Below are 114908 nucleotides of genomic sequence, written 5' to 3'. Positions count from 1 at the left end.
CCCCGAGGCGGGATTGTCCGTGGGAGGGCCGTCAGGCGTGTCGTCCTCGCCGGCCCGGAGGAGTTCTGTGGCAGGTCAGTGGCCGGCGATCCGACGCCCCTTCCGTGGCCGGGTGCGTTCGGGACCCGATTCGACGGTGATGAGGTGGGGCCGGCGGAGACTTGCGTCGACCAGTGCAGGGATGCCCTTCAGCGGCTGGTGCATCGGGAGCAGGGTGTAGGGGTCGTCCCAAGGGAAATGGCCGTACTCATCAGGCCAGACCACCTGCAGCGTCGGATAATCCGGGAACAGGAGGTTGGCCAGGATCAGTTCGTCCTTGTCGACCTGCTCGATCAGGCGCAGCGTCACCGACACCGTCTGCAGCGTGATGTCGGTCTGGCCGGCGACGAGGTCGCGCCAGTCCTCGCGGTGGAGCAGGTCGCCGAGTTCGTTGAGGACGTAGTGGGCGGTGAGCGGGTCCAGTCCGTAGACCGACAGCTCCGGGATCGAGTGCAACGACAATCCCGCGGTGTAGGAGAAGCCGCAGTCGGTCGTGTTGCCCGAGGTGTCGTCGACATCGGCCGACTCGCCGACGGAGGTCACCTGCCAGCCGCAGCGGCGGATGGTCTCGATTGTCGAGCGGATGACGGGATTGGGATGCCACCTGGGCAGACCTCGGATCGCGGCAGCGTGGTCTGGCATGGATCGCTCCTTTGTTCGACGGTGCGATCATGAGACCACGGGGTCCCGACAGTTTCGGTCGCGCGGCGTCTGCCGGCTCGGGTCGGTGTCTGCGACCAGGGTCGGTCGGCCCCGGCCGGTCTCAGCCCGTGGTCTTCTGCCGGATGCCGAAGACCGTGAAGATCGCCGCGCCGCCGGCGAACGCGACGAGCAACGCCAGGCCGACCGTGTAGCTGTGGGTGGCTGCGTCGTAGGTGGCGCCCATGACCATCGGGGGGAAGAACCCGCCGAGCCCGCCCGCGGCTCCGACGATGCCGGTCACCGATCCGACCCGCTCGGCGGGGGCCGCCTGCGCGACCCAGCTGAAGACCGAACCCGAGCCGAGGCCCATGCAGACGGCCATCAGCACGAAGTCGATACCCGCGGGAATCTCCACCGGCGGTTTGGTGATCATCCACACCGCGAGGACGGCCGCACCGCCGCACGAGATCACCGTGATGATCCGGGGACCGAAGCGGTCGGACAGGATGCCGCCGAGGGGTCTGGCGATCACGGCGGCGATCGCGAATCCCGCCGTGCGCGCCCCCGCGGCCTGCAGATCGAACCCGTAGACGTCGTTGAGGTAGGTCGGTAGATAGGTGCTGAACGCGACGAAGCCGCCGAACGCCGCGGCGTAGAGGAATCCCAGCTGCCAGGTGATGGGGAGTTTCGCGGCGGCGACGAGTTTGGGGACCACCGAGTCGTGCGACGGCACCCAGCGGGGTGAGTCACGCATGAACAGCCAGCAGATCACGGCCATCACGGCCAGGGCGGCCGCGATGATCAGATGGGTCGGGAGGTAGCCGAACCAGGACACGAAGCGCGGTGTGAAGAACGCCGACAGTGCGGTCCCGCCCATCCCGGCACCGAACACCCCCGTCGCGAACCCGCGCCGGGATGTGTCGTACCAGGCGTTCACGAAGGGGATACCCACCGCGAACGTCGTCCCGGCGATGCCGAGGAAGAAGCCCGCGACCAGTAACAGCGGATAGCTGTCGAAGTGGCCGGCCGCGGCGACCAGCAACACGAACGGGATGGTGACGACCAGCAGCACCGTGAACATGAGCCGTCCGCCGAGCCGGTCGGTCAGCGCGCCGGTGAGGATTCGGCCCAGGGACCCGACCAGGATGGGGATGGCGACGACCACCGACTTCTGGGTGGCGCTGAGGTCGAGCTGGTCGGTGTAGACCACCCCCAGCGGGCCGATGAGGTTCCAGGCCCAGAAACTGATCGCGAACGCCGCCGTCGCCAGTGCGAGATTCAGCGACTGCGAACCGGTCGTCGTACGCGGTGCGGTGGTGTCGGTGGTCATCGATCGCGGTCCTTCACTCCGACGGGCGCCCATCCGGGCCGATACGGCTGGCTGCCCGGTGCGGATCGTCTGTCGCGGCTTCGGTAGACGATGTAGGGCCGGAACAGGTAATGCACGGGTGCGGTGAAGATGTGGACGAGCCGGGTGAACGGCACCATGGCGAACAGCAGCATCCCGATGAGGATGTGTACGTGGAAACGCATCGGCGCCTGCGCCATCGCCGAGACGTCGGGCTGCAACACGAACAGCGACCGGAACCACGGGGACACGGTGTCGCGGTAGTTCACCCCGTTCGCGTGCGGGTCGAGCGTGCCGATCAGGGTGATGTAGGTGCCCGCCACCAGAGCCGTGACGAGCACCAGGTACATCGCCTTGTCGTTTCGCGTGGTCGCCATGAACACCGGGCCGACGGTGCGGCGGCGGTAGACGAGCAAGCCCACCCCCACGAGGGTCGCGACCGCGGCGAGCAGTCCGAAGACCCCGGCGCCCCAGTGATATGCGGTCTCCGACACCCCGATCGCAGCGGTCCAGGACTCCGGGATCAGCAGCCCGACCGCGTGTCCGACGATCACCACCAGCACGCCGTAGTGGAACAGCGGCGAGGCCACCCTCAGCAGTCGGGACTCGTAGAGCTCCGATGATCTCGTCGTCCAGCCGAACTTGTCGTAGCGGTAGCGCCAGATGGTCCCGCCGATCAGCAGGCCGAGGGTCGCGTAGGGAACCACGCCCCACAGGAAGATGTCCACGCGTCACCTCTTGTTCGGTTGGCCGACCGGGGTCGGGTCAGGTCGGGTTGATGGGGAGCAGTCGTGGGTCGAAGGGTTCCAGGCCCACCGTCTCGGTCGGGACGGATCGGCATCGTGCCATCGCCGACTCGCGGTCCGCCGGCGACGGGCTCGGCAACGTCGCACACACGGCGCCGACCGCACCGGCGTACGGCGACGATGCCTCGAGTAATGCGAACTTGATCAATTCGAGTGCGGCACGGTGCGTTTCGAGCAGCTCGATGCCCCGGCGCAGGTCGGCGCGCGCGGAGAACTCCAGCACGATCGGCAGATGGTCGGGCAACTCGCCGCGGAGGTCGACGAGGAATCCGCTGTCGCGGTAGAGCTGTTTGAACTCCCCGAGCGAGGTTCCTCGCCGCCTGGTGTCGCCGTCGGTCCAGTACGACAGGTAGAGCGTGTGGCGCTTGGAGAGGTCGAAGAGTTCGATGTAGTCGCGCCGCAGGGTGGTCGCATCGACGTCGGCGAGATGATCGACGGTGAGCCGCAGTTGTTGCGCTGCCGGGCCATCCGGCTGCTCGTCGAGTGCGGCCCGCATCAACCCCACGCGTGAGAGCACCTCGTCGTCGGGGTAGCTCAGGCACCACGAACCTATCTGGTGGATCACCCGTGGGTCGGTGGTGTGGCGCGCCCGGCGGTCGAGGGCACGCAGGGTTCTCATCTGCTGTCCCTGTCCGGCGTACCGCCGTGCTCCCGGCCCGCACGTTCGGGGAAAAGGCCGGTGGGAGCGCCGTTTCCGTCCCAGTTCAGCAGGTTCGTGCGTCCCGCCATGGTGTGTTCGCCTGCCGCGGTGTCGGTCGTCTGGCGTTGTTTGAGCGCATGGAACGTCTCCACCGAGACCGGCGCGGGCGTGCCGCTCGCCTCGCCGAAGGGTGACGAGTCGAACATTCCGGGACCCTCGTCGTAGTCGAGTGCACACGCCATCTCGTCGAGCCTCGCGGCCTGTTCGACGTGAGCGGTCGGGATCACGTAGCGCTCATCGTATTTGGCGATGGCCATCAGCCGGTACATCTCGTAGACCTGTTCCTCGGTCATGCCCACCGCCGCCGGGATGGAGCTGTCGGGATCGCGGCCCAGAGTGACGTCGCGCATGTAGGCACGCATGGCGGCCAGCCGGCGCAGCACGGTCTCGATCACGTCGGTGTCGCCTGCGGTGAACAGTTCGGCCAGGTACTCGACGGGGATGCGCAATGCCTCGATGGCCCCGAAGAGGGTGCCGGGGCTCTCGGCGTCGTGTCCCTGTTCGGCGAGCAGATCGACGATGGGCGACAGCGGCGGGACGTACCAGACCATCGGCATGGTGCGGTATTCGGGATGCAAGGGCAACGCGACACGAAACTTCTTCGCCAGCGCGTACACCGGTGAGCGCCGCGCCGCCGCCAGCCAGTCGTCGGGGATGCCGTCGGCGCGGGCCGCGGCGATGACATCGGGATCCTCGGGGTCCAGCATCAGGTCGAGTTGGGCCTCGTACAGGTCGTGCTCGTCCGGGACGGAGGCGGCCGCGGTGACGGCGTCGGCGTCGTAGAGGAAGATCCCGAGGTACCGCAGGCGGCCGACGCAGGTCTCCGAACACACGGTGGGCTGCCCGACCTCGATGCGCGGATAACACAGCGTGCACTTCTCGGCCTTGCCGGATTTGTGGTTGAAATAGATCTTCTTGTAAGGACATCCGGTGATGCACTGCCGCCAGCCCCGGCACCTGTCCTGATCGACCAGCACGATCCCGTCCTCGCTGCGCTTGTAGATCGCACCCGACGGGCACGACGCCATGCACGACGGGTTGAGGCAGTGTTCGCAGATGCGCGGCAGATAGAACATGAAGGTCTGCTCGAAGCTGAACCTGATCGCGTCCTCGGACTCGCGGCGGAGCTTCTCGACGATCGGGTCACGCGAGGCGAGTTCCGGTCCGCCGCCGAGGTTGTCGTCCCAGTTCGCCGACCAGGTGACCTTGGTGTCCTCACCGGTGAGCAGCGACTTGGGTCGTGCGACGGGGAAGTCGTCCCCCAGCGGGGCGTCGATGAGGGTCTGGTAGTCGTAGGTCCACGGCTCGTAGTAGTCGTCGATCGTGGGCTGGACCGGACTCGCGAAAAGGGTCAGCAGTTTCTGCAGTCGCCCACCGGCGCGCAGCCGCAGCTTGCCGTTGCGGTTGAGCCGCCAGCCCCCGCGCCATGTCTCCTGGTCGTCGTAGCGGCGCGGATATCCTTGTCCGGGACGGGTTTCGACGTTGTTGAACCAGACGTACTCGGTGCCCGCCCGATTGGTCCAGGCCTGTTTGCACGTGACCGAGCAGGTGTGGCAGCCGATGCATTTGTCGAGATTCATCACCATCCCGACCTGAGCCATGACTCGCATCAGTAGGTCACCTCCTGGTTCCGCTTGCGAATGGTCGAGACCATGTCGCGCTGATTGCCGGTCGGGCCGAGATAGTTGAAGGCGTAGGACAACTGGGCGTAACCGCCGATGAGGTGCGTCGGCTTCACCAACAGCCGGGTCGCCGAGTTGTGGATGCCGCCACGGCGGCCGGTCGCCTCCGACTTCGGCACGTCGATGGTGCGCTCCTGGGCGTGATGGACGTAGCAGACCCCCGTGGGCATCCGGTGGCTGACGATCGCCCGGCAGACGAAGACGCCGTTGGAGTTGACGCATTCGATCCAGTCGTTGTCGGCGACGTCGATCGACGCGGCGTCCTGCGGGCTCAGCCACGCGGTCGGACCACCGCGCGAGAGGGACAGCATGAGCAGGTTGTCCTGATACTCGGAATGGATGGACCACTTGTTGTGCGGCGTCAGGTAGCGGACGGTGATCTCCCGGGTGCCGTCGGGACCGAGTTTGGGCTCACCGAACAGCCGGTGCATGTCCAGCGGCGGCCGGTAGATCGGGAACGACTCACCCATGTCGATCATCCAGTCGTGGTCGAGATAGAAGTGCATCCGACCGGTGAGGGTGTGAAAAGGCTTGAGCCGCTCGATGTTCACCGTGAACGGGGCGTAGCGCCGGCCGCCGGTCTCCGAACCCGACCACTCCGGGGAGGTGATCACGGCCACCGGCGCCTTCTGCGTGTCGGCGAACCGGATGTGTTTCTCCTCCGAGCCGCGCGCGAGGTCGTCGAGCTGCACGCCCACCCGCCGCTGGAGTTGTTCGAAGCCGGCGAGGGCCAGTTCGCCGTTGGTGGTGCCCGACAGTGTCAGGATCGCCTCGGCGAGTTTCACGTCGGTGTCGATGGCGGGTCGCCCGTCGCCGGCTCCGCCCAGCATCACCCCGTTGGACTCGGCCAGTCGGCGAGTCTGTTCTTCGAGGGGGTAGGTGACGTTCTTGACGGTGAACCCGAGTGAGTCCGCGAGGGGGCCGATGGCGGCCAGCTTGTCCGCGATCGACGTGTAATCACGTTCCACCACACTGAAATTGGGCATGTTCTTACCGGGTCGGCCACGCTCTCCGGTGTGCCGCCAGTCGACGACCCGGCCGTGCGGTTGTGCGGTCTCGCCCGGAGTGTCGTGCTGCAGAGGCACACTCACGAGGTCATGTCGTGTCCCGAGATGGGTCCGCGCCATGTCCGACAGCTTGCGGGCCAGGCGATGGAACAGGTCGAAATCGGACTTCGCCTCCCACGGCGGATCGATGGCCGGGGTGAAGGCGTGGACGAACGGGTGCATGTCCGTGGAGGAGAGGTCGTACTTCTCGTACCACGTCGCGGCCGGCAGCACGATGTCGGACAACAGCGTCGTGGAGGTCATCCGGAAGTCCGCGGACAGCAGCAGGTCGAGTTTGCCCTCGGGTGCCTCGTCGTGCCAACGGACCTCGCTCGGGCGGGGAGTGTCGGGTTGTTCGGTGCCCAGCACGTTGTGATGGGTGCCGAGCAGCGTCCGCAGGAAGTACTCGTTGCCCTTCGCCGACGAGCCGAGAAGGTTGGAGCGCCACAGGACCAGTGTCCGCGGCCAGTTCTCCGGGGCGTCGACATCGGAGATCGCCGGCGTCAGATCGCCGCTCCGGAGTTGCTCGGCGACATAACCGGCGACGTCGGTGGCCTCGCCGCGCTCGACGGCCGCCGACGCCTCGTCGGCGACGTCGAGTGGGTTGGTGGAGAACTGGGGATAGAAGGGCATCCAGCCCAGTCGCGCGGACTGGGCGATGGCGTCGGCGGTGTGCTCGTGGTCCATCGTGCCGCGGGCGAGGGGGGAGGCGAGTGAAGCCGTCGAGTATCCGTCGTTGCGCCACTGCCCGGTGTGCATGTACCAGTACGACGTGCCGGTCATGGTGCGCGGCGGGCGGCTCCAGTCCAGCGCGTTCGCCAGGGAGATCCAGCCGGTGATCGGACGGCACTTCTCCTGGCCCACGTAATGCGCCCAGCCGCCGCCGTTGCGGCCCATGCACCCGGTGAGGATGAGCAGCGACAGGATCGCGCGATACGTCGCGTCCCCGTGGAACCACTGGCAGACCCCGGCGCCCATGATGATCATCGACCGGCCACCGGATTCCTCTGCATTGGCGGCGAATTCGCGGGCGATGCGGATCGCGGCGGCGGCCGGCACCCCGGTGATCTCGGCCTGCCACGCAGGGGTGTACGGGGTGGCGGGGTCGTCGTAGCCGGACGGCCACTCGCCCGGAAGACCGTCCCGGGCGACGCCGTACTGGGCGAGCATCAGGTCGAAGACGGTGGTGACCAGCCGCCCGCCGATCCGCCGCGCGGGTACGCCCCGCCGGATGACCGCACCGCTGCCGTCCGGTGCGTCGAAGACGGGCAAGGCGACCGGGACCATCTCGGCGCCCTCGCCCATCAGGGTCAGTGCCGGTCGCGCGTCCTCGAGGTCGAGGTTCCAGCGGCCCTCACCGGAGTCGGCGTACCGGAATCCCATCGAACCGTTGGGGACCGCCGGCCGGCCGCTCTCCTCGTCCCAGAACACCGTCTTCCAGACGTCCTCGGTGGGAGTGGGGGCAGGGGTCTCGCCCGTCTGGGGGTCCAGTTCGTCCGCCGTCACGAACTTCCCCCCGACGTAGTGCCCGGGGTGCTCGGGGTGCTCGTCGAGATGGACGAGGAAAGGCAGATCGGTAAAGCGGCGCACGTAGTCGTCGAAGAACCCGGTGGTGCGTTCGACGAAGAACTCGGTGAGGATGACATGCCCCATCGCCATCGCGAGCGCACCGTCGGTGCCGGCCTGGGCGGGCAGCCATTCGTCGGCGAACTTGGTGTTGTCGGCGTAGTCGGGGCTGACCGTCACCACCTTGGTGCCCCGGTAGCGCACCTCGGCCATCCAGTGCGCGTCCGGGGTGCGCGTGACCGGGACGTTCGAACCCCACATCATCAGGTAGGTCGCGTCCCACCAGTCGCCCGACTCGGGAACGTCGGTCTGGTCGCCGAACACCTGCGGGCTGGCCACGGGAAGGTCGGCGTACCAGTCGTAGAACGACGTCATCACCCCGCCGATGAGCTGGATGAAGCGGGTGCCGACGCAGTGGCTGACCATCGACATCGCCGGGATCGGCGAGAAACCGGCGCACCGGTCGGGGCCGTAGGTCTTGATGGTGTGGACATGGGCGGCGGCCGCCATCTCGATGGCCTCGTCCCAGGTCACGCGGACGAGACCGCCCTTGCCGCGGGCCTGCTGGTAGGAACGCCGGCGCAGTGGGTCGGACACGACGTCGGCCCAGGCCAGCACCGGATCCTGCAGCCGTGCCTTGGCCTGCCGGTACATCTCGACCAGCACGCCACGGGCATACGGGTGCCGTACGCGGGTGGGGGAGTAGGTGTACCACGAGAACGCGGCTCCGCGTGGGCACCCGCGTGGCTCGTATTCAGGGCGGTCCGGGCCCACCGACGGGTAGTCGGTCTCCTGGGTCTCCCAGGTGATGATCCCGTCCTTGACGTAGACCTTCCACGAGCAGGAGCCCGTGCAGTTCACCCCATGGGTGGAACGCACGACCTTGTCGTGACTCCAACGGTCCCGGTAGAAGACATCGCCCGCACGGCCGCCGTCGCGGAAGACCGCACGACGATCATCGGTTTCGTCCCAGCGGGTGAAGAACCTGCCGATGTCGAGCAGGGCGGTGGCTGCGGCGCCCTGTACCTCGTCTGACCGGGCCATGGGCGTCACGATACGGAGAGCAGATCTGCGTCAACGGCGAATTCGGAACAGCGACGGAAATGTCCGAAAATGGGTTGGGAGAATGCATTCCGATGAGACAGAGAATGCGTATCAGTTCACCATTGCGTGCATTTACGCGCCGTACTCACGCCGATCATGACGGACGCCGGACGCCGGTTCTCCAGACGCATCCGGGCAGCAGGCTCAGGCGCGGCGTCGGTACCGGGAGCCCCGGCACCGGCAGCTCGGCACGGTCAGCGGGTGGCGACGGTCAGCAGCACCGCCGCGTCGTCCTGGGCTCTGAGACCGTGGCGCGCGGCGGGGACCGTCACCAGGTCGCCGGCCGACCCTTCCCAGCTGTCATCGGGCGTGGTCAGGGTGACCTTCCCATGCAGGACCAGGAGAGTGGCCTCAGTCGGACTGTCGTGATCGGACAGTGACGCACCCGCGGTCAGCGCGATCACCGTCTGTCTCAGGTGACGGGAGGAGTCGCCGTACAGCGTGTGGGCGGCGCGTCGGCTGCTGGCCTCGTGCGCGGCCGCCAGTAGCTGCTCGACGAGGTCTGGCAAGCGGGTCGAGTCCATGTCAACGACCTTGGCATCGCCGCCGCACGATGTGTCGGAATTGCAACGATCGATTCCGTTTCGTTGCACAACGGGCCAGACGGAAATGAACGGCGGCGAGAGGTGGACAGACGAATCGGGTCGCGCCGCACCTCGTTTTCGCCATTGATCCCGGAGCTTTCCGGCACCCCCGCGGAGGAGTGGGACCGGCGTGCTCGTTCTCACCGGACGACGGTCCGTAGAGTCGGTGATGCCCGGCGTGAGCGGGGAGGCCCGCAGCACCGATTTGGGTCTACGCTGCGGATTCTCTACACTAGACCGGTTGCCTGTGCACCTCAGGTGTCCGGGACACAACTGAATAGTCTCCGGTGCCGGCGAAAAGCCAAGGGCACCGGCGGCGAGAACCTTCAGAAACACTATCCACTTCGTAGAAGGCCCACCGCAGGTCACGGAGATCCTCTCCACAGATCGGCGTTGTATGGGAACCGCTACGAGAAAGGTTGACGGTCACCCATGACCATGACTGACCCCATCGCAGACTTCTTGACACGTCTGCGCAACGCCAACTCGGCGTACCACGACGAGGTGAAACTCCCGTCGTCGAAGATCAAGGTGAACATCGCCGAGATCCTCAAGCGCGAGGGCTACATCACCGACTACCGCACCGAAGACGCGGAAGTCGGCAAGAGCCTCGTCGTCTCCCTGAAGTACGGCCCCAGCCGTGAGCGCTCCATCGCCGGACTGCGCCGCGTCTCCAAGCCGGGCCTTCGGGTTTATGCAAAGTCCACAAACCTGCCCAAGGTTCTGGGCGGCCTCGGCGTGGCCATCATCTCCACGTCGTCGGGCCTGCTCACCGATCGCCAGGCAGCCAACCAGGGCGTGGGCGGCGAAGTCCTCGCCTACGTCTGGTAGGGGGAGGTAACACTATGTCGCGTATCGGAAAGAACCCCATCGAGATCCCCGCGGGCGTGGACGTCACCATCGACGGCCAGAAAGTCACCGTGAAGGGCCCCAAGGGTGAGCTCTCGCTCACCGTGTCGGAGCCCATCGTGGTCGCCAAGGAGGACAACTCCATCGTCGTGACCCGTCCGAACGACGAGCGTCGCAGCCGTGCGCTGCACGGTCTGAGCCGGACACTGGTCAACAACCTCGTCATCGGGGTCACGCAGGGCTACACCAAGAAGATGGAGATCTTCGGTGTCGGTTACCGCGTGCAGGCCAAGGGCAGTGACCTCGAGTTCGCGCTCGGTTACAGCCATCCCGTGCCGATCGAGGCTCCCTCTGGCATCACTTTCGCCGTGGAGTCCCCGACCAAGTTCTCGGTCACGGGTATCGACAAGCAGCAAGTCGGCGAGATCTCGGCGGTCATCCGCCGCCTGCGTCGCCCGGACCCCTACAAGGGCAAGGGCATTCGCTACGAGGGTGAGCAGATCCGTCGCAAGGTCGGAAAGACGGGTAAGTAAGCCATGAGTGATTCAGCTACCAAGACAGTGCGCAAGCCAGTGGGCAAGGACGTGTCGACGCGTCGTCGCAAGGCGACGACCAACCGTCACTTCCGTCTCCGCAAGAAGGTCAGCGGCACCCCCGCTCGTCCCCGTCTCGCGGTCAAGCGCAGCTCGCGCCACATCCACGTGCAGCTCATCGACGACCTGGCAGGCAAGACGCTCGCCGCGGCATCGACGATCGAGGCCGACGTGCGTGCGTCCGGCGGAGACAAGTCGGCGCAGGCCCGCAAGGTCGGCGAACTGATCGCCGCCCGTGCCAAGGCCGCCGGTGTCGAGGCCATCGTGTTCGACCATGGCGGCAAGGGCTACCACGGCCGTATCGCTGCGCTCGCCGACGCCGCCCGCGAGGGAGGCCTGAGCTTCTGATGACCATCTACACCAGCTTTACCCACATGACCGGAGGGAACCTCTGATGCCCGGACGTCAGCGTGACGGCGGAAACGGACCCGCCGGTAACGACAACAACCAGAACAATGCAGCCGGCGGCGGCAACGACCGTCGTGGCGGTGGCGGCGGTCGTGACCGTCGCGACCGTGGCGGTCGCGACCAGGACCGCAACCAGCTCGAGCGCGTGGTGACCATCAACCGCGTGTCGAAGGTGGTCAAGGGTGGACGTCGTTTCTCGTTCACCGCTCTCGTGGTCGTCGGCGACGGCCAGGGAATGGTCGGCGTCGGCTACGGCAAGGCCAAGGAAGTTCCGGCCGCGATCCAGAAGGGTGTCGAAGAGGCTCGCAAGAACTTCTTCCGCGTCCCGATGATCGGCGCGACCGTCACCCACCCTGTTCAGGGTGAGGCCGCGGCCGGTGTCGTCATGCTCCGCCCGGCCAGCCCCGGTACCGGTGTGATCGCCGGTGGCGCGGTGCGTGCCGTGCTCGAGTGCGCGGGCGTCCACGACGTCCTCGCCAAGAGCCTCGGCTCGGACAACGCCATCAACGTCGTCCACGCCACCGTGGCGGCTCTCAAGATGCTGCAGCGTCCCGAAGAGGTCGCGGCCCGTCGTGGCCTGCCGATCGAGGACGTCGCTCCCGCCGGTATGCTCCGCGCTCGCGCAGGACAGGGGGTCTGATCACCATGGCTCAGCTGAAGATCACCCAGGTCAAGGGCACCATCGGTACCAAGAGCAACCAGCGTGACAGCCTGCGGACCCTCGGCCTGAAGGGCATCCGCAAGACCGTCACCCGCGAGGACACGCCGATCAACCGCGGCCTCATCAAAGCGGTTCGTCACCTCGTGACAGTCGAAGAGGTTCAAGCATGACCATCAAACTCCATCACCTTCGCCCTGCTCCGGGGTCGAAGACCGACAAGACCCGCGTGGGTCGCGGTGAGGGGTCCAAGGGTAAGACCGCCGGTCGCGGCACCAAGGGCACCAAGGCGCGCAAGAACGTGCCGGCCGGCTTCGAGGGTGGCCAGATGCCGATCCACATGCGGCTGCCGAAGCTCAAGGGCTTCACCAACCGCAACCGGATCGAGTACCAGGTCGTCAACGTCGGCGACATCGCGCGCCTGTTCCCGCAGGGCGGCACCATCGGCGTCGACGAGCTCGTCGCCGCCGGGGCCGTGCGCAAGAACAAGCTGGTGAAGGTTCTCGGCGACGGTGACCTGTCGGTCAAGGTCGACATCACCGCCGACAAGTTCACCGCTTCCGCCAAGGAGAAAATCGCCGCTGCCGGTGGCAGCGTCACCGAGCTCTGACGGATCTGACAGCCGGTCGGACGGCAGCCACCCGCTGCCGTCCGACCGGCTTCTTCCGCGTGACTGTTAGAGTCTCAGACGTTGTTCTGCCGCATCCGCACAGATCGCCGCATCCCGAAAGATCATCGTCGATTGCCGAGCACACGGGGCCGGGTCCGCAACGACCCGGAACGTACGCCTCGCGTGGTCGTTCCTAGGAGGAGTTAGTGCTTTCCCCCCTCTTCGCGGCCATTCGGACGCCGGACCTGAGGAAGAAGATCCTCTTCGTTCTCGGCATCATCATCCTGTATCGGCTCGGCGCCACGGTCCCATCGCCGGGCGTCGACTATCAGGCTGTGCAGGCGTGCCTCGACGAGGTGTCCGCCGGCGAATCGAGCTCGGTCTACTCCCTGATCAACCTGTTCTCCGGCGGCGCGCTGCTGCAGCTGTCGGTGTTCGCGATCGGCATCATGCCGTACATCACGGCATCCATCATCGTCCAGCTGCTCACCGTGGTCATCCCGCGGTTCGAGCAGCTGCGTAAGGAAGGCCAGGCCGGCCAGGCCAAGATGACGCAGTACACGCGTTATCTCGCCGTCGCGCTCGCCCTGTTGCAGTCCACCGGCATCGTGGCCCTCGCCGACCGCGGCCAGCTCCTCCCACAGAGTTGTGCGCAGAGCGGTGAGGTCCTCAACGACCAGAGCATCTTCGGTCTCTCGATCATCGTGCTCGTCATGACCGCCGGTGCCTGTGTGGTCATGTGGTTCGGCGAGCTCATCACCGAACGCGGTATCGGCAACGGCATGTCGCTGCTGATCTTCGCCGGTATCGCCGCGCGCATCCCGGCCGAGGGTCGCACCATCCTCAACACCCGCGGCGGACTCGTCTTCGCGCTCGTCTGTCTCGCAGCGCTGATCATCGTCGCCGGCGTCGTGTTCATCGAGCAGGGCCAGCGCCGAATCCCGGTGCAGTACGCCAAACGCATGGTCGGCCGCAAGATGTACGGCGGCTCGTCGACGTACCTGCCCCTGAAGGTGAACCAGGCGGGCGTCATCCCCGTCATCTTCGCCTCGTCGCTGCTGTACCTGCCGCAGCTGATCGTGGAACTCACACGCAGCGCGGACGGCACGCAGTCGACATGGCAGGACTACGTCACCAAGTACCTGACCGATCCCAGCAACGGGGTCTACATCGCGGTCTACTTCCTGATGATCATCTTCTTCACGTACTTCTACGTGGCGGTGACGTTCAATCCGGAAGAACGTGCCGACGAGATGAAGAAGTATGGTGGATTCATCCCGGGCATCAGGCCGGGCGCCCCGACCGCGGAGTACCTCGGCTACGTGTTGAGTCGCATCACTCTGCCGGGATCGATCTACCTCGGCATCATCGCGGTCCTGCCGAACCTGTTCCTCGAGATCGGCAACAGCGGGAACGTCCAGAACCTGCCGTTCGGCGGTACGGCCGTGCTGATCATGGTGGGCGTCGGCCTGGACACGATGAAGCAGATCAACAGCCAATTGATGCAACGCAAGTACGAAGGGTTCCTCAAATGAGACTTGTCATCCTCGGCCCCCCCGGCGCAGGTAAGGGCACCCAGGCGGAACTCCTCAGCGAAGCTCTCGGAATCCCGCACATCTCCACCGGTGACCTGTTCCGCGCCAACATCTCACAGGGAACCGCCGTCGGTGTCGAGGCCAAGAAGTACCTCGACGCGGGCAACCTCGTGCCGTCGGAGATCACCGTGGACATGGTTCGCGCCCGTGTCAGCGAGCCCGACGCCACGAAGGGCTTCATCCTCGACGGATTCCCGCGTTCGACCGAGCAGGCCGACGCTCTCAAGGAGATCCTCGCGGCCCTCGACGCCTCGCTCGACGCTGTGCTGTCCTTCGTCGTCGACACCGACGTCGTCGTCGAGCGCATGCTCGCCCGTGGCCGCGCCGACGACACCGAAGAGGTCATCCGCAACCGGATGGACGTCTACAACAAGGAGACCTCGCCGCTGCTCGCCTATTACGGCGACCAGGTCAAGACGATCGACGCGGTGGGCGACATCCAGGGTGTCCACCAGCGTGTGCTGAGCGCCCTCGGCGCCGGCGTCTCCTGACGCGCACCCCACGAACCGCCGTCTCCCATGGGCTTTCGTAAACGCAAGCGCGTCCCGTTCCGTTCTGCGGGCGAGCTGGACGCGATGGCCGCCGCGGGGGCGGTGGTCGGTGCGGCGCTGGTGGCAGTACGCGCGGCGTCGACACCGGGTGTGACCACGCTGGATCTCGACGAGGTGGCCGAGACCGTCATCCGCGAGGCCGGCGCGGTCCCGTCGTTCAAGGGCTACCACGGGTTCCCCGGTTCGATCTGCAGCTCGGTGAACGAGGTCGTCGTCCACGGGATCCCGTCGGCCGACGTCGTTCTCGCCGCCGGCGACCTGGTGTCGATCGACTGCGGTGCGGTTCTCGACGGTTGGCACGGCGACTCGGCATGGACGTTCGGCGTCGGCGAGCTGTCCGCCGCCGACGAAGAGCTCTCCGAGGCGACCCGGCTGTCGATGGAGGCGGGGATCGCCGCGATGATCGACGGCGCCCGCCTGACCGACATCTCCCATGCGATCGAGCTCGGCACACGCGCGGCGGAAAAGAAATTCGGACGGCCCTTCGGCATCGTCGACGGTTACGGCGGCCACGGCATCGGTCGCGAGATGCACATGGACCCGTTCCTCGCGAACGAGGGCGAGCCAGGCAAGGGCCCGCTGCTGGTGATCGGTTCGACGCTGGCGATCGAGCCTATGCTGACCCTCGGCACCACCGACACCACGGTCCTCGACGACGACTGGACCGTCGTGACCGACGACGGATCGCGCTCGGCGCATTGGGAACACACCGTCGCGGTCACCGCCGACGGACCCCGGATCCTGACGCCACGGCCGAGCTGAACGGTCGGCGCACTTCCCCGCCGGAACTACACGAACTCCCAGACCTCAATTCGACGGCGCGACTTCGATCGAAGTCGCCTCGTCGAAACGACGTCTGGCAGTCATGCCGGTGCTTCTGCCAACGGTTCCGACCTGTTGTTGCCCCGGCCCAGTGTGTGGAAACCCCGCTCGTTTCCGTGACGGGTCATACCGATGAGCATGTAGGCGGCACCTCGGCGTCGTACGGTTGACCATGCATGTCGATGTGTCATGGTCAGTTGCCCTTCGTCGTCTCCCGTTCACGGCGGCCCTGACCGTCGCTCTTCTCGTCGTCGGAATCGTCACCGGGTCACTGTGGGGGCGGGCGAACGACAAGTCGTGGTACCGCGAGGTCGCCTTCGGGTTGCCCGCACTCCGAGAAGGCAAGTTCTGGACGCCCTTCAGCTCGGCCTTCGTCGAACCCGGGCCGTGGCTCTACGTGATCGCCGTGCTGGCCATCGTCGTCGGAATGGGCTGGGCCGAATGGCAACTCGGCACCGTCCGGGCGATCCTCGTCGGCGTCGGCGGTCACCTCATCTCCTGCCTGCTCACGGTTGCGATGCTGTGGTTGTTGTCCTCGGAGCTGACCTCGTGGCGCTGGGCCGAGGAGCTGGCCGATTCTCGTGCCACGGGTGTCGGCGCGCTGGTGGTGTCGGCCGTCGCGGTCGCCTCGGCGACGGTGCGTTCGCCGTGGCGACTGCGGGTGCGTGTGATCCTCGGTGCGGTCGTCGCGATCGCGTTCTTGTTCCAGGGGACCTTGGCCTCCGTCGAATACGTTCTGGCCGCGGTGATCATGCTGGTCGTCGGCGAGAAGTTCTTCGCCACCAACGAACGTGGCTACGTGCCGCGCACACGGCGTGAGGTTCGCATGCTGGGTTGCGCTGCACTGCTGGTGATCGCGGCCGCCAATCTGATGGTCTTCCTGTTCCCGGGCAGCGGGCCGCTGGGCCCGACCGACGCCGGTGACGACTCCGTCTTCACGATGCTCATCGGCCTCGTCATCAACGTCGCGATCGCCGACCAGCTCCGGCGCGGGAAGCGCTGGGCGTGGTGGGTGGCGGTCGTTCTCGGTGCGCTCAACGTGATCCTCACCGTCCTGGCGCTGGTGCTCATCATCTTCACCGACGTGGAGACCGAAGGTGCGGTGACACTGGGTACCACACTGCTGTGGGTGCTGGTCCTGGCGATCCTCATCCCCGGACGGTTCGCGTTCGCGGTGCCATGGCGTGTGCGGCACGTCGGCGGTGATTCCGACGCCGACCCGGTCGAGCGTGTAAAGGCGTTGCTGCGTGAACACGGCGGCGGGACGATGTCGTGGATGACCACCTGGCCGGGAAACCACTACCAGTTCTCCGGGGCCGAGGGCGACGCCGACGGCCAGGCCGTGGTGACCTACCAGAAGCACGTGGGAACGCTTCTGGCGCTGGCCGATCCGGTATGTGCTCCGGGTCGCCTCGCCGAAGCGGTGGACGCCTTCGTCGACCTCGCCGAGAGCACCGGCGCGACGCCGTGCTGGTTCTCCATCGGGTCGGCGACCTCGGAGGTCGTCACCGGCCGCGGGTGGTTGAGTGTGCAGATCGCCGAGGACACGATCGTCGACCTGCCCGGGCTGGAGTTCAAGGGCAAGCCGTGGCAGCACGTGCGTTCGGCAATGAACAAGGCCACCAAGCAGGACATCTCCATGCGGATGGTGACGCTGCCCGACGAGTCGTTCGCGGTGAAGAGCCAGGTGCGCGCCATCTCCGAAGAATGGGTGGGAGACAAGGACTTACCCGAGATGGGCTTCACCCTCGGCAGTGTCGAGGAGGCGATGGACCCGGCGGTGCGGGTCGCGTTGGCGGTGGACCAGGAGGGCAACGTGCACGGGGTGCTGTCGTGGTTGCCGGTCTACGCGCCGGGCGGGGAGGTGGCGGGCTGGACCCTCGACATCATGCGCCGGCGGACCGACGGCTTCGGGCCGGTGGTCGAGTATCTGATCGCCTCGTCGGCGGTGGCGTTCAAAGACGAGGGTGCGCAGTTCATCTCGCTCTCCGGCGCACCGCTGGCCCGGACCGAGGATTTCGAGCCCGAGTCGCTCGACAAGCTGCTCGACGCACTCGGCGCCGCGCTCGAGCCCTACTACGGGTTCCGGTCACTGCACACGTTCAAGAAGAAGTTCAACCCGCGCTATGAGCCGGTGTACCTGGCGTTCCGCGACGAATCAGACCTTCCCCGTATCGGATTGGCGGTGTCGCGCGCCTATCTTCCCGATGCGACGGCCGGGCAGCTGCTACGGTTGGCGGCCTCCGGCTCCGAGTAGGCGTCGGTGGCGGTTGTATGGCGCCGCCCGGTTTCGACGACGAGCGCTCTCGCCGGCCCGGTCAGAGTCGTTCGGGGCCCGATTCATCGAGGGTCGCCTCGATCTCTCCGCGTCTGGAGAGTCCGAGTTTGGCGAGGATGTGCGATACGTGCGTCTCGACCGTCCGCACGCTGATGTACAGGCGGTGGGCGATCTGTCTGTTACTGAGTCCGATTCGGACCAGCTCGGCGATCTCGCGTTCCCGCCGGGTCAGCTGAGCAATACGTGCCGCGGGCCGGGTCGACGCCGCGCGCAGGTCCCCGCCGGTGTCCATGAGTCCGGCCAGGCCTTCCAATCCGATTCGCGCACCATCTGATTCGGCCCGGACACGACTGTCGGGATCCAGCCCGCGGTCGAGCAGGTCGAGGCAGCGTGCATGGAGCTTCTGGAGCTGCGCGAATCCCAGGAGTGGTGTGTCGGTGCCCTGCCAGTACGCCGATGTGGCTCCCAGAATGACCGCTGCGGTGTGCAGGTCCGCGCGAAGCGCGCTAGCCCAGGCGAGCGTTTCTGCGACCAGCGCGGTGCCGAGCAGATCGTGGATCGACGACTTCAGCTCGAGGGACGACGAGGCGTGGGTGATCGCGTCGTCATAGCGGTCCTGCATGAGTGCGCCGAGCGCCTCCACCCAGAGGGTGTGCGAATAGATCCACCGTTCGTTGTGTCGTTCACAGATCGCCTCGACGTCGGCGCACGATGCGAGTCCGCCGGTCACGTCGCCACTGATCGTCGCGAGTTCGGCATGGTTCTGGGTGAGCAAGGTGACTGCGAAGGTGTCGTCGGCGGCGGTTGCCTGTGCGATTGCGGCACGATAGCGGTCGGCGGCGAAGTCGAAGTCCCCCCGAATTGCGCGACAGGCCGCGAGGAGACTGTCCGACAGGTAGTTGGCACGGGTGGTCGGCGCACTGTTGCGCCGGCAGACGTCGAGGTGGATCTCTGCCGTGTCGAGATCGCCGAGGAGCAGCTCCACCCAGCCGGCGACCCACAGGGCGCGTTCGTGTTCAGGGGGCGCGGCCGCGACGAGCTGGCCGGCCCAGACACGTGCTTCACGGAGTTGTCCGCTTGCGACCCAATAGGTCCACAGGTCGGCGAACATGGAGACCGCGGTGTCGGCGAGTTCCGCGTGTGGCAGGCAATAGTTGTAGGCGGCACGGAAATTGGGGATGTGGGTACGGAGCAGTTCGCTCTTGCGCTGCTGTTCCGGGCCGAACCAGCTGTCGGAGATCCCGGCGGCGATCGATGCGTAGTGGCGTGCGTGTCGCGCCCTCAGCTCAACGGCGCGATCCGGGGTAGCGGCCAGCATCTGGGCTCCGAATGCCGCGATGGTGTCGAGCATACGGAAGGTGACCCCACGCGGAGTGTCCTGCCGTACGAGGAGGGAGCGCTGCACGAGACCGTCGATGATGTCGGCGGTCGCCAGGGTGTCGCTGAAACCGCACACATCGGTGATCGAACCGAGCGGGATCGCGCCGACGAAGATCGAGAACTCCGCCCACAGTTGCTGTTCGTCGGGTGTGCACTGCTCCCAGCTCCATCGGAGCACTGCGTCTATCGATCGCGGTTCGGTGCCCTGACTACTGGCACGCAGCAGGGCGAATCGGTTGTTGATCCCCGCCAGCAATTCCTCGACGCTCATGGTGCGGGTGCGGATGGCGGCCAGTTCGATGGCCAGCGGGAGCCCGTCGAGGCGGCGGCAGAGCTCTTCGACGATGGGCAGAGATCCGAGCGAGGTCTGTCCGGTCACTGCGCGAGCGCGGGAGCGAAACAGCTCTGCGGACTCGCTGGGGCGCTCCGCGCCGACGTCGGCGACCCGGAGTCCGGGGACATGGAACAGATGTTCGCCTGGGATTGACAGTGGGAGGCGCGACGTCGCGAGAACTCTCAGTCCGGGAGTGCATTCGAGGATCTCGGCGGTGAACTCCGCGACATCGGGGATCAGATGCTCGCAACCGTCCAGCACCATCAGCATCTCGCGCCGCGAGAGCAGATCCTCGAGCGACACCTGCTGGTTGCTCGTGGGTGCGATGGCCTCGCGTACGAGTTGCGGCAGGTGACGCGGATCGGTCACGGCACCGAGCTCGATCACCGCGACCCCGTCGGCCAGGTGCGGCTCGGACTCGGCCGCGACGGCTGCCGCGAGCCGACTCTTGCCGATCCCGCCGACACCGACCAGTGAGACCAGGCGCGCGTCGTTGAAGGCGCTGATGACCTCATCGATCTGTTCGGATCGGCCGACCAACGACGTCAGTGGGGTGCGGCTTCGACTGCTCCTGCCGGCCGGACGTTGTCCCATCACCTGTGGCTCCTGGCGGCGCGGCCCGGACACGGATGCGTACGGCGGTCAGACGCCCATGTGTGCGCGCATCGCGGTGTCGTGACTGACGGACACAGCTCTGGTGGCCGCATCATAGGCGGCCCGTCCACCGGTTGCGCCCAGTCCGCTGTTGCGGGCGGGTTCGAACATCCGGACCATCCCGCCGCCCTGCCAGTGGTTGATCCAGACCATCCCCGCTGAGATGTCGAGCGCCGCGCGGGCATGTTCGGCGCGGTCGGTGTATACGGTTGCGGCAAGACCGAACTCGGAATCGCAAGCGAGTCGGATCCCTTCTGCGAAGGTGTCCACCACCTGCACGGGCGCCACCGGCCCGAATGTTTCCTCACGCATGACGACCATATCGGACGTCACGTCTGTGAGCACGGTAGCCGGATAAAAATACCCCGCGGAGTCGGGGAGGGACCCGCCGGTCAGCACGGTGGCGCCCTTGGTGATGGCGTCGTCGACGTGACGTTGGACGATCTGGCGCTGACGCTCGTCGACGAGCGGTCCCATCTTCGTCCGCGGGTCGGCGCCGTCACCGCACCGGTAGGTCGCGGCCTCGGCGACGAGCGCCGCGATGAACTCGTCGGCGATCTCGCGGTGGACATAGATCCGCTCCATGGACGTGCAGATCTGCCCGGTGTTGACAAAACTGCCGTATGCCACCGCGGCGGCTGTCTTCACGGGATCGACGCCGGCGTCGATCACCACCGGATCCTTGCCACCGAGCTCGAGAATCGCACGTGTCATCCGTCTGCCGGTCGCCGCCTGCACGGACCGGCCCGCTGCCACCGAACCGGTCAGGTGGACGAGGCCGACGTCGGAGTGATCGGCGAGGGGCTCTCCTGCGCGGCGGTCCCCGAGCACGACGTTCATGACCCCGGGGGGCAGTGCCAGCGTCTCGACCATCCGGAGCGCCGAAAGAGGCGCCTTCTCAGAAGGTTTGAGGACCACGCAGTTGCCCGCCGCGAGGAGCGGAGCCAGACCGAGCAGGGTCGCGGTCACGGTGAAATTCCACGGAATGATCTGCGCCACCACGCCGACGGGCCGGTGGACGGTCACGGTTCGGATGCCGCCGTGTTCGGATATCTCCTCGACGAATCGATAGTGACGGGCGTCGTCGATCCCTGAACGGAACACCTCGATTCCGGCAGCCAGGAACTCTTCGGCCAGGCCGATGGGTTTGCCCATCTCGCGGTATTCGAGCCGGGCGAGTTCGGGTATGTCGGCCGCGAGCCGGTCGGCGGCGGTCTCGAGCATTGTGACCCGTTCGGTCACGGTGAGCGCGGCCCACTGGCCGCTCGCCGAGCGCGCCGCTGCCACCGCGTGGTCCACGTCCTCGACGCAACCCGCGGGTTGGGTGGCCTGGATCAGCCCGGTCGTGGGATCGATCAGGTCGATCCGTTCGCGCCCGCGGCTCGGCACGGGCGCTCCGTCGATGTGATTCTGCAGTTCGCGCATGGTGTTTCCTCGGTAGTGGTGAGTGGTCGGAGGTGGTCAGCGGCCGCGTGCGGACCCGAAAGTGGTGAAGATGTCGGCGAACGTGCGTGCCGCACGCACCAGATCGTCGACGGCGACCCATTCATCACTGGTGTGCGCCCGGATCGGGGACCCCGGGCCGAACACCACCGTCGGTATCTCGAGATCGTTTCGCATGATCCGGGCATCACTGCCCAGCATCGAACCGGCCGGCGTGATGTCGCCGACGTGCGCGGCGGCCGCTGCGCTCACCAGCTCGACGAACGGGTGATCGGGTGCGATCTCCGAGGCGGGGACGAACACGATCGGTGACAGGGTGTAGTCGACCGGGGGCTCGAGTTCGTCGATCGCGGAACGCACAGCAGCCAGGGCGTCGGCCGCGGTCTGGTTCGGCAGTGTCCGCCGGTCGATGGTCATTGTGCATTCCCCGGCAACGACATTGGTGGCAGAACCGCCGCTGATGGTGCCCACATTGCAGGTGGGCGACGCCAGTAGAGGATGCGGGGGACCGCCGAAGTCGCGCAGATGCAGCGCATTCACGATGCGCGCGGCATCGGCGATCGCCGAATGGCCGACGGCCGGGTCGCTCCCGTGCGCGGGAGTCCCGACGGTCGTGATGCGGGCCATCACCGTGCCTCGTTCGGCGACCCCCACCCGTAGATCGTTGGGCTCGGGAATGATGCAGGCGTCCCCTGCGATACGGCCCGCGGCGGCAAGGGCCGATGTGCCGAATCGACTGCCGGTCTCCTCGTCGGCGACAAGGTGTAATTCGACAACACACGAGGGAGGCAGCGCGCTGTCGCGCAGTGCGCGTAGCGCCTCGATCGCAGCGGCGACACCTCCTTTCATGTCGCAGCTGCCCCGACCACGAACCCGATCGCCCTCGATCACGCCACCGAACGGGTCGATCTCCCACTGGTCGTGAACGACGGGTACCACGTCGAGGTGGCCGTTGATGATCAGGACCGGTGCGCCGTCGGGGGCGCCCGGGTATCGGGCCACCAGCGATGGTCGGCTCGGCTCATCGTCGAAAACGGTTATTTCGCAGCCGAGTTCGCTGAGGACGTCGAGTAGCGGCGCGATGATCGGGCGTTCGTCGCCGGGTGGGTTGGTGGTGTTGCACGCCACGAGTCGCGCGGTGAGCTCGGCGACCCGTCGTGCACTGACATGCCCGGCAGGTGACCGCGGCTCTGGCGCCCGTGGGCTTGTCTCCCGGCTCATGACGGGGACTCCTCGACACTGTGCGCTACGGATAGTGGTGTCCCGCAATTGGACTGGGTGATCACCGGCTCCCACCCCGGTAGGCGATCACGCACCTGATAGTCGCCACGTTCGCTCAACTCCTCGATCACGTGCTCACGTAGCCGGCTCACGTCGACATGCTCGTCGACGACGATGAGCGCTCCACGTGCGATCCCCAGCAGCCTGGCATCGTGGACGAGACTCGCCAGATACCCCGGACGAGCCGGAAGGTGGAAGGCCGTGCGGCTCGGTTGCAGCCATGCGGCCGGCCTGGTGTCGATTCGGAGCAACGGCCACCGCGGCAGGCCGGAAACCGAGCCGTCGCGGGCGCGGGAGTGGGCGCTCGCGGCCTGGAGATCGCCGGCGTCGATGACGTCGATCTCCAGGTGCCGCTCTTCGGCCGGCTGCTGCCGAAGATGCTCGGTCGGGCCGAAAAGCACTGCCACCGAATGGGAAGCCGGGCGATGTGGATGAATGTCCATTGCGATTCCGATCAGCTCGGTGCGGCCAGTTCGCAGAAGCTGCTGCGATGGAACAGTAGTGGTGCCCGGTCGCTGTGGGCCGAGCGCCGGATACGCAGCACGGCGATGAGGTGATCCCCGGCGGTGACCGAGTCCGCGAGCTCGGTCTCCAGCCACAAGACGGCCCCGCCGAGGAGGACGGCGCCCGACGGGGTCACCGTGTACGGCGTGCCATGGAACCGGCCGGCGGTGTCCGATGCGGAAAGTCGTCGGGCAACGGAATGCTGATCCGCCGCCAGCACACTGACGCCGATCGTCGATGCCGAGGCAAGTTCGGGCCACGTCGACGACTCCGCCCGGATGTGCGCACTGAGCAGAGGTGGGTCGATGGAGACCGTGGCGAACGAGCTCACGGCCATTCCGGCCGGTCGATCGCCCGACCACGCGGCCATGGCGAGTACACCGGTGGGTACCAGCGCGAACATGTCCCGGATGTCGCGGTGGTCAACCGACAGATCGGCCAGATCGGCCATCTCCTCGTCGACAGCAGCGCCCACGGGTCCTCCGCCCGCGGAATCGACCGGAGCCGGATCCTGGTCGATGTGCGCCCGGACATGCCCGTGGTCGTCGACCCACCCGTGTCGGGTTGCGAAGTCGATCATCGCGTCGAACCGTCCGTGCCAATCCTGGTCCTTCTCGCCGCACTGACTTCGTAACGCCCGGATGGAGACCCAGAGGTGATCGCCGTCGCGGCGCCAGTTCGACGGTCCGTCGAGAGCGTCTGCGCCGCAGTCGATCCGAGCAGACAAGCGGCGGAGGTCGTCGACCTCCCCGACCGTCAGCCGCGAACCACGCGGCTGACGGTCGGGGATGGTGATGATCATCGGCCTGCGGCGGTTGCCGCGGCCGCCCGGGTCGTCACGTGTGCCGGTGGTCGCCGGTGGTGCCACGGCAGGGCGTCCTCCAGTTCGGCGGCCAGGGCGATCAGCTCCGACTCGCCGTTGACGGCCGCGCCGAAGTGCATGCCTATCGGGAGTCCGTCCGGTGACCAACCGGTGGGGAGACTGATCGCCGGAGCGCCCGTGATGTTATACAGCGCGGACAGCGGGTACTCCGCCAGGACCCGGCGCACCCATTCCTCCGACGTGGCCGGAACTCCGCCGTCGGCCAAATGGGTGACCGGCACGTGCACCCGGGAGGCGGTGGGGGTCAACAGGATGTCCCAGTCACCCATGAAGTCCGCCATCGTCCGGGAGATCGCGTTCATCTCGGCGAAGGCCGTGGCGAGCTCCAACGGACCGAGGGTCAGCCCGTGCCGGTATGACAGCAGGGTGGTCTCCTCGAAGGAGTTCTCGTCGATGACGGCTCCGCTCTGTTCGGCCAGCGCGACAACCGTCGGCGCGGTTCCGAAACACCAGATGGTGTTGAACGCGGCGACCATCGCGTCCCAGTCGATCCGAGGTGCGACGATGTCCACCGTGTGGCCCAGTTCGGACAGGGTGCGGGCCACACGATTCACCTCGTCGGCCACCTCGTCGTCGACCGGTACCGAGGACCAGTCGGCGGTGCACACACCGATCCGCAGGCGGCGTCCCGGTGCGACGATCTCGTCGACGTAACGTCGTGCCGGAGGGGGTGCGCCGTACCGGTCGCCGGGGATGGAGCCGTGAACCGCGTCGAGCAGCGCCGCGCAGTCCCGGACCGTTCGGGTCACGGCGAACTCGACGGCGTTGCCGCTCATCACCTCCTGTTGATCCGGTCCCAGGGAGATGCGCCCTCGGCTCGGCTTCAGTCCCACCAGTCCATTGCGCGCGGCCGGGATACGGATCGACCCGCCTCCGTCGTTCGCGTGTGCGAGCGGCACCGCTCCGGTGGCCACCAGGACCGAGGAGCCGCCGCTCGACCCCCCGGCGGTGACAGTGGCGTCCCAGGGGTTGAGGGTGACTCCGGAGAGTGCGGAAACCGTGGCCGAACTCAGCGCCAGCTCCGGTGTGGTGGTGTTCGCGACGCCCACCAGTCCCGCGCGTTTGAAACGAGCCATCAGTTCGGTGTCGTGGTCAAACGTCACCCCGTCGGACAGTGCTCGCGTACCCATCCTCGTGGGCCTACCGGCGGCATGGCAGAGGATGTCCTTGAAGACGAACGGAACTCCGGAGAACGGACCGTCGATTCCGTCCGGTGCAATCGTCGCCGAGGTCCACGGTCCGTCGACGACGGCGTTGAGCTCGCCGTCCACGGCCGTCACCGCAGCTGTCGCGGTGTCGCGTACCTCGTCCGCACTGACCTGACCGGTTCTGATGAGTTCGGCGAGTCCGGTGGCGTCCTGGCCTGCGTACTCGTTGATGTCCATGTCAGTACGACCCCGTCGGGGTGTCTTCGGAGACGGTGTTCCAGATGTCCCGGAGCATCAGCCAGCGTCCGTCGTCGGAACGGACGTGTACGACGATGTAGTTGTTGCGGGCCACTGTCTCCGCGCCGTCGACCCGGAACGTGCCGACCGAGCGGCCCTCCTCGACCACGATCCGGTCGTCGATGGTGAGCTCGACGAGTTCGGCGTGCTGGTCGACCCAGCCGGCTTCGGTCCAGCGTTCGAATGCATCACGCAGGGCGTCGGTTCCGGCGATGATCGCCCCGTCGGGCGTCATCAGTGAGCCGTTCGGCGTGTACAGGTCGGCGAAGGCTGCACCGTCGCGGTTGTGGACAGCTGTGTTGATGGCGTCGTAGACGCGTGTCAGGTGTTCGGTGAACTCTTCGACGCTCACCAGGTCTCGGGTGTCGGTCACCTCAGTTCACCACCTTCGCGGTGTCCTCGTAGCTCAGCTCCTGGCGCGGGTCGCCGGGAAGGAGGCCGACCGGACCGCTGCGGAGGACGGCGTTGGGGTTGGAGAAGTACGGGATCACGTAGCGGCCGATGTTCTCCAGGGTCTCCATGATGACCTCGTGCGGCGCGTTGTCGATACGAAGCACGACCTCGTCGGCACCCATCTCCTTCATGCGCTGCACCTGATGGACGAGGTGTTCGGGGTCGCCGATCATCACGGTCGGTCCGGCCGTGCGCAGCCACTCGACGTCGTCGACACGGTCGCGCAGCTCGACCAGCCGGTCGAACTGTCCGTATCCCTCCGGGGAGCGTTCGGCGAGCTGGACATACAGATCCCGGATGATCAAGGTGGCGAACATCTTCAGATCGCGTTCGGCCTGTTCGAGAGCAATGTCGTTGGTCTTCGCGCAGCGCGTGGTGATCGACATGGCTGCCGCCGACTTGGTGACGAACCTGCCGACCGGGTCGATCTCGGACAGCGCAACGGAGTTGTAGGCGTCCAAGTACTCCCCGAGAGTGTCCCAGCCCATCCACATGTCGCAGGTGATGAGACCCAGGCCGCGACGCCGAGCATCCTTGATCGAATCGATGGTCTGCCCGATCTTGTAGAGCGGCGGATGCGGCTCCTGCAGGCCATTCGGTGTCAGTTCCCGCTCGGGAATCTTGCCCCAGTGCTTGCCGTCGTGCGAGAAGGACTGGTCGCTCAGGGCCCGGACAATCAGGTCCAGAGCTTCCTCGGCGCGTTCCTGGGTGTCGTCGAGCGAGATACCGAAGGCGTCGAGCTGGAGAAGCGTGTTACCCCGCGCGACAGCGAGTTCCACACGTCCGTTGGACATGATGTCGGTGGACGCGGTCTGTTCGGCGACGAGGATCGGATGAATGGCCGAGATCAGACGGCTCATGTACCGCAGTTTGATTCGGCTGGTCCGCATCGCCACCGCGGTGAACAGCACCTCGGGTGACGGGGTTGCGGCGAGCTCTCGGTAGAAGTGGTGCTCGGATGTCCCCCATCCGTAGAAGCCCATCTCCTCGGCGAACACCGCCTCCTCGACGAGGTCCCAATAGCGGCGGTGATGGGTTTGTCCCCGAAGTGTGCCGGCCTCGGTGAAAACAATGAAGCGCATGTGGATTCGACCTTTCGTCAGAGTGAACCGGCTCGGTTCGCCACCCACATTCACAGCGTGGACGAGGCATCGTCCATCCGTGGAGCACTGAGCTTTGCGTGGAATCTCTCGGCGACCACGTAGGTGATCCGGCGGCAACCGGGTCGCCGCACGTACCCCAGACCACGTAGACGTGCTACGTGGTCGGGGGACAGTCACTGAAATTGTCCGATCGGCGGGCGCGCCGGCAGCGCACGCGATACCGTCCCGTCTCGACCTCCGTAACGTGGAGGAGGCTCACAACCACACCAAAAGCATTGTGTTGGTTGACAATTGATTCTCTCTTGAACAGCATGTGTGTCCGAGAGCGGCACCATCCGAGCCGCGCTCACCGGTAACGCGCTGCGATCCAGTGCACGTCGAACAGAGGTGTCATGACAAGCCCCACCGATGTCCTCGATAGCGTCGAGGCCGATCCAGCCGCGACGCGACGGCGCTTCTTCCTACGTGTCCGGTTGCTCGACAACCGTGCCGCCGCACCGCGGATTCTGACGCTCCTGCACCGAAGCGACGCCGACATCGTCGAGATCAGGCTCGCGCGTCATCCGCGTCTGGGCATCCGGATCCTCGAACTGGTCGTGGAACTGCCGGGCCAGAGCTCTATCGAGCTCGTTCGTCGCCGCGTCCTCGCCGCAGTCGATGTGCTGTCGGCAGACGGCGGTGTCGATCTTCGAGTCGGTGCTCGTCCGAACCTCCCGACAGCGAACGAAAGTGTAGGGCCGAGATCATGACCATGACGATTACCGAGATCGAGGAGATCGCAGGCGCCGACGTCTGGGCGACCGAGCAGCTCGTCCTCTGCAGTGACGAGAGGCTGGGGTTGCGGGCAGTCATCGCCATCGACGACAGCGCCCTGGGACCCGCGCTCGGCGGCGTGCGCTACGCCTCCTATCCGACGGCCGGGGCCGGTGTGCTCGAGGCCCGGAGGCTCGCACGGGCGATGACACTGAAGAACGCCTGCGCCGAATTACCCTATGGCGGAGCGAAATCTGTGATATTCCGCGACAGCGACGACGAGTCGCAGCGGGCCGATCTGATGATGCGGTTCGGTGAGTTCGTGGCTCGGGCGGGGTGTTATCTGCCAGGAGTCGACATGGGTACCGGCACTGAGGATCTGCGGTGGATGCAGGCGGGGGGCGCCGATGTCCCCTCAGTCGAGGTGAATCCGTCCCCGTCAACGGCCATCGGTGTGCTGCACGCGATCCGGGCCGCCGTACGCGTCCATCCGGATCTTCCTGGACTCCAGGGCACCTGCATGGTGATCCACGGAGTGGGGCAGGTTGGCTCCGCGTTGGCGCGCGCACTCGCCGATGCAGGCGCGGAGCTGATCCTGAGTGACGTCGACGGTGATCGGGCGCGGGTGCTGGCGAGTGAACTGGGCGCATCGACGGTCGCTCCGGAACTGGCGGTGACCGCACCGGCAGATGTGTTCATCCCGTGTGCGACCGCGCGTCTCATCGGCCATGACGTGGTGAATGCGTTGAACTGTCGCCTGATCGTGGGCGCGGCGAATGATCTCTTGGTCGACGATTCGGTCGCGGGAAGTCTTGCCGACGCGGGGATCGTCTATGTGCCGGATTTCATCGCCAACGCGGGTGGGGTCGTCGACATCGACGTCCGCCGCAGGCGGGGCACCGAAGCCCAGCTGGCGGAGGCTCTGTCCGCGATCGGAGACCGCACCGCTGTGCTGCTGGAGGAGTCGCTGCGGCGGGGTGAGACCCCGCTGCGGTGTGCGCAGCGACTGGCGCAGACACGGATCTCCGCCGCACGCCGGGAAGGGATTGCGCGATGACCGTGACGGTCGGGGTCAGCGCGACGGCAAGTGGCGCCGGAGGACGACTGGTCGATGGTTCCTCGTCCATGATCCAGTTCCTCACGCCCTCAGGAGAACTCACCACGGCAGGGGCCGAGCACAGCGTCGCCCCGGCGGTGGCCCGTGGCTTCTATCGTGACATGGCCTTGGGGCGACGCCTGGACACCGAAGCGTTGGCGCTGCAGCGGCAGGGCGAGCTGAAACTCTGGTTGATGAGTTGGGGGCAAGAAGCAGCTCAGGTCGGATCGATCAGGGCCCTCAGCGAGACGGACATGGTGTTTCCCAGCTATCGCGAGCATGTCGCCGGATTGTGCCGCGGCCTGACGCCGTCACAACTCCTCGCGCAGTGGCGCGGCAACGCGCACGCGGGATGGGACCCGGCCGCCACGCGGTTTCACATCTACTCACTGGTGCTCGGTGCGCAGGTTCTCCACGCCACGGGGTTCGCGGCAGCCGAGGTGCATCGTGCTTCGTCGACGGGTCGCGGTGCCGAGGCCGGCGTCGTCATGGCCTACTTCGGGGACGGCGCCTCCAGTCAGGGTGATGTGAACGAGGCGTTCAACTGGGCGGCCGCGGGAAGGCTCCCGGTGTTGTTCTTCTGCCAGAACAACCAGTGGGCGATATCGACGCCCACCAGCGTTCAGATGGCCGCGCCGCTGCACCGGCGCGCCGAGGGGTTCGGGATGCGGGCGATGCACGTCGACGGGAATGATGTGCTCGCCGTCCATGCGACGACAACCCTGGCAGCCCAGCATATTCGAAGCGGAGGCGGCCCGGTCCTGGTGGAGGCGACCACATACCGCCGGGGCGGTCACAGCAGTTCCGACGATCCCGGCCGGTATCGGACCGACGCCGAACAACAACTGTGGGAGGCCCGTGATCCGCTCGTGCGGCTACGTCGCCATCTCGAACTGCAGGGGACCGAGTCGCAGTTCTTCGATGACGTCGACGCCGAATGTGCCGCCTTCGGTGCGTCGGTCCGGGCGGAATGTCTGGCCTTGGACGAACCCGACCTCGATCAGGTCTTCCGCACCGCCTACGCCGAGCCGCACACGGGTGTGGAGCGCGAGCGGGCATGGTTCGCCGAATCGCAACGGCCGATGGGAGATCGACGATGAGTACGCCGACCACAGCAGGACCGGGCATGTCATCCCTCGGAGCCGCCGTCAACGCAGGGTTGCGCGCGGCGATGGCAGCCGACGACTCCGTCGTGATGCTGGGTGAGGACATCGGCACGCTGGGCGGGGTGTTCCGGGTGACAGACGGATTGCAGGCCGAGTTCGGCCGGGACCGGGTCATCGACACTCCGCTGGCCGAATCGGGGATCGTCGGCACGGCGATCGGCTGGGCGTTGAACGGCTACCGTCCGGTGTGCGAGATCCAGTTCGACGGCTTCGTGTACCCGGCCTTCGACCAGATCGTCAGTCAGCTCGCCAAGATGCGTGCCCGCTCGCAGGGCAGGCTGGCGATGCCGCTCGTCATCCGTATTCCGATGGGTGGCGGCATCGGCGCCGTCGAACACCACAGTGAATCCAACGAGGCGTACTTCGCACACACCGCAGGTTTGCGGGTACTGACGTGTGCCGATGCGCACGACGCCTATCACCTCATCCAACAGGCGATCCGAAGTGACGATCCGGTCATCTTCTTCGAACCGAAACGGCGCTACTGGCACCGGTCGGAGGTCGGTGCCGGGCCCGATCTCCCGATGGATCGGGCCCGCGTACGGCGGGAGGGTGTCGATGCCACCTTGATCGCCTACGGGCCGACCGTCGACACCGCGATTGCGGCCTCCGACGCTGCGGCCGAGGACGGGTATTCGGTGGGGGTGGTGGATCTGCGCAGTCTGTCGCCGCTGGACGTGGATACCGTTGTCGCGCAGGCACAACAGACCGGGCACGTGGTTGTGGTACACGAGGCGTCGACCTTCCTGGGGGTGGGCGCCGAGATCGCGGCGGCAGTCCAGGAGCACTGCTTCGACTCGATGCGGGCACCGGTCCTGCGAGTGGGCGGATTTCATCTGCCCTATCCGGCGGCCCGCCTCGAGAGCCAGTTCCTCCCCGACGTCGACCGCGTGCTGGACGCTCTCGACCGTTCCCTGCACTTTCAGGAGAAGTGACGCCATGACGACGATCACCCGATTCAAACTTCCCGACGTGGGCGAGGGGCTCACCGAGGCCGAAGTGCTCGAGTGGCGGGTTGCCGTCGGCGAGGAGGTCGAGGTCAACCAGATAGTGTGCGAGATCGAGACGGCCAAGTCGGCTGTCGAACTGCCCTCGCCGGTTCGGGGGACAGTTGAGGAGATACACGTCGCCGAGGGGGAGACGGTGGATGTCGGCACGGTCATCCTCAGCGTACGTTCGAGCCGGCGTTCGGGCGTCGCGACGAGACCGGATTCGGAAGCGGTTCGCGAGCAGGCGAATCCGGTTGTGGAGGCTGATCCTGGCGCGGCTGGGCATGCGCCGATGCTGGTAGGGTCCGGTCCCATCGAGCCCATCGCTCGGACACGATTCCTGCGGCCGCGTACGGGCGGTACCGCGCGGACTGCTGTGCGTTCGGCCGGCGTTCCCGGCGAAGCCGGTCTCGAACCCGCCGAAGCCGTTGTCGAACCCGAGATTCGTATCCCGATCCGCGGTGTGCGCAAGGCGATGGTGTCCGCGATGACGTACTCGGCGTTCACCGCACCGCATGCGTCCGAGTGGATAGACGTGGACATGACCGAGACGATGGCGCTGACCCGGTCCCTGCGAGATGCTCCGGGTTGGGAGGATGTCCGGATCAGTCCGATGGCGGTGGTGGCCAGGGCGCTGGTGACGGCGATCGGTCGCAACCCGGAGATCAACTCGCGCTGGGACGGCGATGCCCAGGAGATCGTCCGGTACCGGCATGTCAATCTGGGGGTCGCCGCCGCGACACCTCGCGGGCTCGTGGTCCCGAATGTCAAAGGAGCCGAGTCGTTGTCGTTTCGCGAACTGATCACGGCGCTCGGCGAGCTGATCGCCACGGCGCGGGCCGGCCGGGTGCGGCCTGCGCAGATGGAGGGCGGCACGGTCACCCTGACGAATATCGGGGCGCTCGGGATGGACGGTGGTACGCCGATCCTCAATCCGGGTGAGGCCGCGATTCTGGCGTTTGGTGCGGTCCGGCCGACGCCCTGGGTGGTCGGGGACCGGGTGGAGATCCGGGAGGTGGCGCGGCTGACCCTGGCATTCGATCACCGGCTCGTCGACGGCGAACTCGGTGCCCGTGTGCTCACCGATGTCGCGGCCGTTCTCCGAAGTCCGGTCTCGCATCTGTTGCACCACTGACGCCGCGCCCCCGGGCGGGCACTCGCTCAACTGTAGAGCGGGTGACGCTCGGCGGCGACGGCGGTGGTGATCCGGTCGGGTCGGGTGTAGATCACCATTGAGTCGCCGCGGGAGAACCCGACGAGGGTGATCCCCAGTTCGTCGGCGAGATCGGCGGCCAGCGACGATGGTGCCGAGACCGCGCACAGTATCGGGATACCCGCCATCGCGGCCTTCTGCACGAGTTCGAAACTGGCACGCCCGGAGACCTGGAGGACGGTGCCCGACAGGGGGAGCCGGTCGGCGAGAACCGCCCAGCCGATGACCTTGTCGACCGCGTTGTGGCGGCCGACGTCCTCGCGCGACACGAGCAGCTCACCCTCGGCGTCGAAGAGTGCGGCGGCGTGTAACCCGCCGGTCTTGTCGAACAGCTCCTGCTCGGCGCGCAGCCGGTCGGGGAGGCCGAGAACCGTGTCGACGTCGACGACGAGCGGGTCGGACGCGGGCGGGTGGGTCGAGGCCGTGTGTACCGAGTCGATGCTGTCCTTGCCGCAGATGCCGCACGCGCTCGTCACCGCGTTGTGCCGGACGAGTCCCGGGTCGAGCGGAGGCACGTGCGGTGCGAGGGTGACGTCGACGACGTTGTAGGTGTTGGCGCCGTCGGCGTCGGTGCCCGCGCAGTAGCGGGCCGTCGAATAGTCGGCGCCGGCGGTGATGGCCCCCTCGGAGACCAGATAGCCGGCCACGAGTTCGAAGTCGTGGCCGGGGGTGCGCATGGTGACGGTCAACCGCTCACCGCCGACGCGGATCTCGAGGGGTTCCTCGACGGCCAGGGTGTCGGCGCGCTGCGTCGGCTCGGCATCCCGGCGGATGCGGGTGACGCGGCGGCGTGCGGTGATTCGTCCCACGTCACGACCCTAGTCGCCGACCGGTCGTGGCCCGCTCTCAGACGTCGAGGACGAGCGTGACCGGTCCGTCGTTGACCAGGCTGACCTGCATGTTCGCGCCGAAGCGGCCGGTGGCCACGGTGGCGCCCGCGATGCGGAGAGCGTCGATGACGGCGTCGACGAGCGGTTCGGCGACCGGCCCGGGTGCGGCCGCGTTCCACGACGGGCGACGCCCCTTGGCGGTGTTGGCGTACAGCGTGAACTGGCTGATCACCAGGACCGGCGCGTCGATGTCGGCGGCCGCCCTCTCGGGTCCGTCGCCGCCGTCGAAGATGCGCAGTCGCCAGATCTTGTCGGCGAGTTTCGCAGCGTGTTCGGGGGTGTCGGAATGGGTGACGCCGACCAGGGCGACGAGACCCGCACCGCCGTCGGGGATGTCGAGTTCGCCGACGACGTCGCCGTCGACGCTCACGCGGGCTTGACTGACTCGCTGGAGAACGGCTCGCATCGATCCAGGATGTCAGGCTCACCATCCGGAGCCGTTCGAGAGGTGGGCCGCTCGTGAGGTGCGGGTGTGCCCGGCGATCCCTGCGGAGGGGCTTCCCCGCGGATGATGCGGCGAGAGGGTCAGTCCAGCGCGAAAGTGACGGTCACCGTGAACGTCAGTTCCTGTTCACCCGGCTCGATCGGCACCTCCGACGCCGCGACGGAGCGATCGTAGGCGCCCGGCGCCGCGGGCTGCTCCTGGCCTGCGGTGGTCTCCTTGATGGTGAGGACCGGGCCGAGGCCGTCGCCGGCGAGGGAGGCGTACTGCTCGGCGCGGCCCCGCGCGTCGGTGAAGGCGGCTTCCCTGGCCTGCTCGAGCAGTTCCGAGTCGTCGTCGATGGCGAAGGAGACGTTGCTGATGCGGGTGCTGTCGCCGCCGGCGGTGGCCGCGGCACTCAGGACGTTCGACGCCGCGGAGATGTCGCGGATGGTGAGCCGGATCGAGTTGGTCGCGACGTAGCCGCTGATCTCGCTCGTCCCGCCGGGAACCGGACTCGAGTACTGCGGATTCACCGAAACCTGCTGGGTCTGAATGTCTTTACGCTCCACGCCGGCCGCGACGACGGCGTCGGTGACGGCCTTGACCTTCGCGCTGGTCTCGTTGAGGGCGGTGGTGACGTCGGCGGCCGTGGCCTCGACGCCGATGTCGGCCCGCAGGGTGTCGGGGACTCCGGTGACCTCACCGGACCCGACGACGGTCACCGACCGGGGCTGGTCACCGGTGCCGTCGCTGCCGCAGCCCGCCAGGCCGAGTGCGGCGACGGCCGCCAGCACGCCTGTACGACGCCACATAGAACTGCCCGTGCCGTTGCGCCCGGTCATCACCGGTCCGCCGCGTCACGGGTCAGCAGCCCGAGCAGCCAGCCGACCACCGACACGACGAGCGCGCCGAAGATCGCCGACCAGAAGAAGTCGTCGACCTCCAGCCCCCAGTGGGTCGTGTTGCGCGTGATCCAGGCGGTGAGCTCGAGCATGAGCGCGTTGATCACGATGTGGATCAGCCCCAGCGTCAGGATGTAGAACGGGATGGCGATCAGTTGCACGAGCGGCTTGATGAACGCGTTCAAGACGCCGAAGATCACCGCCACGACGAGGGCGATGCCGACCTTCTCGGCGGTCGTCGAGCCCCCGACGAACTCGATACCCGGGACGATCAACGTCGCGACCCACAGCGCCACCGCGGTGAGCACTGTGCGAATGAGGAATGCCAGCATGCGGCACAGTCTGCCAGCTCGGGTCCCTTTTCGGGGTCACGGGGTCTTGGGTCTCAACCATGTTCCAACAGTTGGTGCCCGAGGTAGGCGCCCTCCTCGATGCCCGGAGGGATGGCGAACACCGCCGATCCGATCGGGGTGATCCACTGGTTCAGTGCATCGGCCTCGGCGAGTCGCTGCTGTACCGGTAGGAACTGCGTGTCGATATCGCGCTGGTAGGCGGCGAAGAGCAATCCGGCGTTGCTGGTTTCACCTGGTGCGGGCGGGTCGTCGTAGTTGTAGGCGCGACGCAGGAACCGCTCGCTCGAGGTCCGCGGGTGGGCACGCGCGATGTGGGCGTTCTCGGGTATGACGGTCATGCCGGCAGACGTGGCACCGAAGTCGGGTGCGTCATGCTCGTCGGTTCCGGTCAGTGGCGCCCCATCGCTCTGTCGTCGACCCAGAGACAGATCTCGCGAGTGCGGGTCGAGCTCGTCCCAGGTGTCGAGTTCGATGCGGATGCGGCGCAGCACCATCGAGGTGCCACCGGCGAACCAGGGCTGGTCGTCGCGGGTGGCCCACACCACCGCGTCGAGGTCGGTTCCGGGCGTGGGGTTGACGGTGCCGTCGACCTGCCCCATGAGATTGCGCATCGTCTGGCCGTCCGGATGTGCGCCGCGAGCCGTGCGGAATCCGCGCTGAGTCCAGCGAATGGTGGTGAGTGACCGCACGTTCTTCAGCAACACGCGACTGGCGTGAGCCAGTGTGGTCGGATCGTCACAGCCCAGATGGAGCAGAAGATCTGTACCACCCCAATGGGATTCGAGTCTGTCGATGCCGAACGGAGGAAGGGGGCGGATGGCGGAGGGGCGCCGGTCGTCGAGTGCGAGACGGTCGAAGAAGGTGGGTCCGAAACCGATGGTGGCGGTCAACCGGGCAGGCGTCGCGGAGAGTTCGGGCTCGGTGTCGGCCAAGGCGGGTCGTCCGGCGGTGAGGCGGGCGGCATCGGCGGTCCACAGTCGCATGACCGAGACGGCATCTGCGTGAGTTGCCGCGGGACGGAGGTCGAGCCCGATGAACAGCGCGTGGGCCTGGGGCGGGGTGGCCACACCCGCCTGGTGTGCGCCGTAGAAAGGTATTGTCTCGCTGCCGAACACGGCGGCACCGCGGGCCGGTGCCCGGTTGCCGGTCACTGCCGCCGCGCCGATTCCGGTGGCCCCCAGCGCGGCGGCGCCTCCGGCGAGGAGGCGCCGCCGGCTCAGGCCGGCGCGAGGTGGCTGCCGGTCAGGCACCGTGCTGCGGGGTGGTCGAGGCTGCCGGTGCGTCGCCGCCGTGGCCGGGTGCGTAGTCCTCGTCCGCGCCTGGGAAGTCACGTGCCTGGGCGGTGAAGGTGGTGGTCGACCCGTCCGAGAGCGTCAGCTCGAATGTGACGTCCTGACCCGGAGTGATGGCCGCGGGCAGGTCGAACAGCATCAGATGATCGCCACCAGGTCGGAGTGTCGACGTGCCGTTGGCGGGTATGGCCATGCCGCCGTCTTTGGGCCGCATGGTCATGGCGCCGGTGTCGGAGGCCACCACCTCGTGCAGTTCGACACGGCCGGCGGCCGGCGAGGAGGCCGATACCACCCGGATCTCCTGATCCGTGTCGTTGGTGAGTTCGCCGAAGGCGGCGGTCATTCCGGACGGTGCTGCCTTGACCCACTGTTCGGTGATGCGCACACCGTCTGCGGAGGTGGCGGGTTCATCGGTGTCGCTGCTACAGCCGACAAGTGCGCCGAGCGCGAGGACAGTTGCGATCGCGGCGGCGATGCCGGTACGGATTCGGTTGATGGTCATCGGATTTCCTCCGGGGACTGAGCGGCCGGTGGTGCGGCCGCGGGGCGGGCTGCGGGATGGCGTCATGGCGTCGTGACCCGGTCACCTGTGAGTCGGCAAGGAATGGGTCATTCGCGTGCGCCGGCGTCTCGCGTCATGCGACAGGCATCGCGCGCGAGTGTGAGGCACCGAAGATCTCCCTCTCGCGCTGCTGCGCAGGGGGATGGCGCAGGGGGATGGCGCAGAGGGGATGGCGCAGAGGAGTGGGGTGCGACTGTGTCAGACAGCCGACGCGCGGGCCGGCGGGCCGCGTGTGCCGACACCGGAAGCGAGCAGCAGAGGCCGCGGAACGGTGAGCGTCGTGTTGCGCGGCCGAGGAACGGCAGGCGCTTGCACGACCGGGGGGACAAGCACGGCGAGCCACCGCGTCACCGATGCGACCACGATCCGCACCAGGTGCTCGGCCACCCACAGGCCCAAGCCGCCGACCACGGCGACGGCGAGATGGCCGGACAGCATCGTCGGGGTAAACACCGCGCTGTCATGGTGTTCAGAAGTCGCGGCCATCAGCAGCAGGTGTGCGACGCCCTGCCCCATCACGAGTTGGCCGATCAGCATCGACAGGCCAGAGCCGGCGCGGTGCGAGCACAGCACACCCAGCAGGATGCATCCGCTGACGAGCATCACCATCGCGCTGGAGGAGGGGAGCATCCCGCCGCCGAGCCCGTGCGCAGGCAACGCCGCCGCCCCTGAGACCGCACCCACCATCGCGCCCCGTAACCGGGCCGCGAAGATGGATACCGTCGACATGGGCCGAAGGATACCGTCACGATGGCGCGACCATCATGCGCCCGTGACTCTTGTCTCTCGCGGCATCGGAGGATCAACTCCGGTGGTGCCGAGCCGAACCGACCAGGGCCCGGTAGATCCGGCCGATCACCGCACGATCAGCCGGGTCGAGTCCTGCCAGGTAGTCGTCGACAGTCGTCGCAGGTCCGCCGTCCGCGGATTCAGCATCCATCGGGTGTCTCCTGCCGGGTCCGATCGCCGCTCGCATTTGGACTGATCGTGCAGTTCGCGTAACATGGATCGTCGGTGCGTGTCGCGCGCCGGGCATCAGCGTGTCACCACGCCGGAACCGGTCGCGGTGCACCGGACACAGGTCCTCGCGGACCGGTGTCAACACACTAACGGACAAACACTGATTCAACCGGGCCGACGACGCCGCATCTACCAGATGTTGCGGGGACGGCCAGGAATCGCGGAGGACATGGCGAAGAAAGACGGGGCCATCGAGGTCGAGGGTCGAGTGATCGAACCCCTGCCCAATGCGATGTTTCGTATTGAGCTGGAAAACGGACACAAGGTTCTCGCCCACATCAGCGGCAAGATGCGGCAGCACTACATCCGCATCCTGCCCGAGGACCGGGTCGTCGTGGAACTGTCGCCCTACGACCTCGCTCGTGGGCGGATTGTGTACCGCTACAAGTAAGACTTTCCCGGCCTGGCCGGGGACAGACTTCCCGGACATCCGTCCGGGAGGAGACCGACACCCTCGTGTACGGCGGATTTGACGTGCGCGCGGGCGAGCCGAGCAGGAGAGATTGACGTGAAGGTTCAGCCGAGCGTCAAGCCGATCTGCGAGAAGTGCAAGGTGATCCGTCGTAACGGTCGGGTCATGGTGATCTGCGAGAACCTGCGTCACAAGCAGCGTCAGGGCTGATCACGCGCACCCTCCGGGTCGCTTGAATCACCAACAGCAAGACCGACAACTGAACACCAGGACCTCTCAGCACCAGCGGTGACAGACGCGTCACCGCCTACCTCCGGATCAGAGGCCGGAGCCCACGAGGCCGAACACACGGTTCGGCGAGCTCGCGGGGCGGACTGGGAGAAGACCTCTGGAAATCGAAAAGGAAATCCGCCACATGGCACGTGTTGCTGGTGTCGATCTTCCCCGCGAGAAGCGGCTCGAGATCGCACTGACCTACATCTACGGAGTTGGTCGTACCACCTCCAAGGAGATCCTCGACGGAACGGGCCTGAGCCCCGACCTTCGGGCAAAGGATCTCACCGACGCAGACGTCGCGAAGCTGCGTGAGTACATCGAGTCCTCGGTGAAGGTCGAGGGTGACCTGCGTCGCGAGGTGCAGGCCGATATCCGTCGCAAGATCGAGATCGGTAGCTACCAGGGTCTGCGCCACCGTCGTGGCCTGCCCGTTCGCGGACAGCGCACCAAGACCAATGCCCGTACTCGCAAGGGCCCGAAGAAGACCATCGCCGGGAAGAAGAAGTAATGCCTCCGAAGTCACGTAGCGCAGGCCCCAAGAAGGGCACCCGCCGTCGCGATAAGAAGAACGTCCCGCACGGCCACGCGCACATCAAGTCGACGTTCAACAACACCATCGTGTCGATCAGCGACCCCAGCGGAAACATCATCAGCTGGGCGTCGTCGGGCCACGTCGGTTTCAAGGGCTCGCGCAAGAGCACCCCGTTCGCGGCTCAGCTCGCGGCCGAGAACGCTGCGCGCAAGGCCCAGGAGCACGGCGTCAAGAAGGTCGACGTATTCGTCAAGGGACCGGGTTCGGGTCGCGAGACCGCGATCCGCTCCCTGCAGGCAGCCGGCCTCGAGGTCGGCACCATTTCCGATGTCACCCCGCAGCCGCACAACGGTTGCCGTCCGCCCAAGCGGCGTCGGGTCTAGCGGGAAAGGGAGGAACAGAGAAACATGGCTCGTTATACCGGCCCCGCAACAAAGAAGTCTCGTCGTCTTCGCGTCGACCTGATCGGTGGAGACGCTGCATTCGAGCGTCGCCCCTACCCGCCCGGCCAGCATGGCCGCTCGCGGATCAAGGAGAGCGAGTACCTGCTCCAGCTGCAGGAGAAGCAGAAGGCACGCTTCACCTACGGCGTCATGGAGAAGCAGTTCCGCCGCTACTTCGAAGAGGCGAATCGTCGCAACGGCAAGACCGGTGACGAACTGCTGAAGCTGCTCGAGACCCGTCTCGACAACGTCGTGTACCGCTCGGGCATCGCCCGGACGCGTCGCCAGGCCCGTCAGCTGGTCAGCCACGGCCACTTCACCGTCAACGGTGTTCGTGTCGATGTGCCCAGCTACCGCGTCAGCCAGTACGACATCATCGACGTCCGTCCGAAGTCGCTGCAGACCGTCCCGTTCCAGATCGCCAAGGAGCTCGTCGGCGATCGTCCGGTTCCGGGCTGGCTGCAGGTCGTGCCGTCGACCCTGCGCATCCTCGTGCACAGCGTGCCCGAGCGTGCTCAGATCGATGTCCCGCTGACCGAGCAGCTCATCGTCGAGTTCTACTCGAAGTAAGACACACCGCCCGACAGCAACAGCTGTTCGGTTAACCCTCGAGGCCGTCATATAGCGGTCGGCCAAAGGAGAGATCCACAGAAATGCTCATCTCACAGCGACCCACCCTCACCGAGGAAGTCATCGCCGAGGACCGGTCGAAGTTCGTCATCGAACCCCTCGAGCCGGGCTTCGGTTACACCCTCGGCAACTCGCTGCGTCGTACCCTGCTCAGCTCGATCCCGGGTGCCGCCATCACCAGCATCCGCATCGACGGTGTCCTGCACGAGTTCACCACCGTGGCCGGGGTCAAGGAAGACGTCACCGACATCATCCTGAACCTCAAGGGCCTCGTGGTCAGCTCCGACGAGGACGAGCCGGTCACCATGTACGTGCGCAAGCAGGGTCCGGGCACCGTCACCGGCGCCGACATCGTGCCGCCGGCCGGTGTCACCGTGCACAACCCCGATCTGCACATCGCCACCCTGAACGACAAGGGCAAGCTCGAGATCGAGCTCGTCGTCGAGCGGGGCCGCGGCTACGTCCCGGCCGTGCAGAACAAGGCGTCGGGTGCCGAGATCGGCCGTATCCCGGTCGACTCGATCTACTCGCCGGTGCTCAAGGTGACCTACAAGGTCGAGGCGACCCGTGTCGAGCAGCGCACCGACTTCGATCGGCTCGTGCTCGACGTCGAGACCAAGAACTCGATCAGTGCGCGTGACGCGCTGGCATCGGCGGGCAAGACCCTGGTGGAGCTGTTCGGGCTCGCCCGGGAGCTCAACGTCGAGGCCGAGGGCATCGAGATCGGGCCGTCGCCGGCCGAGGCCGACCACATCGCCTCGTTCAGCCTGCCGATCGAGGATCTGGAGCTGACGGTTCGTTCCTACAACTGCCTCAAGCGCGAGGGTGTTCACACCGTCGGCGAGCTGGTTGCCCGGACCGAGTCGGATCTGCTCGACATCCGCAACTTCGGTCAGAAGTCGATCGATGAGGTCAAGGTCAAGCTGCATGCGCTCGGTCTGTCCCTCAAGGACAGCCCGGCCAGCTTCGATCCGTCGCAGGTCGCGGGTTACGACCCGGCCACCGGCACGTGGTCGGAAGACGCGTCCTTCGACGCCGATTCCGGTGAGGATTTCGCGGAGACCGAGCAGCTCTAGTCGCGTCGACGCGGCGGTAGCTGTCACTGCCCAACCCTGACTTCCGCATCGAGTGATGCGGGGTCCTCCTAGGAGAAGACAATGCCCAAGCCCACCAAGGGACGCCGCCTCGGCGGGTCGGCCAGCCACCAGAAGGCGATGCTGGCGAATCTCGCCACCTCGCTCTTCGAGCACGGCCGCATCACCACCACGGAAGCCAAGGCCAAGCGCCTGCGTCCGTACGCGGAGAAGATCATCACCCACGCCAAGGCCGGCAAGCTGGCCAACCGTCGTGAGGTGCTGAAGGACATCCGTGACAAGGACATCGTGCACACGCTGTTCGACGAGATCGGGCCGTTCTTCGCCGATCGTCCCGGCGGTTACACCCGCATCATCAAGACGCTGCCGCGCAAGGGCGACAACGCCCCCATGGCCGTGATCGAGCTGGTGCGCGAGACCACCGCGTCGAGCGAGGCCAGCCGCGCCACCCGCGTCGCCGCCTCCAAGAAGGCTGCCGAGGAGAACCTCGACGCCACCGAAGAGGTCGTCGCGCAGGACGACGCCGCGGAGAACGTGGTGGAGGCCGTTGAAGCCGACGCCACCGACGCCGAGGTCGCCAACGCCGACGCGGTCGCCGAGGCCGTCGACGACGAGTCGACCGCTGCGACCGCCGTCGAGGCCGAGTCGGACGACAAGAAGTAGTCGGCTGACTCGAGAACTGCTGACCGAACCCGTCGGCCCGGATTCCGGTGCCGGCGGGTTCTGTCGTCTCCGCTTCGACATCTCCTATGACGGCACCGATTTCGCCGGTTGGGCGCGGCAGATCGGTCAGCGCAGCGTGTGCGAGGAACTCGAGACACGGTTGTCGACGGTGCTGCGGGTGCCCGTGCGGCTCACCGTGGCGGGGCGCACGGATGCCGGCGTGCACGCCACCGGACAGGTGGCGCATGCCGATGTGCCGCGCGCATGCCTGGAGACCAGGTCGATCGGCGGCGATCCGTCGACGCTGGTCGGGCGCCTGGCGAAGATGTGTCCCGACGACTTCCGGGTCAAGGCGGTGCGCATCGTGCCTGCGGACTTCGACGCGCGGTTCTCCGCACTACGACGCCACTATCGGTACCGGTTGTCCGATTCCCGGTGGGGCGCAGAGCCTCTGGTGGCGCGGGCGACGGCCACCTGGCGTCGCCCGCTCGACGTCGAGGTGCTGAACGAGGCCTCGGCAGTGTTGTTGGGGCTCAATGACTTCGCGGCTTTCTGTCGCCGGCGCGAAGGTGCGACGACGATCCGCGACCTCCAGCGTTTCTCCTGGGTCCGCGACGACGAGGGTGTGCTGATCGGCGAGGTCGGTGCCGACGCGTTCTGCTGGTCGATGGTGCGGTCGCTGGTGGGTGCGGTCGCCACAGTCGCAGACGGCAGGCGCGACATCGACTGGTGCCGTGCACTTCTGCGTGAGAAGGAACGGAGCAGCCAGGTGCCGGTGGCGCAGGCACGCGGACTGTGTCTGGTCGGCGTCGACTATCCCGCCGACGACGAACTTGCCGCCCGCAACACGGTGACCCGTGACGTGCGCGGATCGACCGGTTGCTGCGGCGGCTGATCGACCAGAAACCGCCCTCCAGCGGGTCGCCGGCGACGTGATGCGACCGGCGGCGCTGTGGAGGGCGGTCTTTCGGGTTGGTCCTGTTCAGTTGCCGAGCTTGAGGCCGTTCTTGTCTCGCACGCTGCCGGTCAGCATCATGATCCCGTCGATGAGGGCCCACACGGCGACACCGAAGATGATGACGACGCCGATGAGAATGATCGCGGTGATGTACCCGATGATCGTCAGCCCCAACTGGATGGCGCCGGTCTTGGTGTCGCCGATGTAGAAGCGTCCGACGCCGAGGGTGCCGAGGAAGATCTGCAGCAGACCCGCGACGAGCTTGGACTTGTCGGAGAGCGGTTCACCGGTGGCGGGATCGCGCCCGTAGGGTGCGGTGGGGTCGGGGGCGCCGCCGTAGCCGTATCCGGTGGGTGCCCCGTATCCCTGAGGTGCCCCGTAACCCTGGGGTGCCGCGTAACCCTGGGGTGCCCCGTACGGCGGGGGTGGCGGCGCCGAGTACGGCTGTGCGTCGCCGAACTGCTGGGATGCCCCGAACTGGGGCGGCGGGGTCCCGAAGTCGCCGGCACCCGGCTGCTGCGCGGCATAGCCCGCGTCGGGTCCGGCCGAGGGTGTCTGGTCGGCAGGCGGAGGCCGTTTCACGAACGGGTCGTACGGCTTGTCGTCGGAATTCTCCGGGGTGGTCATCGGACGTTTCTCCTCGGTGTGATGGGTGAAGATCTCGGGTGATGGGTCTCAGGCCATCGCGGCCAGATTGCGCGCGTAGTACACGCGCCCGGACACCTCGCTCATGGTCCATGGCGAGGTGGCGGGGATGTTGGTGACATGCATGCCGCCGCCCGCACCGCGGACCCTGACCTGGATGTGGCCGGTGATCCGTCGTTCCTTCATCAGCAGGAACAGCAAGCTCAGAAAGCACACCAGAAAGAACCCGACCAGCGCCAGTACCAGGCCGGTCTGTGACATCTGTTCGCTCGACACCGACATGTCGGTGACCTCCCACTGCGAACCGGCGATCGGGAACGTGCCCGACGGGGTGATGACGTAGTGCTGCGTGCAGGTGATGTCGCCGATGACCACCAGCGGTTGTTCGGGCAGGGCAGCGGCGGCGGGGTCGTAGAACGGGCCGCCGGGAGCGGGAACCATGCCGGGACCGGGGATCTGGCCGAAACCGGGCGCGAATCCGGGGCTGGAGTCGTACTCGTTCGGCTGGTGCGTGAACGGGCGCGTGACGTCGTCACCGCCACCGGGGTGGGTCATGGCGCAATGGTGGCACAGCGGACTGCGTTTCGGGTCACGTCGCGTTGCGCTCGTCTTCGAAGGCTTCGAGCACCTCGTCGACGGTGTCGTCGTCGCCGGTGAACTGATCGGGATGGGCCCCCTCGGACATCAGGTGGCGCCAGTTGAGGGGGTCGAACTCGACCGGTGCTTGGCGGGAGATGAAGTCGATGACGACGCGACAGAAGCGTTCCGGGTCGTCGTGGAAGGGGAAATGCCCTGAGCCGGAGAAGGTCTCGAATTCCGAATGGGGAATGGCCGAGTGGGCCAGCTCGCCGTGGTGGTAGGGGATCACGATGTCCTCGTCGCCCCAGACGAGCAGGACCGGCAATCGTTCGGTGAGGTAACAACGGTCGAGCATGGTGACCGACTGTCCGCGCCAGTCGACGACGGCGCGCAACGTGCGGAGGAACGCGGCGTAGGCGGTGGGATCGGCCAGGTCGCCGAGCACGCGCATCAGGTCCTCGTGGTCGGCGAGCAGACGCTTCGGGGTGGCGGCCGAGGGGAACAACCCCGGCAACGGGGCCGACACGACGGCCTTGGCGACGGTCTTGAGGCCGGGCACCACTCCGGGCACACGGAGCGCCGAGAGGATCTGCGGGATCACCGGCAGGGAGATCAGCCGCAGGGCCGGATTGACCTCACGCGTGACCCCACCGGCCGCGACGAGAACGAGCCGTTCGACGAAGCGGGGGAACTGATAGCAGAACTGCATCGCGACGCCGCCGCCGAGCGAGTGTCCGACGACGGTCACCTTGCTGATCCCCAGCACGACGAGCAGGTCGCGCATGCCGTTGGCGAAGGCGGGAACCGAGTAGTCGGCGCGCGGTTTGTCCGACAGTCCGTGCCCGAGCAGATCCGGTGCGATCACCGTATAGCGCTGCGCCAGGATCGGGATGACCTCGTCCCACGTCGATGAGTTGTCGCCGATGCCGTGGATGAGCAGCAGGGCAGGCCCGTTGCCGGCGATCCGGTAGGCGCGGCGGTAACCGTGGATGGTGTGGTACTCGATGCGGACGTCGGTGTCCGACACCGGGCGCAATGTGGGGCCGGGGGGCTTTCCGGGGGGCGGGGCCGTGGGTGTGGTGGGCACTGCTCTCCCCTCGAAAGTGTGTCGTTCGGCGCCGAAGGTGGGTTCTGCGCCGACGCTGGGTTCGGCGCAGATCAGGCCGACCGCGGCGCTGCTCGATATTCGAGTAAACCCCACATCCACCCGGCGTGCGCGACGTGGCCGGAGATCATGGGCGCTCCACGCTCGTCTCCGGGCTTCGTCGGCCGTCTCCGGGCCCGCCCGGCAACTACTGTGGGCGTCGATGAATCCCTTCGACATCGAGTCCTTCGTGGCCACCGGTGGCCTCATCGGCTTGTGCGTGCTGGTCTTCGTCGAAACCGGCATCCTCGTCGGGGTCGTCTTCCCGGGCGATTCGGTGCTCTTCACCGCGGGCGTCTTCGCCGCCCAGCCCGACCCCTTCGCACCGTTGTGGTTGCTGTGTCTGGCGGTGCCCGCCGCGGCGATCCTCGGCGACCAGTGCGGCTACCTCATCGGACGCAAGGTGGGACGCAGCGTCGTCGAGGGCAGGCTGATGCGCACCATCGGACCCGACTATCTGGCGAAGACGAACCACTACTTCGATCGTTTCGGGCCGCTCACGGTATTTTTCGGCAGGTTCATCGGGATCGTGCGGACCCTCACCCCGCTGGTTGCCGGTTTCAGCGGCATGTCCCACCGGACGTTCACATTGTTCAGCGTCCTCGGCAGCTTCGCGTGGGCGGCCGGGATCATCACCGTCGGATACTTCCTCGGCAATGTCCCGGTCATCCGCGACAACATCGAGATCTTCATCATCGCCTCGGTGCTCACGATCGTCGTGCCGACGTTCATCCATCTCGCCCGTCGGTGGCGGATCGCCCGAAAGGATCGACGCACCGAGGCGTCGTGACATGGGTTGCGAACCGGTTCAGCCCTGGAACGGTTCCTCGCGGTGCAGTGTCGTGCCGGAGAAGTCGTCGGCAATGGTGGCGGCCAGTTGCACGAAGGAGTACTTGGTCGCCTTCGACATCAATTCGAGGTCGACGTCGGCGCCCTCGGCGAGGTGGTCGTCGAACGGGATCTTGTGCACCGCTCGGCATCGCGTCAGGAAGTGCTGACCGAGCTGATCGGTGTCGATGGTCGACGACCCGGGCCGCGACGAACTGAGCACGACGACCGCCCGCGAGACGAGATGGCCGAAGCCGTGGGCCTCCAGCCAGTCGAGGGTGGCGCCGGCGCTGCGCGCACCGTCCAGTGCCGGCGAGCTGACCAGGATGATCATGTTCGCGAGATCGAGAACGCCGTTCATCGCCGAATGGCTCAGGCCGGTGCCGCAGTCGGTGATGATGATGTTGTAAAACCGCTGGAGGATGGTGATGACCCCGCGGTACTCCTCCTCGTTGAACGCCTCCGCCATCGCCGGATCACGTTCGGAGGCAAGCACTTCCAGTCGGCTCGGCGCCTGGGAGGTATGTGCCCGCACATCGGAGTAGCGGTAGACGTTCTCGTCGGCGAGCAGATCGCGGACCGTCGAACGGGTCTGCTGCGGAACACGTTGCGCGAGAGTGCCGAGATCGGGATTGGCGTCGACGGCGATGACCCGGTCGCCGCGCAACGACGCGAACGTCGATCCGAGCCCGACGGTGGTCGTCGTCTTACCGACGCCGCCCTTGAGTGACAGCACCGCGATCCGGTAGTCCCCACGGACCGGACGGTTCACCCTCTCGAGCAACTGCTGGAATTCGATGTCGCCCTGCGACTCGCCCGGATTGATGGCACCCGCCGACAATGTGTGCACCGCGCGACGCCAGCCGCGACTCGGTGCACGGCGCGCCTTGCGGATCAGTGCGACCTCGTCGAGCGACGGACCACCGTGCGGCGGACCGTACCCCGGCGGCATCGGCTGCCCGGGGTAGACGGGTGCCGGCCCCGGACCCGCCGGACCCATGGCGCCGGGCGCCCCGGGGTGCGGGAAATGCGGGGACGGATGGGCGTTGGGCGGAACCGGCGGGGGGCCCGAGGGACCCGGACGGCCGGGGAACTGTCCCGGGGGCGGACCCGGTACGGGGATTCCGGTGTCGTGCGGGGCCTGTGGTCCGTCATCGAACGCGGGTCCGCCGGGGAACGCGGGCCCATCGGGGAACAAGGGTCCGTCGTGGGACGCCGGTTCGCCGGGAGCGTGCGCGCCGCCCGGGAACGGTGGCGAGCCGGGGAACGGAGGGCCGGGTTGCCGCCACGGCCCGTCGACGCTGGGCGGCGGACCCTGCGGCCCCTGCGGACCCTGCGGAGAGGCCTCGGGGAAGGGGGGTCGACCGCTGCCGTCGGTTCGGGGAGCCGACGGTGGTCGAGTGTTCGGCTCGGTGGCCGGGTCCGCCGGTGGCGGTGCGAACTGAAGCCACGGCGGAGGCGCCGGTGCATCGGCGTCCGGGGTGGAGGGCGTCGTCGAGTTCTCGTACGTCATCGGGGTTCCTCTGGTCAAGCGGCCGGGCGTCGATCTCGAGGTGGCGTGATCCGTGCGGCAGAATGCGACATCCACCCTGCTCATCGATCGACTCCGGCTGCGTCGTGCGGGAGTCTACCGAAGGTGCGGGGCCGATTCCGGACGAGATCCACAGTTCGATCGTGATGTGCGTGTGACCACCGAATCGTCGGTGTGGTGGCGTCCACCACAGTGTGGCAGTATCGGGCCTTGGCACATGTGCGCGGCGGGGCGCGGTCTTTCTGGATCCGCATGTGGGAGATTCGGTTTCATCGAACAGGAATTCGATGGAACCGAAAGGGGCCCCGGCTGCGTCGTATTCGGCGTGAAGGGGGTGCAGCTTCGATGACCTACTCCGACGGTCCGGCCACACGATCCGCCGACGACGGCGACGATCCGTGGGCGGCCATCCACGAGTTCTCGCATGCACGGTCGCGTTCCGCCGGTCTCGCCGTACGTACGACGGCCCAGGGCCTGCCGGTGGCGATCCGGATCGAGCCTTCCGAGCTCGACAAGAATCCGGAACTGCTGGCCGGGGACATCCTGCGGCTCTGTCAGCAGGCTGCGATGTCCGCCGGAATCCGCCTGCGGGAGAGCCTTCTCGCCTCCGGGGTGGACCGCGATCTCGTCGGGGAGATGAACCTGCCCCGCCCAGACGATCTCGCTCGAGCGGAATGGCGCGACGACGAGGAAGCCGATGCCCCCACATCGTGGTTGCGGCGATGAGTTGGGGCATGGACGAACTCGAAGCGCGCGCCAACAGGCAGCTCGACGGGTTACGCGGATTCCAGGAGAAGCTGCAGGCCATCTCGGTACGCGAGACCTCGGCCGATGGTCTGGTGACCGTGGAGGTCGACGGCAAGGGTGCTCTGGTCGATCTCCGGCTCGCGCACGGCGCCAACGAACTCGGCGCCGCGCGGCTCGCAGAACAGATCGTGGCGACATCGGCTCTTGCCGCGCAGAAGGCCTACGCACACATCGCCGCTGCGACCGAAGAGTTCAGCGAGTCCTTCGGCGACATGCTCGCCGCTCGCCCCGGTGAATGACCCGCTCGTCCGGTCGGACGACATAACCGACCGGTACGAGATTCATCGACAAGACTGACACCCATGAGGGGGTTGTGATGACGAACGTCAAGGTGACACCTGAGGTTCTCGAAGGCTTTGCCGCCACCAACGCGGCGATGGCGACGGCGGTCGGGACCGCCGGATCGATCGACGCCGCGGCGAACACCGCGGCGATGGTTCCCGTCTTCGGGCTCATCGGGCAGGAGTTCCTCGCGGCTTTCATCGCCGCGCAGGCAAGCCATCTCATGTCGGTCGGGCAACTCGCTGCCGTCCACGCCTCGACCGCGGCGTCGGCCCTCGCCGGACTCGCCGATTACGAGGCCACCGACGCCTCGAGCGGCGCTGCGATCCGTTCGGTGCTGTGACGCCGACGCCTCCGGCATCGGGCCTGCCCGGTGTCCCCGACGTGCCTGCCCTCAGCCATATGACGGTGCAGGAGATGATCGAGGCCACCCCGGTCGGCCCGATCCTCGACCGGACGGTCGCCGACGTGCTCGGGGGGCTGGGCCTGCCGCCGCTTCCGGTCCTACCGGCGCTGCCGCCCATGCCCGGACTCCCGCCGCTGCAACTGCCCGACCTGGACATGTTCATCAAGCCGATGACCGATCTGCTGGGCGGTTTCGGGACCGGCGACCTCTCCGGTGGCGGGTTCGACCCCACCATCATCTTCGAGAGCCTCACCAAGGTGCTCCAGACGTCGATGACGATGGGGCAGAGCGCACTCGAACTCGCCGACCAGTTGTGGGCCGGCCAGGGTGCGGTCGGTGCCGGCGCCAAGACCGCGGAGGCGGGGGCGAACAGTACAGCTCTCGCGGCGCAGGGGTCCGGGATCTCGTTCGACACCAAGGCTGCCGCCGCCATCGTGGGCAAGGGACTGGCGATCGTGCAGGGAATCATTGCGGCCACGGTCGCCAAGATCACCGGCGTGGTGCCGCTGATCATGTCGCCGGCGGTCGGCGCGGGCCTCGGCCTCGCAGCAACTTTCGCCTCCGCCGGTCTGACTCAGGCGACCGCCGCAGTGGCCGTGACACGCGCTGAGCTTCTCGCTCCGACCACGGCCATGGCCGTCAACGGGGCTCCGGTCGCGGTCACCGGCGCACCGACTGCCGGCGCCGCTCAGTCGCCGTTCACGCTGGCCAGTTCCATCCTCGACGTCGTCTCGCCTGCGGTGTCGACGGCCACCGAACTGCCCGCGACGCTACTGCAACCCATCAGCACGATGCTCAACGTCGCCGACCCGGACTCGCCACGCGTCGTACCGGCCGCGCTGCAGCCCAAGCCCCAGGGGCCCGGTGGCGGTGGTGGCGGCGGCGGCGGAGGTGGTGGCGGCGGGGGAGTCGGCGGCATCGGCGCGATGACGTCGCCGCTGAGCGCCTCACGCCCCACCGTGCCGACCAACTCCTCCGTCGGCGAGCCCGCCGGGCTGAGTGCCCCCGCCGGTGTCCGCCCGGCCTCTGTCGCACCCGCGGGGGTCCCGATGGGCGGAGCTCCGATGGGCGCGGCCGGCGCGCGTGGCGCAGGCTCCGCCGAAGATCAGCACACGGTGCCCGACTATCTCGTGACCGAGGACAACGGGCGACGCGTGGTCGGTGATTCGCCCGAGGTCGCACCGGCGGTCATCGGACACGACGAGCAGACCGAGGCCCAACCGAGCCCCGACATCGAACTACGACTGGGAGTGCCCGGTCCCACACGGAACGAGGAAGCACTGTGAATGAGTCCCAACTGCGCGTCGAACCTGCTGAATTGATCTCCGCGGCAACAGATCTCGATCGGATCGCAGACCGACTCGAACAGGCTGTGTTCGGCGCGGGACGGGCTCTGCCGGTCCCCGCGCAGGGTCGCGACGAGGTCTCGGTGGCCGCTGCCGCGAGCTTCTCGGCAGTGGCCGAGAAATTCGAGAAGGATTCCGTCTCGGGTGTTCTCGAGATGCGCAAGATCGCTGCTGTCCTCCGTGCGCAGGCCATGGGATTCCTCGACGGCGACGCCGAGGCATCGGCCGCCTTCCGGGTTGCGCCGTAGTCGCTCCCGACGCCGGACCCCACACCAACTCATCTCGACCACACGACGCCGCCGAAGGGAGGGACGATGATCGGCTTCACCGGGATCAACTGGGATGCGCGCACCAGTGAGCAACTGGCCGCCGACCTGGGTACGGGGCCCGGGCCCGCACCGCTCGTGGAGGCCGGTATGGCCTGGGCGTCCCTCGCCGTCGAACTCGGTGAGGCCGGAGTCGATTTCGCGGCGGTGATCACCCGTCTCGGAGTTCATTGGCAGTCTGCCCACACCAGCGCGGCGTTCGAGAAGCTCACCAGGCTCGCGCCGTGGTTCGCCGAAGCATCCACCGAGGCCGCCCACAACGCCGCTCGCGCCCAAGCGCAGGCCGCCGCGGTCACCGTCGCCCATATGAACATGCCCGACCTCGCGGAGGTGGACATCGTCGAGAAATTGCACGAGATCGCCACCACCGCAACCGCTGTCGCGCCGATCATCGCTGGTGCCGCGGCGCAGGCCGAGCGTGCCGTGCAGCAGCAACGGATGCGTGCGGCCCGGGTCATGCAGACCTACGAACAGGCCACCGAACCCGTCGCGAAGCCGTGGCTCTCCGGCCGTGCGGCCCCGGACCTGGTGTCCGGCGAGCCACTGGCCGTCGAAAAGGCCGCCGCCGCACGTGCTGCGGCTCCGTCTGTGCCGTCGCCGGTGATGCCTGCCGTCGCGCCGATGCCCGGCATGGTTCCGGGTGTTCACCTTCCGCCCGCCGAAAAGTCAAGGTATGCAACGACGATGCTCGCGAGCGGGCAGTCCCAGGCCGCCGCCCCGGCCGCGACGCCGATCGCCCCCGCCGGGGCAACCGGGCCCGGTGTCCCTCCGCCGATGGCGCCGGGGCTGATCAGTGCCGACCGCGGCGCCACCATCCGGACGACAGCCATGGACGCCGATGCGTCCGGGGAGTCGGCCGCCGAGGCCGCAGAATCCGTCGACGGCCCGGTCACCTGGGCGGATCTGGCGACGTCCGATCAGCCTGCCGCACATTATGTCTCGGCTCCCGACAGCGTCGATCGCGCGGACGTCGATCGCGCGGACGTCGATCGAGGCGACGTCGATCCGCGATATCTGTCGGAGACGCTGATGCTGGGTGACCCGGGGGAGCGTCGATGATGCCGACAATCCACGAGGTGCGCCTGGCTCTCGACGCCGAGGTCCTCCGGCGTCTCGGCGAGCGCTTCGGCGTCCAGACCTGGCCGGTTGTCCTCGACATCGCCGACACCGCGCAGGACGAGGCCGCCCGGCGAGCCGCGGATCGCGAGAGTGACGCCACCATCGACGCGCTCGGTCTCATCGAACAGGAAGAGCCGACACCGGTGGCCGCAACGGTCTTGCGCGTGCTGGCCCGGCCGCAGCGTGAGATCGAGATCCGTTCGTACTCCGAGTCCGGTGTCCGGCGGATCTGCCTGGCACGCAATGGATATCAGCATGTTCTCGCGGTACGCAACGACGATCGGGTCGAGGTGGAAGTGGTCGAGGTGCCGGACGTGGGCGCGCTGGCCTCGCTCGTCCGTGCGCAGTTCGCCGACGTGACCCCGTGTGAGTTCACCGCGATCTCGAAGCCCGCCGAAGAGGTCGTCGAACGCCTCGGTCGCGCTCGGACGGGAACCGAGACCACAGACGCGCTCCACGCCCTCGGGGCGACTCCGGCCGATGCCGGAACGGTCTCCTCCGCCCTCGCGTCATGCCGGGTGCGCACCGAGATCGTCGCCTCGTCCGGCGAGGACGGTCGATTCTCCCAATCTTCTGGGGCCGTGGCGATTTTCGACACCGACAGGGGTCGGATCGTGGCGAGTCCCAGCAAATCCCCGGACGGTCGGGTGTGGACCACCCTGTCGCCGGGATCGGGGCATCGAATCGCACAGGCCGTGAGCCTGTTGATCGAAACCCTTCCCGACGAAAAATGGATGCCATGATTCGCATCGGGGGCTTCCGCGGAACAGACCGCCGCGGGAGGCAACTGTCAGGGGTATCTGTGTCACGGATACCAAAGGGGGCATCGCCAATCGGTGCCGTTACACAGGAGGAGAACTCATGCTGAACATGCCTGGAGCGGGAGCATCCGGCGGTGCCGGAGTCGCGGTGAACGTTGCCGACGGGCAGGCGACCGCGGCCAAGGTCGGCACACTCGTCGAGGAGATGAAGGACGTGATCAAGCAGATCGCGCAGCATGCGGGCAATGCATCGCCCACATGGAAGGGCTCTGCCGGCGTCGCCTTCGACGGCACACACACCGACTGGAACAAGACCGCACTCACGATGAACCAGTTGCTCGAGCAGATCAAGACCCAGCTCAGCAGCGGCTTCGCCGGCTACGAGGATCAGGACGCAGCGGCGGCCGGCGGCCTCAACATCTCCGTCTGATCCCTCCTCCATCTCTGAAAGGACACACCATGACAGGTTCGATCAATTACGACTTCGCCGCCCTCGGCGACCTGAGCGGCGGCCTGCGGGCAGCGTTCACCCACCTCGAGGACCTGAACGGCCAACTGAAGGCCCAGGTCGCCGCGCTGGACGGAAACTGGAACTCCCAGCAGGCAAAGGGCGCCTACCTCGAGGCCCAGGCCGCGTTCGACCGCATCTTCATGCAGTCGCGCGATTCGCTGAATCAGCTGGAACACGGGGTCAGCAATGCCAGCCGCATCATGCAGGACACCGACTCCGCGATCGGCTCGGGGTTCAGGTCCATCGTCTGACCCGCCGCCGAACTCGGCTGCACCACGTTGGGACGTACCGGAGCACAAGTTCCGGTGCGTCCCAATCGCATTTGCCGCCCGTTGCGCGCCGGCGTCGGCCGGCGTCGGCCGGCGCGACCGGTGCCACCGGGGTCGTGTGCCGGGTCATCGACGCCCGGGCCCGACCGATACTGTCGGTACCAGTCGGCGCCGACACGGGGTCGCGACATTTCACCTCCCCCGGGAGGCGGTTCGACTAGCGTAAGTGTTCGTTTCGCACCAGCTCGTCGCCCCGGCCCCGGCCGGGCAGCGACCCGGTTCCAGCCGGACTGAGGGAGGACCCGATGAGTAGTCCGTTCAAACGCGTCAAGTCGGTCGAACAATCGATCAGCGACACCGACGATCCGGACACCAAACTCCGCAAGGACCTCACCTCGTGGGATCTCACCGTGTTCGGTGTGGCGGTCGTGGTCGGTGCCGGAATCTTCACCCTCACCGCGCGCACCGCAGGCAACCTCGCGGGCCCGTCGGTGTCGCTGGCATTCGTGCTCGCCGCGATCGCGTGCGCACTCGCCGCCCTGTGTTACGCCGAGTTCGCCTCGACAGTGCCCGTCGCCGGCAGCGCCTACACGTTCACCTTCGCGACCTTCGGCGAGTTCATCGCGTGGATCATCGGGTGGGATCTCATCCTGGAGTTCGCGCTCGCGGCCTCGGTGGTCGCCAAGGGATGGTCGCTCTACCTCGGCAACGTCATCGGTTCCGCGGCGTCGATACAGATCACCGACTCCGTCAGCTTCGACTGGGGCGCGGTGCTGCTGATAGCCGTGCTGACGGTTCTGCTCGCGCTCGGCACCAAGTTGTCCTCACGGGTGTCGCTCGTCATCACCGCCATCAAGGTGATGGTCGTGCTGCTGGTGATCGTGGTCGGTGCCTTCTACATCTCGGCCAAGAACTTCGATCCCTATGTGCCGCCCGCTGCCGGTCCCGACGAGGACGCCAACGGTCTGCACCAGACGCTCTTCTCGGCGATCACCGGCGCCGAGGGCAGCACCTTCGGCTGGTACGGCCTGCTGGCCGCGGCATCGCTGGTGTTCTTCGCCTTCATCGGATTCGACGTCGTGGCCACCACAGCGGAGGAGACCAAGAACCCGCAGAAGGCGATGCCGCGAGGCATCCTGGGTTCACTGGCCATCGTGACCGTCCTCTACGTCGCGGTGAGCCTGGTGGTGTCCGGGATGGTGCCCTACCCGGAGCTCGCGGACAAGACCGACCCGGTCACCGGAGAGGTGTCCAGCGCCACCCTCACCACCGCATTCGAGGTGCACGGGGTCACGTGGGCGGGATGGGTCATCGACCTGGGCGCCCTCGCCGGCCTGACAACCGTCGTGATGGTTCTGCTGCTCGGTCAGACGCGCGTCGGGTTCGCCATGGCACGCGACGGACTGCTGCCCCGCGGACTCGCGCACACCGGCAAGCGCGGCACGCCGGTGCGGTTCACCATCCTGGTGGGCATCATCTCGGGTGTGCTGGCCGGATTCTTCCCGATGGGCACTCTGGAGGAGATGGTCAACATCGGGACCCTCTTCGCATTCGTGCTGGTGAGCGTCGGGGTGCTCATCCTGCGCCGCACCCGACCGGACCTCGAACGCGGCTTCCGGGTTCCCCTCGTTCCGCTCGTCCCGATCCTGTCGATACTCGCCTGCCTCTGGCTGATGCTCAATCTCTCGGTGGAGACCTGGATCCGGTTCGTGGTGTGGATGGTGCTCGGCATCGTCGTGTATTTCTGCTACGGCTACCGCAACTCGGTCTTCGCCCGGCGCGAGCGCGGTGAGCAGGTCGGGACGGACGGGGTGGCGGTCGACACCGCCGGTGGTGACGGCGGTCCGTTGCGCGACACCTGAGCACTGGTCTCCCCGGCGTCGTCGGATAGCCTGGATCGAAGGTATACGCGCTGCATCAAGAGGCGCCCGACGGCGAACGACAAGGGGATCAGATGACGACTGCTCAGGACGAGCTGAAGGCCGACAGCCGCAACGGTATCGACTACAAGGTGGCGGACCTGTCCCTTGCGGACTTCGGTCGCAAGGAGATCGAGCTCGCCGAGCACGAGATGCCCGGACTCATGGAACTGCGCCGCGAGAATGCGGACGTGTTGCCGCTCAAGGGTGCCCGCATCTCCGGGTCTCTGCACATGACGGTCCAGACGGCGGTGCTGATCGAGACCCTCGTCGCGCTGGGGGCGGAGGTCCGCTGGGCGTCGTGCAACATCTTCTCCACACAGGATCACGCCGCCGCCGCGATCGTGGTGGGGCCGCACGGCACCCCCGAGGAGCCCAAGGGTGTCCCGGTCTTCGCCTGGAAGGGCGAGACCCTCGAGGAGTACTGGTGGGCCGCCGAGCAGATGCTGACCTGGCCCGGGGAACCGGCCAACATGATCCTCGACGACGGCGGTGACGCGACCATGCTGGTCCTGCGAGGCGCCGAGTTCGAGAAGGCCGGCGTCGTGCCGCCCACCGAAGACGATCACCCCGCCGAGTACAAGGTCTTCCTCGAGCTGCTGCGCTCGCGCTTCGAATCGGACAAGGGCAAGTGGACCGCGATCGCCGAGTCGGTCCAGGGCGTCACCGAGGAAACCACCACCGGTGTGCTGCGGCTCTACCAGTTCGCCGCGGCGGGCGAACTCGCCTTCCCCGCGATCAACGTCAACGACTCGGTCACCAAGTCGAAGTTCGACAACAAGTACGGCACCCGCCACTCGCTGATCGACGGCATCAACCGCGGCACCGACGTCCTCATCGGCGGCAAGAAGGTGCTGATCTGCGGTTACGGCGACGTCGGCAAGGGCTGTGCGGAATCGCTCGCCGGCCAGGGCGCACGCGTCCAGGTCACCGAGATCGACCCGATCAACGCGCTGCAGGCACTGATGGACGGCTTCGACGTCGTCACCGTCGAAGACGCGATCGGCAACGCCGACATCGTCATCACCTCGACCGGCAACCTCGGCATCATCACCCTCGAGCACATGCGCGCGATGAAGCACCAGGCGATCCTGGGCAACATCGGCCACTTCGACAACGAGATCGACATGGCCGGGCTCGAGCGCTCGGGGGCCAAGCGCATCGTCGTCAAGCCGCAGGTCGACCAGTGGATCTTCGAGAACGGCAAGTCGATCATCGTGCTCAGCGAGGGTCGCCTGCTCAACCTCGGTAACGCCACCGGTCACCCGTCGTTCGTGATGAGCAACAGCTTCTCCAACCAGGTGATCGCGCAGATCGAGCTGTGGACCAAGAACGACGAGTACGACAACGAGGTCTACCGACTGCCCAAGCACCTCGACGAGAAGGTGGCGCGCATCCACGTCGAAGCGCTCGGCGGCAAGCTCACCAAGCTCACCAAGGAGCAGGCCGAGTACATCAACGTCGACGTCGAGGGCCCGTACAAGCCGGACCACTACCGGTACTGACCCGACAGAAGACGCCTGACAGAAGACGCCTGACAGAAGACGCCTGACAGAAGAAGAGCCCCGCTGCGAAGCGGGGCTCTTCTCGTCCTACGGGCTCACGTGCCGATGTCGGGTTCGGCGTCGGGACAGTAGATCCAGGCGCCCTGCTCCTTGAGGAAGCGCTCGTTGGATTTCTCCGAATCTGTTCTCCGGCTTCCCTTTTCGAGGTGGCTGACCACCTCGGACTGCGCGACGTTGCCGTCGAACACGGTCTCGAGGAAGCCGTCGAGCACGATGTCGCCGCCATCGGCGGGTGGGGCGCCGTCGATCCGCTCGCGGGACTGGGTGCAGACCGCCGCCCGCATGAGCCCGACGTCGCGGGCGTTTCGGGCGTTGATGTAGGCCAGCAACGCGGCGCGAATCTCCGACAGCGCCGCGTTGTCGGTCGTCTCCGGACCGGCACCGGTGCCCGGCGACGGGGTATTCGCCCCGGCGCCACCCGGTTCCGTGGCAGTCGACGTCGACTCGGTTGCCACCGCGGACTCGCCCGAGCCCGACCGGCCCACGACGAGAATCAGCACGAGGGCGAGGACCGCCACGACGGCCACGCCCCCCGTCACCCATGCCACGATCACCCCGGTGTTACGTCTGGGCGGCGGACCGAACGGGGGACCGGGCGGCCCGCCGAACTGCGGCTGTCCCGGGCCGTAGGGCGAACCGCCGTACCGGCCGGGTCCATGGGGACCGGCCGGGGCCCCGAACTGCCCGGGTTGCTGCGGTGGACGGCCATACGGCGGGACACCCCCGCCGGGCGGGTAGCGACCGGGTTGCTGCGGTCCGAACCGTGGGGCGGGACCCTGCGGGCGGGGGCCGCCGGGGCCCTGGGGGCCGTGGCCGGGGCGGCCGGACCGATCGGGCTGCCCCGGTCCGTACGGCGGCGGTGTGCCACCGGGGGGTGGCGGCTGATAGGTCATGAGACCCCCTCCGCAATCGTTGTTCCAAGGCTATCCAAGTGAGGTGGGTGCGGCACCGGCGTCGTCATTCGAACGACACCCGTACCTCGTGGGTGACACACGCGGCCGGTCTGCCACCAGGGTGAATTCCCATCAGCCGGCGGCGAGGAGGTCGGACAGAGATTGGACGTCCTCGCCGTCGAATCGGTTCCACACCGACATCCACGAGGTCTCGGCGAGTTCCCGGTACACCGCGTCGACGCGGAGCTGCAGGGCGCTGTCGCGTTCGTAGGCGTCGCGTGCACGCGTCGGATCGCCGTCCGCGCGGGCGGCGGCCCTGCGCATGGCGACCTCGGCCGGCACCCCCAGCAGCACGTGACGATCGGGGACCGGCATGCCGAATCGGCCGAACTCGAGCTCGCCGACCCAGCGCACCACCTCACCGGTCGAGCCCTGGTCGAGCCGAGCGGCGTTGTAGGCCGCGTTGGATGCGACGTAGCGGTCGAGGATCACGATGTCGTTGGCCGCGGTGGCGGCGGTGATGTCATCGGCGGCGCCGGCGCGATCGAGTGCGAAGAGCAGTGCCATCGCGTAGACGCTGTCCCGGAGATCGCCGTGCGACCCGTGGAGGGCCTCCGCGGCGATGTCGGCGGTGACCGACTGCCCGTAACGCGGGAAGGTGAACTTGGCGACCCGTAGCCCGGCTGTCGTCCACCTGTCGACCAGACCGGTGACCAACGTGTTCTTACCCGCGCCGTCGAGCCCTTCCACGGCAATCAATTGACCCACGCCGGGAGTCTATGTGGTGGGACAGATCGGGTCGGAATGTCCGTCTCGGCGCGTCGATCACCACGGTTGAATCACGATGATGTCACCATTGGGAGCATGAAGCCCCGCATCCTTGTCGTCGACGACGACGCCGCTCTCGCCGAGATGCTGACGATCGTGTTGCGTGGCGAGGGCTTCGAACCCTTCGTGGTCGGCGACGGTACACAGGCGTTGACCGCCGTCCGGGAGATCCGCCCCGACCTCGTCCTCCTCGATCTCATGCTCCCCGGCATGAACGGCATCGACGTGTGCCGTGTCCTGCGTGCCGATTCCGGTGTGCCGATCGTGATGCTGACCGCGAAGTCCGACACCGTGGATGTCGTGCTCGGACTCGAATCCGGCGCCGACGACTACATGGTGAAGCCGTTCAAGCCCAAGGAACTGGTGGCCCGGGTGCGTGCGCGGCTGCGCCGGACCGACGAAGAGCCGGCCGAGCTGCTCTCCATCGGCCCGGTGGAGATCGACGTGCCTGCGCACAAGGTCACCCGTGACGGCGTGCCGATCTCGCTCACCCCGCTGGAGTTCGATCTGCTGGTGGCACTCGCCCGCAAGCCGCGTCAGGTGTTCACCCGCGATGTCCTGCTCGAGCAGGTGTGGGGTTACCGCCATCCGGCGGACACTAGACTCGTCAACGTGCATGTCCAGCGGTTACGCGCGAAGGTCGAAACCGACCCGGAGAATCCAGAGGTCGTTCTGACGGTGAGGGGGGTCGGCTACAAGGCCGGCCCGCCGTGATCGGTCGATCTCGACGACGGGTCAACAGCACCTTCGGACGCTTCACCCGCACTGCCGGCGCTGTCGGACGTGCCTTCGGGCACATCTGGCGGCGCTCGCTGCAGTTACGGGTGGTGGTGTCCACGTTGGTGCTGTCGGTCGTCGTGCTCCTCATTCTCGGTTTCGTCCTCGTCTCCCAGATCACCGATCGGCTGCTCGACGTGAAGCTTGCCGCGGCGACCGAGGAGATCGACCGCGCACGCATCTCTGTCGAACGGGACCTGTCGAGCGGCGGCGGCAACATGTCGGTGCAGAACCGGCTCCGCCAGACCCGATCGCTGCTGACCGACCGCGATGCCGACACCGGTCAGTCCTCGGGCACGGTCGGTGCCTTCGACACCGTTCTTCTCGTTCCCGGCGCCTCGGGAGACAGCGTGGCCAGTGGCGTCGGACCCACCGCCGAGATACCGACGAACCTTCGGGACATGGTTCGCGGCGGTCAGGTCGCCTACCAGTACACGCAGGTCCCCGACGGCTCGGGCGGGCGGGCGCCCGCCCTCATCGTGGGTTCGCCGACGAACGCGTCGGTCCCCGGACTCGAGCTGTACCTCGTCTTCCCGCTGACCGCGGAGCAGAACACCCTCGACCTCGTCCGCGGAACCCTGCTCACCGGCAGCGTCGTGCTGCTCGGCCTCCTCGCGGCCATCGCCTGGCTGGTGTCGCGTCAGGTCGTCATCCCGGTGCGGTCGGCCTCGCGGATCGCCGTCCGGTTCGCCGACGGCAGGCTGAAGGAACGAATGCCCGTCCGCGGCGAGGACGACATGGCCCGGCTCGCCATGTCGTTCAACGACATGGCCGAGAGCCTGTCCAAACAGATCACCCATCTCGAGGAGTTCGGCGGCTTGCAGCGCCAGTTCACCTCCGACGTCAGCCATGAGCTGCGCACGCCGCTCACCACGGTGCGGATGGCCTCCGACGTCCTCTATGACGGACGTGAGGACCTCGACCCCGTCCGCAAGCGCTCGGTGGAGTTGCTGGACAAGGAACTCGACCGGTTCGAGACGCTGCTCAACGAGCTTCTCGAGATCTCGCGGCACGACGCCGGTATGGCCGAGCTCGCCGCCGAACGGATGGACATGGCGATCCCGATCGACGGTGCGCTCGCCACCGTGGGACACCTGGCCGAGGAGACCGGAACCGAATTGATCCTCGATCTCCCGGCCGAGCCGGTACTCGCCGAGATCGACCCGCGCCGCGTCGAACGCATCCTGCGCAACCTGCTGGCGAACGCGATCGATCACGGGGAACGCAAACCGGTGACCCTCACCATGCGCTCGGATGGCGACGCGGTGGCGATCACCGTGCGAGATCAGGGCATCGGGCTGCGCCCGGGGGAGGAGAAGTTGGTGTTCAACCGGTTCTGGCGTTCGGACCCGTCGCGTTTTCGACGATCCGGCGGCACCGGGCTCGGACTCGCCATCAGCATCGAGGACGCCCGGCTGCATCAGGGCCGGCTCGAGGCCTGGGGCGAGCCGGGCAAGGGTGCCTGCTTCCGGTTGACCCTCCCGCTGGTGCGCGGACACAAGGTCCTCGGCTCGCCGCTCCCGCTGAAGTCCGTGGGCTCGATGCCGCGCACGTCCGGCGCCAAGGCTGCCGGCCGGGTTGCCGGCGGCACCGGGGTGGGCGCCGAATGAGCGTCGGGACCGGGTCGGGACGTCCCCGCCCGGACATCCGTGATCATGCCGACCGCCGGCGCGGGAGGCGCAGCGGCGTCCTGGCGGTCGTGCTGTCGCTCGCGGCGCTGCTCGTGGTCACCGCGTGCGGGTCGATCCCCGACAACTCCTCTCCGCAGCCGATCAAGTCCTTCGAACGGGAGGGGGCCACCAACGCGGTCCCGGTACCGCAGTCCGACATGGATCCGGAGGCGCTCGTGCGGGCGTTCCTCAAGTCCACCGTCGACCCCGATTCGGGACATCGCGCGGCCCGCGCCTTCCTGACCCCGGTGGCCTCCGAGCAGTGGGACGACCGCGGCGATGCGCTGATCCTGGACGAGATCAACACCTTCGTCGACCAGCGCAACGAGGACTCGGTGCGCATGCGTCTCATCGGCGACAACGTCGGCACACTCAAGTCCGACGGTCAGCTGCTCCCGGCGTCGGGACGCGTCGAGACCAGCATCAGCCTCACCCGGTCGGGCGATCAATGGCACATCGACGGCCCGCTGCCCAACGGGACGATGATCGACCGCGACCAGTTCGACAACACCTACCGGCCGGTGTCGCTGTACTTCACCGACCGCACCGGTCGGCGTCTCGTACCGGACCCGCGCTGGCTGTACGCCGGACAGGCGACCGACCCGACGGTGCTGGTGAACCGGCTCATCGCGGGACCCGCCGCGGATCTCGCCGCAGCCGTCGACAGCGGCTTCCCGAACGGCGCCACTCTGCGCGGACCCGTCGTCGGGCTGGCCGGTGGCGGCGTCCGCGTCGACCTCGACGGCATCGGCAACGCGCCCATCCGCGACCGCACCGTGCTCGCGGCGCAGATCATCTGGACGCTCGACGGGGCCGACATCGCCGGACCGTACGTGATCGACGCGGACGGCGCGCCGCTGGCCGCCGAACGTGCGTCGGGATGGCAGGCCGCCGACGTCCGTGCCTTCGATCCGACCGCGGTGCGGCCCACCGACGTCGGACTCAACATCGTGGCCGAGGGTGCCCTGCGCGCGGTCACCGACACCGCGACGGTTCCGGTCCGGGGTCCGCTCGGGTCGTCGCGCACCCTGCGTTCGGCGACGATCTCCGACAACGGGTCGCGGGTCGCCGCCGTTCGCACGGTGGCCGCCCCCGGCCGCGGGGTGGAGGCCGTCATCGGCGACTACGGCGGCGACGTCGGCCCCATCGTCAGCGGTGTCTCCATCACCCGCCCGTCGTTCGGCGCCGACGAGAACACCGTGTGGGTGGTCGTCGACGGCAAGCCGACGCAATGGCAGCGCGACGACGACGGCACTCAGACCGTGCCCGTCGAGGCGTCGTCGATCCCGACGGTGGCGCGGGGGGCCATCACGGAGATGCAGGTCGCGCCCGACGGGGTCCGGGCTGCGCTCGTCGTCGGCGGGCAGATCGTGTTCGCGGTGCTGTCCACGAACGCCGAAGGTCAGGTGTCGTTGACGAGTCCGCGGATCGCGGCCTACAACATCGGCAACCGTGCGGTGTCGCTGGACTGGGCGTCGCCGACGACGCTGATGATCGCGCGCGAAGCACCCGAATCGCCGGTCGTCCAGCTGACGATCAACGGGATGCCCGCCGTCGGTCTGCTCAGCGGCAACGTCTCACCGCCCGTGCGGGCGGTGGTCGCCAACGCCTCGACCATCTACATCGGCGATCAGCGCGGCGTACTCCGCCTCGGCAGCAGCAACGGACAGCCCGACCAGTACTGGACCGAGGTCGAGCCCGCGATGATCCCGGGCGCCATCCCCGTCCTGCCGTAGGGATCTCAGGCAGCGGCGAGCACCACCGCGGCCGCGACGCCGATTCCGGCGTCACCGAGGATCCGGACCGACTCCGCGACCGTGGCGCCAGTGGTCATCACGTCGTCGATGAGCAGCGCGGCCGCACCGGTCGGGGGCGGAACGCCGGCGCGGAGTCGTACGGCGCCACGCAGGTTGCGCGCCCGCGACCGGGCGTCGAGTCCGGCGGAGTCGCGTGCGGTCGACGACGTCACGAGCAGAGAGGCCACCTGCACCCGGCTCCCGAGGGCCGGCGCCGCGGAACGGGCGAGTGCGGTCACGGGGTCACCGCCGCGGCGTCGGGCGGTCATCGGACGAGTCGGTGCGGGCACCAGGAGCAGGCGCTCGGCGTCGGGTAGTTCACCCCAACCGGCCAGTACGCGGATGCCGCGCGCGAGTGCGCGACCCAGAGGCGGGATCAGATCACGCCGATCGTGTTCCTTGATCGCGATGATCGCCTGCCGATGGGGACCTCGGTAGTGTCCGAGCGCCCAGACCGCGACCCCCGGCGACATCCTGGGGTGGGCCGCGATGGGGGTGTCGGACAGCGCGGCCTCGCACCGCGGGCACCACCGGGTGCCCGGTCGTCCGCATCCGCCGCAGAGCAGCGGGAACACCAGGTCGGCTCCCGCGTCGAACACCTGCCGTCGCCAGGTCATGCGATGAGGTTAGGGCGCGGACGGACAGATGCGGCGCGGCTGCGTCCGAGGATGTGGACAACCTGACGCCGACGCCCCGCGGATGTCATCCGGCCGGACCACACGGCCCACCCCGGTCGGGACCTTGTGCTCGGTTTGTCCCGACATGCAGACACCGGCCCGGTAAACGTGGCCGATACCCGAACTTGCGGCTACGGTCGGGGGTACAGCAGGTTGCCGGGCGGAGTCGTGACACGTTCTCCACGCCGGCCGTGACCGCTTTTGTCGGGAGGTGATGCCCCTGTCGTTGAGTGTCAGCTGTCAGCTGGCATGGACACATCCTCGGTGTCGATCAAATCATCAGTGCGACAACAGATCACGATGATCCATCCGTAGCCGGGACAATTCAGGAGGTAGTTGAATGTCCACAGTCATCCATCGCAAAGGCCAGCGCGAACCCAAGGTCGCCGACCCCAGGCCGACAGTGGAGGAGGGCCTCGAGCCCGATAGCCGATCCGAAGAGACCGATACCTACGATCCGGAGTTCGCCTTCGTCCGCCCACCGGGAACGGTGGACTCCGACGAACCCGCCGAACCCACCGCGAAGGTCGTGTTCGCCGGCCGCAACGTCGAAATACCCGACCACTACCGCACTTACGTCGGCGACAAGCTCGCTCGCCTCGAGCGCTTCGACCCGACGATCTACCGATTCGACGTCGAGCTGAACCACGAACGCAACCGAAGGCAGTCCAAGGTCTGTCAGCAGGTCGAGATCACCGCGACGGGCAAGGGCCCGATAGTGCGCGCGCAGGCCTCCGGCGAGAACTTCTACGCCGCTCTCGAACACGCACTGGACAAGGCCGAGTCCCGGTTGCGCCGGGTCAAGGACCGTCGGCGCGTGCACCACGGCAACCGCCGGCCGTTGTCGGTCGCCCAGGCCACCGAGGTCGGTGCGCCCCTGCTGCGCGACAACCAGTTGACGGTGGACGGGCACGTCGGCGACCCGGGCATGCTCGAGGCCACGGCCCGCGGGGAATGGGACGACGGGGTCGACGAGTACGCGCCCGGTCAGATCGTCCGCGTCAAGGAACACACCGCGGTACCGATGACCGTGGACGACGCGCTCTACGAGATGGAGCTCGTGGGACACGACTTCTTCCTGTTCCACGACAAGGAGACCGACAAGGCCTCCGTGGTGTACCGACGGCATGCGTTCGACTACGGGCTCATCCGTCTGACGTGACCTCGCGGGCTGATCGGGAGAGGCGGTGAACTGCCTCACGACCACCAAGTCGTGACACGGTACCGATCCGATCAGGGTCTGCTCAGCTCACCTCGGTACCATGGAATCCGGTCTGTGCTTTCGCACGGGCCGGATTCCGTGTGTTTTCTACAGGTGAGGAACTCGATCCACGGTGCTGAACAAGCTGTTGCGTGTCGGCGAAGGCCGCATGGTCAAGCGACTCGATGCGATCGCATCGCACGTCGAGACGCTCTCCGACGAGGTCGAGGCGTTGTCCGACGCCGAATTGCGCGCCAAGACAGACGAGTTCAAGGCGCGCCTCGCCGACGGCGCGTCGCTCGACGAGCTCCTGCCCGAGGCGTTCGCGGTGGCCCGCGAGGCGGCGTGGCGCGTCCTCGACCAGAAGCACTTCCACGTGCAGATCATGGGTGGCGCGGCGCTGCACTTCGGCAACATCGCCGAGATGAAGACCGGTGAGGGCAAAACCCTGACCTGTGTGCTGCCGGCCTACCTCAACGCACTCGCCGGCGACGGTGTCCATGTTGTCACCGTGAACGACTACCTGGCCAAGCGCGACTCGGAGTGGATGGGTCGCGTGCACCGCTTCCTGGGCCTCGAGACCGCGGTCATCCTGACCGGCATGAGCTCGGCGGCGCGACGCGAGGCCTACGCCGCCGACATCACCTACGGCACCAACAACGAGTTCGGCTTCGACTACCTGCGCGACAACATGGCGCACTCGCTGGAGGACCTGGTCCAGCGCGGGCATGCCTACGCGATCGTCGACGAGGTCGACTCGATCCTCGTCGACGAGGCCCGCACCCCGCTGATCATCTCGGGTCCCGCCGAGGGGTCGAGCAAGTGGTACACCGAGTTCGCGCGGATCGCCCCGCTGCTCGAACGCGACGTGCACTACGAGGTCGACATCAAGAAGAAGACCGTCGGCATCCACGAGGCGGGCGTCGAGTTCGTCGAGGACCGCCTCGGCATCGACAACCTCTACGAGGCCGCCAACTCGCCGCTGGTCAGCTACCTGAACAACGCCATCAAGGTCAAGGAACTCTTCCACCGCGACAAGGACTACATCGTCCGCAACGGCAACGTGATGATCGTCGACGAGTTCACCGGCCGTGTGCTCGACGGCCGTCGCTTCAACGAGGGCCTGCACCAGGCGATCGAGGCCAAAGAAGGCGTCGAGATCAAGGCGGAGAACCAGACCCTCGCCACGATCACGCTGCAGAACTACTTCCGCCTCTACGAGAAGCTGTCCGGCATGACCGGCACCGCCGAGACCGAGGCCGCCGAGTTCGACCAGATCTACAAGCTCGGGGTGCTGCCGATCCCGACCAACAAGCCGATGATCCGCAAGGACCAGGGCGACCTGATCTACAAGACCGAAGAGGCGAAGTTCGCCGCGGTCGTCGACGACGTGACCGAGCGTCACGAGGCCGGACAGCCCGTCCTGATCGGCACCACCAGCGTCGAGCGCTCGGAGTACCTGTCGCGCCAGCTGAAGAAGCGCGAGATCCCGCACACCGTCCTGAACGCCAAGTTCCACGAACAGGAAGCGCAGATCATCGCCGAGGCCGGCCGTCTCGGGGCGGTCACCGTCGCCACCAACATGGCCGGTCGAGGTACCGACGTCGTCCTGGGCGGCAACCCCGACATCATCGCCGACACCCGTCTGCGCAAGGCCGGTCTCGACCCGGTCGGCACCCCGGACGAGTACGAGGCGGCCTGGGACGAGGCCATCGCCGTCGCCCGCCGGGAAGCCGCCGAGGAGGCCGAGGCGGTCCGCGAGGCCGGCGGGCTCTACGTGCTCGGTACCGAGCGCCACGAGTCGCGTCGTATCGACAACCAGTTGCGCGGCCGCTCGGGCCGCCAGGGCGACCCGGGCGAGTCACGGTTCTACCTGTCCGTCGCCGACGAACTCATGCGTCGTTTCAACGGGGGCGCACTCGAGGCGATCATGAGCCGCCTCCCCGACGACGTGCCGATCGAGGCCAAGATGGTCACCAAGGCCATCCGGAGCGCGCAGACACAGGTCGAGCAGCAGAACTTCGAGATGCGCAAGAACGTCCTCAAGTACGACGAGGTGATGAACGAGCAGCGCAAGGTCATCTACGCCGAGCGCCGCACCATCCTCGAAGGTGAGGATCACCACGAGCAGGTCAAGCAGATGCTCGACGACGTGGTCAGCGCATACGTCGAAGGTGCGACCGCCGAGGGCTACGCCGAGGACTGGGATCTCGACGAGTTGTGGACCGCCCTGCGGGCGCTGTACCCGATCGAGCTCGACCCCAAGAAGGTGGTCGGTGAGACCGAATACGGTGAGCGCGAAGACATCTCGGCCGAGGACCTGCGTGAGATCCTCGTCGCCGACGCGAAGGCCGCGTACGACAAGCGGGAAAAGGACATCGAGGAACTTGCCGGCAAGGGTGCGATGCGCCAGCTCGAGCGCAGCGTCCTGCTGAGCGTCCTGGACCGCAAGTGGCGCGACCACCTCTACGAGATGGACTACCTGCGCGAGGGCATCCACCTGCGCTCCATGGCCCAGCGGGATCCGGTCGTGGAATACCAGCGCGAGGGATTCGACATGTTCCACGGCATGCTCGAGGGCCTCAAGGAGGAGACGCTCAGCATCCTGTTCAACGCTGCCGTGCAGACCGAGCAGCCCGCGCAGCAGCAGCCGTTGCCGAGCGCCGCGGACCTGCGTGCCGCGGTCGGTGCCGATGCACCGGCTCCGGTCGCGGACTCCGGCACCCAGGCGCCGGCCGCGCTGCGCGCCTCCGGCGCGCAGGACGACGAGGCGCCGATCCTGTACTCCGGCCCGGACGAGGGCGGCGGCACAGTCGTGCACTCCGAGGAAGAAGAACTGTCCGGGGCCGCCGAGTCGGCGAGCCGGCGCGAGCGTCGTGCCGCGGCTCGGGCGACCACCAAGGGGTCCCGACCGAAGCCGCCGAAGGCCAAGAAGCAGCGTCGCTGACCTCTCCCAGAAAAAAGTCTCGCGGCAGTGGAACCCGAACGGGGTTGCGCTGCGTCATAGCTCCATGCACACGACGCTGCCCGCGCAGGCACACCGGGACGATCAGGCACACAGGGGCGATCAGGCACACAGGGGCGATCAGCCACACCGGGACGACCGGCCACACCGGGACGACCAGCCACACCGGGTGCGGGTCCGCCCCGCCCCTCCCTATGAGCCGACGGGCGCGGCGGTGGTCGCCGTGGCCGACGGACGCGGCACGGGCTCTGCCGCCCGGCCGCGGGCTCTGCGTCCCGGTCAGGTCGCGGCTCCCGCACGCAAGACCGCCGCGGCCGCCGTGGAGGCCAGGCGTTTCACGATCGCGGTGTCACGCCTGCTCTTCGAGGTGATCGACCGTCGCCGGTCGGCCGCCCATCTCGGCGACGTCGCGGCCCCCGCCGTCGTCGACCAGATCGCGGCGTTGGTCCGCCACGACGCCTTCCGGACGGCCGACGCGCGTGACGCCGAGTCCGCCACGGCGCCGGTCCCCGGCGTGGGAGGCGGCACCGTCCTGCAGCGCGTCCACGTGCAGCTGTGCCACATCAGTGCCGCGGAGGTCTTCGGTACCTACTCCAGCGGTGGCCGTGTTCGTGCCTTCGCCGGCCGGATCGAACGCAAGCCCTGCCGTGTTCGCGGTGGTGCGCAGCCGGGCCGGCGCTCGCTCGGCCAGGTCGAGTACCGCTGGCAGCTGGTCGCGCTCGAGTTCAACTGATCCGGGGGACCGCGCCGGCAGCCAGAATCCGGACCGCGCTGAACGCACGGCGCTGACCGGACCTTGCGAGGAACCGGGCCCCGAGCGAGTCATCCGGCTAGGATCGGCGACGTGGTCACCCGTCTGTCGCCCCGCGACGCGATGTACTACTTTCTCGACGACTCACGCTCGACGACCCATCTCGGTGCGCTGCTGATCGTCGAACCCGCTGCTGTCGATGCGACCGCCGCCGACGCGGAGACCGATGCCTCCGCCCCTGCGCCGGGCAGGTCCACCCTGGACTATTCGGCACTGGTCTCGTTGGTGGAGAACCGGCTGCAACTGGTGCCGCGCTACCGGCAGGTGGTCCGCGAGGTCTCGCTCGGACTGGCGCGCCCGGTGTGGATCGACGATCCGGACTTCGACATCAACTTCCACATCCGGCGTGCCGGACTGCCGCGTCCGGGTGGAACATTCGACCTCGACGACCTCATCGCCCGGGTGATGTCGCGCCCACTGGATCGCACCCGTCCACTGTGGGAGATGTACCTCATCGAGGGGCTGACCGACGGGCGCCTGGCGATTCTGACCAAGTCCCATCGCTGCCTCATCGACGACTCCAGAAGCCCGGAGATCAGCGAGATCATCTGCGACGGCATCGACGTGCCCGCGCCGCTCCCCGAGGACCTGTGGATGCCGGGGGCGCCGCCGGGGGACTCCAGTCTCGTGGTCGGCGCGCTGGCCGAGGCCCTGTCACGTCCCGGAGATCTCGTGGAGACGATGATGCACGGCAACGGGCTGGTCTCGGAGATGCGCTCCGCCGTCGGCAGCTCGGTGCGGCGCATCGGTGACGTCGTCCGGCAGCTGACCGACTCCGCGCCCCGCAGCCCGCTGAACAGCCCGGGCACGACGACCCGATCCTTCACCACCGCGAAGATCCCGCGTCGTGGGTGCGCGAAGGTCGCCGCGCACCACGGCTGCACCGTCAACGACGTCGAGCTCGCCATCATCTCCGGGGTGATGCGGAAATGGATGCTGTCATTCGACCCCGCCGGGGGGCCGACCGACACCGTGCGTGCCGTCGTCCCCCTGTCCACTCGTGATCCGGGGGTGGAACGCATCGTCGAGAACAACCCCGGCTGGATCAACGTCGGGAAGCCGAGCTTCGTCACGGATCTGCCGGTGGGAGAGAGCAATCCGAGCGTACGTCTGGCCCAGGTCGCGGGTCTCGCGAACCGTTATGCGCAGTCGTCGCGGCGGATGAGCGTCGAACCCAGCCCGTTGTTCTCCGAGCTGGGGGTGGCGCCGTTCCCGGAGATCAGTTCGCGGGCCTTCCGTTCGCTGAACAGCCGCGGCTACAACGTGCCGGTGGAGATGAGCACCACGCCGGTCGCCGGCCGCTTCGTGCTCGGCGCGCCGGTGTTCGAGATGTTCGCCGTTCCCACCCTGGTGTCCCAGCGCGCACTCGCGATCAGCGTCGTCGAGTACGGCGACCATCTCCACTTCGCGTTCGTCGCCGACCGCGGGGTCATCGACGACCTGCCCGCCATGGCGGACTACGTCTTCGAGTCATTCGAGGAGCTGTCCTCCTCCTCCGGGTGACCGCCGGCCCGCGGGCGGCTCGGGCGTGGATAAGGTGGGCACGTGATCACCGGACCGCGAGGCGACAGGAGCAGTGACGCATGAGGGTGTACCTGCCGGCCACATTGGCGATGCTGTTGCAGCTCAATGCCGACGGTGAGTTCCGTCCACTCGGCGGCACAGGTTTCGCACTCACACCCGCGCTGCGTGAGGCCTTCGTCTCGGGCGACGACGAGGAGCTGTCGGAGGTGGCGCTCCGCGAAGCGGCCCGGGCGTCGTTGCGGCTGCTCGCAGGCGAGGCACCCGAGCCGGGTGACGCCGACGCGGATGCCGACCTCGCGGCCGACGAAGCGGCCGGTAACCCCGGCGACACCCCACGGCTGCCGCCGCGGCGGGTGGTCGTGGCCGCCGACGTCGACGACGTGACACTGCGGCCCGACCTCGATGACGCCGTCGTCAAGGTGGCCGGTCCGGTGCCGCTGTCGGCCATCGCCTCGGTGCATGTCGACGTCGCCGAAGCCGAGGACAAGGTCCGGACGGCGGTGGTGGTGATCGATGCCGCGGACATGGGGGATCTCGACGCCGAGCTGGCCGTCGGCGACGCGGAGGACTTCGACCTCGCCTGGTATGCGACGCAAGAACTGCCCTTCCTGCTCGAGCTGCTCTGACCTCTCGAACAGCTCTGTCTTGCACAGCTCTGACGTCTCGAACAGCTCTGACGTCTCGAACAGCTCTGACGTCTTGAACAGCTCCGGGTACCGGACCGCTGAGACCCTGACCACCACGAACCCATAACCTACGGTTGCGTAGGTTATGGTGATCCCACAGTGCTTCCCTGACGTCGAAGGCGGTATGTGACATGGGTTTCCTGGAGCGATTCGAGGAACCGGTTTCCGGTGTCGCGGCTCGCAGCCGACGCGCACAGTGGGTTCGGGCGGCGGTCACCCGCATCACCACGCCGTTGCTGCCCGATGACTATCTGCATCTGGCCAACCCGCTGTGGTCGGCTCGCGAACTGCGCGGCAAGGTGGTGTCGGTGGACCGCGAGACCGAGGACACCGCGACCATCCGCATCCGTCCCGGCTGGGGGTTCTCCTTCGACTACGCGGCCGGCCAGTACGTCGGGATCGGCGTGCTCGTGGAGGGACGCTGGACGTGGCGGTCGTACTCGTTGACCTCGACCCCGGCGGCGTCGGCGGACGACAAGACCATCGCGATCACCGTCAAGGCGATGCCGGAGGGCTTTCTGTCCTCCCATCTGGTGAACGGGCTCACGCCGGGCACCGTGGTGCGGCTCGCGGCGCCGCGCGGCGAGTTCGTCCTGCCCGAACCGCTACCCCCGAAGATCCTGTTCGTTACCGCCGGCAGTGGGCTGACCCCCATCATCTCGATGCTGCGTACCCTGCGGCATCGCAAGCAGCACACCGACATCCGTCTCGTGCATTCGACACCCACCGAGGCCGACCTGTTGTTCGCCGATGAGCTCGCGGAGCTCGCGGCCGACGGCATCATCGACCTGCACGTGCAGTACACCCGCAGTCAGGGGAAGGTGACCCCGGAGTCCCTGCCGACGCTGTGCGCCGACTGGCGTGAGCGACAGGCCTGGGCATGCGGCCCGTCGGGCTTCCTCGATGGCCTGCATCGTCTGTATGCCGAGGCGCACCTGACCGACCGGCTGCACATCGAGCGTTTCGCGCTCGAACGTGGTGTCGTCGGTGCGCAGGGTGGGACCGTCACCTTCGGTCGCTCGGGCAAGTCGGCGGTCGTCGACGGGGCCACCACGCTGCTCGAGGCCGGGGAGTCGGCGGGGACGATCATGCCGTTCGGATGCCGGATGGGCATCTGCCAGAGCTGCGTGGTGATGCTCGACAAGGGCTGCGTGCGCGATCTGCGCTCCGGCGTCGAGCACGTCGAGGGCGAACGGATCCAGACCTGCGTCAGCGTCGCGGCGGGGGATTGCACGCTCGACGTCTGAGCAGCGCATTCGTTGTGACCGGTCTCTCCCTGCCGAGCGAGCCGGTAGGGTGGGACGCGTGTCCGGTCACAGACATGGCCCCCGTGGAGGCGCGGTGCAGGCTCCTGTGGAGGCCGGGGCCCAACTCGCCGGCGAAGTCCCCGTCCTCAGCGACGGAGGGGTGACGCTGCGGCCTCACGAGCCCCGCGATCTGGATCGAATGGTCGAGCTCGCGGCCGACTCGGCCATGATGCGGTGGACACCCATACCGGCGCCGTACAGTCGCGCCGCCGCCGAGCGATTCGCCCTCGATTACGCGCCGCGCAGCTGGCGTGAGGGCACCCGCATGCTGTGGGCGGTCGAGTTCGACGATCGATTCGTCGGGACCGTCGACATCGAGGGCGAGGGTCCTCTCACACGGCTGAGCTACGACCTCCACCCCGACGCCCGCGGCTGGGGTGTGATGAAACGCGCCGTCCTGCTCGCGGTGAACTACGCGTTCGCGCAGGCCGGCAAGGAGGTCGTGCGCTGGACGACGGTCGCGGGAAACATCGATGCGCTGCGGGTGGCGCACTCGTGTGGTTTCCGGCTCGACGCCGCGGTGCCCGACGGCATCGAGGTCCGCGGGCACATCCGTGACGCCTGGGTGGGTTCGTTGCGCGCCGGTGACCCTCAGGAGCCCAGAACCGATTGGCGGACAGACGTTTTCGAGACCGAGAGATTTCGGTTGCGGCCGTTGGCCGAGACCGATGATCCCCGCATCCGGGAAACCCTCGACGACCCGGTCTCGCGCAAGTACCTTTTCGCGCGGCCCGATCCGCTCGAGCTCGAGCACGCCACACAGGAGCGTCTCCGCAAGTGGTGGACGGCTGCGCAGGGGCTCTCGTGTACGTGGGCGGTCGCCGATCGTGAGACCGATGACTACCTCGGCGACATCACCCTGCTGCACATCGACGAGGTCACCGGGGCCGAGGCGGGCTTCTACACCCATCCGGAGACCCGCGGGAGGGGCGTGCTGGCAGAGGCATTCCCCGCGTCGGTGCGCTACGCGTTCGACAAGCTGGGGTTCCGCCGGCTCACCCTGTTCGCCGCCGACAGCAACGAGGGAAGCAAGAAGCTGGCCCGCACGGCAGGGTTCCGCGAGGTGAGCAGCCAGAAGCTCGCCGCCCGATCCGACGGCGTGTTCGAGGACCTCATCGGGTTCGAGCTGCTCCGCGACGACTACGAGGCCGACCGCTCCGACTGAGTCCGGCGGCCGCCCCTGCGAGAAACGCCGTTGGCCTCCGTCGTCGGTGTCGTACCGCTGGACACACTCGCAACCGTAACCTACGCTTGCGTAAGTTACGGCAACGTAGGCGTAGTCAGATCCGGCAGGAACGCGCACCAACTCTCGCGCGCCGCCGGCAACCGACGGAGGAACCACACACGTATGGCGATCACCGACATCCCCGAGTACGCACACCTGTCAGAGACCGATGTCGCAGCCCTCGGCGCCGAGCTCGACGCGATCCGCGCCGACATCGAGGCCGACCGCGGCGAACGGGACGCGCGCTATCTGCGCAACACCATCCGTTTCCAGCGCGGACTCGAGGTGACCGGGCGCGCGTTGTTGTTCGGGTCCACCAAGAGGTCGGCGTGGTGGGCGGGGGCATGCGCGCTCGGCGTGGCGAAGATCGTCGAGAACATGGAGCTCGGGCACAACGTGATGCACGGGCAGTGGGACTGGATGAACGACCCCGAGGTGCACAGCACCACCTGGGAGTGGGACAACACCGATCCGTCGGCCCACTGGAAGCACACCCACAACTACATCCATCACAAGTACACCAACGTGTTGGGCATGGACGACGACGTGGGCTACGGCCTGCTGCGCGTCACCCGCGACCAGCGGTGGCGTCCGTTCAACTACGGCAACCTCGTCTACAACACCATCCTGGCGCTGGCCTTCCAGTACGGCGTCGCCGTGCAGCACCTCGAGCTCGGCAAGAAGCGCACGACCCCGCAGGAGCAGGAGGAGTTCCGCCGCAACTGCGCGGACGTGATGTCCAAGATCGGCAAGCAGGTCGCCAAGGACTACGTCGCATACCCGGCGCTGATCAGTGCGGCCACCGGGCACAAGGTCGGTTACGGCCGTGCGTACGCCAAGGCGTTCACCGCGACCGCGTTGGCCAACGTCATCCGCAATGTGTGGAGCAACGCGGTCATCTTCTGCGGTCACTTCCCCGACGGTGCGGAGAAGTTCACCAGGCAGGACGTCGACAACGAGACCCGGCCGGAGTGGTACCTGCGCCAGATGCTCGGCAGCGCCAACTTCGATTCGGGTCCGGTGCTGGCCTTCCTGAGCGGCAACCTGTCGTACCAGATCGAGCACCACATCTTCCCGGATCTCCCGAGTAATCGGTACGCCGAGATCGCCGTGCGGGTGCGCGCTCTCTGTGAGAAGTACGACCTGCCCTACACCTCGGGAGCGTTCCCGGTGCAGTACGCCAAGACCTGGCGCACCATCGCCAAGCTCTCGCTGCCGGACAAGTATCTGAAGGCGAGCGCAGACGACGCCCCCGAGACCGCATCGGAGCGTCGTTTCAAGCAGGGGCTGCCGGAGGGTACCCGCCTGCAGGCCACGATCGACGAGGCGACGGGCGCACGACGCGGCCTGCGCTCGGCGATCGCCGGCCTGCGCACGCGGCGCCGGTCGAACCGTCGCGACCGGGCCGAGGTCACCGCTCTGCGCACTCAGCGCGACGACGAGGCCGCCTGATCGCGCAGGTCAGGGAGTCGGTAACGGACGAGGCCGGACGCCGGCCGAGGGCAAGGGCATAATGGTGAGCAATGGCAATCACTGACATCAATGAGTACGCACACCTGACCGAGGCCGACGTCGAGGCGCTCGGCGCAGAACTCGACTCACTTCGCCGGGAGATCGAGGCCGACCGCGGGATGCGGGACGTCAGATACATCCGGCGCACGATCATGGCGCATCGCGTCCTGGAGGTCGCGGGCCGGGCGGCGCTGCTCGGCAGCCGGTCGAAGCCGTTGTGGGTGCTCGGTACCGGTGCGCTCGCACTCTCGAAGATCATCGAGAACATGGAGCTCGGGCACAACGTGATGCACGGGCAGTGGGACTGGATGAACGATCCCGAGATCCACAGCACCACCTGGGAATGGGACATGGTGTGCGCCTCGCCGCACTGGAAGCACTCCCACAACTACATCCATCACAAGTACACCAACGTGCTGGACATGGATCACGACGTGGGCTACCAGACGCTGCGGGTGACCCGCGATGAACCGTGGCAGCCCAAGATGCTCTTCCAGCCGTTCACCAATGTGGTGCTCGCCGCACTCTTCGAGTGGGGGATCGGCCTGCACGACCTCGATCTCAAGGACGCGATCACGGGGAAGAAGCCCAGAGAGATCGCGGTACCCCAACTCAAGGTGTTCGCGCGCAAGGTCGGCAAGCAGCTCGCCAAGGACTACGTGCTGTTCCCGGCGCTGTCCGGGCCGAACTTCAAGCACACGCTGACCGCCAATCTCACCGCGAACCTGATCCGCAACGTGTGGGCCTATGTGGTGATCTTCTGCGGTCACTTCCCCGACGGTGCGGAGAAGTTCACCGCCGACACCCTCGACAACGAGACGCAGGGGCAGTGGTACCTGCGGCAGATGCTCGGCACCGCCAATTTCAACGCCGGACCCGCGATGGCGTTCTTCAGCGGCAACCTCTGCTACCAGATCGAACACCATCTGTACCCGGATCTGCCGAGCAACCGGTACGCCGAGATCGCCGTTCGCGTCCGGGCGCTGTGCGACAAGTACGACCTGCCCTACACGACGGGTTCGATCGTGGTGCAGTACTTGCAGACGCTGCGCACCATCAACAAGCTGGCACTGCCCGATTCGTTCCTGCGTGCGACGCCCGACGACGCACCGGAGACGGCTTCGGAGAAGCGATTCGCCGGGATGAAGCCGCGTGCCACCGGTCTCAAGTCCGCGATCCGGGAGCTGCGTTCGCGTCGTCGACGCCGCTGACCTACCGCGCTGACCTACCCGGGGAACGGCAATTTCACGGGTAGGAGAACACTATTCGTGTATCTGCTGCTCGTGCGGTTGTTGCCCTTCGGTGGGATCGCTCTCGCCGCTGACCGCGACCAGTAGGCCTCGCACCGCCATCGCCCGTCGGTAGGAGTGACCCTCGAGCTGGTCGAGTCGGCACTCCGGGTCTGCCGGCGGTCCGAGATGTGTACAGCCCCTGGGGCATTGGTCGATGGCGTCACGTAGGTCGCCGAACGCGGCGACGATGTCGTCGGGCCCCACGTGCGCCAGACCGAAGGACCGGATTCCCGGGGTGTCGACCACCCAGCCACGCGGGATGCTGTCCCCGGGTAGGGGCAGCGCCACCGACTGCGTCGAGGTGTGGCGTCCCTTGCCCACGCCCGACACCACCCCGGTCGCCCGATACGCGTCGGGCACAAGACGATTCACCAACGTCGACTTGCCGACGCCGGAGTGCCCGATGAAGGCGGTGATGTGGCCGCTCAGCGTTTCGAGTATCTCGTCGAGGGGATCGTCGCGCCCGGCGCAGATGACCGGCAGCTCGAGGTCGGCGAAGGCCGCGGTGAACTCGGCGGGATCGGCCAGATCGGATTTCGTCAGGCACAGGATGGGCGAGAGACCGCCCACATACGCCGCGGCCAGCGCACGTTCGACGAATCCGGTGCGGGGCGGCGGATCGGCCATCGCGGTGACGATGAGCAGCTGATCGGCGTTGGCCACCACGATCCGCTCATACGGGTCGGAGTCGTCGGCGGTGCGCCGCAACACGGTTCGACGATCGGCCACCCGGACGATCCGTGCGAGGGAGTCGGGCTTGCCGGAGAGATCGCCCACCACCGACACGTCGTCGCCGACGACGATCGGCGTGCGACCCAGTTCCCGTGCGCGCATCGCGACCACGCGGCGTTCGGGGTCGCCGTCGAGCACCACACCCCAGCGGCCGCGGTCGACCGACACCACCATCGCCTGCTCGGCGTCGTCGTGCGACGGCCGGGTCTTGGTGCGGGGGCGGGTGCCCTTGCCGGGACGAACCCGGACGTCGGATTCGTCGTAGCTCGCGGCGCGGCGACTCACGAACGCACCTGTCCCGCGGCGATCATCGGGGACCGATCATGGTGTGCCACCGATCATCTCGTTCCACATGGCCGGGAAGTCGGGCAGGGTCTTGCTCGTCGTCTCGATGTCGTCGACGGCCACACCGGGTGTGACCAGCCCGATGATCGCGCCCGCGGTCGCCATGCGGTGATCGGCGTAGGAATGCCAGGTGCCGCCGTGCAGCCCCGGTCCGCCGGCCGATCCTGCCCCGGTGATGCGCAGACCGTCGTCGGTCTCCTCGCAGCTCCCGCCGAGCCGGGTGATCTCGGTGGTGAGCGCGGCCAGTCGGTCGGTCTCGTGACCCCGCAGATGCGCGATCCCGGACAGTTCGGATTCCCCGTCGGCGAGTGCGCACAGCGCGGCGATCGTCGGGGTGAGCTCGCCGATGTCACGGAGATCGAGGTGGACACCCTTGAGGACGGCGGGTCCGCGGACCGACAGCGTGCCGTCGAGAAGTTCGACGGTGCACCCCATCTCGGCCAGCACATCGGCGATCCGGGCACCCGGCTGGGTCGTGACCGCGGGCCAGTAGGGGACGCGCACGATCCCGCCGGTGACCGCGGCCGCCGCCAGGAACGCCGCGGCGTTGGACAGATCGGGTTCGACGGTCCAGTCGACCGCCCGGATCGGGCCCGGTGCCACACGCCAGACATCGGGCTCGGAGGTGTCGACCTCGACGCCGGCCGTCGCCAGCATCTCGACGGTCATGTCGATGTGCGGGGTCGACGGCACCGGCGGGCCGACGTGGCGGATGACCAGACCGGCGTCGAAGCGAGCCCCCGACAACAGCAGGCCCGACACGAACTGCGACGACCCCGACGCGTCGATGGTCACCTCACCGCCCGGGACGCGCCCGGTCCCGTCGATGGTGAACGGCAGACGATCACCGGTGACCGCGACACCCAGCCCGCGCAGTGCGTCGAGGATGGTCGTCTGCGGACGCACCCGCGCGTGCGGATCGCCGTCGAACCTCACGCGTCCCTCGGCGAGCGCACCGACCGGCGGAAGGAACCGCATCACCGTGCCGGCCAGCCCGCAATCGATGTCGGCGCCGTGCAACCGGCCGGGGACCAGGGAGACCGTCGTGTCGCTCGCGGGGTCCACGCGCACCTCCACACCGAGCGCCTGCAGCGCACCCAGCATCAGGTTGGTGTCGCGGCTGCGCAGCGTCCCGCGCACGGTCGACGGACCGTCGGCGAGCGCGGCGAGGACCAGCGCCCGATTGGTGATCGACTTGGACCCGGGCAACTCCACTGTTGCGTCTAGGCCGCCTCCGGCGGGTGCATCTAGGCCGCCGCCGGCGGGTTCACCGCCGATGCAGGTGGGCGCGTTCCAAGAGCTCATGCGGTCCAGTCTTTCATGCACCGACCAGCCGGCCGGCCGCTGACCGAGCTCCGGGCGGCGACTACCGGGTGTCCTTACGGAGTGGGTGGTCGTCGGGGATCTCGACGACGATGAGAGTACGTCCGTCGGGATCTGCGGCGTGCATCTCGATGAGCCCCCACGGCTCGGTGCGCGGCCCGCGGGTGACGGTGACGCCGCGATCGCGGAACTGCTTCTCGACGGCCTCGGCGTCGCGCACCTGCAGCCACAGGACAGCGTCGCTCGACGGGGCGGTCGCGTCGGACCTCATGTGCGACGAGATCTCGATCAGCCCGTTGCCCGCGAAGAAGACCACCCCGCCCGAGTACTCGCGGTGAACGGGCAGACCGAGCTGGTCGCGGTAGAAGGACTGCAGACCTTCGGGATCGGCCGAGAGCAGGAGCACCCGGCTGGCCAAGACCTCCATCTACTGCCCCTCGGTCGTTCCGGCCGAACCGCCCAGCGCGTGTCCACGGTTGTGGTCGCTGCCGTGACCGGCGGCCTCGTAGGCGGCACGTTCGCGGGCGAGTCGCTCGGTCTCGCCGATGGGCTTGGCATCACCGAAGGCGAATGCCGACTCGTGCGGCCACTCGTGAGGCAGGTCGGGATCGGTGATGCGCCCGTCGTCGTCGGGTTCGGGCTCGCCCGATCGTGGGCCGGGATCAAGTCTGGAGGACATGCCGTCCACGATATGCCGATCGGGGGCGGACCGGTCAGGAACCCCGGCGCGAGAACCCGCCGTCGGTGTAGCCGTCCCAGGTGTCGAAGAGACGGGTCACCTTCGGGTCGCCCAGACTCCTGATGTGGTCGCAGAGGTCTTTGGGCGCAGCCGGATTGGTGACGATGAAGGGGTGCAGCGACGTGTCGTGATCGGCGAGGTAGCGCAGGGTGTCCGCGGGGGTGTCGGGATCGGCGGCGGCGAGGGCGTCCCGCGGATCGAAGGCCGGACCACGGATGCCGTCGGAGGCCGAGATCCCTGCGGCACCGGCGACCTCGATCTCGCCGGTGTTGTGGTAATCGACGGGGTCGGCGGACACGCTGCGTGTGTTGAGCAGCAGGTTCAGCACGATCGCGGTGATCGCTCCGGCGGAGATCCCCGAGTGGAAGATGGTCTGGAACCAGTCGGGGAACTGTGTGTACAGGTCCAGGACGACGTTGACGGGGGCGTCGCCGAGCTCACGGTCGGTGTAGTAGATCTTGGCCTCGGTCAGCATCGCGACACCGACGGAGATCGCCACCACCAGGATGTTGGTGTTGTCGAACCTGACCTTGGTGAGTGTGCGGATGCCGCTGGCAGCGACCATGCCGAACAGCGCCACCCCCGCGCCGCCGAGGACGGGCAGCGGGATGCCCTCGATGATCGCTGCCATCTTCGGCAGGAGCCCCAGCACCACCAGGATGACCCCGGCACAGGTGGCGACGTGCCGGGTGCGTACGCCGGTGATCGCGACGAGTCCCACATTCTGGGCGAACGCCGTGTAGGGGAAGGTGTTGAAGACGCCGCCGAGTGCGGTGCCGAGACCATCTGCGCGCATGCCGTCGGCCAGGCGCCGCGGGGTGATCTTCTCGTCGACGATCTCACCGACCGCGACGATGTCGCCGGTGGTCTCGGTCATGATCACCACGGCCACGATGAGCATGGAGATGATGGCGCTGACCTCGAAGGTCGGCGCCCCGAACTGGAACGGTTGCGGGATGCCGACCCACGGGTACTCGCCGACCTTGTCCCACTGGGTCATGCCGAAGGGGATGGACACCAGCGTCCCGATCGCCAGGCCGAGGAGGATCGACACCCGGCGGATCGCGTCGGGCGCGAAGCGTTCGATGACGACGATGACGGCGAGGGTCAGGAATCCGAAGCCGATGTTCTTCGGGTCGCCGAAGTCGGGTCCAGCGGCCGTCCCACCGCCGAACCATCCGGCGGCCACCCGCATCAGGGAGACCCCGATGATGAGGATGATCGTGCCGGTGACCAGCGGCGGGAAGAACCGGATGAGTTTCCCGACGATGGGCGCGACCACGATCATGAAGATCCCGCTCGCGATCACCGAGCCGTAGACGGCGGTGATCCCGTGGGCGGTGCCGATGGTGATCATCGGTCCGACGGCGGCGAACGTCACGCCCTGCATCAGGGGTAGCCGGACGCCGAAGCGCCAGAACCCGACGGCCTGCAGGATCGTCGCGATGCCTGCGACCAACAGGTCGGCCATGATCAGGTGGACGATGTCGCCCTGCTGGAGCTGCCCGGCGCTGACCATCGCGCCGCCGACGATGAGCGGGACGGCGACCGCCCCGGCGTACATCGCGAGCACATGCTGGAGGCCGAGCGGGAAGAGTTTGACGAACGGTGGGATCTCGTCCACCGGACGGGACCCCGTCCTGCCGTTCTTGATGACGTCCACAACCGACATGGATCGTTTTCTACGGTTTCCAGGTTTCCGGGAGTGCGCTGCCGTGTGTCACCGGTGTTTCCGAGTACATGTGCTTTCCGCGAAGATGGGTCCGTGACCGGAACAGCCGCCCGCCGCAGCGCGGGGATCCTTCTCTACCGACGTCCCTCGGGTCCGGCCGACGACTCCGTGGAGGTGCTCATCGCGCATCCCGGCGGACCGATCTGGGCGCGGAAGAAGGACGAGGGTTCCTGGTCGCTTCCCAAGGGGCTCGTCGACCCGGATGAGTCGGACTGGGACGCCGCACGACGCGAGTTCGCCGAGGAGACCGGCAGTCCCGTGCCCGACGCCCCGCCGATCGACCTCGGACAGGTGCGGCTCAAAAGCGGCAAGGTGGTCAGTGGCTTCGCCGTCCAGGGCGACCTCGACGTCGGCACGGTCCGCAGCAACACCTTCGAGATGGTGTGGCCGCCGCGGTCGGGAAAGACGGCGTCGTTCCCCGAGATCGACCGTGCCGAGTGGGTCACCCCCGACGCCGCGCGGGTGAGACTCAACCCGGCGCAGGCGGCGTTCGTGGACCGGTTGCTCGACGCGCTCGGACAGCTCGGGTCCGGGCCGGATCCAGCGTGACCCCGGCAGTCGGACCTGCTGCGACTCAGACGCCGCTGCCCTCCGCCTCGGTCGGCATGTCCAGCAGATAGATCCGGGTCAGGTCTTTCCACAGCGGCAGATGCGGGTCGGTGAGCGGATCGCGGCGGTCGATCAGGTAGGTCGTCGCGGCCCCGCGCATGCTCGACAACAGGAGCGGGTAGAGGTCGGCGTAGCGCGACGATGCCGTCAGCTCCTCGCCGAGGAACCCGGCCACCGCGGCTCGGACCGTCTTGCCGATCTCACGTTCGGTGGGCAGCAATGCGGTGCGCAGCGTGTCGTTGGTGCGCGCCGCCACCCACAGCTCCATCGACGCCACGAAGTACGGCTGGTGGAACGTCGACCATCCGACGTCGGTGGCGAGGGAGATCCGGGCGATCGGGTCGTCGGGCCAGTCGACGCGGCTGGGCAGTTCGGCGATCCGGGTCCGGGCGAGGTGACCGACCGCCGCGAGGAGCAGCACGTCACGTGAGGGATAGTGGTGCAGCAGCCGGCCCCGGCTGACCCCCGCCTCGTTCTGGATGGCGACCGTGGTGGCACCGGAGTAGCCACGATCGACGAGCACGCGGATCGCGGCGTCGAGGATGCGGGTCCGGGTCACCCCGCTGCGTTGCTGGCGGGCCGGCGGGGGAGAGCTCACGTTCCCATCGTAGGTCGGCCTCTACCCCGGCTCGTCCGCCTCAGATGTCGAGGATGTGCGGCAGCCCCGACCGGTAGCGGTCGCGGTCGATCTGTTTCAGCGGTTCCAGCATCGGCAGCTCCCACAGCGGGAACACCGGCGCTGCGGGCGCGGGACTGTCGGCGGCCGCGATGATCGCGTTGGTCACCCGGCGTCCCGATTCGTTGGCGCCCTCCATCGTCGCGAGATCGATGTTGCTGCGGACGTGATCTCCGCCGATGAACAGGTTGGGGAGCGCGGTGTATGCGTGCGGCCGGTTCTCGTAGGACCCGGCCGTGTTGACCATCAGTGGCGTCGCATTGCTCGCGCCGCTCGTCGTGGTCGCACCGGTTGTCTTGGGCGAGAAGGTGATCCCGGGATCGAGCGACCAGGTCACGATCTCCTCGGAGCGCAGGGTCGCGGCCCCGCCGGCGTTCATCGCCCTGCTCATCTGTGCCCACACCTCGCGGGCGATCTCCTGCTTCGTGCACCGCTTCGCCGGCTTGCCGTAGAGGATGCCGGGTTTCTCCCATTCGGAGATGTCGATGGACAGGCAGTCCTTCACCCGGCCGTCGCCGTATGTGCGACCGAAGTCGACGTCCCATGGTCGGGCCTGGAACAGCCCGGTCAGCGCCCACGGTGTGCCGAGCGCGGCGATGTGGCCGGGCGGCAGGTCCGACCGGCGCGAGAGGAAGTACTGGATGCCGACCATCCAGTCGTCCCGGAGGTCGCGGATGCCTGCCAGCGACTCATCGGCGGCCAGGAGCGCCGGGGTGAGCAGCGGCTTGAGCCGGTCGATCGGCATCGCCGCCACGTACCAGTCGGCGTCCACGGTCGTCCCCGACGTCAGGCGGGCCGCGTCGATCCGCCCCCGCGAGATGCTCAGGTCGGCGAGTCCTTCACCCATCACGAAGGTGACGCCGCGGGCCCGGAGGTGGGCGACCCACGGGTCGATCCACGCATGGTTGGTGGGGCGGTTGAGGATTCGATCCACCCCGCCGTGAACGAGGCCGGAGTCGTACTGCGGGAGCAGTCCGGTGGCCGAGGTGGCGAGGGCCAGGCCGATCTGGCCGATGGTTCGTGCCGAGGCGGAGTCGGGCTTGGCGGCGACCAGCGCCCTGGTGAGCGCACCCACGAGGTATCGCTGATATGCCCGCGACTTGCCCTTGGCCTTCACGAACTGCATCCACGACTGCTTCTCCCACTGGCCGACGCGCCGTTCGGTGCAGCTCGTCGCGAGGACCAGTTCGCGGCTCACGAAGTAGGCGAGCTCGGTCACCGGGACGTCGACGACGAACTTCAGGCCGGTCATCAGCGCGTTGCGCAGATTGTCCAGGGTGACGATGTCGGGGGCGTGTTCGACGAGCCCCATGATCGACGCCGGGGCGGTGGTGGGGGCGTAGCCCGCCTCGTCGAAGGCGATGACCGCTGATTCGACGCTGATCAGGTGACGGTCCGCGACGTTGCTGCCGCCGACCGGGATCCGTTCCATGGTGTCGGGCACGTGCTGATAGCAGCCGGGAAAGAAGCGGAAGCCGTGCTCACCCGGAAGGGCGAGGCGGCCACCGCGCGCGGTGCCTGGCACGTCGTGGCTGCGAGCCTTCCCGCCGAGATATGCCGGCTCGTACACGGTCACCGCGAAACCGCGTTCGACGAGTTCGTGTGCCGCCGACAATCCGGCCATCCCGCCGCCGAAGATCGCCACGTCGCGCCGGCGGCCACCGGCGCGAGGAACCGCACCCGCGGACGGGACCGCCACGTTCGGCAGGGCGACCGCGGTCCCCGCGAGAACCGCCGCGGCGGCCGAACCCTTCAGTACCGACCGGCGACCCATCGCGGCGCGGTCTCGTCTCGTTCGCTGATCACCCGACATCTGCCCGACCCCCTCGTCGACCTCAGAACAGTCAGTGCTGACTCATCTGAGTGTGATGTCTACCACAGCAAAGCGTCGCGTTGGACGGAGTCGGGAGATTGTCTCAATCGAGCGTCCAGCTCCGCCGGGATTCGCCCGGGGACGTTCAGGTGTCGGCCGGTCGGCGCTGGGTGAACGCGATCCGCATCCAGTCGGGCGAGACCTCCCGCGTGATCGCGACCGCGGTCTCGTCGTCGACGTCGACGAGTGCGTAGTGCTCGGATCCCGCGGCGGTGGCGAGGATCAGAGTGCCGACCCCGGCCCGTCGTTGGAAGATCGACGACCTGATCGACCATCCGATCACGCCGTCGCGGTCGACCACGGTCCGCTGCCGGGCGACGGTGGGCGAGCCGATGACGACCGACCGCGCGGTGAGGCGGTGCCCGAGGTGCCGGGCGCGGACCACGCCGAGCGCGGTCGACACGATGACCGCGACGATCCCGGCGGCGAGCCAGGGTGCCGGCAGCCATCCGGTGATCACCGCGATGCCGATTCCGACGAGCACGACGAGTCCGGCCAGGAACCCGCGGTTGAGGCGCCGGAGGAGAGCGGTCCGACCATGGCCGACAAGTGCCGTGGTGAGTTCGCGCTGTTCGTGGGTGACCAGGTCGGCCACTCGCATGGCCTCCTCGATGGGGGCGGGCGGCAGCAGGAGTGGATGTTTGGTGGCGCCGGTGGCGATCGCCTGCAGCCGTGCACCGCGCAGTGGCCGCATGAGGATCGGCTCGACGAGGTGGCTACCGCGAATCCTCTTCTCGTCGAAGCTGATCGCGGTGGTGGTGAGCAGTCCGCGTTCGGTGCGCAGGGTTCCGTCGGGGTGGCGTGTCAGGCGGAAGTTCCAATAGGACAGGACATAGCCGAGGACCGACAGCACCCCGCCGACGAGGACCACGAGAACGGTCGCCACGAGGATGATCAGTCCGAGCGGAGTGCCGCGCACCGTGTCGAGGGCGTCCCGGACGACACCCACGCCCTCGTCGAACAAGCCTGCGTCGTTGGCGATCTGGGTCGCGAGGCCGGCGGCCGCCGCGGCGATGGCGAGCCCGCCGAGCGAGAACGGGGAGTAGCGCAGCCACGACATCTGGAACCGGGCCAGCTCGTCCGGCGCGGGTACAGGTGCCGCGACGCCGTTCGCGTCCGGGACGACCGTGCCGGTGGCCTGCATCCGGGTGGCCATCAGGTTGTCGTGCAGGGCCCGCGCATCATCGACCGTCAGAGCGGTGAGGGTGACCGCCGACGCGTCGTCGTCGCCGCCCGTGCCGATCTTGACCTTCTGCAGTTTCAGCAGCCGGTGCACCAGCGACGCGGTCAGGTCGACGCTGCGGATGCGGTCCCGGCGGGCGGTGGCGACCTTGCGGGTGACCAGTCCGGAACGTACCCGGACATGGTCGTCGGTCACCTGGTATCGGGTCGTCAGCCAGGGCACGACGGTCACGAACGGCACGATCACCACGGTCGCGATCAGTGTGAACATCGGTGCGCCCTGACCCGCGAAGACGAGTGCGATCAGGACCGGGACGAGTGAGGGGAGCAGCTCGACGGGTGTGACGGCCATCATCCACGGCGACAGGCGATGCCATTCGTCGGCGGCATCGATGTGCAGACCGGACTCAGGTCGCGTCATCGGTGAACGCCTGTGTGCGGATCGTGAGGTCGGCAGCGGTCGCGCGGGCGACCTCGGCGTCGAGTCCGGTGATGTGGATGGTGCCCGCCGACGACGCGGTGGTGACGGTGAGCTGGGCCAGCTTCAGGAGTTGCTCGATCGGTCCGGCCTCGGTGTCCACCACCTGGATTCGGGCGATCGGGATGATCACCCGGTGCCGGACGAACCAGCCCGACTGTGAGTACACCGCGTCCTCGCTGACCTCCCAGCGGTGAAAACGGTAGCGCCACAGGGGGACGACGGTGGTGAACACGACGGTCAGAGCGGCGGCTGCGAGGGCCGCGGCCAGCGCGATCCAGCGTGCCTCGGCGCTCGTCGCCGCCACCACGATCGCGGCGACGAGCGCCGGGACCCCGAGGATCAGCGGACCGATGCGCCACAGGGTCTTGGCGCGGGGGTCGACCATGTTGACCGGATCACGCAGCGTGGGGTGCGGCGCCGGGGCGGCAGGGGAATCCCGTGAGGTGTCCATGTGTGGCTAGGTGAGGGTGACGCCGCCGTCGACGGCGAGTGTCTGGCCGGTGACATATCCGGCGGCCGCCGAGGACAGCCAGATCGCGGTGGCGGCGAGTTCCTCGCCGGCTCCGGTGCGTCCGAGGACCACGCGCGGCATCATCGAGTCGAGGTAGCCGGGCTTGTAGGTGTCGGTCATCTCCGACTCGAAGAAGCCGGGGGCGATGGCGTTGACCCGGATGCCCTTTCGGGTGCCCCATTGCTGCGCGAGGTCGCGGGTGAGCCCGATGATGCCAGCCTTGCTGGCGGCATATGCCGCCTGCGGCAGGCCGGCGGTGGTGAGGCCGAGGATCGAGGAGATGTTGATGACCGCACTGCCCGGCTGCATGACCCGGCCGCACGCCTGTGCCATCCAGTACGAGCCGTTGAGGTTGACGTCGATCACCCCGCGGAACTGCTCGGGCGTCTCGCGGGTCGCCGGGTAGGCGGTACCGATGCCTGCGTTGTTGATGAGGACGTCGACCTTGCCGAAGGTCTCCATCGCGGCGTCGACGACGGCCTGGCACTGTTCGGGGTCGGCGACGTCGGCCGGTACCACGAGCGCCCGGCGCCCCAGTGCCTCCACCGCGGCGGCGGTGTCGGCGAGCTTGTCCGCGCGGCGCGCCGCGAGCACCACATCGGCGCCGGCCTCGGCGAACCCCTTCGCGAACGAGACGCCCAGTCCCGACGACGCGCCGGTCACGATGACCACCTTGCCGGTGGTGTCGAACAGATCCATCACGGACATTGTTGTCTCCCTTGCTTGTTGGAGCAGCGATCAGCGCAACGGATGTGCGTGATCGGGTGTCGGTGTCAGAACCAGGCCGGATCGACGTCGAGGGTGGTGCGGTCCAGCGCGGTGAGCAGGTCGAGCTGCGGGCCGGTCTTGGGTAGTTCATACCGGAAGAAGTACTGCGCCGCGGCACGTTTTCCGTCATAGAAGTCGCCGGACCTGCCGGCGGCCGCGAGCAGCTGTTCGAGCCACATCCAGGCGATCACGATGTGACCGGTCGTCTCGAGGTAGACGGTGGCGTTGGCCAGTGACAGCTTGGGGTCGCCGGCCGACCAGATGTGGGCTGTCACCTTCACCAGCCGATCCACCGCGGACTGCAGAGCGTCGGCGTAGTCGGCGGCGGACGACACCTCACGTGCGCGCGTGACGGTGGCGCCGATGGTCTCGGCCAGTGCGGCGAGCCCGGCGCCGCCCTGCATGATCACCTTGCGGCCCAGCAGGTCGATGCCGTGGATGCCGTGCGCACCTTCGTGAATGGGGTTGAGACGGTTGTCGCGGTAGTACTGTTCGACGTCGAACTCGCGGGTGTATCCGTAACCGCCGTGAACCTGGATGGCGAGGCTGTTGGCCTCCAGGCACCACTGCGACGGCCAGCTCTTGGCTATCGGGGTCAGGACCTCGAGCAGCAGGTTCAGTCGGGCGCGTTCGTCGGTGTCGGTGGCCGTGGCGGCCTCGTCGACGAGCGTGCTGCAGTACAGCCCGAACGCGAGAGCGCCTTCGACATAGGACTTCTGGGCCAGCAGCATGCGCCGCACATCGGCATGCTCGATGATGGGCACCGGCTTGGTCGACGGGTCCTTCTGGTCGACGGGCCGGCCCTGGGTGCGCACCTTCGCGTACTCCAGCGACGCGCGATAACCGGCGTATCCCAGTGCGGTGGCGAGGAATCCGACACCGATCCGCGCCTCGTTCATCATGTGGAACATGTAGGACAGGCCGCGGTGTTGCTCGCCGACGAGGTAGCCGACAGCGCCCGGTGTCGGGTCGGGAGAGAAGGTGCCGTCGCCGAAGTTGAGCAGCGTGTTGGTGGTCGCCCGGTTGCCCATCTTGTGGTTGAGGCCGACGAGGGCGACGTCGTTGCGGGTTCCGTCGGCGAGGTACTTGGGCACGATGAACAGCGAGATCCCCTTGACGCCGGGACCGCCGCCGGGGATCTTCGCCAGCACCAGGTGCACGATGTTCTCGGTCAGTTCGTGGTCGCCCGCCGAGATCCACATCTTGGTGCCGGTGATCCGGTAGCTGCCGTCGCCGGCCGGTTCGGCCTTGGTGGTGATGTCGGCCAGCGACGATCCGGCCTGCGGCTCCGACAGGCACATCGTGCCGGAGAAGCGGCCCTCGACCATCGGGCGGACCCAGGTGTCGAGTTGTTCGGGCGTCGCGTATTCGGCGAGCAGGTTGGCGTTGCCGATGGTCAGGAAGTTGTACGACGACATGGCCGCGTTCGCCGCCTGGAACCACACCGCCGACGCCTGCCGGATGACGGTCGGCAACGCCATGCCGCCGAGTTCCTCGTCGAACGACGCGGCGATGAGTCCGGCCTTGCGGTACTCGGCGAGCCCGGCGACGACCTCGTCGGGGAGGACGACCTTGCCGTCGTCGCCCACGTACGGCTCGTTCTGATCGCCGATCTTGTTGGCGGGGGCGAAGCACTTCATCGCGATGTCGGCGCTGAGTTCGATGACCGCGTCGAAGGTCTCACGGGAATGCGCGGAGTAGCGCTCGCGCGATGTCAGCGACTCGACGTCGAGCCACTCGTACAGCAGGAACTCGAGGTCGCGCCGGGACATGGGGGTGGTCACCCGTCCATCATGCCTGGGCGGGTGTGGCATCGGGCACACACCCCGTGGGCGTATCCGGCGAGGTGTCAGATGTCGATGCCGAACTCTTTGATCTTGCGGTAGATGGTCGCGCGGGAGATGCCGAGTGCGTTCGCGGCGGCGACCTTGTTGTGGGCGTTCTCCTCCAGGCTGCGGACGATCGCATCGCGTTCGAGGGCTTCGATGCGCGTCAGTGTGTGGCGGTTCTGCGCTCGATAGGTCGGGGGCAGATGTTGGACGGTGATCGTGCCGGACCGGTGGTGGGTGACCACGTCACGCAGGGCCTGGCGCAACTCGGCGACATTGCCCGGCCAGGTGTACTTGCTCAACTGTCGCATGGCGTCGGGCGCGACGGACAGTTCGCGCCCTCGGGTGAGCTGACGCAGGAGTGTCGGCACGAGGACCTGGAGGTCTTCGATGCGGTGACGCAGCGGGGGCACCTCGATGGTGTGCGAGAAGAACGGCAGCAGGGTGGCTGCGAGGCCCGGTGCCGAGTCCTCGGCGTTGAGCGTGATCCCGAGCCAGCCGGCGTGCTCGCGGCCCTGGAGCACGTCGGCGAGATCGAGCAGCATGTCGTCGTCGAACTCGTCGATGTCGCGGATGATGACGGCGAAGTCGTCACGCTCCATCTCGGCGGCGAAGCTGTCGAGTGTGTCGGCGTCGGAGAAGTCGGCCGCGGCGAAGACCCGAATGGCGCCGCTGCGGTATTGTCCGGCGGCCGAACGCAATACGGCGGCACGTCCGCTGCCGCGTTCTCCCGAGACCGCGATCCACTGGCCGGCGCCGACGGTCTGGGCGATCCGGTCGCAACACTGCCGCCAGGACGAGCTGCGTCCGACGATGCCGGGCAGCGGGGAGGGCGTCGTCGGGCGTCGGCGCGGCGGTGACGCCGGCGTCGAATCCATCAGGTGCACATGGAACACCGCGATCCCGGCGTCGACGTCGGAGAACTGGCTCACCGACGCCAGCCGGAGGGTGCGGCCACTGGGCAGGGTGTTGACGCGACGCGTCGACTGGGTCTCGTGGATCTGGTCGACGGCGTGCTCGAGCATGGAGACCTGGTCCTGCGGGTCGATGCTCTGGCGGAGCCGGCGGTTCATCAGCACGACGTCGGCGGCGATGGCGAGCACCATCATCTGTGGTGCCCGTCGGCAGGTGGCGAGATAGGCTGCGAGAAGCCGTGATTCGCGTTCACTGGCATTGGCCAGCATCTGCTGCTCGATCTGCACGGTCGCCGATTTCGCCAGCGAGAGCAGAAGCGAACCGCCCTCCGCGACCCAGCCGGTGAGGTCCAGTGCGCCGACGACGCCGCCGGAGAACGGGTTCCGGATGGGGACGCCGGCGCAGCTGAGCTCGGCGAGGCAGCCCGCGTAGTGTTCGGCACCGGTCACCAGGGTGGCCTGGCGGGTTTCCAGGGCGGTACCGATGCCGTTGGTGCCGGCGTGCTCCTCGCTGTAGCTGTAACCGGGGGCGAGTGAGACGGCGTCGAGCCGACCCAGCAGCTCGCCGCTGCCGGTGGCACGGGAGAGCACGACACCGTCGGGTGAGGTGAGGATGATGCTGACGGGTTCGGCGGAGAGGTCCACCGCGAGCTGGTCGAGGACCGGTCGGGCGGCCGACATCAGCGGGCTGTCGGTGTTGGGTTCGCGGACGAACGGGAGCTCGAGTCGGTCGGTCTGCACCTTGAACGAGCGGGAGCGCCGCCACGAGGTGGAGATGGCATCGCGCACGGTGCCGTCGTCGCCGGCCCCGTCGGAGCCGGTCCTGTCATCGCTCAAGAACCGCTCGCGGGCTCGTGCGACGAATGTTCGCGGGTTCGCGTGAGGGTTGTGGGCGGTCGGATTCTGGGTCTGGGCCGGGGGCGGATTCTTCACCGGGACGGACAACTCCCTACTGTGATGTTGGTCTCACATCGAACAGCAGTGTATCGAATCGTTGCTGGTAGCGGGGCGAGAACAGTGCTCGGATCAGACCGGAACGCCCCGCGGTGGCACTGACGACGGCATCGGCAGTGGGCCGGCCGCGATCACACGCCGAGAACGAATCCTGATCGCGACCGGCCCGGTGTCACCGTTGTGCGGTGACACCCCCGCCGGGGTTTCGGTGCCGGGTTGGGGGCTAGTAGATGTTGGACGGACGGACCATGCCCTCGGCGAGATCACCGAAACCCGGTGCCTCGATGGCCCCGGGATGGGTCAACACCTCCTCGACGACGGCGGTCTCGGTGGTGATCAGCAGGGCCGCGATCGATGCCGCACTCTCCAGGGCGGCCTTGGTGACCTTGGCCGGATCGATGACACCTTCGTCGAACATGTCGCCGTAGTTGCCGGTCATCGCGTTGAACCCGTGTCCGAGCGGCAGGCCGCTGACGACCTTGACCACCTCCTCGCCGTCGAAGCCTGCGTTGGTGGCGATCCAGAACAGCGGCTCGGCCATCGACCGTCGCACCACGTCGATGCCCGCGCCCTCGTCTCCGGTGACCTCACCGAACGCATCGAGCGCCCGATGCGCCTGCGCAAGGGCGGTCCCGCCGCCCGAGACGATGCCGTCCTCGACCGCCGCACGCGTCGCCGCGAGCGCATCCTCGACCCGGAGCATGCGCTCCTTGAGCTCGACGCTGGTGACGCCGCCGACGCGGATGACCGCCACGCGACCGGTCAGCCGTGCGATCCGCAGCTCCAGGCTGTCGCGATCGGCGTCGATGCGTGCCCTGGCGTGCTGTGCCTCGAGCTGCTTGACACGGGCATCGACGAGAGCCTGGTCGCCGCGGGCACCGACGATCGTGGTCGCGTCCTCGGTGACGGTGATGCGATCGCACCCGCCGAGGTGGTCGAGCGAGACCTCGGACAGTTCCAGGCCGGTGTCCTTGGCGATCACGTGGCCGCCGAGAGCGACGGCGAGGTCCTCGAGTTCGGCCACGCGCCGATGGCCGAAGCCCGGGGCCCGCACCACCACCGACTGCATCGTGTGGTGCATGTTCCCGCCGACGAGCAGTTGCAACGCCGCTCCGTCGACATCCTCGGCGAGTACCAGGAGCGGCCGGTCGGCGCGCTTGGCCGCCTCGATGCTCGGCATGATCTCCTGAACGGTGGTGATCTTCTTGTTGGTGAGCAGGACCACCGGGTTGTCGAGAACCGCCTCCATACGTTCGTGGTCGGTGACCATGTAGCCGGAGATGTAGCCGTGGTCGAACTCGATGCCGTCGACGACGTCGACGGACAGGCCGAGTGTGTCGCTCTCCTCGGTGGTGATCACCCCGTTGCGCCCGACGTACTCGACTGCCGCGGCGATGGCCGAGCCGATCACCTCGTCGTCGCTGGCCGCCAGGGTGGCGATGCGTTCGAGATCGCTGCGACCGCCCAGGGCGACGGACTGTTCGGAGAGTGCCTGCACCACCGCGCCGATGGCCCGCTCGATCCCGCGGCGCACCCGCATCGGGTTGGCGCCCTGCTCGACCGCGCGCAGCCCCTCGCGAACCATCGCCTGCGCCAGCACGGTTGCGGTGGTGGTGCCGTCACCGACCACCCCGTTGGTCTTCATCGCCACCTCTTTGACCAGCTGGGCGCCCATGTTGGCGAACGGGTCGCGCAGCTGGATCTCCCGGGCGATGGTCACGCCGTCGTTGGTGATGGTCGGGGGGCCGGTGAGTTTCTCCAGGACCGCGTTGCGTCCCTTCGGTCCCAATGTCACCTTGACCGCGTCGGCGAGTGCGTTGACTCCTCGCTCGAGCCGCAGCCGCGCTTCGGCGTTGTAGCGCAACTCCTTGGCCATGGTCGTCCTGCCTTTCATCGGTGTTCTCGGCTGTGTGTTCTTCGGTGCAGATCAAAACGGTTGGGAGCCAGGGATTCTCGGTCCACGGCAGCCCGGGGGTGGTGAGCAGGAGCTCACGGGATGAGGATTGCGCGCCCACGTACCCGGCCGGCGTCGAGATCGTCGATCGCCTGCTGGAAGTCGGCGAGTGCGTAACTTGTGGTGTGCAGCTTGACCTTTCCGCGTGCGGCCAGGTCCATCAGCTCACCGAGGTCGTTGTAGGACCCCACGAGGTTGCCGATGTAGTTGATCTCCGTGGAGATCACGTCGATGGTCGGGACGTTGATGTTCTCGCCGTAGCCGACCACGAAGAAGTTGCCTGCGCGGCGGAGCATGGCGGTGCCCTCCGCGGTGGCGCCGCCCTCACCGACGAAGTCGAGCACGGCCTCGGCGCCGTGGCCGCCGGTGAGGTCGAGCACCTGCTGCACATGGGACCCGTCGGCGACGATGCCGATCTCGGCTCCGACCTCCTTCGCCAGGGCGACGGCGTCGGGGTTGCGATCGACGACGATGATCCGCACCGCGGAGATCGCGGCGAGGACCTGGATTCCGATGTGGCCCAATCCGCCTGCGCCGATCACCACGCAGGTGTCGCCGGGCCGGGTCATCCGCGCGACCTTCGCCGCCGCGTGATACGCGGTGAGTCCGGCGTCGGCGAGTGCGGCCACGTCGGCGGGCTCGAGCGAGTCGTCGATCTTGACGACGCTGCGCGCGGTGGTCTTGAGATACTCCGCATATCCGCCGTCGGTGTCGATGCCGGGGAACAGGCTGTTCTCACAGTGCACGTCGTCGCCGAATCGGCATGCGCGGCAGAGGCCGCAGGTGATGAGCGGATGCAGGATCACCTTGTCGCCGACGGCGACGTTGGTGACCGCACCACCGACCGCCTCGACCCAGCCGGCGTTCTCGTGCCCGATCGTGTAGGGCAGCGTCACACCGCTTTTGGCCTCCCACTGACCTTCGAGGATGTGGAGGTCGGTGCGGCAGACCCCGGCGCCGCCGATCCGGACGAGAACATCGAGGGGGCCGGTGATCTCCGGTTTCGGGATGTCGTTGAGTTGCAGTTTGTCGTGGTAACCGACCACCTGTACTGCGCGCATGGCCTACTCCTGTTCCGTTCGGACGTTGCTTCGGAGGTTGGTGACGACGGGGCCGGCGTGCCCGTCGCATTCGTCGTCGTCGGCGTAGCGGGTGGCGAGCAGGCCACGGCAGAAGTGGCTGTTGCCCTCCATCGAGATCCGCACCGAACGCGCGAACCGCAATCGCATCGGTACCGCCTCGGGCGACAGTGGGTTCCCCTCCTCGTCGACGACGACCAGGCTGTTGGGGCAGATGCTGAGCCCCAGCTCCATTCGACGCCGCACGAGCGCGGACTTGGCATGACCGCGCGGCAGGTCCCGCAGCGACAACCGATCCACCTCGTTCGCCGTGGTGCGTCCCGCGGAGATCTCGGCGGCCACGCACCGTTCCATCGCGGCGGTGTGCGCCTTGCGCTGGAACGTCACCCGCAGCTCGTCGAGACTGTCGAGGGCCTCCACCCCGAACGTCCCCTTGTACCCCGCATGGGCGTCGAGTCCGGCATTGATCTTGTCGCTGTCGTGATGGTCGTCGAGCAGCACCCGGACCCGGCCGATGTCCGCGATGCCCTCGAGTGCGTCGAGTGCGTCCGAACCCATCAGATACGCGAAGTTCGGCGAACAGAACGACGTGGGCAGACGCAGGTGCACGGTGACCCCGGTGTCGTCGATGCGGATCGACCGGACGAAGTTCAGCTCCGTGATCGGCTGGTCGAGTTCGGGATCGAGGACAGTGCCGAGAGCGACGAGTACGTCGTGTTCGAGGCGATCCGCGGTCCCGATGACGGATCCCCCAGGCGGCGCGACGGCGGTCATGCGTTGACCACGTCTGGTGCGCCGGCTGCCACCTCGGCTTCCGGATTCGCCGCGCTGGTGGGCAGTCTGAGTTCCTCGGGAACCTCGATGTGCGGATACAGCGCCGCCGCGTTGAGGCCGAGGATCTTCTTTTTCTGTTCGACGGTGATGGGTGCGTACTCGGTCATGTCCTCGGGAATCTGGAAGTCCACGAACCGCTCGACGAGCCACTGCGGCGTCCACAGCGCGTAGTCGCTGGCGAACAGGATCTTGTCCTCGCCGATCCAGTACAGGAGTTCGCCGATGATCTGCGCGAAGTACCGGGGGCGGGTGTGGATGAACGGGATCGCCACGGCCAGGCCGCCGAACACGTTGGACTCCTGCGTCGCGATCCAGCAGAAGTCCTCCAGGCGGGGCAGGCCGACGTGTTCGACGATGAAGTTCAGGTCCAGGTAGTCGGTGGCCACCTTGTCGACGTCGGCGACGTCGAAGGCATCGCGGTCCAGCGGCCGGATGGTGGGTCCCTTGTGCACGTGGACGTTCTTGATGCCGAGTTTGATGCACTCCTCGAGGTAGCGCCGCGACCACGCGTCGTCGAGCTTGTAACCGCGTGAGTCGCCGAACCACTCTGCGGTGTAGAGCTTCACACCCTTGAGGTTCATCGTCTCGGCATCCCGGCGCAGCTGCTCGAGACCGGCTTCGCCGTGGCGCGGGTCGTAGGCGTGGTTGTAGGTGAGCAGACCCGGGTTGTCCTCACACAGCTTCAGTGAGTCGTCGACCTGGGCGAAACCGTTGACGTAGAAGTCCTTCAGGATGGTGGCCTGGAAGATCGCGTGATCGGCCGGCCCGTCCTCGAACAGGTCGCGCATGAGGCGCTCGGGGCCGTAGTAGGTGTAGGTGTCGTAGTCCCACACCTGCTCCTCGGGGCTGAGGTTGCGGTGGTAGTCGTAGAAGCAATCGATGAACTGCTTGCCGTGAATGTTGCGCTGGTTGGATTCTCGGCCGTCCCAGAGGTGGACGTGTGCGTCGACGATGAAGTACTTCTCGCCATTCTTCTCGTACATCGATTGCTCCCTTGCGTGTGGGCTGGATTCTTGGGCTGTGACAGAACGGGTTCGAACGACAGAAGGTTCGAACGAAGGCGTGTCGGGTGATCCGGTGTCGGCGGGGGTTGGGTGCGTCGTGACCGCCGGGACTGCTCCACCGACGGTCACGACGCAAGTGTTCCGGCGATGGCCTCGACTCGGTGCCTCAGCTCGAGGCGGTGAGGTCGAAACCGATGTATTCGGCCGCGTCTTCGGGGCTGGCGAACAGGAACGTCCGGTCGTCGAGGTGCACCATCCGCCCGTAGTGGGTGGAGCTGATCTCCTCGAAGATCGATCCGTCGAAGTCCTGGCCGAGCGCGTCGGTGAGTTCGTCGTAGTCGAACTCCAGCCGGTTGACACCGTCGACGCGGATCATCGACGGGTACTCGGTGAGCTCGACTCCGTCCTTGGCGCCCATGACGTCGGCCACGACGCGGCCGATCGGGGTGTTCATCAGGGTCACGCCGCACATGTTGGAGAACTCGGTATCGGCGCCGAATTGCATTGTCACTGGGTCAACTCCTCGGGGATCGCGACATCGATCGATGTCAGTAGGTCGGAGAACTTGGCGATTGCCGCGTCCAGGCTGGTGGCGAAGGTGATCGACTTGTCCGCCGGTTGTGACCAGATCGGTTGCAGGGCACGGGCTGCGTCCAGGCACCGGGGCACCCACACCGACAGCCACTGGCCGAACAGTTCCTTGTTCCGGTCGCCGAATTCGTCGTCGCGGCGCAGGAGCCGGAACAGGTTGCGGGTGTAGGCCAGGTCGCGGTCGTAATCGTGTTCACCGGTGCCGACGATCGTCGGGGTGATGTAGTCGCCGTTGCGGGCGGCGACCTGCATGACCAGTTCGGTCCGGAACAGCGAACCGAGCAGCTGCTCGAAGACGATGTTGGTGGCGAAGAGCAGTTCGCACCAGTCGCCGACCGCGGTGAGCTGCTCGACCACCTCGCGGGTCGGCTGCCACTCGGGAGCCGACTGCCAGACCTCTTTGTGTGCAGCGCCGTCGAAGTCCTCCTCGGCCTCGGACAGATCGAGGTTGAACAGGGCGAGGTCCTGGGCGAAGCGCATCTTGTGGGCCGCGTTGACCGCCACCGCGGTGTTGATCATGTTGGTCGGGCCCGACCGCTGGATCGAGGTGAACACGTGCAACGCCAACCCGTTCTCGGCGTGCATCCAGGCGCCGAGGTTGCGCTCGATGAACTTGAGCCACGCCGAGTTCCACGAATCGTAGGCACGCGCCCGTTTGGCGTTCTGCAGACACAGGTCGACCTGGTGCACCACCGCGGAGTTGTTGCGGAAGATCGTCTGATCCCACTCCTCGTTGGGGTCGAGGAAGGCGTGCCAGTTGCTCGACTTCGCGACGGTCCACTCCTGGGGATAGCCGCCGGGACCGTCGCCGAAGCCGTAGATCCAGCCCTGGCTCAGGTGCCGTTCGGGGTCCGGCTGCACGTCGACGGTGACGTCCTCGTACATCGTCGCGCGCTTCTTGGCCGGCTGGTAGTAGCTGTACTTACGGCTCTTGGAGCTCGGGAACTCTTTGGCGCCTGCCTCGGCGTCGGTGAATTCGATGGACGGGAAACTTCGTTCCCGCCGGGTGTTCGGGGTGGGGGCGGTGGGTGCGGACATACGTGTCGTTCCTCCTCGTTCGGCGCTGTCAGGGGTGTGGCGGTCAGGGGTGTGACTGTCAGGGGTGTGAGGTGTCTAGTCGAATGCCGGGCTGGTGAACTTGTCGTAGAAGATCTGGTCTCGGGGGACCGAATGTTGTTCGGCGAGAGCCAGTGCGGCATCGACCATGGGTGGGGGACCGCAGAAATAGACCTCCGTTCGGGACAGGTCGGCCTCGCATCCGTCGACGATGTCGGTGACGTTGCCCTCGGCGACGGTCACGCCTGCGGGTGCGTCGGCGGCGGATTCGGACAGGCATGCGGTGAAGCTGAAATCGTCGATCGTCTCTCCGAGAGAGGCGATCTCGTCCAGGCAGAACAGATCGGCGGCCGTGCGCGCGCCGTAGTAGAACCGCACCGGACGTCGGATCCCGGCCTCGCTGATGTGGCGGAGCAGTGACAGCAGCGGTGCCATGCCGGCGCCGCCGCCGATGCAGACGACGGGCAGCACATGACCGTTGCGGAGTGTGCACGATCCGTACGGTCCGTTCACCATGATCTCGGTACCCTGTTCGAGCCCGTCGTCGAGCATGCCGGCGAAGACGCCGCCCGGGTACTTCTTGATGAGGAACTCGAGTGTGCCCGGGGAGTTCGGCGTGGTGGCGATGGAGAACGACCGCTTGTCCTCGGTCCCGGGGATGGTCATGTCCACGTACTGGCCGGGTTTGAACTCGAAGGTCTCCGGCTCGACGACGTCGAGTCGCAGGGACACGATGTCGGGAGTCATCGACTCCACGGCCGCGACCCGGGTGCGTACGTCCTGAATCGGTGCGCCGCCGAGCAATTCGTCTTCGTCGAAGTTGAGCAACTCGATGTCGCAGTCGCTGTAGGCGTATGTGCGGCACAGCAGCACATAACCCTCGGCCTCTTCGGCGTCGTTGCAGGCGAACGTCGAGTAGTCGTCCATCTGGACGTCGCCGTCGAGTATGTAGGACTTGCACGCCGAGCAGCGGCCTTCGCGGCATCCGTGCATGAGGTGGATGCCCTGCCGGAACGCGGCGTCGAGGATGGTCTCGTCCTCACCGACCTCCATCTCGATGTCGACGGGGGCGAAGTTGATGCGATGTGTGTCGGCCACGGAAGCTCCTGAGCGAGGGGGAAGTTCGACGAAAACGGTTCGGGCGGGAGGACGGTGGACGGCGCGGTCGCGCAGGTGCGCGCCATCCACCGCTCCCCGTCGCCTCAGGCCGGTACGGCCCCGTTGGGGTTGGCGCGGTAGGCGGCGAGGTGCGCTTCCCGCTCGGCGTCGGACATCTGGTTGAGCAGCACATTGGGACTGTTGAAGACGTTGCCGCGGACATCGTCGAGCGTCCACATCTTCTTCGGGTCGAGGTCCAGGTGCGGCTGCGGGATCAGCGTCTTGCCGTCGTCGCGGACGTAACCGAGGTCTTCGATGATGTCGGCGAGATCCTTGCCGTGATGCAGGGTCTCCCATTCACGGAAACCGGTGAGGCGACCCATGTTCGGGGTCTCCCGGCCTTCGTACTCGCCCCGGAACGCCACCGCATCGGTCCAGTAGCAGGTCTCCGAACAGTAGGTGCGCCACTGGTTGTCGACCTTCTCGGTGACCATGTCCTCGCGGATGAGCGCGGGCACCATGCACGTCCAGCACCGGTGCGGGTACTCGTAACCCACCTCTTCGAAGGCGATCGGCTTGTTGCGGCCGGGGTAGGCGAGCCGGTTGTAGTTCTCCCACCACTTGCCGAACTTGTTGTACCAGCCGGGGTACTTGTGTTCGAACCACTCGAAATCCTTGTCGGTCATGGCGTCGATCCGCCAGTAGTTGACCGGCCAGCCGGTGGCGAAGAAGCGGGCGACCTCGTGCACGTAGTGCTTGTTGGTGATCCGGTTCCACGCCTCCTCGACGAGGTCGTGCGGGATGGTGAGCCCGTACTTCTCCAGCGGCAGAAGGTAACTGCGGTAGTAGTCGTCGTAGATCCAGCGACGCCACATCTCGGCGTAGCTCTCGCGGTCCTTGCGGCGGTCCTTGGTCCCGTACTCGATGAAGGTGCCGATCGCGGCGTCGACGACGCAGTGGTTGTTCCACCAGGCGTACCGCAGGTCGCGTTCCAGTAGCGGGCGGTTGCGTTCGTCGGCCAGCGCCATCAGCAGGATGGAGTAGCCGTTGGAGATGTGTCGCGACTCGTCGGACTGCACCGAGTGGAAGACGGTGGGCAGCAGGTAGTCGCCGTTGGCGGCGGCCTCGTCGGGCATCGCGACGAAAAGCGTGTTGGTGAACGCAGTCTCGGCGACCACCGTGAGGTAGATGTTGGCCGCGGTGATGGCGTCGCCGGTGATGAAACCCTCACCGAACTGGCGGCCGATGGTGCCTGCGTAGTTGTTGGCGAAGGCCTTCTCGGTGATGTCGAAGCCCGCCGGGTCGATGTAGTTGTTCATGTACAGCTTCTTGAGGTTCATCTGGATCGTCGAATGACGGACCTCGTCGATCATCTGCACGGCCAGGCCGTTGTGGATCTCCGGGTTGGGGACCGCGTCGATGGCCATCGGCATGGCGCGGGCCGCGGAGATCTCGGGGAACGGGATGATCGACAGGAACAGCTTCTGCCATTCGAGCCAGCGTTCCTGCACCTGGCGGAACATGTTGCCGCGGATGGCGCCGTCCATGGCGCCGTACACGCGGTTGTCCTTCTCCTCTTCCATCGGGAAGTACGACCGCATGATCTGCTTGAGCGGATCCTTTTTGGGGGCCTTCTCGAAGGTGTAGTCGGTACCGAACCGGGTGGCCGGGGTCGCGAAGGTGGGCTCCCAGGACAACTCGGTGATTTTCGCATGTGCTTTTGTCAAGCTCTGCCTGCTCAAAGTGCGCCTCCTCTGTGGAGAGCCGACGGATGCCGGCCCGCATGGACTGGAGCGACTTCGATACAACCGTGTGATGTGGATTACAAACGTCTCACTGTGAGACGAGAGCGACAATCCCGCCGGGTGCGGTGTGCACGCGGCGGGATTCCTCGGCCGGACGAGGAGTTAAACGGCCTGGTCGGCCGGGCGCAACGAGCCCGACGGCAGCAGCGGGTCGTTGAGACGCTGCGCGTACTGGTCGAAGTAGATCCGGGCGATCAGCTCGCGCCTGCTGCGGACCCCGGCCTTGTCGAAGATCGACTTGAGGTGGTCCTGCACGGTGTAGGCGGAGACGTGGAGGGTTGCGGCGATGTCCTTGGTCGCCACGCCCTGCAACACCATCTGGGTGACGTCGCGTTCGCGCGAGGTGAGTCCGAAGGCCTCGACGACGAGCGGGATGATCTCGGGCGGCCGGGCCTCCTCGATGGTGATGACGACCTCGCCGACCCGGCCGTCGGCGCAGGACAGCGGGGAGGCGTGGATGACCAGCCACATGCCCGACGCCCCGCGCACCCGCAATCGCGGCGGAACCGCCGATTCGCCCGCCCCGTAACGACGGGCGGCGCCGATCAGCCCGTAGATCGGGTTCATCACCGCGGCGCCGTTCGCGCCGGAGGCGAGATCGTCTATGCGTTCCTGGCTGCCGGCGCTCATCTGGACGATCTCGTTGTCGTGGTCGATGATCAGCACCGCCGGTCCGCTCCCGGGGTCCGGGCAGGGCTCGGCGACGACGGAGCTCAGCAGCCCGACACGGACGCCGTGGGCCAGTGTGCGCGACAGCGAGGCGAGGAACTCGACCTCGTCGGCGTCGAAGGGGCGGCAACCCGAACCACTGCGGAACATGGCGATGCCCGCCCACGCCCGATCACCGTCCCGCAGCAGCACGCGCGCTTCGTCGTGGAAGCAGTACTCGGGGATCATCAACTGCGCCATGCGGTTCGAGCGTCGGGATTCGCCTTTGTGGAGCAGGTTCAGGCCCACCGCGTCACGTCTGGCCGCGGCCATCTCGCGATAGGCGGTGGGTTCGACCTGGCCGTACTCGAGGAGACCCCAGTCCGGATCCTTGTGGTCCTGGCCGAGTAGATCCCCGTACTTGCGGGCGCTCGTCAGCAGCACGGTGTGGGGGTCGAAGGTGCCGATGCACACCGCGTCGGAGGGTATGGCGCGGCCCAGTGAGGCCACCGTCTCGGCAAAGAACTCGTCGAGGCCGAGGCCGGCGTGCGCCACGACGTCGATGTCGCGCCGCACACGCTCGGCAGTCAGGCTCGATGTCATCCGTCGATTGTGGTCCTGAGCTGCATCGATGTCTATCCCACATTCGTGGGATCACCCGGTTGGAGGACGCCGGCCTGGTCGTGACGGCGACGAATCGTCTCCAGCCGCATCCGCTGGTCGGCGGGCCACATCGAGTTCCGCTCGGCTGCGGATCGCCCGCAGAAGTTCAGCAGGGCACCGCCCGAGCAGGAGGCGACGGCCTCGATGACGGCGGCGAGATGATGGCCCACCTGGTCACCGAGGGGGCCGGCGGGCACCCCGATCGCCAGGACGCAGAAGGCGCCGTCACGGCCGGTGACGGCATTGGGCGCGCGCTGCGGCCGGCGCAGGCGACCGCCGAGCAGTCGGATCTCGACGATGGCCAGGGGGCTGGCGACCTGCGGGCCGGCGGCCGCGAGCAGGGCATCGATCGCCGACGCCGGGAGATCGGTGAGGGTGCAACCTCGGTCGGCGCTCGGCATCGGGCCGGGCGGATCCATGTGCACCGCGTCGAGGGCGACGGTCGGCAGGACGTCGATGTTCTCGAGCAGGACCGGTCCGGCCGAACGCATCGGGGCGAGCAGCGCCGCCGCGGCGGCAGCATCGCCGGTGTGGGTGTAGCGCACGTGCACCACGGTCTGACCCTGCAGGGGAGCGGGGAGGTCGGGGTCCGGCGGGAGTCGAAGGATCGCCAGCGACGTACCGGCCTCCTCGGGCAGCGTCGGCGCCCACTCGCGCCAGGCGTGTGCGACGTCGGCCGCGGCCGAACCGGCGAAGAAGATCCCGCCGCCGTAGACGGTGGGCTGGTCGAAGAGATCGAACTCGAGGGCGGTGACGATGCCGAATCCGTCGCGTCCGCCGAGCAGGGCCCAGAACAGATCCGATCCGGCGGATGCGTCGACCGTGCGGACGATGCCGTCCGCGGTCACCAGTTCGATGGAACGCACATGGTCTGCGGCATAACCGAATCGGCGCCCGAGAGGACTCAGGCCGCCACCGAGTGTGTAACCGACGACGCCCACCGACGACGACGATCCGACGAGCCCGGTCAGGCCGTGCGGGGCGGTCGCGGCGGCGACATCGCGCCAGCGCACGCCCGCACCCACGCGTGCGGTCCGAGCGACCGGGTCGACGGTGATCCCGGTCATCCGCGAGGTGCTGATCACCACGGTGCCGCGACCCTCGATCGGCATGCCGTGGCCGGTGGCCCGGGCCCCGACGCGCAGACCGTTGGAGCGTGCGTAACGGATCGCGGAAGCGACGTCCTCGGCGCAGGCGGCCCCGACGACGACCTGCGCGGCGGGGATCGCGGCGAGGTTGAAGCCGGCCAGTTCGGCGGCATAGCCCTCGTCGGCGGGGGTGAGGACGGGGCCGGAGACCGACGACAACAGGGCGTCGAAGTCGGTGAAGTCGATGGGTTCGGAGGTGATGGACACGGGGATTCCTTCGCGGGCTGGGGGCGGCTGGGCCGTCGGGTGCGGTGACACCCAGAGTTGCCCAACCCCTTTTGTTCCCGCCATCCCTCGAACACGGGAAATCGCTCGCCAGCAATCTGGCCGGGGCCTCCCCCAGATCTCTGGGGGAGGGTCAGGAACCGATCGCGCGGTACGTCGCCGCCTCGAAGTCGAGATAGCCGTCCACCGAGGCGGGATCGAAGAACGGGAAGATCTGGGTTGCCCAGAGACCGGCGATCGACGTACGCGGGTCGATCCAGTAGTAGAGGTTGGCCAGGCCCGCCCATGCCTGCGAACCCGCCGGACGCCCGGTCGGGGCGTCGGCGTCGTTGATCATGAACGGATACGACCACGATTTCTTTGTGCCGGGGAAGAATTCGACGTCGTGGGTCAGGGGAGGGAACACCCCGGGCAGCTTCTTCACGGTCAGCTCGCCGATCTGGTTCCGCAGTGCCAGGTCCACGGTCTCGGGTCGCAGGATGTGTTCACCGGAGTCGGATCGGCCCTCGCGCAACCACATCCGCAGGAACTTCAGGTAGTCGGGGACCGTCGAGTAGAGCCCTTGGCCGCCCATGTCGATCTCCGGCGGGTCGGGCTGGGCCCATCGGTGATTCGGGACGAGTCGCTCGCCCTTGCGCATGTGCATGACCGCCCGCCGGTGGCGGGTGTCGTCGGAGAGCGTGAAAGCGGTGTCGGACATGCCCAACGGGGTCAGCACTCGCTGCGTCATCACCTCGCCGAGGCGACGCCCGGTGATGCCCTCGATCACCTGGCCCGCCCAGTCCAGACCGATGCCGTACTCCCATGCGGTGCCGGGGTCGAACAGCAGCGGCACACCGAGCGCGGCGGCTGTCGCGGTACCGATGTTCGGCAGGCCGTGGTCCACGGCGAGGCGGCGGTAGGTCTCGTTGAAGAAGTCGTACCCGAATCCCGCTGTGTGGGTGAGTAGTTGGTGGGTGGTGACATCGGTTGCCGGTGGCCGCAGGCGTGGTTGCCCGTCGTCGTCGAATCCCTCGATCACCTGCAGCTCGCCGATGGCGGGGACGTACTCGCGTGCCGGGGCGTGCAGGTCGAGCACCCCGTCCTCGACGAGTTGCAGAGCCACGGTCGCGGTGATCGCCTTGGTGGCCGAGAAGATGCCGAAGACCGAGTCGACGGTCATCGGCTGGTCGTCGTCGAGGGCACGTAGCCCCGCGGCCTCGAGGTGGACGGTCTGCTCGTCGGTCGTGACGCCGGCGACGACGCCGGGCACGCTCGGGTCACCGACGGTGCGATCGCGCAGTACCCGCCCGACGGCGGTGGCGAGGTCTGTGCCGGCGAAGGTCCCGCCGGTGACCTGCTCCGCGCTCACGCGCGCGTCCCCACGAAGGCGCCGAGTCGCTCGATCGCGAGGGAGAGGTCCTCGGTGGACGCGGCATAGGAGAGGCGGACGTATCGGTCGGCGCCGGCGAACCCGAAATCCTTTCCCGGGGTCAGGGCGACGTGGGCCTCGGCCAGTGCGCGGTCGCAGAACTCCGACGACGTCAGTCCGGTGCTGCTGACGTCGATGTAGACGTAGAACGCGCCGTCGGGGACGACGGGCACGTCGAGTCCGATGGCCGCGAGGCCGTCGACGACGAGAAGTCTGCGACGTGCGAACTCGCGGCGGTTCTGCTCGGCGACCGCGAGGGAGTCGGGCGTGAAGCACGCGAGCGCCGCGTATTGCGACGGCGTGGGCGGGCACACGTAGAAGTTCTGTGCCAGGCGTTCGAGAACGCCCACCAGCTCGTCGGGCACGATGCACCAGCCCAGGCGCCAGCCGGTCATCCCGAAGTATTTGGAGAAGCTGTTGATCACCACCGTCTCGGACACGCCCGGCGCATCGGCGGCCAGGATGCTGCGCGGCGGCCGGCCGTCGGGCCCGGGATCGGACAGGCCGAGGTAGATCTCGTCGACGATCGTCCAGCCACCGCGGGCCGCGACGAGGTCACACATCGCGACGAGTTCGTCGTGGGGCATCGACGTCCCGGTCGGATTCGACGGGGTGGCGACGATGACGCCCCGGGTGGTGTCGGTCCAGGCGGCGTCGACGTCGGCTGTGGTGAGCTGGAACCGTTGCTCGGCGGTGGTCGGCAGGAGGGTGACCCGCGCGCCGAAGGCGTGGGCGAACTGCCGGTTGCACGGATACGACGGGTCGCCGATGAGTACGCCGTCGCCCGGGTCGACGAGCGCGGCACATGCCATCAGCAGGGCCGCCGACGCGCCGGAGGTGACCGCCACCCGTGACGGGTCGACGTCGGCACCGAAGTGATGGTTGTAGAAGTCGGCGATCGCCGTACGCAGCTCGGGAAGTCCGAGCGCGCCGGTGTAGGCCAGCGGCCTGCCGTCGATGACCTCGCGGGCGGCGGCGAGAACGGCCGGGGGTGCACCGAAATCGGGTTCGCCGATGTTCAGTTTCACGACGGACTGGCCCTGCGCCTCCAGCTCGGCGGCGTTCCTCGCGAACTCCATCGCGTAGAACGGCGCGATGGCATCGGCTCGTCGGGAGATCCTCATGGGTGACATTGTGCGCGTACCGGGTTTCGTGCCGTGCCCACGGTCGGCCCGGAGGGCAGGATGTGGGGATGCCGATACCCGATTTCATCCGCGACCTGCGTGCCCATGTCGGCGATCGCGAACTCTGGCTCTCGGGGGTCAGCGTGGTCGTCCTCGACGACGCCGGCAGGCTGCTGCTCACCCGCCGCGTCGACAACGGGCAGTGGGCGGTCGTGTCCGGGGTGCTCGAACCGGGCGAGGAGCCGGCGCGCGCGGCTCTGCGCGAGGTGCGCGAGGAGACGTCGATCATCGCCGAGATCGATCGGCTGACCAGTATCGACGTGACCCCGCTCATCACCTACCCCAACGGCGACCGGACGCGGTACCTCGACGTCTGTTTTCTGGCACATCACGTCGAGGGTGAGCCACACGCCGCCGACGACGAGAACTCCGACGTCGCCTGGTTCGCCGCCGATGACCTGCCCGCCGATCTCACCGACACCTCACGGCTGCGCATCGAGAAGGCGCTCAGCGGCGACGCCGAGGCCTGGTTCCGGCGGTAGGGGGTCAGGCGGTAGGAGCCGATGGTGGGGGCCCGATGGGTGGGGGCCCGATGGGTGGGGCCAAGTCAGGGAAGTCCCTGAACTTCGCCCCATATGTGTGCTCAGCAGTCGATTTCCGCTGATCGCGAGTGGAAACTGATCCCATGAACACATCGACGAACACCACATCCGGCATGACTTTCTGGAAGGTCCTCGGCGTCATCGCGGTCGTACTGATCGCGCTCGCCGTACTCGGCCCGCTACTCGAGGGACTCTTCTGGATCGCCCTCGTCGCCCTCGCCCTCTACGGCGGCTACATGCTGTTCCGCTCCAAGTCGAAGGACCTCTAGGGCAGGGGGTAGCAGGCCGACATGGCGCAGACCTCGTCCGGGACCTGGACTCCCGGAAGGCCGGGGATCTCCGGCTTCGCGGGATCGGCCGGGACGCCGGGGGCGCCTTCCCCGGGTGCCGGTTGACCGGCGGCGGGGAGCGTGACGCGGATCGGCTCGGCGTCCGTCGGCGTCATCTCGGTCAACGGCGGGTTGGTGCCCCAGAACTGCTCGGCCGCACCGGTACCCGGCGGCAGGGTGATCGTCGTGCATCCCCAGTAGATGTCGTAGGTACCGTCCGGCAGCGTCGTCGAACCGGTCGGCGTGGGCGGTGTGCCCTCGGAGAGCCTCATCGGGAGCGCCTTCGACGAGCCGGGCGAGATGAGGGCGCCGAGCTGCTCGGGTGTCTGGTACCCGAAGGCGACGTTCGACGGTGAACCCCCTGCGGGCACGCCGACGACCTCGCAGCCGATCCGTTTGGCGGCATTGTTCTGGACCGTCAGTGTGATGGTGTTACCGGACACCGACGGCGTCGCGGTGACGTCGTTGGGTGCGGCGGAAGCGGCCGGAGCCATGGCGGCGCCGATCGCCAGCGCGGCACCACATGCCAAGCCGGCGGAAACGTTTCGGAATCGGATGGTCATACGATTGTCCTTCCCTTGCGGGAGTCGTCAAAAACCCACGACAACAAGTCATTTCGATTGGCAAGAAAGACCGAACATATTGCCACCGAACCTATTGCTGGGCGGCACGGTGATGTTCGGTGAAAGCCATTCTTGCAGATTCGGTGAATGTTCGCAGAATCGGGGTCCGGAATTCTCGAAGAATGGATCTCCATTATCGGGGAATCATTGCCGGTGCGGCTCCCGTTCGGTCGTGACCTGCGGATACGCTGTGGCGCCCGGCCTGCTCGGTTAGTCTGACTCGCGACGCCAGGCCACCGAAGGGACCGGGGACGCCATGCCGACGGTGATCGCGACCATCAGCCTCAAGGGCGGTGTCGGGAAGACCACGCTCACGGCCGGTCTCGCCGATTTCCTCGCCGGGGTCTTCGGTAAGAAGGTGCTGCTCATCGACCTCGACGCGCAGGCCAACCTGACCACGATGATGATCGGCCAGGATCGATGGCTGGCGGCCAACGCCGCGCGGCGCACCGTTGCCACGTTGTTCGCCGATGTCCTCGACGGCACGCACACCTTCGATCTCGAACGGACCGTGCAGCGCGACGTCTCGTCGGTCGCCGGACTGGCCGGCATCGACCTGCTCCCGTCGTCGCTGGACCTGATCGATCTGGCCGAGGAGATGAGTGCACACAGGGTCGCGGCAGATGATCACCTCGCGGCCGTCGACGTCCTGCGGCACGCGGTCACCCCGATCCTCGGGCGCTACGACTACGTCCTCCTCGACTGCCCGCCCAACGTCGGGCCGTTCAGCCTCAACGGCTTGGCGATTGCGGCCGGTTACCTCATCCCGACGATTCCGGATGTGCTGTCCACCTATGCGATTCCCCACATCCAGCGTCAGGTCGCGGACTTCGGTGCCGAGATGGGTCGCACCATCGTCGAATTGGGTGTGGTGATCACGAAATTCCGTGCGTCGTCGACACTTCACCAGGAGACCGTGCGACAGCTCCGGCGCGATTCCACCGTGCAGAACGTGCTGCCCGTCTATCTGCACGAGGCCAACGCGATCGGCGCGGCCGCGGGCCATGCGAACTGGCCGAGCCTGCACGCGAAGTACGGTTACCACGGCCATTTCGACCAGTTCCGGGAGCTGACCCGGGCGATCATGGTGGAGGCCGACGCAAAGCTCTCGCCGTCGAACTCACACCGGAACCTCGGCGCCTGAGGTGGGGTGAGGCCACCGGAGTCGACCTCGCCGACCCCACCGATCCGGTCACCGAGTCCTGTGAGATCGAGGTCACCTGCCCTGACCTCGCGTTTGCGGTGGTGGGCGCCGGAAAGGTCTCGATGCGACACCCAGTTCGGGCGGGCATGTGTGAACCGTGATCCGTCTGGGTAGGTTGAGTCGCGTAGTAAATCGGACGATTCGATTCGGGCGATTTCCATACGCAGGATTAACGACGACCTGAGGAGGCACATATGCTCGGAATTGGCATCATTGCGTGGATCATCATCGGCGGACTCGCCGGTTGGATCGCGAGCAAGCTCATGAAGACCGATGCACAACAGGGGATCATCCTCAACATCGTGGTGGGCATCGTCGGCGGACTGCTGGGCGGTTTCCTGCTCAAGGTGTTCGGCGTCGACGTCGAGGGAGCCGGCTGGATCTTCAGTTTCATCACCTGCCTGGCAGGCGCATGCATCTTGCTGTTCCTCGTCAAGCTGGTCACCGGCCGCGGCCGTACCCGCGTCTGACACAGACGACCACCCCGCCCCGGCCGACGACGCTCCCACCAGCGTCGCCGGCCGGGGCGGAGTCGTGTGCGGGGCTCCTTCACGGGTGCATGCGTAGGTTGGATTGGGTACGAGACGAGCAGATCCGGTGAACAGCGACGAAAGTGAGAAACCAGTGACGCGAGTGGCCATCATCGGTGGACATGGCAAGATCGCGCTGCGCCTGGCGAGGATCCTGGCCGACCGCGGAGATCAGGTGACCTCGATCATCCGCAATCCCGAACATGCACACGACGTCGCCGAGACCGGCGCGACACCGGTGGTCGCCGACGTCGAGACCCTCGACACCACCGGGATCGCCACCGCGATCTCCGAGCACGACGCGGTGGTGTGGGCGGCCGGAGCCGGTGGCGGTGATCAGGCACGGACCTACGCAGTCGACCGTGACGCGGCCATCCGGTCGATGGATGCGGCGCTCCGGGCAGGTGTCGACCGGTATGTGATGGTGTCGTACTTCGGCGCTGGTCCTGATCACGGCGTCCCCGAGGACAATTCGTTCCACGCCTACGCCGAGGCGAAGGCGGCCGCCGACACGTACCTGAAGTCCACCGAACTCGACTGGACGATCCTGGGGCCGAGTCGCCTCACCGACGAGCCGGGCACCGGGGCCATCGCCGTCGGCGGAGACCGCACCGACGGCGACGAGGTCAGCCGCGACAATGTGGCCGCGGTGGCCGCGGTGGTGCTGGCCCGTCCGTCGACGGTTCATCAGGTGATCGAGTTCAACGACGGCGACACCCCGATCCCCGATGCCCTCGCCGCCTCGTGACGGCCTGCTCGCGCGCCTGAGTGGCATCGTCGGGGACGCCAACGTCCTGACCGACCCGGAGTCCATGTCGGGTTTCCTGCTCGACTGGACCGGGCGGTACCGGGGCGAGGCCGACGCGATCGTGCGTCCCCGGACCACCGCCGAGGTGTCGGCGGTGGTCACCGAGTGTGCCGCCGCCGATGCGCAGATCTGTGTGCAGGGCGGCAACACCGGGCTCGTCGGCGGGTCGGTACCGCCGCCGCGCCGCGACGGTTCCCGTCCGCGGATCGTGCTGTCGACGGTACGGATGACCGATGTCGACGAGGTCGATGCGGTGGGCCGGTGCGTCGGTGTGCAGGCCGGGGCGACCGTGGAGGCCGTCGACGCCGCGGCCGCGAGGTCGGGGCTCGCGTTCGGGATCGATCTCGCCTCGCGCCAGTCGGCGACCGCAGGCGGCGTGGTGTCGACCAACGCCGGTGGCACGCGGATGATCCGCCGCGGCAACGCCCGCTCACAGCTCCTCGGCATCGAGGCGGTGCTCGCCGACGGCCGCGTCCTGCGCCGGTGGGCCTCGTTGGTCAAAGACAATGTCGGATATGACCTTCCGGCGCTCCTGGCCGGGAGCGAGGGCACCCTGGCAGTCATCACCCGAGTCCTGTTCCGGCTCGTCGTGCCCCCGAGGGCGGCCACCGTCGCGGTGGCCGCGATCGCTCACGTCGAGGACGCGATCGGCCTCATCGGTGCCGCCACGTCGCGGGGACTGACCGTCGAGGCCGCTGAACTCATGACCGAGGCCGGGATCGCGCTCGTCACCGGACACGGACAGCGTCGCCCGACGGCCACACCGGGACCGTTCTACGTCCTGCTCGAGGTGTCGGGCACCGGCGACATCGAGTCCACCACGGCGGAACTGCTCGCTGACGCCGACGGGCTCATCGACGCCGTGGCGCAACCCGCTCCCGCCCGCGCGCTGTGGGCCGCACGGGAGGGTCACACCGAGTCGATCGCACGGTCGAGTTCGACGCCGGTGGTCAAGCTCGACATCTCCGTGCCCATCCGTGCGCTTCCGGAGGCCTTCGCCGAGCTGGCCGCGGTCGGCACGCTGACCGAATTCCCGTGTCGGCCGATACTTTTCGGTCATGTCGGGGACGGCAACATCCACGTCAACCTCCTCGACGTCCCACCGGAGCACGCCACGACGGTCACCGATCACGTCTTCGGGATCGTCACGGCCAACGGCGGCAGTATCAGCGCCGAGCACGGGATCGGCCGCGCGAAGGTCGCGTGGACGCACCTCGGCCGCGACGACGTCGACCTCGACATCATGCGCGCGATCAAGGCGACCCTCGATCCCCGGGACCTGCTGAATCCCGGCGTGCTCTTCGACCGGTGAGCGCTCGGGCCGAAATCCTGGCACGATGCTCGGGTGGCTGAAGTGAACCCCGATCGGTTGACCGACCTGGCACGCCGCTACGGCGTCGCCACCAGCTACGTCGGCTGGGGTGAACAGAACCACGAGGTGAGCGTCGAGACGCTCGTGGCCGTCCTCGCCGCACTCGGAGTCGCCGCGGATTCCGACGAGGCGATCGAGGCGTCGATCCGCGAGATCGACGAGCAGCCCTGGCGGGAGTTCGTCCCGGCCGTCACGGTGGTGACCGAGGGAGCGGGCAGCACCTTCGTCGTCCACGTCCCGCACGGGAACCTGGTGAAGGTGTGGATCGTCACCGAGGACGGCGATGATGTCGCGGCGCCGCAACTCGACGTCTGGGTGGAGCCGCGGAACATCGACGGCGCCCTCGTCGGACGGGCCACCTTCGCCGTTCCCGCCGACCTCGCGCCGGGTTACCACCACATCAAGGCGCTCGACCTCGACCGCTCGGCGGCGGCGACGGCGCCGCTGATCGTGACACCCCGCCGCCTGGACACCGCGGACCGGCTGCTCGGCCACAAGCGATGGGGACTGGCCGCGCAGCTGTACTCGATCCGCTCGGCCGACTCCTGGGGTGTCGGCGACTTCGCCGATCTCGCCGGCATCTGCGAGGTCGCGGGCAGCGCCTACGGCGCCGACTTCGTCCAGGTCAACCCGCTGCACGCCGCGCAGCCGCAGCCGCCGATCGAGGCGTCGCCGTATCTACCCGTCACCCGTCGCTTCGTCAATCCGCTCTACATCCGGGTCACCGACATCCCCGAGCTCGAGGGCCTGCCCAGGTCCCGCCGCAAGTGGGTCCGCGCGCTGGGGCGCGGCTTTCTCTCGGAGAACACCGCCACCGACATGATCAGGCGCGACAAGTCCTACCGCGCCAAGATGGAGGCCCTCGAACTGATCTACGGCGTCCCGCTCGATCCGGCGCGCAAGACCGCCTACCGGGAGTTCCGGCGACGAGAGGGCAAGGGCCTCAAGCGTTTCGCCACCTGGTGTGCGCTGGCCGAGCGCTACGACGCCGATGACCGACGGTGGCACGGCAAGTTCCTCGATCCCGCGTACATGAAAAAGAAGCGCCGAAAGTTGGCGCGGCGCATCGATTTCCACATGTGGTTGCAATGGATCTGCGACGAGCAGCTCGCGGCCGCCGCGCGTGCGGCGACGTCGGCGGGGTGCTCGATCGGCGTCATGGCCGACCTCGCGGTCGGGGTCGCGCGCCACAGCGCCGATGCCTGGGCACTCGGCGATGTGCTGGCCACGGGTGCGACGGTCGGCGCCCCACCCGATGGTTTCAACCAGCAGGGGCAGGGGTGGGATCAGCCGCCGTGGCATCCTCGCCGCCTCGCCGAGGCCGGCTACGAGCCCTACCGCGACATGATCCGCACCGTGTTGCGGCACGCGGGCGGCGTCCGCGTCGATCACATCCTCGGTCTGTTCCGGTTGTGGTGGATCCCCGACGGCCGGAGTCCGGCCGACGGGACCTACGTACGGTACGACAGCGAGGCACTCATCGGCATCCTGGCGCTCGAGGCTCAGCGTGCCGACGCCGTCGTGGTCGGGGAGGACCTCGGGGTCTTCGAACCGTCCGTTCAGGATGCGTTGCGCGAGAGGGGAATTCTCGGCACATCGATCCTGTGGTTCGAGCAGGGGCGCTCGGCGGCGATCCCGCCGGAGGACTACCGCGAGCTGTGCCTGACCTCGGTGACGACGCATGACCTCCCGCCGACCGTCGGGTATCTGGCGGGCGATCACATCGCGTTACGGTCCCGGCTCGGTCTGCTCGAGAGCGGTGAGGCGGCCGAACGCGCGCGCGACGCACGCGAGCGCGATGCCGTCCTCGAACTGGCCTACGAACGTGGGCTCCTCTCGCGGGACACCCCGCTGACCGATCCGAAGGTCGTCGACGCGCTGTATGCGGTGATCGCGCGCAGCCCGTCGGTGTTGCTCAGTGTCGCGCTGGTGGATGCGGTGGGGGAGCGGAGAATTCAGAACCAGCCGGGCACCGACAGCACGCAGTATCCCAACTGGTGCATCCCGCTGGCCGATGCCGACGGCGAGGTCGTGCTCGTCGAGGACCTCGTCAGCAGTTCTCGTTTCCGGCAGCTGGTGGCCACGCTCAACTCCGCGGGCGTGCCGGACGCCTGACCGCGATGATCGTCAGGAGCAAGGCGATCAGGGCCAGTACCGCGACCCCGATGTTGAACGCGATGCCCGCGGTCCGCAGGTCCCACCGCTGCGCCGCCAGGCCCTGTCCGACGATGGGGATCGAGATGGCGACGTAGGCGACGACGAAGTACGTGGAGGTCACCTCGGCCTTGCGTCCGGCAGGGCTGGCGGCGATCACCGACGCCAGTCCCTTGCTGAACGACATACCCTGCCCGACACCGCAGATCACCGCCCCGCCGAGCAGCGCGGCGCTCGACGCGGTGACCAGTCCGAGGATAGACACGCAGGTGCCGCCGATGAGGATCGCGCACCCGGCGATCAGCGCCGGTTCGGTGGGCATGCGCCGGACGACGATCTGGGTGAGCGCCGACGAGGCGAACAACACGAACACCAGGAATCCGGTGAAGGCGTGGTTGTCGATACCGAGGATCTGGGTGACGAACGACGGCATGACGCCGGTGAACGTGCCCATCACCGCGAAGCCCGCGAAGGCGGCGATCGCGGCGCGGACGAAGACATCCCTGATGTCGGCGGGTACCGACAGCCGCTGCATGCTCAGGCGTGCACCCGGCGTGACCTCGACGGTCTCGTGAAGACGCCAGATGCCGACTCCGACGAGGGCCAGCAACGCGAGGTCCAGGTAGAAAACGGTGTGCAGGGGCGAGGGCACGTACTGGGCGAGGAGGCCGGCGATCAGCGGACCGAGACCGAGCCCGCCGATGTTCGCCGCGGTCGCGACGGCGGGCGCGCGATCCCGCCACGACGCCGGTGCGAGCTCGATGACCGCGGTCGTTGCGGCGCCGGCATAGATGCCCGCGGACAATCCCGACAGCACGCGTCCGAGGAACAGCTGCCACACCGGCCCGGCGGTGAGGAACACGACGGCGCTGAGGGCCGACAGCCCCGCCCCGGCGATCAGCAGTTTGCGGCGGCCGACGACGTCGGACCACCGCCCGAACCCGATGAGCGCGGCGATGACACCGGCGGCGTAGACGCCGAAGATGACCGTCGTCGTGGTCACCCCGAAACCGAGCTTCTCGCCGTAGAGCGCATACAGCGGCGTCGGCAGCGTCGTACCGAGCATGATCACCGCGAAGGCGTAGACCGCTGCGGCGAAGGAAGCGCCGGTACCCGGGCTCGCGGTGGGGGCACTCCTACGGTCGGTCATGGCAGTGCCACGCTACCGGCACGGCCAGCGGTGCTCACGCCTCTGGGACGTTCGACCGTTGCGGAGGCTCGATCTCGCCTACCGTTCTCGCATGGAGACCCGCGAGCCCCACATTCTGGTGACCACGTCCCGAATGCCCTTCGCGGTGGACGAGATCCACAAGCTGGGTGTCACCGGTCGCGACGTCACCGCCGCGGACACGTTCGCCGCCGCGCCCGGCAGTCATTCCCGCGGTGCGCGACGTCACCTCGAGCTCCCCGCACCGACGCAGCGGCCCGCCGAGTTCGTCGACGCCGTGATCGAGGCGATCGGCAGATTCGACATCACCCTGCTGTTGCCGATGTTCGAGGAGGTCTTCTATCTGGCACGTCACCGGGACCGGATCTCCGCGGCCCACCCCGGCGCCGAACTGTTCTTCCCGGACTTCGAGACCCTCGCCGGGGTGCACGACAAGGTGGATTTCACCGCGCTGTGCCGGAAATTGGGACTGCCGGCCGCCGAATCGGTGACCACGACGAGCCGCGACGAACTGCGCGCGGCCACCGAGCGCTGGCCGCACTGGTTCGCGCGGGCCGCGTTCGGCCGCGGCGGGCTCGA

Annotated in this window: 112 protein-coding genes (1 of these 112 running past the window's edge); 56 read left to right on the top strand and 56 right to left on the bottom strand. The window is 67.5% G+C overall.

Annotated elements, in window-relative coordinates:
- Window positions 1-75 precede the first annotated feature (75 nt).
- From H1R19_RS17580 to H1R19_RS17550, 7 genes are all read right to left on the bottom strand, one after another.
- Window positions 76-681: a DUF4262 domain-containing protein gene (locus tag H1R19_RS17580; RefSeq protein ID WP_219849690.1), complete on the bottom strand. Its 606-nt coding sequence runs from the start codon at window positions 679-681 to the stop codon at window positions 76-78.
- A gap of 121 nt (window positions 682-802) precedes the next feature.
- Window positions 803-2011 carry an MFS transporter gene (locus tag H1R19_RS17575; RefSeq protein WP_219849689.1) on the bottom strand — a complete coding sequence of 403 codons (1209 nt, stop codon included), beginning with the start codon at window positions 2009-2011 and terminating at the stop codon, window positions 803-805.
- Complete coding sequence (gene narI, locus H1R19_RS17570; protein WP_219849688.1) at window positions 2008-2757, bottom strand: respiratory nitrate reductase subunit gamma; 750 nt, start codon at window positions 2755-2757, stop codon at window positions 2008-2010. The genes H1R19_RS17575 and narI overlap by 4 nt, the downstream gene beginning before the upstream one ends.
- Window positions 2758-2794: 37 nt before the next feature.
- Complete coding sequence (gene narJ / locus H1R19_RS17565; protein WP_219849687.1) at window positions 2795-3454, bottom strand: nitrate reductase molybdenum cofactor assembly chaperone; 660 nt, start codon at window positions 3452-3454, stop codon at window positions 2795-2797.
- Window positions 3451-5145 (bottom strand): nitrate reductase subunit beta, encoded by a 1695-nt coding sequence (gene narH / locus H1R19_RS17560; RefSeq protein ID WP_219849686.1) that lies wholly within the window; start codon window positions 5143-5145, stop codon window positions 3451-3453. The genes narJ and narH overlap by 4 nt, the downstream gene beginning before the upstream one ends.
- A complete protein-coding gene (locus tag H1R19_RS17555; protein WP_219849685.1) occupies window positions 5145-8873 on the bottom strand; it encodes a nitrate reductase subunit alpha in 3729 nt (1242 codons plus the stop codon). Before H1R19_RS17555 ends, narH begins: the two co-directional genes overlap by 1 nt.
- A gap of 254 nt (window positions 8874-9127) precedes the next feature.
- Window positions 9128-9457, bottom strand: a complete 330-nt coding sequence (locus H1R19_RS17550) for a cupin domain-containing protein (RefSeq protein ID WP_188328682.1) — start codon at window positions 9455-9457, stop codon at window positions 9128-9130.
- Window positions 9458-9949: 492 nt separating this feature from the next.
- On the opposite strand from H1R19_RS17550, the gene rpsH reads away from it, so the two are divergent.
- The 10 genes from rpsH (at window position 9950) to H1R19_RS17500 (ending at window position 17860) form a co-directional block, all read left to right on the top strand.
- The gene (rpsH, locus tag H1R19_RS17545) at window positions 9950-10348 is read left to right on the top strand and encodes a 30S ribosomal protein S8 (RefSeq protein WP_188328681.1); all 399 of its coding nucleotides are present in this window, start codon (window positions 9950-9952) and stop codon (window positions 10346-10348) included.
- Between the two features lie 14 nt (window positions 10349-10362).
- Window positions 10363-10899, top strand: a complete 537-nt coding sequence (gene rplF / locus H1R19_RS17540; RefSeq protein WP_188328680.1) for a 50S ribosomal protein L6 — start codon at window positions 10363-10365, stop codon at window positions 10897-10899.
- A gap of 3 nt (window positions 10900-10902) precedes the next feature.
- Complete coding sequence (gene rplR, locus H1R19_RS17535; protein ID WP_223204899.1) at window positions 10903-11307, top strand: 50S ribosomal protein L18; 405 nt, start codon at window positions 10903-10905, stop codon at window positions 11305-11307.
- A gap of 46 nt (window positions 11308-11353) precedes the next feature.
- Window positions 11354-12007 (top strand): 30S ribosomal protein S5, encoded by a 654-nt coding sequence (gene rpsE / locus H1R19_RS17530; RefSeq protein WP_188328679.1) that lies wholly within the window; start codon window positions 11354-11356, stop codon window positions 12005-12007.
- A gap of 5 nt (window positions 12008-12012) precedes the next feature.
- Window positions 12013-12198, top strand: a complete 186-nt coding sequence (gene rpmD / locus H1R19_RS17525) for a 50S ribosomal protein L30 (RefSeq protein WP_188328678.1) — start codon at window positions 12013-12015, stop codon at window positions 12196-12198.
- Window positions 12195-12635 (top strand): 50S ribosomal protein L15, encoded by a 441-nt coding sequence (gene rplO, locus H1R19_RS17520; RefSeq protein ID WP_004023566.1) that lies wholly within the window; start codon window positions 12195-12197, stop codon window positions 12633-12635. Before rpmD ends, rplO begins: the two co-directional genes overlap by 4 nt.
- A gap of 206 nt (window positions 12636-12841) precedes the next feature.
- Complete coding sequence (gene secY / locus H1R19_RS17515; RefSeq protein WP_188328677.1) at window positions 12842-14170, top strand: preprotein translocase subunit SecY; 1329 nt, start codon at window positions 12842-12844, stop codon at window positions 14168-14170.
- Complete coding sequence (locus tag H1R19_RS17510) at window positions 14167-14721, top strand: adenylate kinase (RefSeq protein WP_188328676.1); 555 nt, start codon at window positions 14167-14169, stop codon at window positions 14719-14721. Before secY ends, H1R19_RS17510 begins: the two co-directional genes overlap by 4 nt.
- Window positions 14722-14748: 27 nt before the next feature.
- The gene (map, locus tag H1R19_RS17505; protein WP_188328675.1) at window positions 14749-15543 is read left to right on the top strand and encodes a type I methionyl aminopeptidase; all 795 of its coding nucleotides are present in this window, start codon (window positions 14749-14751) and stop codon (window positions 15541-15543) included.
- A 232-nt stretch (window positions 15544-15775) separates the two neighbouring features.
- Complete coding sequence (locus H1R19_RS17500) at window positions 15776-17860, top strand: bifunctional lysylphosphatidylglycerol flippase/synthetase MprF (protein WP_188328674.1); 2085 nt, start codon at window positions 15776-15778, stop codon at window positions 17858-17860.
- Window positions 17861-17921: 61 nt separating this feature from the next.
- Here the strand turns inward: H1R19_RS17500 and H1R19_RS17495 are convergent, their stop codons facing one another.
- The 8 genes from H1R19_RS17495 to H1R19_RS17460 are packed head-to-tail and all read right to left on the bottom strand — an operon-like array spanning window position 17922 to window position 27340.
- A complete protein-coding gene (locus tag H1R19_RS17495) occupies window positions 17922-20189 on the bottom strand; it encodes an ATP-binding protein (protein ID WP_219849684.1) in 2268 nt (755 codons plus the stop codon).
- A 48-nt stretch (window positions 20190-20237) separates the two neighbouring features.
- The gene (locus H1R19_RS17490; RefSeq protein WP_219849683.1) at window positions 20238-21674 is read right to left on the bottom strand and encodes an aldehyde dehydrogenase family protein; all 1437 of its coding nucleotides are present in this window, start codon (window positions 21672-21674) and stop codon (window positions 20238-20240) included.
- Between the two features lie 36 nt (window positions 21675-21710).
- On the bottom strand, window positions 21711-22913 hold the full coding sequence (locus H1R19_RS17485; RefSeq protein ID WP_188328671.1) for a M20 family metallopeptidase: 1203 nt from the start codon (window positions 22911-22913) through the stop codon (window positions 21711-21713).
- Complete coding sequence (locus H1R19_RS17480; RefSeq protein ID WP_188328670.1) at window positions 22910-23380, bottom strand: hypothetical protein; 471 nt, start codon at window positions 23378-23380, stop codon at window positions 22910-22912. The genes H1R19_RS17485 and H1R19_RS17480 overlap by 4 nt, the downstream gene beginning before the upstream one ends.
- A gap of 47 nt (window positions 23381-23427) precedes the next feature.
- Window positions 23428-24345: a flavin reductase family protein gene (locus tag H1R19_RS17475; protein WP_219849682.1), complete on the bottom strand. Its 918-nt coding sequence runs from the start codon at window positions 24343-24345 to the stop codon at window positions 23428-23430.
- Window positions 24276-25745 (bottom strand): amidase, encoded by a 1470-nt coding sequence (locus tag H1R19_RS17470; RefSeq protein ID WP_219849681.1) that lies wholly within the window; start codon window positions 25743-25745, stop codon window positions 24276-24278. Before H1R19_RS17470 ends, H1R19_RS17475 begins: the two co-directional genes overlap by 70 nt.
- A 1-nt stretch (window position 25746) precedes the next feature.
- On the bottom strand, window positions 25747-26178 hold the full coding sequence (locus H1R19_RS17465; protein ID WP_188328667.1) for a YybH family protein: 432 nt from the start codon (window positions 26176-26178) through the stop codon (window positions 25747-25749).
- A 1-nt stretch (window position 26179) separates the two neighbouring features.
- Window positions 26180-27340: an LLM class flavin-dependent oxidoreductase gene (locus tag H1R19_RS17460; RefSeq protein WP_188328666.1), complete on the bottom strand. Its 1161-nt coding sequence runs from the start codon at window positions 27338-27340 to the stop codon at window positions 26180-26182.
- A gap of 413 nt (window positions 27341-27753) precedes the next feature.
- Here H1R19_RS17460 and H1R19_RS17455 point away from each other — a divergent pair, with 413 nt between their 5' ends.
- The 5 genes from H1R19_RS17455 to H1R19_RS17435 are packed head-to-tail and all read left to right on the top strand — an operon-like array spanning window position 27754 to window position 32500.
- Complete coding sequence (locus H1R19_RS17455; RefSeq protein ID WP_188328665.1) at window positions 27754-28110, top strand: hypothetical protein; 357 nt, start codon at window positions 27754-27756, stop codon at window positions 28108-28110.
- Window positions 28107-29171, top strand: coding sequence for a Glu/Leu/Phe/Val dehydrogenase dimerization domain-containing protein (locus H1R19_RS17450; protein WP_219849680.1), 1065 nt, complete (start codon window positions 28107-28109; stop codon window positions 29169-29171). The genes H1R19_RS17455 and H1R19_RS17450 overlap by 4 nt, the downstream gene beginning before the upstream one ends.
- Complete coding sequence (locus tag H1R19_RS17445) at window positions 29168-30310, top strand: thiamine pyrophosphate-dependent enzyme (RefSeq protein WP_188328664.1); 1143 nt, start codon at window positions 29168-29170, stop codon at window positions 30308-30310. Before H1R19_RS17450 ends, H1R19_RS17445 begins: the two co-directional genes overlap by 4 nt.
- Window positions 30311-30336: 26 nt before the next feature.
- Complete coding sequence (locus H1R19_RS17440) at window positions 30337-31311, top strand: alpha-ketoacid dehydrogenase subunit beta (RefSeq protein WP_188328663.1); 975 nt, start codon at window positions 30337-30339, stop codon at window positions 31309-31311.
- A 4-nt stretch (window positions 31312-31315) separates the two neighbouring features.
- On the top strand, window positions 31316-32500 hold the full coding sequence (locus H1R19_RS17435) for a dihydrolipoamide acetyltransferase family protein (RefSeq protein WP_219849678.1): 1185 nt from the start codon (window positions 31316-31318) through the stop codon (window positions 32498-32500).
- Between the two features lie 26 nt (window positions 32501-32526).
- Here H1R19_RS17435 and fdhD read toward each other — a convergent pair whose 3' ends face one another.
- The 8 genes from fdhD to H1R19_RS17395 form a co-directional block, all read right to left on the bottom strand.
- Window positions 32527-33387, bottom strand: a complete 861-nt coding sequence (fdhD, locus tag H1R19_RS17430; RefSeq protein WP_219849677.1) for a formate dehydrogenase accessory sulfurtransferase FdhD — start codon at window positions 33385-33387, stop codon at window positions 32527-32529.
- A gap of 37 nt (window positions 33388-33424) precedes the next feature.
- Window positions 33425-33874, bottom strand: a complete 450-nt coding sequence (dtd, locus tag H1R19_RS17425) for a D-aminoacyl-tRNA deacylase (RefSeq protein ID WP_188328660.1) — start codon at window positions 33872-33874, stop codon at window positions 33425-33427.
- A 119-nt stretch (window positions 33875-33993) separates the two neighbouring features.
- Window positions 33994-34734, bottom strand: a complete 741-nt coding sequence (locus tag H1R19_RS17420; RefSeq protein WP_244970742.1) for an SIMPL domain-containing protein — start codon at window positions 34732-34734, stop codon at window positions 33994-33996.
- Window positions 34734-35126, bottom strand: a complete 393-nt coding sequence (locus H1R19_RS17415; RefSeq protein ID WP_188328659.1) for a phage holin family protein — start codon at window positions 35124-35126, stop codon at window positions 34734-34736. The genes H1R19_RS17420 and H1R19_RS17415 overlap by 1 nt, the downstream gene beginning before the upstream one ends.
- A gap of 53 nt (window positions 35127-35179) precedes the next feature.
- Window positions 35180-36397 (bottom strand): Dyp-type peroxidase, encoded by a 1218-nt coding sequence (locus H1R19_RS17410; protein WP_219849676.1) that lies wholly within the window; start codon window positions 36395-36397, stop codon window positions 35180-35182.
- A complete protein-coding gene (locus tag H1R19_RS17405; RefSeq protein WP_219849675.1) occupies window positions 36390-36941 on the bottom strand; it encodes a copper chaperone PCu(A)C in 552 nt (183 codons plus the stop codon). Before H1R19_RS17405 ends, H1R19_RS17410 begins: the two co-directional genes overlap by 8 nt.
- Before the next feature lie 258 nt (window positions 36942-37199).
- Complete coding sequence (locus H1R19_RS17400; protein WP_219849674.1) at window positions 37200-37730, bottom strand: hypothetical protein; 531 nt, start codon at window positions 37728-37730, stop codon at window positions 37200-37202.
- Window positions 37731-37803: 73 nt separating this feature from the next.
- Window positions 37804-37941, bottom strand: coding sequence for a hypothetical protein (locus H1R19_RS17395; RefSeq protein ID WP_188328655.1), 138 nt, complete (start codon window positions 37939-37941; stop codon window positions 37804-37806).
- 249 nt (window positions 37942-38190) lie between these two features.
- Here H1R19_RS17395 and infA point away from each other — a divergent pair, with 249 nt between their 5' ends.
- The 8 genes from infA to truA all read left to right on the top strand — a co-directional run bounded on the left by infA (window position 38191) and on the right by truA (window position 42966).
- Window positions 38191-38412, top strand: coding sequence for a translation initiation factor IF-1 (gene infA / locus H1R19_RS17390; protein WP_004023539.1), 222 nt, complete (start codon window positions 38191-38193; stop codon window positions 38410-38412).
- Between the two features lie 117 nt (window positions 38413-38529).
- Window positions 38530-38643: a 50S ribosomal protein L36 gene (rpmJ, locus tag H1R19_RS17385; protein WP_005207978.1), complete on the top strand. Its 114-nt coding sequence runs from the start codon at window positions 38530-38532 to the stop codon at window positions 38641-38643.
- A gap of 205 nt (window positions 38644-38848) precedes the next feature.
- A complete protein-coding gene (gene rpsM / locus H1R19_RS17380) occupies window positions 38849-39217 on the top strand; it encodes a 30S ribosomal protein S13 (RefSeq protein ID WP_188328654.1) in 369 nt (122 codons plus the stop codon).
- Window positions 39217-39624 (top strand): 30S ribosomal protein S11, encoded by a 408-nt coding sequence (gene rpsK / locus H1R19_RS17375; RefSeq protein WP_004023536.1) that lies wholly within the window; start codon window positions 39217-39219, stop codon window positions 39622-39624. The genes rpsM and rpsK overlap by 1 nt, the downstream gene beginning before the upstream one ends.
- A 24-nt stretch (window positions 39625-39648) precedes the next feature.
- Window positions 39649-40254: a 30S ribosomal protein S4 gene (gene rpsD / locus H1R19_RS17370; RefSeq protein WP_188328653.1), complete on the top strand. Its 606-nt coding sequence runs from the start codon at window positions 39649-39651 to the stop codon at window positions 40252-40254.
- Window positions 40255-40337: 83 nt separating this feature from the next.
- The gene (locus tag H1R19_RS17365) at window positions 40338-41390 is read left to right on the top strand and encodes a DNA-directed RNA polymerase subunit alpha (RefSeq protein ID WP_086534446.1); all 1053 of its coding nucleotides are present in this window, start codon (window positions 40338-40340) and stop codon (window positions 41388-41390) included.
- Window positions 41391-41471: 81 nt separating this feature from the next.
- Complete coding sequence (rplQ, locus tag H1R19_RS17360) at window positions 41472-42071, top strand: 50S ribosomal protein L17 (RefSeq protein ID WP_188328652.1); 600 nt, start codon at window positions 41472-41474, stop codon at window positions 42069-42071.
- 19 nt (window positions 42072-42090) lie between these two features.
- Window positions 42091-42966: a tRNA pseudouridine(38-40) synthase TruA gene (truA, locus tag H1R19_RS17355; protein ID WP_219851746.1), complete on the top strand. Its 876-nt coding sequence runs from the start codon at window positions 42091-42093 to the stop codon at window positions 42964-42966.
- A gap of 87 nt (window positions 42967-43053) precedes the next feature.
- Here truA and H1R19_RS17350 read toward each other — a convergent pair whose 3' ends face one another.
- From H1R19_RS17350 to H1R19_RS17340, 3 genes are read right to left on the bottom strand one after another with little or no spacing between them, the layout of a single operon-like run.
- Complete coding sequence (locus tag H1R19_RS17350) at window positions 43054-43656, bottom strand: TM2 domain-containing protein (RefSeq protein WP_219849673.1); 603 nt, start codon at window positions 43654-43656, stop codon at window positions 43054-43056.
- A gap of 48 nt (window positions 43657-43704) precedes the next feature.
- Window positions 43705-44229, bottom strand: coding sequence for a hypothetical protein (locus H1R19_RS17345; protein ID WP_219849672.1), 525 nt, complete (start codon window positions 44227-44229; stop codon window positions 43705-43707).
- 34 nt (window positions 44230-44263) lie between these two features.
- The gene (locus H1R19_RS17340) at window positions 44264-45340 is read right to left on the bottom strand and encodes an alpha/beta fold hydrolase (RefSeq protein ID WP_219849671.1); all 1077 of its coding nucleotides are present in this window, start codon (window positions 45338-45340) and stop codon (window positions 44264-44266) included.
- Between the two features lie 220 nt (window positions 45341-45560).
- On the opposite strand from H1R19_RS17340, the gene H1R19_RS17335 reads away from it, so the two are divergent.
- Complete coding sequence (locus H1R19_RS17335; RefSeq protein ID WP_188328648.1) at window positions 45561-46187, top strand: DedA family protein; 627 nt, start codon at window positions 45561-45563, stop codon at window positions 46185-46187.
- A gap of 18 nt (window positions 46188-46205) precedes the next feature.
- On the opposite strand, the gene H1R19_RS17330 is transcribed toward H1R19_RS17335, so the two are convergent.
- Entirely contained in the window at window positions 46206-47738 is a 1533-nt protein-coding gene (locus H1R19_RS17330) for a MinD/ParA family ATP-binding protein (RefSeq protein WP_219849670.1), read from the bottom strand.
- A gap of 363 nt (window positions 47739-48101) precedes the next feature.
- Between H1R19_RS17330 and H1R19_RS17325 the strand changes: the two genes are divergently transcribed.
- The 11 genes from H1R19_RS17325 to ahcY all read left to right on the top strand — a co-directional run bounded on the left by H1R19_RS17325 (window position 48102) and on the right by ahcY (window position 57007).
- Window positions 48102-48482 (top strand): hypothetical protein, encoded by a 381-nt coding sequence (locus H1R19_RS17325; RefSeq protein ID WP_219849669.1) that lies wholly within the window; start codon window positions 48102-48104, stop codon window positions 48480-48482.
- An 8-nt stretch (window positions 48483-48490) separates the two neighbouring features.
- Window positions 48491-48802: a YbaB/EbfC family nucleoid-associated protein gene (locus H1R19_RS17320; protein WP_219849668.1), complete on the top strand. Its 312-nt coding sequence runs from the start codon at window positions 48491-48493 to the stop codon at window positions 48800-48802.
- Between the two features lie 77 nt (window positions 48803-48879).
- Window positions 48880-49188, top strand: a complete 309-nt coding sequence (locus H1R19_RS17315; RefSeq protein ID WP_188328644.1) for a type VII secretion target — start codon at window positions 48880-48882, stop codon at window positions 49186-49188.
- Window positions 49185-50537, top strand: a complete 1353-nt coding sequence (locus H1R19_RS17310) for a hypothetical protein (protein WP_219849667.1) — start codon at window positions 49185-49187, stop codon at window positions 50535-50537. Before H1R19_RS17315 ends, H1R19_RS17310 begins: the two co-directional genes overlap by 4 nt.
- Window positions 50534-50845, top strand: coding sequence for a PE family protein (locus H1R19_RS17305; protein ID WP_219849666.1), 312 nt, complete (start codon window positions 50534-50536; stop codon window positions 50843-50845). The genes H1R19_RS17310 and H1R19_RS17305 overlap by 4 nt, the downstream gene beginning before the upstream one ends.
- A gap of 66 nt (window positions 50846-50911) precedes the next feature.
- A complete protein-coding gene (locus tag H1R19_RS17300) occupies window positions 50912-51982 on the top strand; it encodes a PPE domain-containing protein (protein ID WP_219849665.1) in 1071 nt (356 codons plus the stop codon).
- On the top strand, window positions 51979-52785 hold the full coding sequence (locus tag H1R19_RS17295) for an ESX secretion-associated protein EspG (protein ID WP_188328640.1): 807 nt from the start codon (window positions 51979-51981) through the stop codon (window positions 52783-52785). Before H1R19_RS17300 ends, H1R19_RS17295 begins: the two co-directional genes overlap by 4 nt.
- 118 nt (window positions 52786-52903) lie before the next feature.
- The gene (locus H1R19_RS17290; RefSeq protein WP_188328639.1) at window positions 52904-53233 is read left to right on the top strand and encodes a WXG100 family type VII secretion target; all 330 of its coding nucleotides are present in this window, start codon (window positions 52904-52906) and stop codon (window positions 53231-53233) included.
- Window positions 53234-53262: 29 nt separating this feature from the next.
- Window positions 53263-53565: a WXG100 family type VII secretion target gene (locus H1R19_RS17285; RefSeq protein WP_188328638.1), complete on the top strand. Its 303-nt coding sequence runs from the start codon at window positions 53263-53265 to the stop codon at window positions 53563-53565.
- Between the two features lie 323 nt (window positions 53566-53888).
- Window positions 53889-55445, top strand: a complete 1557-nt coding sequence (locus H1R19_RS17280; protein WP_188328637.1) for an amino acid permease — start codon at window positions 53889-53891, stop codon at window positions 55443-55445.
- A 92-nt stretch (window positions 55446-55537) separates the two neighbouring features.
- On the top strand, window positions 55538-57007 hold the full coding sequence (gene ahcY / locus H1R19_RS17275; RefSeq protein ID WP_188328636.1) for an adenosylhomocysteinase: 1470 nt from the start codon (window positions 55538-55540) through the stop codon (window positions 57005-57007).
- A gap of 95 nt (window positions 57008-57102) precedes the next feature.
- On the opposite strand, the gene H1R19_RS17270 is transcribed toward ahcY, so the two are convergent.
- On the bottom strand, window positions 57103-57960 hold the full coding sequence (locus H1R19_RS17270; protein ID WP_188328635.1) for a hypothetical protein: 858 nt from the start codon (window positions 57958-57960) through the stop codon (window positions 57103-57105).
- A gap of 132 nt (window positions 57961-58092) precedes the next feature.
- Window positions 58093-58728, bottom strand: coding sequence for a dTMP kinase (locus tag H1R19_RS17265; RefSeq protein WP_219849664.1), 636 nt, complete (start codon window positions 58726-58728; stop codon window positions 58093-58095).
- 96 nt (window positions 58729-58824) lie between these two features.
- On the opposite strand from H1R19_RS17265, the gene mtrA reads away from it, so the two are divergent.
- From mtrA to lpqB, 3 genes are read left to right on the top strand one after another with little or no spacing between them, the layout of a single operon-like run.
- Window positions 58825-59502 carry an MtrAB system response regulator MtrA gene (mtrA, locus tag H1R19_RS17260; protein ID WP_004023513.1) on the top strand — a complete coding sequence of 226 codons (678 nt, stop codon included), beginning with the start codon at window positions 58825-58827 and terminating at the stop codon, window positions 59500-59502.
- On the top strand, window positions 59499-61175 hold the full coding sequence (mtrB, locus tag H1R19_RS17255) for an MtrAB system histidine kinase MtrB (protein ID WP_219849663.1): 1677 nt from the start codon (window positions 59499-59501) through the stop codon (window positions 61173-61175). Before mtrA ends, mtrB begins: the two co-directional genes overlap by 4 nt.
- Entirely contained in the window at window positions 61172-62971 is a 1800-nt protein-coding gene (gene lpqB, locus H1R19_RS17250; protein WP_223204896.1) for an MtrAB system accessory lipoprotein LpqB, read from the top strand. The genes mtrB and lpqB overlap by 4 nt, the downstream gene beginning before the upstream one ends.
- Window positions 62972-62976: 5 nt before the next feature.
- Here lpqB and H1R19_RS17245 read toward each other — a convergent pair whose 3' ends face one another.
- The gene (locus H1R19_RS17245; protein ID WP_219849662.1) at window positions 62977-63648 is read right to left on the bottom strand and encodes a ComF family protein; all 672 of its coding nucleotides are present in this window, start codon (window positions 63646-63648) and stop codon (window positions 62977-62979) included.
- A gap of 400 nt (window positions 63649-64048) precedes the next feature.
- Here H1R19_RS17245 and hpf point away from each other — a divergent pair, with 400 nt between their 5' ends.
- From hpf to H1R19_RS17200, 9 genes are all read left to right on the top strand, one after another.
- Window positions 64049-64870 carry a ribosome hibernation-promoting factor, HPF/YfiA family gene (gene hpf, locus H1R19_RS17240; RefSeq protein WP_188328631.1) on the top strand — a complete coding sequence of 274 codons (822 nt, stop codon included), beginning with the start codon at window positions 64049-64051 and terminating at the stop codon, window positions 64868-64870.
- 172 nt (window positions 64871-65042) lie between these two features.
- The gene (gene secA / locus H1R19_RS17235) at window positions 65043-67856 is read left to right on the top strand and encodes a preprotein translocase subunit SecA (protein WP_219849661.1); all 2814 of its coding nucleotides are present in this window, start codon (window positions 65043-65045) and stop codon (window positions 67854-67856) included.
- Window positions 67857-68043: 187 nt separating this feature from the next.
- Window positions 68044-68607 (top strand): Rv3235 family protein, encoded by a 564-nt coding sequence (locus tag H1R19_RS17230; protein ID WP_244970741.1) that lies wholly within the window; start codon window positions 68044-68046, stop codon window positions 68605-68607.
- A 111-nt stretch (window positions 68608-68718) separates the two neighbouring features.
- The gene (locus tag H1R19_RS17225) at window positions 68719-70188 is read left to right on the top strand and encodes a wax ester/triacylglycerol synthase domain-containing protein (RefSeq protein ID WP_219849659.1); all 1470 of its coding nucleotides are present in this window, start codon (window positions 68719-68721) and stop codon (window positions 70186-70188) included.
- Between the two features lie 80 nt (window positions 70189-70268).
- Entirely contained in the window at window positions 70269-70835 is a 567-nt protein-coding gene (locus tag H1R19_RS17220; RefSeq protein ID WP_188328628.1) for a DUF6912 family protein, read from the top strand.
- Window positions 70836-71026: 191 nt separating this feature from the next.
- Window positions 71027-72142 carry a ferredoxin reductase gene (locus H1R19_RS17215; RefSeq protein ID WP_188328627.1) on the top strand — a complete coding sequence of 372 codons (1116 nt, stop codon included), beginning with the start codon at window positions 71027-71029 and terminating at the stop codon, window positions 72140-72142.
- Window positions 72143-72236: 94 nt separating this feature from the next.
- Entirely contained in the window at window positions 72237-73367 is a 1131-nt protein-coding gene (locus H1R19_RS17210; protein WP_244970740.1) for a GNAT family N-acetyltransferase, read from the top strand.
- A gap of 183 nt (window positions 73368-73550) precedes the next feature.
- On the top strand, window positions 73551-74879 hold the full coding sequence (locus H1R19_RS17205; RefSeq protein ID WP_188328626.1) for a fatty acid desaturase family protein: 1329 nt from the start codon (window positions 73551-73553) through the stop codon (window positions 74877-74879).
- Window positions 74880-74950: 71 nt separating this feature from the next.
- Entirely contained in the window at window positions 74951-76150 is a 1200-nt protein-coding gene (locus tag H1R19_RS17200; RefSeq protein WP_188328625.1) for a fatty acid desaturase family protein, read from the top strand.
- A 51-nt stretch (window positions 76151-76201) separates the two neighbouring features.
- On the opposite strand, the gene rsgA is transcribed toward H1R19_RS17200, so the two are convergent.
- The 5 genes from rsgA to H1R19_RS17175 form a co-directional block, all read right to left on the bottom strand.
- Window positions 76202-77248 (bottom strand): ribosome small subunit-dependent GTPase A, encoded by a 1047-nt coding sequence (gene rsgA / locus H1R19_RS17195; protein ID WP_188328624.1) that lies wholly within the window; start codon window positions 77246-77248, stop codon window positions 76202-76204.
- Window positions 77249-77284: 36 nt separating this feature from the next.
- A complete protein-coding gene (gene aroA / locus H1R19_RS17190) occupies window positions 77285-78613 on the bottom strand; it encodes a 3-phosphoshikimate 1-carboxyvinyltransferase (RefSeq protein WP_244970739.1) in 1329 nt (442 codons plus the stop codon).
- A gap of 61 nt (window positions 78614-78674) precedes the next feature.
- Window positions 78675-79058 carry a VOC family protein gene (locus H1R19_RS17185; RefSeq protein WP_219849658.1) on the bottom strand — a complete coding sequence of 128 codons (384 nt, stop codon included), beginning with the start codon at window positions 79056-79058 and terminating at the stop codon, window positions 78675-78677.
- Window positions 79059-79310 (bottom strand): hypothetical protein, encoded by a 252-nt coding sequence (locus H1R19_RS17180; protein ID WP_188328622.1) that lies wholly within the window; start codon window positions 79308-79310, stop codon window positions 79059-79061. It abuts the gene before it with no gap.
- A gap of 34 nt (window positions 79311-79344) precedes the next feature.
- Window positions 79345-81042, bottom strand: coding sequence for a nucleobase:cation symporter-2 family protein (locus H1R19_RS17175; protein WP_219849657.1), 1698 nt, complete (start codon window positions 81040-81042; stop codon window positions 79345-79347).
- Window positions 81043-81135: 93 nt separating this feature from the next.
- Here H1R19_RS17175 and H1R19_RS17170 point away from each other — a divergent pair, with 93 nt between their 5' ends.
- Complete coding sequence (locus H1R19_RS17170) at window positions 81136-81651, top strand: NUDIX hydrolase (protein ID WP_219849656.1); 516 nt, start codon at window positions 81136-81138, stop codon at window positions 81649-81651.
- Between the two features lie 25 nt (window positions 81652-81676).
- Here the strand turns inward: H1R19_RS17170 and H1R19_RS17165 are convergent, their stop codons facing one another.
- The 19 genes from H1R19_RS17165 to H1R19_RS17075 form a co-directional block, all read right to left on the bottom strand.
- Window positions 81677-82309 (bottom strand): TetR/AcrR family transcriptional regulator, encoded by a 633-nt coding sequence (locus H1R19_RS17165; RefSeq protein ID WP_188328619.1) that lies wholly within the window; start codon window positions 82307-82309, stop codon window positions 81677-81679.
- Between the two features lie 40 nt (window positions 82310-82349).
- Window positions 82350-84200: a hydroxysqualene dehydroxylase gene (locus tag H1R19_RS17160; RefSeq protein WP_188328618.1), complete on the bottom strand. Its 1851-nt coding sequence runs from the start codon at window positions 84198-84200 to the stop codon at window positions 82350-82352.
- A gap of 145 nt (window positions 84201-84345) precedes the next feature.
- Window positions 84346-85863: a PH domain-containing protein gene (locus H1R19_RS17155; protein ID WP_219849655.1), complete on the bottom strand. Its 1518-nt coding sequence runs from the start codon at window positions 85861-85863 to the stop codon at window positions 84346-84348.
- Window positions 85850-86374 carry a PH domain-containing protein gene (locus H1R19_RS17150; protein ID WP_188328616.1) on the bottom strand — a complete coding sequence of 175 codons (525 nt, stop codon included), beginning with the start codon at window positions 86372-86374 and terminating at the stop codon, window positions 85850-85852. The genes H1R19_RS17155 and H1R19_RS17150 overlap by 14 nt, the downstream gene beginning before the upstream one ends.
- Before the next feature lie 6 nt (window positions 86375-86380).
- Window positions 86381-87142 carry an SDR family NAD(P)-dependent oxidoreductase gene (locus tag H1R19_RS17145; protein ID WP_188328615.1) on the bottom strand — a complete coding sequence of 254 codons (762 nt, stop codon included), beginning with the start codon at window positions 87140-87142 and terminating at the stop codon, window positions 86381-86383.
- Window positions 87143-87207: 65 nt separating this feature from the next.
- Window positions 87208-88986 (bottom strand): acyl-CoA dehydrogenase, encoded by a 1779-nt coding sequence (locus H1R19_RS17140; RefSeq protein WP_219849654.1) that lies wholly within the window; start codon window positions 88984-88986, stop codon window positions 87208-87210.
- Between the two features lie 65 nt (window positions 88987-89051).
- Window positions 89052-90878 (bottom strand): sigma-54-dependent Fis family transcriptional regulator, encoded by a 1827-nt coding sequence (locus H1R19_RS17135; RefSeq protein ID WP_372632418.1) that lies wholly within the window; start codon window positions 90876-90878, stop codon window positions 89052-89054.
- A gap of 244 nt (window positions 90879-91122) precedes the next feature.
- The gene (gene groL, locus H1R19_RS17130; RefSeq protein WP_188328612.1) at window positions 91123-92775 is read right to left on the bottom strand and encodes a chaperonin GroEL; all 1653 of its coding nucleotides are present in this window, start codon (window positions 92773-92775) and stop codon (window positions 91123-91125) included.
- A gap of 113 nt (window positions 92776-92888) precedes the next feature.
- Window positions 92889-93914, bottom strand: a complete 1026-nt coding sequence (locus H1R19_RS17125) for an NAD(P)-dependent alcohol dehydrogenase (protein ID WP_188328611.1) — start codon at window positions 93912-93914, stop codon at window positions 92889-92891.
- A gap of 3 nt (window positions 93915-93917) precedes the next feature.
- Window positions 93918-94706 carry an iron-sulfur cluster assembly protein gene (locus H1R19_RS17120; RefSeq protein ID WP_219849652.1) on the bottom strand — a complete coding sequence of 263 codons (789 nt, stop codon included), beginning with the start codon at window positions 94704-94706 and terminating at the stop codon, window positions 93918-93920.
- Window positions 94703-95749: an amidohydrolase family protein gene (locus tag H1R19_RS17115; protein ID WP_188328609.1), complete on the bottom strand. Its 1047-nt coding sequence runs from the start codon at window positions 95747-95749 to the stop codon at window positions 94703-94705. The genes H1R19_RS17120 and H1R19_RS17115 overlap by 4 nt, the downstream gene beginning before the upstream one ends.
- Before the next feature lie 187 nt (window positions 95750-95936).
- Window positions 95937-96275, bottom strand: a complete 339-nt coding sequence (gene mimD / locus H1R19_RS17110; protein WP_188328905.1) for a propane 2-monooxygenase effector subunit MimD — start codon at window positions 96273-96275, stop codon at window positions 95937-95939.
- A gap of 2 nt (window positions 96276-96277) precedes the next feature.
- Window positions 96278-97399: an aromatic/alkene monooxygenase hydroxylase subunit beta gene (locus tag H1R19_RS17105; RefSeq protein ID WP_188328608.1), complete on the bottom strand. Its 1122-nt coding sequence runs from the start codon at window positions 97397-97399 to the stop codon at window positions 96278-96280.
- A gap of 75 nt (window positions 97400-97474) precedes the next feature.
- Complete coding sequence (locus tag H1R19_RS17100; RefSeq protein WP_188328607.1) at window positions 97475-98515, bottom strand: 2Fe-2S iron-sulfur cluster-binding protein; 1041 nt, start codon at window positions 98513-98515, stop codon at window positions 97475-97477.
- 104 nt (window positions 98516-98619) lie between these two features.
- Window positions 98620-100257 (bottom strand): aromatic/alkene/methane monooxygenase hydroxylase/oxygenase subunit alpha, encoded by a 1638-nt coding sequence (locus H1R19_RS17095; protein WP_188328606.1) that lies wholly within the window; start codon window positions 100255-100257, stop codon window positions 98620-98622.
- A 165-nt stretch (window positions 100258-100422) separates the two neighbouring features.
- Window positions 100423-101571, bottom strand: a complete 1149-nt coding sequence (locus H1R19_RS17090) for a helix-turn-helix transcriptional regulator (RefSeq protein ID WP_219849651.1) — start codon at window positions 101569-101571, stop codon at window positions 100423-100425.
- A gap of 32 nt (window positions 101572-101603) precedes the next feature.
- The gene (locus H1R19_RS17085; RefSeq protein ID WP_219849650.1) at window positions 101604-102986 is read right to left on the bottom strand and encodes an FAD-binding oxidoreductase; all 1383 of its coding nucleotides are present in this window, start codon (window positions 102984-102986) and stop codon (window positions 101604-101606) included.
- Between the two features lie 151 nt (window positions 102987-103137).
- Window positions 103138-104355 carry a methyl acetate hydrolase AcmB gene (gene acmB / locus H1R19_RS17080; protein ID WP_219849649.1) on the bottom strand — a complete coding sequence of 406 codons (1218 nt, stop codon included), beginning with the start codon at window positions 104353-104355 and terminating at the stop codon, window positions 103138-103140.
- Window positions 104352-105539 (bottom strand): pyridoxal phosphate-dependent aminotransferase, encoded by a 1188-nt coding sequence (locus H1R19_RS17075; protein WP_188328602.1) that lies wholly within the window; start codon window positions 105537-105539, stop codon window positions 104352-104354. The genes acmB and H1R19_RS17075 overlap by 4 nt, the downstream gene beginning before the upstream one ends.
- A 68-nt stretch (window positions 105540-105607) precedes the next feature.
- Between H1R19_RS17075 and H1R19_RS17070 the strand changes: the two genes are divergently transcribed.
- Together H1R19_RS17070 and H1R19_RS17065 are read left to right on the top strand one after the other, a co-directional pair.
- Window positions 105608-106081, top strand: coding sequence for an NUDIX hydrolase (locus H1R19_RS17070; protein ID WP_188328601.1), 474 nt, complete (start codon window positions 105608-105610; stop codon window positions 106079-106081).
- Between the two features lie 143 nt (window positions 106082-106224).
- Window positions 106225-106410 (top strand): hypothetical protein, encoded by a 186-nt coding sequence (locus tag H1R19_RS17065; protein WP_188328600.1) that lies wholly within the window; start codon window positions 106225-106227, stop codon window positions 106408-106410.
- On the opposite strand, the gene H1R19_RS17060 is transcribed toward H1R19_RS17065, so the two are convergent.
- On the bottom strand, window positions 106407-107033 hold the full coding sequence (locus H1R19_RS17060) for a hypothetical protein (RefSeq protein ID WP_219849648.1): 627 nt from the start codon (window positions 107031-107033) through the stop codon (window positions 106407-106409). The two genes, H1R19_RS17065 and H1R19_RS17060, sit on opposite strands and share 4 nt — an antisense overlap.
- 316 nt (window positions 107034-107349) lie before the next feature.
- Here H1R19_RS17060 and H1R19_RS17055 point away from each other — a divergent pair, with 316 nt between their 5' ends.
- From H1R19_RS17055 to malQ, 5 genes are all read left to right on the top strand, one after another.
- Window positions 107350-108237 (top strand): ParA family protein, encoded by an 888-nt coding sequence (locus tag H1R19_RS17055; protein WP_219849647.1) that lies wholly within the window; start codon window positions 107350-107352, stop codon window positions 108235-108237.
- A gap of 254 nt (window positions 108238-108491) precedes the next feature.
- Complete coding sequence (locus H1R19_RS17050) at window positions 108492-108767, top strand: GlsB/YeaQ/YmgE family stress response membrane protein (RefSeq protein ID WP_188328597.1); 276 nt, start codon at window positions 108492-108494, stop codon at window positions 108765-108767.
- Window positions 108768-108921: 154 nt separating this feature from the next.
- Entirely contained in the window at window positions 108922-109575 is a 654-nt protein-coding gene (locus H1R19_RS17045) for an NAD(P)H-binding protein (RefSeq protein ID WP_188328596.1), read from the top strand.
- Complete coding sequence (locus H1R19_RS17040) at window positions 109556-110947, top strand: FAD-binding oxidoreductase (RefSeq protein ID WP_219849646.1); 1392 nt, start codon at window positions 109556-109558, stop codon at window positions 110945-110947. The genes H1R19_RS17045 and H1R19_RS17040 overlap by 20 nt, the downstream gene beginning before the upstream one ends.
- Before the next feature lie 42 nt (window positions 110948-110989).
- Window positions 110990-113122 carry a 4-alpha-glucanotransferase gene (gene malQ, locus H1R19_RS17035; RefSeq protein WP_219851740.1) on the top strand — a complete coding sequence of 711 codons (2133 nt, stop codon included), beginning with the start codon at window positions 110990-110992 and terminating at the stop codon, window positions 113120-113122.
- Here malQ and H1R19_RS17030 read toward each other — a convergent pair.
- Window positions 113094-114311, bottom strand: a complete 1218-nt coding sequence (locus H1R19_RS17030; protein ID WP_219849645.1) for an MFS transporter — start codon at window positions 114309-114311, stop codon at window positions 113094-113096. The genes malQ and H1R19_RS17030 overlap by 29 nt on opposite strands.
- 91 nt (window positions 114312-114402) lie before the next feature.
- On the opposite strand from H1R19_RS17030, the gene H1R19_RS17025 reads away from it, so the two are divergent.
- A protein-coding gene (locus H1R19_RS17025) for an ATP-grasp domain-containing protein (RefSeq protein WP_219849644.1) crosses the window boundary here: on the top strand, window positions 114403-114908 show its 5' portion. It continues 685 nt past the right edge of the window; 506 of the gene's 1191 nt are visible here — the first part of the coding sequence; the start codon lies at window positions 114403-114405; its stop codon lies beyond the right edge, outside the window.

The sequence above is a fragment of the Gordonia jinghuaiqii genome (genome assembly GCF_014041935.1).
In the GTDB taxonomy this organism is placed as follows: Bacteria; Actinomycetota; Actinomycetes; order Mycobacteriales; family Mycobacteriaceae; genus Gordonia; species Gordonia jinghuaiqii.
Note: the sequence above shows the minus strand (reverse complement) of the source record. Positions and strands in the feature narration are given on the sequence as shown.

Coding starts and splice junctions, on each gene's coding strand:
- H1R19_RS17580 (WP_219849690.1), bottom strand. CDS start 681: ATGCCAGACCACGCTGCCGCGATCCGAGGTCTGCCCAGGTGGCATCCC.
- H1R19_RS17575 (WP_219849689.1), bottom strand. CDS start 2,011: ATGACCACCGACACCACCGCACCGCGTACGACGACCGGTTCGCAGTCG.
- narJ (WP_219849687.1), bottom strand. CDS start 3,454: ATGAGAACCCTGCGTGCCCTCGACCGCCGGGCGCGCCACACCACCGAC.
- narH (WP_219849686.1), bottom strand. CDS start 5,145: ATGCGAGTCATGGCTCAGGTCGGGATGGTGATGAATCTCGACAAATGC.
- H1R19_RS17555 (WP_219849685.1), bottom strand. CDS start 8,873: ATGGCCCGGTCAGACGAGGTACAGGGCGCCGCAGCCACCGCCCTGCTC.
- H1R19_RS17550 (WP_188328682.1), bottom strand. CDS start 9,457: ATGGACTCGACCCGCTTGCCAGACCTCGTCGAGCAGCTACTGGCGGCC.
- rpsH (WP_188328681.1), top strand. CDS start 9,950: ATGACCATGACTGACCCCATCGCAGACTTCTTGACACGTCTGCGCAAC.
- rplF (WP_188328680.1), top strand. CDS start 10,363: ATGTCGCGTATCGGAAAGAACCCCATCGAGATCCCCGCGGGCGTGGAC.
- rplR (WP_223204899.1), top strand. CDS start 10,903: ATGAGTGATTCAGCTACCAAGACAGTGCGCAAGCCAGTGGGCAAGGAC.
- rpsE (WP_188328679.1), top strand. CDS start 11,354: ATGCCCGGACGTCAGCGTGACGGCGGAAACGGACCCGCCGGTAACGAC.
- rpmD (WP_188328678.1), top strand. CDS start 12,013: ATGGCTCAGCTGAAGATCACCCAGGTCAAGGGCACCATCGGTACCAAG.
- rplO (WP_004023566.1), top strand. CDS start 12,195: ATGACCATCAAACTCCATCACCTTCGCCCTGCTCCGGGGTCGAAGACC.
- H1R19_RS17510 (WP_188328676.1), top strand. CDS start 14,167: ATGAGACTTGTCATCCTCGGCCCCCCCGGCGCAGGTAAGGGCACCCAG.
- map (WP_188328675.1), top strand. CDS start 14,749: ATGGGCTTTCGTAAACGCAAGCGCGTCCCGTTCCGTTCTGCGGGCGAG.
- H1R19_RS17500 (WP_188328674.1), top strand. CDS start 15,776: ATGCATGTCGATGTGTCATGGTCAGTTGCCCTTCGTCGTCTCCCGTTC.
- H1R19_RS17495 (WP_219849684.1), bottom strand. CDS start 20,189: ATGGGACAACGTCCGGCCGGCAGGAGCAGTCGAAGCCGCACCCCACTG.
- H1R19_RS17490 (WP_219849683.1), bottom strand. CDS start 21,674: ATGCGCGAACTGCAGAATCACATCGACGGAGCGCCCGTGCCGAGCCGC.
- H1R19_RS17485 (WP_188328671.1), bottom strand. CDS start 22,913: ATGAGCCGGGAGACAAGCCCACGGGCGCCAGAGCCGCGGTCACCTGCC.
- H1R19_RS17470 (WP_219849681.1), bottom strand. CDS start 25,745: ATGGACATCAACGAGTACGCAGGCCAGGACGCCACCGGACTCGCCGAA.
- H1R19_RS17460 (WP_188328666.1), bottom strand. CDS start 27,340: ATGCGCTTCATTGTTTTCACCGAGGCCGGCACACTTCGGGGACAAACC.
- H1R19_RS17455 (WP_188328665.1), top strand. CDS start 27,754: ATGACAAGCCCCACCGATGTCCTCGATAGCGTCGAGGCCGATCCAGCC.
- H1R19_RS17450 (WP_219849680.1), top strand. CDS start 28,107: ATGACCATGACGATTACCGAGATCGAGGAGATCGCAGGCGCCGACGTC.
- H1R19_RS17445 (WP_188328664.1), top strand. CDS start 29,168: ATGACCGTGACGGTCGGGGTCAGCGCGACGGCAAGTGGCGCCGGAGGA.
- H1R19_RS17440 (WP_188328663.1), top strand. CDS start 30,337: ATGTCATCCCTCGGAGCCGCCGTCAACGCAGGGTTGCGCGCGGCGATG.
- H1R19_RS17435 (WP_219849678.1), top strand. CDS start 31,316: ATGACGACGATCACCCGATTCAAACTTCCCGACGTGGGCGAGGGGCTC.
- dtd (WP_188328660.1), bottom strand. CDS start 33,874: ATGCGAGCCGTTCTCCAGCGAGTCAGTCAAGCCCGCGTGAGCGTCGAC.
- H1R19_RS17420 (WP_244970742.1), bottom strand. CDS start 34,734: ATGACCGGGCGCAACGGCACGGGCAGTTCTATGTGGCGTCGTACAGGC.
- H1R19_RS17415 (WP_188328659.1), bottom strand. CDS start 35,126: ATGCTGGCATTCCTCATTCGCACAGTGCTCACCGCGGTGGCGCTGTGG.
- H1R19_RS17405 (WP_219849675.1), bottom strand. CDS start 36,941: ATGACCATCAACCGAATCCGTACCGGCATCGCCGCCGCGATCGCAACT.
- H1R19_RS17400 (WP_219849674.1), bottom strand. CDS start 37,730: ATGTCGACGGTATCCATCTTCGCGGCCCGGTTACGGGGCGCGATGGTG.
- H1R19_RS17395 (WP_188328655.1), bottom strand. CDS start 37,941: ATGGATGCTGAATCCGCGGACGGCGGACCTGCGACGACTGTCGACGAC.
- infA (WP_004023539.1), top strand. CDS start 38,191: ATGGCGAAGAAAGACGGGGCCATCGAGGTCGAGGGTCGAGTGATCGAA.
- rpsM (WP_188328654.1), top strand. CDS start 38,849: ATGGCACGTGTTGCTGGTGTCGATCTTCCCCGCGAGAAGCGGCTCGAG.
- rpsK (WP_004023536.1), top strand. CDS start 39,217: ATGCCTCCGAAGTCACGTAGCGCAGGCCCCAAGAAGGGCACCCGCCGT.
- rpsD (WP_188328653.1), top strand. CDS start 39,649: ATGGCTCGTTATACCGGCCCCGCAACAAAGAAGTCTCGTCGTCTTCGC.
- H1R19_RS17365 (WP_086534446.1), top strand. CDS start 40,338: ATGCTCATCTCACAGCGACCCACCCTCACCGAGGAAGTCATCGCCGAG.
- rplQ (WP_188328652.1), top strand. CDS start 41,472: ATGCCCAAGCCCACCAAGGGACGCCGCCTCGGCGGGTCGGCCAGCCAC.
- H1R19_RS17350 (WP_219849673.1), bottom strand. CDS start 43,656: ATGACCACCCCGGAGAATTCCGACGACAAGCCGTACGACCCGTTCGTG.
- H1R19_RS17345 (WP_219849672.1), bottom strand. CDS start 44,229: ATGACCCACCCCGGTGGCGGTGACGACGTCACGCGCCCGTTCACGCAC.
- H1R19_RS17335 (WP_188328648.1), top strand. CDS start 45,561: ATGAATCCCTTCGACATCGAGTCCTTCGTGGCCACCGGTGGCCTCATC.
- H1R19_RS17330 (WP_219849670.1), bottom strand. CDS start 47,738: ATGACGTACGAGAACTCGACGACGCCCTCCACCCCGGACGCCGATGCA.
- H1R19_RS17325 (WP_219849669.1), top strand. CDS start 48,102: ATGACCTACTCCGACGGTCCGGCCACACGATCCGCCGACGACGGCGAC.
- H1R19_RS17320 (WP_219849668.1), top strand. CDS start 48,491: ATGGACGAACTCGAAGCGCGCGCCAACAGGCAGCTCGACGGGTTACGC.
- H1R19_RS17315 (WP_188328644.1), top strand. CDS start 48,880: ATGACGAACGTCAAGGTGACACCTGAGGTTCTCGAAGGCTTTGCCGCC.
- H1R19_RS17300 (WP_219849665.1), top strand. CDS start 50,912: ATGATCGGCTTCACCGGGATCAACTGGGATGCGCGCACCAGTGAGCAA.
- H1R19_RS17295 (WP_188328640.1), top strand. CDS start 51,979: ATGATGCCGACAATCCACGAGGTGCGCCTGGCTCTCGACGCCGAGGTC.
- H1R19_RS17290 (WP_188328639.1), top strand. CDS start 52,904: ATGCTGAACATGCCTGGAGCGGGAGCATCCGGCGGTGCCGGAGTCGCG.
- H1R19_RS17285 (WP_188328638.1), top strand. CDS start 53,263: ATGACAGGTTCGATCAATTACGACTTCGCCGCCCTCGGCGACCTGAGC.
- H1R19_RS17280 (WP_188328637.1), top strand. CDS start 53,889: ATGAGTAGTCCGTTCAAACGCGTCAAGTCGGTCGAACAATCGATCAGC.
- ahcY (WP_188328636.1), top strand. CDS start 55,538: ATGACGACTGCTCAGGACGAGCTGAAGGCCGACAGCCGCAACGGTATC.
- H1R19_RS17270 (WP_188328635.1), bottom strand. CDS start 57,960: ATGACCTATCAGCCGCCACCCCCCGGTGGCACACCGCCGCCGTACGGA.
- mtrA (WP_004023513.1), top strand. CDS start 58,825: ATGAAGCCCCGCATCCTTGTCGTCGACGACGACGCCGCTCTCGCCGAG.
- lpqB (WP_223204896.1), top strand. CDS start 61,172: ATGAGCGTCGGGACCGGGTCGGGACGTCCCCGCCCGGACATCCGTGAT.
- H1R19_RS17245 (WP_219849662.1), bottom strand. CDS start 63,648: ATGACCTGGCGACGGCAGGTGTTCGACGCGGGAGCCGACCTGGTGTTC.
- hpf (WP_188328631.1), top strand. CDS start 64,049: ATGTCCACAGTCATCCATCGCAAAGGCCAGCGCGAACCCAAGGTCGCC.
- H1R19_RS17220 (WP_188328628.1), top strand. CDS start 70,269: ATGAGGGTGTACCTGCCGGCCACATTGGCGATGCTGTTGCAGCTCAAT.
- H1R19_RS17215 (WP_188328627.1), top strand. CDS start 71,027: ATGGGTTTCCTGGAGCGATTCGAGGAACCGGTTTCCGGTGTCGCGGCT.
- H1R19_RS17205 (WP_188328626.1), top strand. CDS start 73,551: ATGGCGATCACCGACATCCCCGAGTACGCACACCTGTCAGAGACCGAT.
- H1R19_RS17200 (WP_188328625.1), top strand. CDS start 74,951: ATGGCAATCACTGACATCAATGAGTACGCACACCTGACCGAGGCCGAC.
- aroA (WP_244970739.1), bottom strand. CDS start 78,613: ATGAGCTCTTGGAACGCGCCCACCTGCATCGGCGGTGAACCCGCCGGC.
- H1R19_RS17185 (WP_219849658.1), bottom strand. CDS start 79,058: ATGGAGGTCTTGGCCAGCCGGGTGCTCCTGCTCTCGGCCGATCCCGAA.
- H1R19_RS17180 (WP_188328622.1), bottom strand. CDS start 79,310: ATGTCCTCCAGACTTGATCCCGGCCCACGATCGGGCGAGCCCGAACCC.
- H1R19_RS17175 (WP_219849657.1), bottom strand. CDS start 81,042: ATGTCGGTTGTGGACGTCATCAAGAACGGCAGGACGGGGTCCCGTCCG.
- H1R19_RS17160 (WP_188328618.1), bottom strand. CDS start 84,200: ATGTCGGGTGATCAGCGAACGAGACGAGACCGCGCCGCGATGGGTCGC.
- H1R19_RS17155 (WP_219849655.1), bottom strand. CDS start 85,863: ATGACGCGACCTGAGTCCGGTCTGCACATCGATGCCGCCGACGAATGG.
- H1R19_RS17150 (WP_188328616.1), bottom strand. CDS start 86,374: ATGGACACCTCACGGGATTCCCCTGCCGCCCCGGCGCCGCACCCCACG.
- H1R19_RS17145 (WP_188328615.1), bottom strand. CDS start 87,142: ATGTCCGTGATGGATCTGTTCGACACCACCGGCAAGGTGGTCATCGTG.
- groL (WP_188328612.1), bottom strand. CDS start 92,775: ATGGCCAAGGAGTTGCGCTACAACGCCGAAGCGCGGCTGCGGCTCGAG.
- H1R19_RS17125 (WP_188328611.1), bottom strand. CDS start 93,914: ATGCGCGCAGTACAGGTGGTCGGTTACCACGACAAACTGCAACTCAAC.
- H1R19_RS17120 (WP_219849652.1), bottom strand. CDS start 94,706: ATGACCGCCGTCGCGCCGCCTGGGGGATCCGTCATCGGGACCGCGGAT.
- H1R19_RS17115 (WP_188328609.1), bottom strand. CDS start 95,749: ATGTACGAGAAGAATGGCGAGAAGTACTTCATCGTCGACGCACACGTC.
- mimD (WP_188328905.1), bottom strand. CDS start 96,275: ATGCAATTCGGCGCCGATACCGAGTTCTCCAACATGTGCGGCGTGACC.
- H1R19_RS17105 (WP_188328608.1), bottom strand. CDS start 97,399: ATGTCCGCACCCACCGCCCCCACCCCGAACACCCGGCGGGAACGAAGT.
- H1R19_RS17090 (WP_219849651.1), bottom strand. CDS start 101,571: ATGACATCGAGCCTGACTGCCGAGCGTGTGCGGCGCGACATCGACGTC.
- H1R19_RS17075 (WP_188328602.1), bottom strand. CDS start 105,539: ATGAGGATCTCCCGACGAGCCGATGCCATCGCGCCGTTCTACGCGATG.
- H1R19_RS17070 (WP_188328601.1), top strand. CDS start 105,608: ATGCCGATACCCGATTTCATCCGCGACCTGCGTGCCCATGTCGGCGAT.
- H1R19_RS17065 (WP_188328600.1), top strand. CDS start 106,225: ATGAACACATCGACGAACACCACATCCGGCATGACTTTCTGGAAGGTC.
- H1R19_RS17060 (WP_219849648.1), bottom strand. CDS start 107,033: ATGACCATCCGATTCCGAAACGTTTCCGCCGGCTTGGCATGTGGTGCC.
- H1R19_RS17055 (WP_219849647.1), top strand. CDS start 107,350: ATGCCGACGGTGATCGCGACCATCAGCCTCAAGGGCGGTGTCGGGAAG.
- H1R19_RS17050 (WP_188328597.1), top strand. CDS start 108,492: ATGCTCGGAATTGGCATCATTGCGTGGATCATCATCGGCGGACTCGCC.
- H1R19_RS17040 (WP_219849646.1), top strand. CDS start 109,556: ATGCCCTCGCCGCCTCGTGACGGCCTGCTCGCGCGCCTGAGTGGCATC.
- H1R19_RS17030 (WP_219849645.1), bottom strand. CDS start 114,311: ATGACCGACCGTAGGAGTGCCCCCACCGCGAGCCCGGGTACCGGCGCT.